The sequence below is a fragment of the Spiroplasma endosymbiont of Sarcophaga variegata genome (genome assembly GCF_965178695.1).
Taxonomy (GTDB): Bacteria; Bacillota_I; Bacilli_A; order Mycoplasmatales; family Mycoplasmataceae; genus Spiroplasma; species Spiroplasma poulsonii.
Window position 1 is genome coordinate 346028 of record NZ_CBCXVU010000002.1, and the last position, 115343, is coordinate 461370.

General features: G+C 27.2%; 122 protein-coding genes, 11 tRNA genes, 1 other RNA gene and 12 pseudogenes (1 of these 146 cut by a window edge). 45 read left to right on the forward strand and 101 right to left on the reverse strand.

Annotated elements, in window-relative coordinates; translation table 4 throughout:
• Window positions 1–97: 97 nt before the first annotated feature.
• Both rnpB and ACOBME_RS03415 read right to left on the reverse strand, forming a co-directional pair.
• An RNA gene (gene rnpB, locus ACOBME_RS03410) (RNase P RNA component class B) lies at window positions 98–467 on the reverse strand.
• A 68-nt stretch (window positions 468–535) separates the two neighbouring features.
• Window positions 536–862 carry a DivIVA domain-containing protein gene (locus ACOBME_RS03415; RefSeq protein WP_040093836.1) on the reverse strand — a complete coding sequence of 109 codons (327 nt, stop codon included), beginning with the start codon at window positions 860–862 and terminating at the stop codon, window positions 536–538.
• A gap of 69 nt (window positions 863–931) precedes the next feature.
• On the opposite strand from ACOBME_RS03415, the gene ACOBME_RS03420 reads away from it, so the two are divergent.
• A complete protein-coding gene (locus tag ACOBME_RS03420; RefSeq protein ID WP_338963976.1) occupies window positions 932–1441 on the forward strand; it encodes a Holliday junction resolvase RecU in 510 nt (169 codons plus the stop codon).
• Here ACOBME_RS03420 and ACOBME_RS03425 read toward each other — a convergent pair.
• Together ACOBME_RS03425 and ACOBME_RS03430 are read right to left on the reverse strand one after the other, a co-directional pair.
• Complete coding sequence (locus ACOBME_RS03425; RefSeq protein WP_338963978.1) at window positions 1416–1976, reverse strand: DnaD family protein; 561 nt, start codon at window positions 1974–1976, stop codon at window positions 1416–1418. The two genes, ACOBME_RS03420 and ACOBME_RS03425, sit on opposite strands and share 26 nt — an antisense overlap.
• Before the next feature lie 27 nt (window positions 1977–2003).
• On the reverse strand, window positions 2004–2276 hold the full coding sequence (locus ACOBME_RS03430) for an HU family DNA-binding protein (protein WP_419334280.1): 273 nt from the start codon (window positions 2274–2276) through the stop codon (window positions 2004–2006).
• Between the two features lie 229 nt (window positions 2277–2505).
• On the opposite strand from ACOBME_RS03430, the gene ACOBME_RS03435 reads away from it, so the two are divergent.
• A complete protein-coding gene (locus tag ACOBME_RS03435; protein WP_419334282.1) occupies window positions 2506–3309 on the forward strand; it encodes a Pr6Pr family membrane protein in 804 nt (267 codons plus the stop codon).
• Window positions 3310–3822: 513 nt separating this feature from the next.
• On the opposite strand, the gene ACOBME_RS03440 is transcribed toward ACOBME_RS03435, so the two are convergent.
• The 10 genes from ACOBME_RS03440 to ACOBME_RS03485 all read right to left on the reverse strand — a co-directional run bounded on the left by ACOBME_RS03440 (window position 3823) and on the right by ACOBME_RS03485 (window position 9926).
• Entirely contained in the window at window positions 3823–4467 is a 645-nt protein-coding gene (locus ACOBME_RS03440; protein WP_419334285.1) for an aldose epimerase family protein, read from the reverse strand.
• A gap of 72 nt (window positions 4468–4539) precedes the next feature.
• The gene (locus ACOBME_RS03445; protein ID WP_338963986.1) at window positions 4540–4662 is read right to left on the reverse strand and encodes a hypothetical protein; all 123 of its coding nucleotides are present in this window, start codon (window positions 4660–4662) and stop codon (window positions 4540–4542) included.
• A 29-nt stretch (window positions 4663–4691) separates the two neighbouring features.
• Window positions 4692–5354, reverse strand: a complete 663-nt coding sequence (gene deoC, locus ACOBME_RS03450; protein ID WP_338963988.1) for a deoxyribose-phosphate aldolase — start codon at window positions 5352–5354, stop codon at window positions 4692–4694.
• Window positions 5341–6336 carry a Gfo/Idh/MocA family protein gene (locus tag ACOBME_RS03455; RefSeq protein WP_338963990.1) on the reverse strand — a complete coding sequence of 332 codons (996 nt, stop codon included), beginning with the start codon at window positions 6334–6336 and terminating at the stop codon, window positions 5341–5343. Before ACOBME_RS03455 ends, deoC begins: the two co-directional genes overlap by 14 nt.
• 53 nt (window positions 6337–6389) lie before the next feature.
• Complete coding sequence (locus ACOBME_RS03460) at window positions 6390–7049, reverse strand: hypothetical protein (protein WP_338963993.1); 660 nt, start codon at window positions 7047–7049, stop codon at window positions 6390–6392.
• Window positions 7050–7093: 44 nt separating this feature from the next.
• A complete protein-coding gene (locus ACOBME_RS03465) occupies window positions 7094–7669 on the reverse strand; it encodes a hypothetical protein (RefSeq protein ID WP_338963995.1) in 576 nt (191 codons plus the stop codon).
• A gap of 12 nt (window positions 7670–7681) precedes the next feature.
• Window positions 7682–8401, reverse strand: coding sequence for an RsmE family RNA methyltransferase (locus tag ACOBME_RS03470; RefSeq protein WP_338963997.1), 720 nt, complete (start codon window positions 8399–8401; stop codon window positions 7682–7684).
• Window positions 8401–8976 (reverse strand): dephospho-CoA kinase, encoded by a 576-nt coding sequence (gene coaE / locus ACOBME_RS03475; protein ID WP_419334291.1) that lies wholly within the window; start codon window positions 8974–8976, stop codon window positions 8401–8403. The genes ACOBME_RS03470 and coaE overlap by 1 nt, the downstream gene beginning before the upstream one ends.
• A 37-nt stretch (window positions 8977–9013) precedes the next feature.
• Window positions 9014–9700, reverse strand: coding sequence for an SGNH/GDSL hydrolase family protein (locus ACOBME_RS03480; protein ID WP_338964000.1), 687 nt, complete (start codon window positions 9698–9700; stop codon window positions 9014–9016).
• Between the two features lie 49 nt (window positions 9701–9749).
• Window positions 9750–9926, reverse strand: coding sequence for a hypothetical protein (locus ACOBME_RS03485; protein WP_338964002.1), 177 nt, complete (start codon window positions 9924–9926; stop codon window positions 9750–9752).
• Between the two features lie 294 nt (window positions 9927–10220).
• Between ACOBME_RS03485 and ACOBME_RS03490 the strand changes: the two genes are divergently transcribed.
• Entirely contained in the window at window positions 10221–11267 is a 1047-nt protein-coding gene (locus ACOBME_RS03490; protein ID WP_338964004.1) for a TSUP family transporter, read from the forward strand.
• Window positions 11268–11299: 32 nt separating this feature from the next.
• On the opposite strand, the gene ACOBME_RS03495 is transcribed toward ACOBME_RS03490, so the two are convergent.
• Both ACOBME_RS03495 and hpt read right to left on the reverse strand, forming a co-directional pair.
• Window positions 11300–11950: an ECF transporter S component gene (locus tag ACOBME_RS03495; RefSeq protein WP_338964006.1), complete on the reverse strand. Its 651-nt coding sequence runs from the start codon at window positions 11948–11950 to the stop codon at window positions 11300–11302.
• A 43-nt stretch (window positions 11951–11993) separates the two neighbouring features.
• Window positions 11994–12584: a hypoxanthine phosphoribosyltransferase gene (gene hpt / locus ACOBME_RS03500; RefSeq protein ID WP_338964008.1), complete on the reverse strand. Its 591-nt coding sequence runs from the start codon at window positions 12582–12584 to the stop codon at window positions 11994–11996.
• A 180-nt stretch (window positions 12585–12764) separates the two neighbouring features.
• Here hpt and ACOBME_RS03505 point away from each other — a divergent pair, with 180 nt between their 5' ends.
• The 4 genes from ACOBME_RS03505 to glpK all read left to right on the forward strand — a co-directional run bounded on the left by ACOBME_RS03505 (window position 12765) and on the right by glpK (window position 16695).
• Window positions 12765–13067 carry a hypothetical protein gene (locus tag ACOBME_RS03505; protein ID WP_338964010.1) on the forward strand — a complete coding sequence of 101 codons (303 nt, stop codon included), beginning with the start codon at window positions 12765–12767 and terminating at the stop codon, window positions 13065–13067.
• A 138-nt stretch (window positions 13068–13205) separates the two neighbouring features.
• The gene (locus tag ACOBME_RS03510; RefSeq protein WP_338964011.1) at window positions 13206–13955 is read left to right on the forward strand and encodes an MIP/aquaporin family protein; all 750 of its coding nucleotides are present in this window, start codon (window positions 13206–13208) and stop codon (window positions 13953–13955) included.
• Window positions 13956–13986: 31 nt separating this feature from the next.
• A complete protein-coding gene (gene glpO, locus ACOBME_RS03515) occupies window positions 13987–15165 on the forward strand; it encodes a type 2 glycerol-3-phosphate oxidase (RefSeq protein WP_338964013.1) in 1179 nt (392 codons plus the stop codon).
• An 18-nt stretch (window positions 15166–15183) separates the two neighbouring features.
• Window positions 15184–16695 (forward strand): glycerol kinase GlpK, encoded by a 1512-nt coding sequence (gene glpK, locus ACOBME_RS03520; RefSeq protein WP_419334298.1) that lies wholly within the window; start codon window positions 15184–15186, stop codon window positions 16693–16695.
• A 42-nt stretch (window positions 16696–16737) separates the two neighbouring features.
• Here glpK and ACOBME_RS03525 read toward each other — a convergent pair whose 3' ends face one another.
• Window positions 16738–17292 carry a protein NO VEIN domain-containing protein gene (locus tag ACOBME_RS03525; protein WP_419334301.1) on the reverse strand — a complete coding sequence of 185 codons (555 nt, stop codon included), beginning with the start codon at window positions 17290–17292 and terminating at the stop codon, window positions 16738–16740.
• A gap of 328 nt (window positions 17293–17620) precedes the next feature.
• Between ACOBME_RS03525 and ACOBME_RS03530 the strand changes: the two genes are divergently transcribed.
• Window positions 17621–18583 carry a transposase gene (locus ACOBME_RS03530; RefSeq protein WP_419334303.1) on the forward strand — a complete coding sequence of 321 codons (963 nt, stop codon included), beginning with the start codon at window positions 17621–17623 and terminating at the stop codon, window positions 18581–18583.
• A gap of 324 nt (window positions 18584–18907) precedes the next feature.
• On the opposite strand, the gene ACOBME_RS03535 is transcribed toward ACOBME_RS03530, so the two are convergent.
• On the reverse strand, window positions 18908–19117 hold the full coding sequence (locus ACOBME_RS03535; RefSeq protein ID WP_419334305.1) for a hypothetical protein: 210 nt from the start codon (window positions 19115–19117) through the stop codon (window positions 18908–18910).
• Between the two features lie 94 nt (window positions 19118–19211).
• Window positions 19212–20588: a phosphopyruvate hydratase gene (gene eno, locus ACOBME_RS03540; RefSeq protein WP_338964022.1), complete on the reverse strand. Its 1377-nt coding sequence runs from the start codon at window positions 20586–20588 to the stop codon at window positions 19212–19214.
• 183 nt (window positions 20589–20771) lie between these two features.
• Between eno and trpS the strand changes: the two genes are divergently transcribed.
• Window positions 20772–21794: a tryptophan--tRNA ligase gene (gene trpS, locus ACOBME_RS03545; RefSeq protein WP_419334308.1), complete on the forward strand. Its 1023-nt coding sequence runs from the start codon at window positions 20772–20774 to the stop codon at window positions 21792–21794.
• 16 nt (window positions 21795–21810) lie between these two features.
• Here the strand turns inward: trpS and ACOBME_RS03550 are convergent, their stop codons facing one another.
• From ACOBME_RS03550 to ACOBME_RS03560, 3 genes are all read right to left on the reverse strand, one after another.
• Window positions 21811–22686 carry a lipoprotein gene (locus tag ACOBME_RS03550; protein ID WP_338964026.1) on the reverse strand — a complete coding sequence of 292 codons (876 nt, stop codon included), beginning with the start codon at window positions 22684–22686 and terminating at the stop codon, window positions 21811–21813.
• A 71-nt stretch (window positions 22687–22757) separates the two neighbouring features.
• Window positions 22758–23579 (reverse strand): aldo/keto reductase, encoded by an 822-nt coding sequence (locus ACOBME_RS03555; RefSeq protein ID WP_338964028.1) that lies wholly within the window; start codon window positions 23577–23579, stop codon window positions 22758–22760.
• A 202-nt stretch (window positions 23580–23781) separates the two neighbouring features.
• Complete coding sequence (locus ACOBME_RS03560; protein WP_419334311.1) at window positions 23782–24690, reverse strand: hypothetical protein; 909 nt, start codon at window positions 24688–24690, stop codon at window positions 23782–23784.
• A 288-nt stretch (window positions 24691–24978) separates the two neighbouring features.
• Between ACOBME_RS03560 and ACOBME_RS03565 the strand changes: the two genes are divergently transcribed.
• Window positions 24979–25941, forward strand: coding sequence for an IS1/IS1595 family N-terminal zinc-binding domain-containing protein (locus tag ACOBME_RS03565; protein ID WP_338963247.1), 963 nt, complete (start codon window positions 24979–24981; stop codon window positions 25939–25941).
• Window positions 25942–25946: 5 nt separating this feature from the next.
• Here ACOBME_RS03565 and ACOBME_RS03570 read toward each other — a convergent pair whose 3' ends face one another.
• From ACOBME_RS03570 to ACOBME_RS03605, 8 genes are all read right to left on the reverse strand, one after another.
• Window positions 25947–26459: a hypothetical protein gene (locus ACOBME_RS03570; RefSeq protein ID WP_419334313.1), complete on the reverse strand. Its 513-nt coding sequence runs from the start codon at window positions 26457–26459 to the stop codon at window positions 25947–25949.
• 164 nt (window positions 26460–26623) lie between these two features.
• On the reverse strand, window positions 26624–26887 hold the full coding sequence (locus ACOBME_RS03575; protein ID WP_338964032.1) for a hypothetical protein: 264 nt from the start codon (window positions 26885–26887) through the stop codon (window positions 26624–26626).
• Between the two features lie 253 nt (window positions 26888–27140).
• Window positions 27141–28190, reverse strand: coding sequence for an alanine racemase (locus ACOBME_RS03580; RefSeq protein ID WP_419334315.1), 1050 nt, complete (start codon window positions 28188–28190; stop codon window positions 27141–27143).
• Window positions 28191–28213: 23 nt separating this feature from the next.
• Window positions 28214–29383: a DNA recombination protein RmuC gene (gene rmuC, locus ACOBME_RS03585; RefSeq protein WP_338964042.1), complete on the reverse strand. Its 1170-nt coding sequence runs from the start codon at window positions 29381–29383 to the stop codon at window positions 28214–28216.
• A gap of 104 nt (window positions 29384–29487) precedes the next feature.
• Entirely contained in the window at window positions 29488–30633 is a 1146-nt protein-coding gene (locus tag ACOBME_RS03590) for a hypothetical protein (protein ID WP_419334318.1), read from the reverse strand.
• A 94-nt stretch (window positions 30634–30727) separates the two neighbouring features.
• The gene (locus ACOBME_RS03595) at window positions 30728–31162 is read right to left on the reverse strand and encodes a hypothetical protein (RefSeq protein WP_419334320.1); all 435 of its coding nucleotides are present in this window, start codon (window positions 31160–31162) and stop codon (window positions 30728–30730) included.
• Window positions 31163–31713: 551 nt separating this feature from the next.
• Window positions 31714–32676: an IS1/IS1595 family N-terminal zinc-binding domain-containing protein gene (locus tag ACOBME_RS03600; RefSeq protein ID WP_338963247.1), complete on the reverse strand. Its 963-nt coding sequence runs from the start codon at window positions 32674–32676 to the stop codon at window positions 31714–31716.
• A 188-nt stretch (window positions 32677–32864) separates the two neighbouring features.
• A complete protein-coding gene (locus tag ACOBME_RS03605) occupies window positions 32865–33827 on the reverse strand; it encodes a transposase (RefSeq protein ID WP_419334322.1) in 963 nt (320 codons plus the stop codon).
• 182 nt (window positions 33828–34009) lie between these two features.
• Between ACOBME_RS03605 and ACOBME_RS03610 the strand changes: the two genes are divergently transcribed.
• Window positions 34010–35143, forward strand: a complete 1134-nt coding sequence (locus ACOBME_RS03610) for a phosphatase PAP2 family protein (RefSeq protein WP_419334324.1) — start codon at window positions 34010–34012, stop codon at window positions 35141–35143.
• Window positions 35144–35196: 53 nt separating this feature from the next.
• Here the strand turns inward: ACOBME_RS03610 and ACOBME_RS03615 are convergent, their stop codons facing one another.
• From ACOBME_RS03615 to ACOBME_RS03645, 7 genes and pseudogenes are all read right to left on the reverse strand, one after another.
• Window positions 35197–36387, reverse strand: a complete 1191-nt coding sequence (locus tag ACOBME_RS03615) for an acetate kinase (RefSeq protein WP_338964052.1) — start codon at window positions 36385–36387, stop codon at window positions 35197–35199.
• A gap of 31 nt (window positions 36388–36418) precedes the next feature.
• On the reverse strand, window positions 36419–37387 hold the full coding sequence (gene pta / locus ACOBME_RS03620) for a phosphate acetyltransferase (protein WP_338964054.1): 969 nt from the start codon (window positions 37385–37387) through the stop codon (window positions 36419–36421).
• Window positions 37388–37516: 129 nt separating this feature from the next.
• Window positions 37517–38170, reverse strand: a pseudogene (locus ACOBME_RS03625) (copper homeostasis protein CutC).
• Window positions 38171–41215 carry a DNA polymerase III subunit alpha gene (locus ACOBME_RS03630; RefSeq protein ID WP_338964056.1) on the reverse strand — a complete coding sequence of 1015 codons (3045 nt, stop codon included), beginning with the start codon at window positions 41213–41215 and terminating at the stop codon, window positions 38171–38173.
• Between the two features lie 67 nt (window positions 41216–41282).
• A complete protein-coding gene (locus ACOBME_RS03635; protein ID WP_338964059.1) occupies window positions 41283–41627 on the reverse strand; it encodes a hypothetical protein in 345 nt (114 codons plus the stop codon).
• Window positions 41614–42810 (reverse strand): tRNA uracil 4-sulfurtransferase ThiI, encoded by a 1197-nt coding sequence (gene thiI / locus ACOBME_RS03640; protein WP_419334328.1) that lies wholly within the window; start codon window positions 42808–42810, stop codon window positions 41614–41616. Before thiI ends, ACOBME_RS03635 begins: the two co-directional genes overlap by 14 nt.
• A gap of 15 nt (window positions 42811–42825) precedes the next feature.
• Complete coding sequence (locus ACOBME_RS03645; protein WP_338964064.1) at window positions 42826–44556, reverse strand: septation ring formation regulator EzrA; 1731 nt, start codon at window positions 44554–44556, stop codon at window positions 42826–42828.
• A 290-nt stretch (window positions 44557–44846) separates the two neighbouring features.
• Between ACOBME_RS03645 and rpsD the strand changes: the two genes are divergently transcribed.
• Window positions 44847–45461, forward strand: a complete 615-nt coding sequence (rpsD, locus tag ACOBME_RS03650; protein WP_338964073.1) for a 30S ribosomal protein S4 — start codon at window positions 44847–44849, stop codon at window positions 45459–45461.
• A gap of 44 nt (window positions 45462–45505) precedes the next feature.
• Here rpsD and ACOBME_RS03655 read toward each other — a convergent pair whose 3' ends face one another.
• The 17 genes and pseudogenes from ACOBME_RS03655 to ACOBME_RS03735 form a co-directional block, all read right to left on the reverse strand.
• A complete protein-coding gene (locus tag ACOBME_RS03655; protein ID WP_419334332.1) occupies window positions 45506–45781 on the reverse strand; it encodes a hypothetical protein in 276 nt (91 codons plus the stop codon).
• Between the two features lie 159 nt (window positions 45782–45940).
• Window positions 45941–46699, reverse strand: a complete 759-nt coding sequence (locus tag ACOBME_RS03660; protein WP_419334334.1) for a hypothetical protein — start codon at window positions 46697–46699, stop codon at window positions 45941–45943.
• A 77-nt stretch (window positions 46700–46776) separates the two neighbouring features.
• A complete protein-coding gene (locus ACOBME_RS03665) occupies window positions 46777–47151 on the reverse strand; it encodes a lipoprotein (RefSeq protein ID WP_338964079.1) in 375 nt (124 codons plus the stop codon).
• A 176-nt stretch (window positions 47152–47327) separates the two neighbouring features.
• A pseudogene (gene nagB / locus ACOBME_RS03670) lies at window positions 47328–48074 on the reverse strand (glucosamine-6-phosphate deaminase).
• 58 nt (window positions 48075–48132) lie between these two features.
• A complete protein-coding gene (gene nagA / locus ACOBME_RS03675) occupies window positions 48133–49293 on the reverse strand; it encodes an N-acetylglucosamine-6-phosphate deacetylase (protein ID WP_419334336.1) in 1161 nt (386 codons plus the stop codon).
• Between the two features lie 25 nt (window positions 49294–49318).
• Window positions 49319–49885 carry a hypothetical protein gene (locus ACOBME_RS03680; RefSeq protein WP_338964087.1) on the reverse strand — a complete coding sequence of 189 codons (567 nt, stop codon included), beginning with the start codon at window positions 49883–49885 and terminating at the stop codon, window positions 49319–49321.
• 222 nt (window positions 49886–50107) lie between these two features.
• Window positions 50108–50183, reverse strand: a tRNA-Phe gene (locus ACOBME_RS03685).
• A gap of 5 nt (window positions 50184–50188) precedes the next feature.
• Window positions 50189–50264 (reverse strand) — tRNA-Asp (locus ACOBME_RS03690).
• A 2-nt stretch (window positions 50265–50266) separates the two neighbouring features.
• A tRNA-Met gene (locus ACOBME_RS03695) sits at window positions 50267–50342 on the reverse strand.
• A gap of 144 nt (window positions 50343–50486) precedes the next feature.
• Window positions 50487–51449 (reverse strand): IS1/IS1595 family N-terminal zinc-binding domain-containing protein, encoded by a 963-nt coding sequence (locus tag ACOBME_RS03700; protein ID WP_338963247.1) that lies wholly within the window; start codon window positions 51447–51449, stop codon window positions 50487–50489.
• A 100-nt stretch (window positions 51450–51549) separates the two neighbouring features.
• Window positions 51550–51642: transfer RNA gene (locus ACOBME_RS03705), tRNA-Ser, on the reverse strand.
• 31 nt (window positions 51643–51673) lie between these two features.
• A tRNA-Ile gene (locus ACOBME_RS03710) sits at window positions 51674–51750 on the reverse strand.
• Window position 51751: 1 nt separating this feature from the next.
• Window positions 51752–51828 (reverse strand) — tRNA-Met (locus tag ACOBME_RS03715).
• A gap of 34 nt (window positions 51829–51862) precedes the next feature.
• Window positions 51863–51938 (reverse strand) — tRNA-Ala (locus tag ACOBME_RS03720).
• A 15-nt stretch (window positions 51939–51953) separates the two neighbouring features.
• Window positions 51954–52030: transfer RNA gene (locus ACOBME_RS03725), tRNA-Pro, on the reverse strand.
• Between the two features lie 23 nt (window positions 52031–52053).
• Window positions 52054–52130: transfer RNA gene (locus tag ACOBME_RS03730), tRNA-Arg, on the reverse strand.
• Window positions 52131–52168: 38 nt separating this feature from the next.
• Window positions 52169–52244, reverse strand: a tRNA-Cys gene (locus tag ACOBME_RS03735).
• 138 nt (window positions 52245–52382) lie between these two features.
• Between ACOBME_RS03735 and ACOBME_RS03740 the strand changes: the two genes are divergently transcribed.
• Window positions 52383–53345 (forward strand): transposase, encoded by a 963-nt coding sequence (locus ACOBME_RS03740; RefSeq protein ID WP_419334339.1) that lies wholly within the window; start codon window positions 52383–52385, stop codon window positions 53343–53345.
• Window positions 53346–53492: 147 nt separating this feature from the next.
• On the opposite strand, the gene ACOBME_RS03745 is transcribed toward ACOBME_RS03740, so the two are convergent.
• The 4 genes from ACOBME_RS03745 to ACOBME_RS03760 all read right to left on the reverse strand — a co-directional run bounded on the left by ACOBME_RS03745 (window position 53493) and on the right by ACOBME_RS03760 (window position 56565).
• Window positions 53493–55112, reverse strand: a complete 1620-nt coding sequence (locus tag ACOBME_RS03745) for a DAK2 domain-containing protein (protein WP_419334341.1) — start codon at window positions 55110–55112, stop codon at window positions 53493–53495.
• A gap of 110 nt (window positions 55113–55222) precedes the next feature.
• The gene (locus ACOBME_RS03750) at window positions 55223–55561 is read right to left on the reverse strand and encodes an Asp23/Gls24 family envelope stress response protein (protein WP_338964092.1); all 339 of its coding nucleotides are present in this window, start codon (window positions 55559–55561) and stop codon (window positions 55223–55225) included.
• 321 nt (window positions 55562–55882) lie between these two features.
• Window positions 55883–56023: a hypothetical protein gene (locus ACOBME_RS03755; protein WP_338964093.1), complete on the reverse strand. Its 141-nt coding sequence runs from the start codon at window positions 56021–56023 to the stop codon at window positions 55883–55885.
• A gap of 185 nt (window positions 56024–56208) precedes the next feature.
• A complete protein-coding gene (locus ACOBME_RS03760; protein ID WP_419334345.1) occupies window positions 56209–56565 on the reverse strand; it encodes a hypothetical protein in 357 nt (118 codons plus the stop codon).
• A gap of 184 nt (window positions 56566–56749) precedes the next feature.
• Here ACOBME_RS03760 and ACOBME_RS03765 point away from each other — a divergent pair, with 184 nt between their 5' ends.
• The 10 genes and pseudogenes from ACOBME_RS03765 to ACOBME_RS03810 all read left to right on the forward strand — a co-directional run bounded on the left by ACOBME_RS03765 (window position 56750) and on the right by ACOBME_RS03810 (window position 63671).
• Window positions 56750–56905: a hypothetical protein gene (locus ACOBME_RS03765; RefSeq protein ID WP_419335395.1), complete on the forward strand. Its 156-nt coding sequence runs from the start codon at window positions 56750–56752 to the stop codon at window positions 56903–56905.
• Window positions 56906–57012: 107 nt separating this feature from the next.
• Complete coding sequence (locus ACOBME_RS03770) at window positions 57013–57162, forward strand: hypothetical protein (protein ID WP_004027793.1); 150 nt, start codon at window positions 57013–57015, stop codon at window positions 57160–57162.
• Window positions 57162–57413, forward strand: a complete 252-nt coding sequence (locus ACOBME_RS03775; protein WP_419334346.1) for a hypothetical protein — start codon at window positions 57162–57164, stop codon at window positions 57411–57413. Before ACOBME_RS03770 ends, ACOBME_RS03775 begins: the two co-directional genes overlap by 1 nt.
• Before the next feature lie 410 nt (window positions 57414–57823).
• Window positions 57824–58786, forward strand: a complete 963-nt coding sequence (locus ACOBME_RS03780) for an IS1/IS1595 family N-terminal zinc-binding domain-containing protein (protein ID WP_338963247.1) — start codon at window positions 57824–57826, stop codon at window positions 58784–58786.
• A 322-nt stretch (window positions 58787–59108) separates the two neighbouring features.
• Window positions 59109–59543, forward strand: a pseudogene (locus tag ACOBME_RS03785) (DUF3627 domain-containing protein).
• 151 nt (window positions 59544–59694) lie between these two features.
• Entirely contained in the window at window positions 59695–59898 is a 204-nt protein-coding gene (locus tag ACOBME_RS03790; protein WP_338963585.1) for a DUF2649 family protein, read from the forward strand.
• Window positions 59898–60911 carry a hypothetical protein gene (locus tag ACOBME_RS03795; RefSeq protein WP_338964101.1) on the forward strand — a complete coding sequence of 338 codons (1014 nt, stop codon included), beginning with the start codon at window positions 59898–59900 and terminating at the stop codon, window positions 60909–60911. The genes ACOBME_RS03790 and ACOBME_RS03795 overlap by 1 nt, the downstream gene beginning before the upstream one ends.
• Window positions 60904–61164: pseudogene (locus tag ACOBME_RS03800) on the forward strand (hypothetical protein); the annotation flags it as partial. The gene ACOBME_RS03795 and the pseudogene ACOBME_RS03800, both read left to right, overlap by 8 nt.
• Before the next feature lie 50 nt (window positions 61165–61214).
• A complete protein-coding gene (locus ACOBME_RS03805; protein WP_338963583.1) occupies window positions 61215–61451 on the forward strand; it encodes a hypothetical protein in 237 nt (78 codons plus the stop codon).
• Window positions 61452–61467: 16 nt separating this feature from the next.
• Window positions 61468–63671 (forward strand): annotated as a pseudogene (locus ACOBME_RS03810) (spiroplasma phage ORF1-like family protein).
• Between the two features lie 20 nt (window positions 63672–63691).
• On the opposite strand, the gene ACOBME_RS03815 reads toward ACOBME_RS03810, so the two are convergent.
• Together ACOBME_RS03815 and ACOBME_RS03820 are read right to left on the reverse strand one after the other, a co-directional pair.
• Window positions 63692–64039, reverse strand: coding sequence for a hypothetical protein (locus tag ACOBME_RS03815; protein WP_338964103.1), 348 nt, complete (start codon window positions 64037–64039; stop codon window positions 63692–63694).
• A complete protein-coding gene (locus tag ACOBME_RS03820) occupies window positions 64017–64127 on the reverse strand; it encodes a lipoprotein (protein WP_338964107.1) in 111 nt (36 codons plus the stop codon). The genes ACOBME_RS03815 and ACOBME_RS03820 overlap by 23 nt, the downstream gene beginning before the upstream one ends.
• A 119-nt stretch (window positions 64128–64246) precedes the next feature.
• Between ACOBME_RS03820 and ACOBME_RS03825 the strand changes: the two genes are divergently transcribed.
• Window positions 64247–65221, forward strand: a complete 975-nt coding sequence (locus ACOBME_RS03825) for an IS30 family transposase (RefSeq protein ID WP_419334349.1) — start codon at window positions 64247–64249, stop codon at window positions 65219–65221.
• A gap of 167 nt (window positions 65222–65388) precedes the next feature.
• On the opposite strand, the gene ACOBME_RS03830 is transcribed toward ACOBME_RS03825, so the two are convergent.
• Window positions 65389–65598: a hypothetical protein gene (locus tag ACOBME_RS03830; RefSeq protein WP_338964112.1), complete on the reverse strand. Its 210-nt coding sequence runs from the start codon at window positions 65596–65598 to the stop codon at window positions 65389–65391.
• Window positions 65599–65797: 199 nt separating this feature from the next.
• On the opposite strand from ACOBME_RS03830, the gene ACOBME_RS03835 reads away from it, so the two are divergent.
• The 3 genes from ACOBME_RS03835 to ACOBME_RS03845 all read left to right on the forward strand — a co-directional run bounded on the left by ACOBME_RS03835 (window position 65798) and on the right by ACOBME_RS03845 (window position 67366).
• The gene (locus ACOBME_RS03835) at window positions 65798–66760 is read left to right on the forward strand and encodes an IS1/IS1595 family N-terminal zinc-binding domain-containing protein (RefSeq protein ID WP_338963247.1); all 963 of its coding nucleotides are present in this window, start codon (window positions 65798–65800) and stop codon (window positions 66758–66760) included.
• A 215-nt stretch (window positions 66761–66975) separates the two neighbouring features.
• Window positions 66976–67173 (forward strand): 50S ribosomal protein L28, encoded by a 198-nt coding sequence (gene rpmB, locus ACOBME_RS03840; protein WP_338964115.1) that lies wholly within the window; start codon window positions 66976–66978, stop codon window positions 67171–67173.
• 108 nt (window positions 67174–67281) lie between these two features.
• Window positions 67282–67366: transfer RNA gene (locus ACOBME_RS03845), tRNA-Leu, on the forward strand.
• A gap of 41 nt (window positions 67367–67407) precedes the next feature.
• On the opposite strand, the gene ACOBME_RS03850 is transcribed toward ACOBME_RS03845, so the two are convergent.
• The 6 genes and pseudogenes from ACOBME_RS03850 to rlmN form a co-directional block, all read right to left on the reverse strand.
• A complete protein-coding gene (locus ACOBME_RS03850; protein ID WP_338964118.1) occupies window positions 67408–68016 on the reverse strand; it encodes a thiamine diphosphokinase in 609 nt (202 codons plus the stop codon).
• The gene (gene rpe / locus ACOBME_RS03855; RefSeq protein ID WP_338964121.1) at window positions 68003–68683 is read right to left on the reverse strand and encodes a ribulose-phosphate 3-epimerase; all 681 of its coding nucleotides are present in this window, start codon (window positions 68681–68683) and stop codon (window positions 68003–68005) included. Before rpe ends, ACOBME_RS03850 begins: the two co-directional genes overlap by 14 nt.
• 12 nt (window positions 68684–68695) lie before the next feature.
• Complete coding sequence (gene rsgA / locus ACOBME_RS03860) at window positions 68696–69565, reverse strand: ribosome small subunit-dependent GTPase A (RefSeq protein ID WP_338964124.1); 870 nt, start codon at window positions 69563–69565, stop codon at window positions 68696–68698.
• A 6-nt stretch (window positions 69566–69571) separates the two neighbouring features.
• Entirely contained in the window at window positions 69572–70585 is a 1014-nt protein-coding gene (locus ACOBME_RS03865) for a serine/threonine protein kinase (protein WP_338964127.1), read from the reverse strand.
• 81 nt (window positions 70586–70666) lie between these two features.
• Window positions 70667–71428 carry a PP2C family protein-serine/threonine phosphatase gene (locus ACOBME_RS03870; protein WP_338964129.1) on the reverse strand — a complete coding sequence of 254 codons (762 nt, stop codon included), beginning with the start codon at window positions 71426–71428 and terminating at the stop codon, window positions 70667–70669.
• A gap of 2 nt (window positions 71429–71430) precedes the next feature.
• Window positions 71431–72467 (reverse strand): annotated as a pseudogene (gene rlmN / locus ACOBME_RS03875) (dual-specificity RNA methyltransferase RlmN).
• A gap of 148 nt (window positions 72468–72615) precedes the next feature.
• Between rlmN and ACOBME_RS03880 the strand changes: the two are divergent.
• Window positions 72616–73578, forward strand: a complete 963-nt coding sequence (locus ACOBME_RS03880) for an IS1/IS1595 family N-terminal zinc-binding domain-containing protein (RefSeq protein WP_338963247.1) — start codon at window positions 72616–72618, stop codon at window positions 73576–73578.
• A 142-nt stretch (window positions 73579–73720) separates the two neighbouring features.
• Here the strand turns inward: ACOBME_RS03880 and ACOBME_RS03885 are convergent.
• Window positions 73721–75593: pseudogene (locus tag ACOBME_RS03885) on the reverse strand (PTS transporter subunit EIIC).
• A gap of 24 nt (window positions 75594–75617) precedes the next feature.
• Window positions 75618–75797, reverse strand: coding sequence for a hypothetical protein (locus tag ACOBME_RS03890; RefSeq protein ID WP_338964140.1), 180 nt, complete (start codon window positions 75795–75797; stop codon window positions 75618–75620).
• Window positions 75798–76356: 559 nt separating this feature from the next.
• On the opposite strand from ACOBME_RS03890, the gene ACOBME_RS03895 reads away from it, so the two are divergent.
• A complete protein-coding gene (locus tag ACOBME_RS03895) occupies window positions 76357–77319 on the forward strand; it encodes an IS1/IS1595 family N-terminal zinc-binding domain-containing protein (RefSeq protein ID WP_338963247.1) in 963 nt (320 codons plus the stop codon).
• Window positions 77320–77529: 210 nt separating this feature from the next.
• Here the strand turns inward: ACOBME_RS03895 and ACOBME_RS03900 are convergent.
• Window positions 77530–78501 (reverse strand): annotated as a pseudogene (locus ACOBME_RS03900) (IS30 family transposase).
• A 119-nt stretch (window positions 78502–78620) separates the two neighbouring features.
• On the opposite strand from ACOBME_RS03900, the gene ACOBME_RS03905 reads away from it, so the two are divergent.
• Window positions 78621–78773, forward strand: coding sequence for a lipoprotein (locus tag ACOBME_RS03905; RefSeq protein WP_338964142.1), 153 nt, complete (start codon window positions 78621–78623; stop codon window positions 78771–78773).
• Between the two features lie 226 nt (window positions 78774–78999).
• Here the strand turns inward: ACOBME_RS03905 and ACOBME_RS03910 are convergent, their stop codons facing one another.
• From ACOBME_RS03910 to ACOBME_RS03945, 8 genes and pseudogenes are all read right to left on the reverse strand, one after another.
• Entirely contained in the window at window positions 79000–79962 is a 963-nt protein-coding gene (locus ACOBME_RS03910; RefSeq protein WP_419334355.1) for a transposase, read from the reverse strand.
• Window positions 79963–80222: 260 nt separating this feature from the next.
• Window positions 80223–82426 (reverse strand): annotated as a pseudogene (locus ACOBME_RS03915) (spiroplasma phage ORF1-like family protein).
• 16 nt (window positions 82427–82442) lie between these two features.
• The gene (locus ACOBME_RS03920; protein ID WP_338963583.1) at window positions 82443–82679 is read right to left on the reverse strand and encodes a hypothetical protein; all 237 of its coding nucleotides are present in this window, start codon (window positions 82677–82679) and stop codon (window positions 82443–82445) included.
• A 50-nt stretch (window positions 82680–82729) separates the two neighbouring features.
• Window positions 82730–82990 (reverse strand): annotated as a pseudogene (locus ACOBME_RS03925) (hypothetical protein); the annotation flags it as partial.
• The gene (locus tag ACOBME_RS03930; protein ID WP_419334357.1) at window positions 82983–83996 is read right to left on the reverse strand and encodes a hypothetical protein; all 1014 of its coding nucleotides are present in this window, start codon (window positions 83994–83996) and stop codon (window positions 82983–82985) included. The gene ACOBME_RS03930 and the pseudogene ACOBME_RS03925, both read right to left, overlap by 8 nt.
• Entirely contained in the window at window positions 83996–84199 is a 204-nt protein-coding gene (locus ACOBME_RS03935; protein WP_338964147.1) for a DUF2649 family protein, read from the reverse strand. Before ACOBME_RS03935 ends, ACOBME_RS03930 begins: the two co-directional genes overlap by 1 nt.
• A 151-nt stretch (window positions 84200–84350) precedes the next feature.
• Window positions 84351–84785, reverse strand: a pseudogene (locus tag ACOBME_RS03940) (DUF3627 domain-containing protein).
• Window positions 84786–84902: 117 nt separating this feature from the next.
• The gene (locus ACOBME_RS03945; protein ID WP_338963247.1) at window positions 84903–85865 is read right to left on the reverse strand and encodes an IS1/IS1595 family N-terminal zinc-binding domain-containing protein; all 963 of its coding nucleotides are present in this window, start codon (window positions 85863–85865) and stop codon (window positions 84903–84905) included.
• 374 nt (window positions 85866–86239) lie between these two features.
• Here ACOBME_RS03945 and ACOBME_RS03950 point away from each other — a divergent pair, with 374 nt between their 5' ends.
• The gene (locus tag ACOBME_RS03950; RefSeq protein ID WP_338963247.1) at window positions 86240–87202 is read left to right on the forward strand and encodes an IS1/IS1595 family N-terminal zinc-binding domain-containing protein; all 963 of its coding nucleotides are present in this window, start codon (window positions 86240–86242) and stop codon (window positions 87200–87202) included.
• A 430-nt stretch (window positions 87203–87632) separates the two neighbouring features.
• On the opposite strand, the gene ACOBME_RS03955 is transcribed toward ACOBME_RS03950, so the two are convergent.
• The gene (locus tag ACOBME_RS03955) at window positions 87633–87884 is read right to left on the reverse strand and encodes a hypothetical protein (RefSeq protein ID WP_040092696.1); all 252 of its coding nucleotides are present in this window, start codon (window positions 87882–87884) and stop codon (window positions 87633–87635) included.
• Window positions 87884–88033 (reverse strand): hypothetical protein, encoded by a 150-nt coding sequence (locus ACOBME_RS03960; RefSeq protein WP_004027793.1) that lies wholly within the window; start codon window positions 88031–88033, stop codon window positions 87884–87886. The genes ACOBME_RS03955 and ACOBME_RS03960 overlap by 1 nt, the downstream gene beginning before the upstream one ends.
• 271 nt (window positions 88034–88304) lie before the next feature.
• Between ACOBME_RS03960 and ACOBME_RS03965 the strand changes: the two genes are divergently transcribed.
• Together ACOBME_RS03965 and ACOBME_RS03970 are read left to right on the forward strand one after the other, a co-directional pair.
• The gene (locus ACOBME_RS03965; protein ID WP_338964149.1) at window positions 88305–89579 is read left to right on the forward strand and encodes a hypothetical protein; all 1275 of its coding nucleotides are present in this window, start codon (window positions 88305–88307) and stop codon (window positions 89577–89579) included.
• Between the two features lie 411 nt (window positions 89580–89990).
• The gene (locus ACOBME_RS03970; RefSeq protein WP_338963247.1) at window positions 89991–90953 is read left to right on the forward strand and encodes an IS1/IS1595 family N-terminal zinc-binding domain-containing protein; all 963 of its coding nucleotides are present in this window, start codon (window positions 89991–89993) and stop codon (window positions 90951–90953) included.
• 732 nt (window positions 90954–91685) lie between these two features.
• On the opposite strand, the gene ACOBME_RS03975 is transcribed toward ACOBME_RS03970, so the two are convergent.
• Window positions 91686–92120, reverse strand: coding sequence for a hypothetical protein (locus tag ACOBME_RS03975; RefSeq protein ID WP_338964154.1), 435 nt, complete (start codon window positions 92118–92120; stop codon window positions 91686–91688).
• A 323-nt stretch (window positions 92121–92443) separates the two neighbouring features.
• On the opposite strand from ACOBME_RS03975, the gene ACOBME_RS03980 reads away from it, so the two are divergent.
• The 8 genes from ACOBME_RS03980 to ACOBME_RS04015 all read left to right on the forward strand — a co-directional run bounded on the left by ACOBME_RS03980 (window position 92444) and on the right by ACOBME_RS04015 (window position 99545).
• A complete protein-coding gene (locus ACOBME_RS03980; protein WP_338963219.1) occupies window positions 92444–92905 on the forward strand; it encodes a hypothetical protein in 462 nt (153 codons plus the stop codon).
• A 15-nt stretch (window positions 92906–92920) separates the two neighbouring features.
• On the forward strand, window positions 92921–94285 hold the full coding sequence (locus ACOBME_RS03985) for a hypothetical protein (protein ID WP_419334361.1): 1365 nt from the start codon (window positions 92921–92923) through the stop codon (window positions 94283–94285).
• Window positions 94286–94291: 6 nt separating this feature from the next.
• Complete coding sequence (locus ACOBME_RS03990; protein WP_338964160.1) at window positions 94292–95230, forward strand: hypothetical protein; 939 nt, start codon at window positions 94292–94294, stop codon at window positions 95228–95230.
• Window positions 95220–96101: a hypothetical protein gene (locus ACOBME_RS03995; RefSeq protein WP_419334363.1), complete on the forward strand. Its 882-nt coding sequence runs from the start codon at window positions 95220–95222 to the stop codon at window positions 96099–96101. The genes ACOBME_RS03990 and ACOBME_RS03995 overlap by 11 nt, the downstream gene beginning before the upstream one ends.
• A gap of 46 nt (window positions 96102–96147) precedes the next feature.
• Window positions 96148–97110 (forward strand): IS1/IS1595 family N-terminal zinc-binding domain-containing protein, encoded by a 963-nt coding sequence (locus ACOBME_RS04000; RefSeq protein ID WP_338963247.1) that lies wholly within the window; start codon window positions 96148–96150, stop codon window positions 97108–97110.
• A gap of 188 nt (window positions 97111–97298) precedes the next feature.
• Window positions 97299–98261: an IS1/IS1595 family N-terminal zinc-binding domain-containing protein gene (locus tag ACOBME_RS04005; RefSeq protein WP_338963247.1), complete on the forward strand. Its 963-nt coding sequence runs from the start codon at window positions 97299–97301 to the stop codon at window positions 98259–98261.
• A 245-nt stretch (window positions 98262–98506) separates the two neighbouring features.
• Window positions 98507–99133: a hypothetical protein gene (locus tag ACOBME_RS04010; RefSeq protein WP_338964164.1), complete on the forward strand. Its 627-nt coding sequence runs from the start codon at window positions 98507–98509 to the stop codon at window positions 99131–99133.
• A gap of 73 nt (window positions 99134–99206) precedes the next feature.
• Window positions 99207–99545: a hypothetical protein gene (locus tag ACOBME_RS04015; RefSeq protein WP_338963556.1), complete on the forward strand. Its 339-nt coding sequence runs from the start codon at window positions 99207–99209 to the stop codon at window positions 99543–99545.
• A gap of 19 nt (window positions 99546–99564) precedes the next feature.
• Here the strand turns inward: ACOBME_RS04015 and ACOBME_RS04020 are convergent, their stop codons facing one another.
• The 13 genes and pseudogenes from ACOBME_RS04020 to ACOBME_RS04080 form a co-directional block, all read right to left on the reverse strand.
• Window positions 99565–99774: a hypothetical protein gene (locus ACOBME_RS04020; RefSeq protein WP_338963231.1), complete on the reverse strand. Its 210-nt coding sequence runs from the start codon at window positions 99772–99774 to the stop codon at window positions 99565–99567.
• Window positions 99767–99970 carry a hypothetical protein gene (locus ACOBME_RS04025; protein ID WP_419333849.1) on the reverse strand — a complete coding sequence of 68 codons (204 nt, stop codon included), beginning with the start codon at window positions 99968–99970 and terminating at the stop codon, window positions 99767–99769. Before ACOBME_RS04025 ends, ACOBME_RS04020 begins: the two co-directional genes overlap by 8 nt.
• A complete protein-coding gene (locus ACOBME_RS04030; RefSeq protein ID WP_338963404.1) occupies window positions 99960–100424 on the reverse strand; it encodes a hypothetical protein in 465 nt (154 codons plus the stop codon). Before ACOBME_RS04030 ends, ACOBME_RS04025 begins: the two co-directional genes overlap by 11 nt.
• Window positions 100425–100490: 66 nt before the next feature.
• The gene (locus tag ACOBME_RS04035; RefSeq protein WP_338964166.1) at window positions 100491–101300 is read right to left on the reverse strand and encodes a recombinase RecT; all 810 of its coding nucleotides are present in this window, start codon (window positions 101298–101300) and stop codon (window positions 100491–100493) included.
• 1 nt (window position 101301) lies between these two features.
• Entirely contained in the window at window positions 101302–102003 is a 702-nt protein-coding gene (locus ACOBME_RS04040; RefSeq protein WP_338963237.1) for a kinetochore Spc7 family protein, read from the reverse strand.
• Between the two features lie 2 nt (window positions 102004–102005).
• A complete protein-coding gene (locus ACOBME_RS04045; RefSeq protein ID WP_338963239.1) occupies window positions 102006–102143 on the reverse strand; it encodes a hypothetical protein in 138 nt (45 codons plus the stop codon).
• Between the two features lies 1 nt (window position 102144).
• Entirely contained in the window at window positions 102145–102366 is a 222-nt protein-coding gene (locus ACOBME_RS04050; protein WP_338963241.1) for a hypothetical protein, read from the reverse strand.
• Between the two features lie 1051 nt (window positions 102367–103417).
• A complete protein-coding gene (gene pfkB / locus ACOBME_RS04055) occupies window positions 103418–104350 on the reverse strand; it encodes a 1-phosphofructokinase (protein WP_338964169.1) in 933 nt (310 codons plus the stop codon).
• Between the two features lie 68 nt (window positions 104351–104418).
• Complete coding sequence (locus tag ACOBME_RS04060) at window positions 104419–105213, reverse strand: fructose-specific PTS transporter subunit EIIC (protein ID WP_419335363.1); 795 nt, start codon at window positions 105211–105213, stop codon at window positions 104419–104421.
• Entirely contained in the window at window positions 105098–105586 is a 489-nt protein-coding gene (locus ACOBME_RS04065) for a PTS transporter subunit EIIC (RefSeq protein WP_419334366.1), read from the reverse strand. The genes ACOBME_RS04060 and ACOBME_RS04065 overlap by 116 nt, the downstream gene beginning before the upstream one ends.
• Window positions 105522–106403: a fructose PTS transporter subunit IIB gene (locus tag ACOBME_RS04070; protein WP_419335365.1), complete on the reverse strand. Its 882-nt coding sequence runs from the start codon at window positions 106401–106403 to the stop codon at window positions 105522–105524. Before ACOBME_RS04070 ends, ACOBME_RS04065 begins: the two co-directional genes overlap by 65 nt.
• Before the next feature lie 3 nt (window positions 106404–106406).
• Window positions 106407–106529, reverse strand: a complete 123-nt coding sequence (locus tag ACOBME_RS04075; RefSeq protein WP_419334368.1) for a hypothetical protein — start codon at window positions 106527–106529, stop codon at window positions 106407–106409.
• Window positions 106510–107211 (reverse strand): annotated as a pseudogene (locus ACOBME_RS04080) (DeoR/GlpR family DNA-binding transcription regulator). The gene ACOBME_RS04075 and the pseudogene ACOBME_RS04080 overlap by 20 nt, the downstream one beginning before the upstream one ends.
• 132 nt (window positions 107212–107343) lie before the next feature.
• On the opposite strand from ACOBME_RS04080, the gene ACOBME_RS04085 reads away from it, so the two are divergent.
• Window positions 107344–108306, forward strand: coding sequence for an IS1/IS1595 family N-terminal zinc-binding domain-containing protein (locus ACOBME_RS04085; RefSeq protein ID WP_338963247.1), 963 nt, complete (start codon window positions 107344–107346; stop codon window positions 108304–108306).
• 130 nt (window positions 108307–108436) lie between these two features.
• On the opposite strand, the gene infB is transcribed toward ACOBME_RS04085, so the two are convergent.
• Genes infB through ACOBME_RS04110 form a run of 5 tightly spaced genes read right to left on the reverse strand, consistent with a single transcriptional unit; the run spans window position 108437 to window position 112839 of the window.
• A complete protein-coding gene (gene infB / locus ACOBME_RS04090) occupies window positions 108437–110293 on the reverse strand; it encodes a translation initiation factor IF-2 (RefSeq protein ID WP_338964171.1) in 1857 nt (618 codons plus the stop codon).
• A 20-nt stretch (window positions 110294–110313) separates the two neighbouring features.
• Window positions 110314–110622, reverse strand: coding sequence for a L7Ae/L30e/S12e/Gadd45 family ribosomal protein (locus ACOBME_RS04095; RefSeq protein ID WP_338964173.1), 309 nt, complete (start codon window positions 110620–110622; stop codon window positions 110314–110316).
• Window positions 110623–110624: 2 nt separating this feature from the next.
• Window positions 110625–110900 carry an RNase P modulator RnpM gene (gene rnpM / locus ACOBME_RS04100; protein WP_338964175.1) on the reverse strand — a complete coding sequence of 92 codons (276 nt, stop codon included), beginning with the start codon at window positions 110898–110900 and terminating at the stop codon, window positions 110625–110627.
• 19 nt (window positions 110901–110919) lie between these two features.
• Entirely contained in the window at window positions 110920–112338 is a 1419-nt protein-coding gene (gene nusA / locus ACOBME_RS04105; RefSeq protein WP_338964177.1) for a transcription termination factor NusA, read from the reverse strand.
• An 18-nt stretch (window positions 112339–112356) separates the two neighbouring features.
• Complete coding sequence (locus tag ACOBME_RS04110; protein ID WP_338964180.1) at window positions 112357–112839, reverse strand: LSm family protein; 483 nt, start codon at window positions 112837–112839, stop codon at window positions 112357–112359.
• 321 nt (window positions 112840–113160) lie between these two features.
• Here ACOBME_RS04110 and ACOBME_RS04115 point away from each other — a divergent pair, with 321 nt between their 5' ends.
• Window positions 113161–113304, forward strand: a complete 144-nt coding sequence (locus ACOBME_RS04115) for a hypothetical protein (RefSeq protein ID WP_338964182.1) — start codon at window positions 113161–113163, stop codon at window positions 113302–113304.
• A gap of 263 nt (window positions 113305–113567) precedes the next feature.
• Here ACOBME_RS04115 and ACOBME_RS04120 read toward each other — a convergent pair whose 3' ends face one another.
• Entirely contained in the window at window positions 113568–114536 is a 969-nt protein-coding gene (locus ACOBME_RS04120) for an IS30 family transposase (RefSeq protein WP_419334373.1), read from the reverse strand.
• Between the two features lie 119 nt (window positions 114537–114655).
• Here ACOBME_RS04120 and ACOBME_RS04125 point away from each other — a divergent pair, with 119 nt between their 5' ends.
• Together ACOBME_RS04125 and ACOBME_RS04130 are read left to right on the forward strand one after the other, a co-directional pair.
• The gene (locus tag ACOBME_RS04125) at window positions 114656–114763 is read left to right on the forward strand and encodes a lipoprotein (RefSeq protein WP_419334375.1); all 108 of its coding nucleotides are present in this window, start codon (window positions 114656–114658) and stop codon (window positions 114761–114763) included.
• Window positions 114744–115046 (forward strand): hypothetical protein, encoded by a 303-nt coding sequence (locus ACOBME_RS04130; protein WP_419334377.1) that lies wholly within the window; start codon window positions 114744–114746, stop codon window positions 115044–115046. The genes ACOBME_RS04125 and ACOBME_RS04130 overlap by 20 nt, the downstream gene beginning before the upstream one ends.
• A gap of 63 nt (window positions 115047–115109) precedes the next feature.
• Here ACOBME_RS04130 and ACOBME_RS04135 read toward each other — a convergent pair whose 3' ends face one another.
• A protein-coding gene (locus ACOBME_RS04135; RefSeq protein ID WP_419334380.1) for a spiroplasma phage ORF1-like family protein crosses the window boundary here: on the reverse strand, window positions 115110–115343 show its 3' end. Its footprint extends 1509 nt past the window's final position; only the last 234 of its 1743 coding nucleotides appear in the window; its start codon lies off the right edge, out of view — the gene reads right to left on this strand; the stop codon is at window positions 115110–115112.

Here is a 115343-nt window from a genome sequence, read left to right on the forward strand (position 1 = left end):
CAAGTCCACAATAAATTTTTAACAAAATAAATTATAATTTATTTTAATAAAGAAAAAATAAAAATAGATGGCTCTATTTTTATTTGCAAAGTCATAACATCATAACCCACGTTCTGTTTTTTATTTTATAAAATAAAATACTAGTTATTTATCTATCAATTTTTTAAAATTAATCTTCTTATTTTCTTCTGTTTTGAAAAAAAGAAGTTCCCTTACCAAAATTTAGGTTTCTCGCTTGTGGGGTTTACCCGTTCCATTTTTTAAATTTCTTTAAAAACTCGTTTCTGTGGCACTTTTATAGAAAAAATTCCATATTAATAATAACTTAGGATTTTTTTCAGCCGTCATAAGGATCCCTTATGCCTAATTCTTATGAATTAAATTAGCACAAACACTACAATCATCGCAGATTGTGCGAGCGTGGAGTTTCCTCTATTAACTGTTGTTAATAGCAACTAGTTCTGTTATAACTCATAATAATTATACTATATATAAAAATAAAGTGTTAATTTTACTAATAACCATTTGTTAAAATTTAGTCATTTTTTATCTTACCTTCTAAATTATGGATTCGTTTTATTAGATCAGCTTTTGAAAAACCTTCTTCTTCTAACCGTGCTTTTTGGGCTTTTGTTTCATCAAGTTGGGCTCTTAAAACATCATTCTTATCTTGCAAATCATTTATTTGCTGACGCAAATATTTAATTTCTTTATTGAAATCATTAGTAATGCCTTCAAAAACACGATAATCAGTGGCAATCATATCCAAAAACATATCAACTTCATTCGGATCATAGCCTTGATAATCAACCTGAAATTCTTTATTAATGATATCAACTGCTCGCAATTTAATTGTTTTCATTTTAACACCTCTTTTGCAAGGAACAAGTGTCCTTTTTTGTTAATTATATTATTGAAGGAGGAAACAAGTATGCACCTACCCAATAATCGTGGAATGTTTTTAGAATCTTTACTTAATTATACTATTCAAAAATATTTTGACCATAATATTGGCCTCTTTTTTAAACGAGCAGTCAATATTATTCCGTTGGAAAAAGATCAACACATAATCATAAAAGGTTATTTTAAAGAAAAAACTGGTTGTGATTATTATGGTCTTTATCAAGGCCATTATATCGAATTTGAAGCAAAAGAAACCAATCAGCAAAAATTCAACTTAAACAATATTAAAGCACATCAGTTAAAACAATTAGCTTTAGTTAAAAAACATCATGGCATTAGTTTTATTATTATTTATTTTCATCATTATGATCGTTATTTTATCCTATCATATCAGAAATTAACAGAATGAATAAAACTAATGCCAACAAAACAAATCCCAGTTTCTTTTTTTGAAGAAAATGGCTATGAACTTTTTCTGACCCTTCCTAATTTTCTTGACTTTAAACCAGTTCTTAATCAATTAATCAATTGTACTTAGTTAATGATTTTGGTTTATTTTTAAGATAATTATCAATAAACTTAATAAGTTCTTTAAACGTCATTTTTGTTTCTTGATGATTAGTGATAATTAGGGTTAATTGAAAATCAGAAATTTTATTCTCTAAGTAAGTATTTAAAGTGGCTTTTTCGTGTTCAGTTAAAGGGTTTTGTAAAATTTGATTGACTTGGTCAAACAAAATCTTTTTTTCAACATTTAACTCTAAATTTTCGATTGCGATAATAATTTTGTTGAAAATTGGTGATAGATCCATTTCTAAAACATCTTTTTTCATCTTAATATCAATAAAACCTTCTTGTTTTAATTGATCTAACATGCTTTTTGCTTTTGTTTCCGTAAAATTGGAGTGATTAGCAATTTCTAACGGAGTGATGAACCTTTTATAAGAAGAAGAAAAGTTCATAATCAACATGATTAACACTAACTGTTCTTCTGACAAATTTATTAATTTGTAATGGCTCAACAAAAATCGCCACTTATTAATACTGCCCTTGTTAAATAAATTATTTAACATTACAATAAATTCTTAACTAACTGTTGATTAGTTTAATGCATCTTTTAATTGTTTAGCTGCTTTGAATTTAGCTGCTTTAGAAGCTGGAATTTTAATTGTTTCACCAGTAGCTGGATTTCTTCCTTCTCTTGCTGCTCTTGCTGATACAGAAAATTTCCCAAATCCGGCAATTGCAACCTCATTTCCCTTGACTAAAGTTTCTTTAATTCTATCAAAAGCAAAGTCGACAATTTCTCCCGCTTGAGATTTTGATAAATTAAATTGTCCCGCAATTAACTCTGCTAGTTCTTTTTTTGACATCATTACACCTCTTCTAATTAAACCTTATAATTTAGGTTTATATTATCTTACCCAATTTTATTTCAAATGTATACCTTTTTCAAAAAAAACATTATTTTTGCCAGACCCATATCATTTTTATTAGTTTATCTATCTTTTAAATTAATTAATGCTAAAATATTATGGTAGTAATTGCAGGATTATTATAATTACTACAAATCAACCAAGAATCAAGGAGAAATAGTTATAAATGACTTTAAAAATAAAATTAATTTGAAAGCAAATTTATAAACTATTTTTTGCAATAGTTGGAATTGCCATCTTAACATGAGCATTTGTCAATGGGATTCTCAATCAAAATGATATTATTAACCGTTACCATGGTGATTACACAGTATATACATTAGATTTTTTTACAACTTTTACTTGTTTATCAAACTTAGGAATCTTATTCTGATTCTTAATTAGTGGAATTCGCCATCATCAAGAAAATAAAAATAAAATTCAATCATATCCAGTTGCCCTAGCTGCAGCTTGTTATATTACCATTACTTTTATTATATATAATTGTTTACTACTACCAACACAGCCCCTACCAGGTGGTGCTTTAGGCTGAATTACAACCGTTATTGATCATATGACCAATCCAATTGCGTTTGTTGTTTATGTTCTATTTTTTATGGAAAATAAGCAAGAAATTAAGTTAAAACAATTTTTTCGCACAAACTTTTGAAAATATGTCCTTGTTTTACTAGGATATTGTGCTTATGCAATGATTAGAGGTGAATTACGTCGTCTTTCTGGTGATCATTTTACTTGACCAGGAAGTACACCCGGTGTAATTGAAAATCGTTGATATCCATATTTCTTTTTAAATGTCCACGGAACCTTTTTTGGTTTGCAAGGATATGTGTGATTTATTATTGCTTTTATCGCAATTTTAGGAATTTTAATTGGTAGTATGTATTTATATAATTACTGTAATAATAAAATCATTAAAACAAAATTTTACCAAACTTTGCAAAAAATAAGTATCACAAAAGAACCATCATAAGATGGTTCTTATTTTTTGCAAAATGAAAATAATTTTCTAAATTTAACCAATATAATTATTTGATAATTCTGAAACCTTCTAAAAAAGAAAATGATTTTTTACCTTTTTGCGAGATAATAGAGGTGGTGATCAGAACATTATTATTTAAAATTAATTATGAATAACTGCTTACAAAACAAAACTGAATGTATTCTTGTTACCTTTTATTACTTTAAAATATTAAACTCTAAATCCTAAAATATTTATTAAATAATAATGTGACACCGATTCATTCTAACGATGCTACAAGAATGAAGAAAAAATGGTTAATACTTTATAATAAATATTATGCTGCTGAATATTATAAAGTATCGTATTAAAAGTAAAAAACTTTTTACAATAAAAAATCTACTGATCATATTTTCCTACCTAATATTTTCTTTAGGCATCAAGCAAGCCCCCCTGCTTGGTTATTGTAACCTTTAAAATAATATTCATTTAATTGATTAAAACCTCTTAAGAAATTAAGAGGTTTTATTTTTTTAATTCAACTTGTAATAAATATTCTTTTGTTGCTTGTGGAGCAAGATGATTAATTCATAGTTTTTGATCAAATGGTGTTGTTGCATAATTAACATCATCTTGATGACCATCTCATGGTTCAACACAAATATATTTTGCATCATTTTGACATTTTCAATCCAAAACATTAGGATAACCCTTTGTTGTTAAGCGGATAACTCGGATTGGATCAACAATTAATGCTTGTTCAGTTGTTTGATTTAATAAAGCGTAACATTGCCCTGTCGCAAAATCATACTCATCTAATCCAATTTCATTTTTAACTTCTGTTGTCATTGTTGTTCCTAAAAAAGCACCGCCAGGAATATGCGTAACTATTTGAGGTTGATCAAAAATAATTTTTCCTAAATGATCATCACAAATAAACGCTGGATGCCACCCAAAATTATAAGGTAATGGTTTTGAATCAAGATTAGTAATTTTAACCTTATTAATTAGCTCAGCTCCTACTAATTGATATGTTACTTCTAGTTTAAAGGTAAACGGATATTGGTCATAAAAAGTTTTTGCTGCAACATACTCAACAACTAACAGCTCCGTTGTCTGTGTAACAACTTTTCAGTCAGTAATAGCAAGGAAAAAAACATTCCCTGTCATATGATATGTTTTATCATCCAGGCGATATTGGTCATTAATTAATTTTCCTGTAATTGGAAAACAAATTGGTCATTATTTTTTTCAAGTGCTATCCTGTTGATAAACATATTCTTTGCCATCTTTTTTTAATGAAACTAATTCAAAAGGATTTTTACTAATCTGTGCTGTTAAGTTTTCATTTTTTAAAATGTACATTCTTCTTCCCACTTTTCTATTTGTTTTAATTAATGGCCCGTTAAGTGTGTTTTATCTTGCATAATAGCAACACCACCACTAGTTCCAATTCTAGTTGCTCCCGCCGCAATCATTGCTAAAACATCAGCTTTACTACGAACGCCCCCGGCTGCTTTAAATTGCAAACGATCACCAACTGTTTCTTTCATTAACTTGACATTCGCTGTTGTTGCTCCTGATTTACTAAAACCAGTTGACGTTTTAACAAAATCAACCCCTGATTGTTCAGCTAATTGACATGCTTTAATAATTTCTGCGTCTGATAATAAACATGTTTCTAAAATAACTTTAACAACAGCTGTTCCGGCCGCTTTTTTACATGCCATCATATCAGCTGCTACTAGATCATAATTATTTGATTTAAACTGACTAATATTCATTACCATGTCAATTTCATTGGCACCATCTTGTAAAGCATTAGTAATTTCTGTTACTTTTGTTGCTGTGGTATTTGCTCCTAATGGAAAGACAACAACAACACAAACATTAACATTGCTATCTTGCAATAATTCATTAGCTAATAATACATATCTTGGATTAATACAAACTGCAGCAAAATCATATTGTTTTGCTTCAAGACATAACTGCTTAATATCCGTCGTTGTAGCATCTGGTTTTAATAAAGTATGATCAATATATTTATTTAATTTCATTTAATAGTTCTCCCTGTTGTTCTTCGTTAACTTGTACTGCCTCTAAAATGCGAATTGCAGCAATAGAATAATCTAATAAGCGTTGCATTTCAGAATAGTTCCCTGTATTTATTATATTCACAAAATGTTGTAATTCATAATACATTTTATTCTGATGTTCAGCTGGTAAGGGAAACATCGTTGTTTTATTTGTTAAACGGTTATATACGCTAATTGTTTCTAATTTTGTTAAATTAGTAAAATTAATTGTTGCATCATAACTTAAAATTTCACTAGCACTAATCCCAACCGCTGCTTTTGAACAAACAATATTTGTTAAAATATTACTATGATGACGTAAGAGAACAACGTTGTTAATATCAACACCGTTTTTTAACTTATGACTCATTGCCTTAACATCTTTCACTGGGCCAAACAATGCCACCGCTAGTTCAACTGGATAAATTAACATATCATATAACGAACCCTTCCCTAAGGTTTCATCAAAAACAGAATTATAATCATCTAATAAAACTTCTTTCATCCGACTTGAATATTGGTTACAATGAAATGTTGATAAAAAAGGATGCATTCGATTAACGTTTTCTTGTAAAACCTGATATGCTGGCAAATGGATTGGTTTAAAAGCTTCCATTAAAAAAACATTATTAATAATCGCTACCTCTCTTAATTCAATTAACTCTTGCGCTAAAAAAGTTGCTGGTTTTTCAATTAAAACATATTTTTGCTGCTGTAAAAAATATTTTGCTTGTTGATAATGTAACCCATTTGGGGAAGCAATATAAATAATATCAATATGATTAAGCATATCTTCAAAATTATCAACTATTCGCACTGATAAATTATTTTTTAACGCAAAAATTTTCGCTTTTTCTAAACTACGCGAGTAAAGACAACTAACTTCAACTCCCGTTACTTCCCGACAAGCTTCAATAAATTCACTAACAATATTCCCAGTTCCAATTGTTCCAATCTTTAACATAAAAGAACCTCACTATTCACCTTTCATTTTTGTTAAGTGGTTGGTAGTATTATTTACTTAATAACTGCATTAAAAATAAGATCACTTGTTGCAAAGAAATCACTTGTTGTACCATCAGCTGAAACAGTATAAGAATTACTTGCTTGATCATATCTCCCTCTTAAACCAAGTTCTGTTAAAGTGGTTTTGCATAGAGCGGCTCCCCCTAACGCTGTAAAAGCTGCTGCTTCTAATTCACCTTCTGCGCTAACAGTTAATGTTCGTTGTCCTTCTGGTTGTCAATCTTTTAAACTAGGACGAAGATCAACATATGTTGGTGGTTTTGCTTCGGCATTTCCTCACATTACTGAACCTTTAATTGATTTTGCCCCATCTTTTGCTTGCATTTTAACATATACTTGTTTAAAAGTTGGTTTTGGTGTAATAGCTGAAACTGTCACGTCAACTTTATTTCAAGGTAAATAAATTGACGCAAGGTCTTGAATTCCTTTTGTTATTCCTGTTTTTAAATCAACTTGATTATTTTCGATGACATTATCTTTTTTCAAATTAAATTTATTACCTATTTTATCAAAAGCAAATAAACTTAAATCTAATTTATCACCAATAGCATTATTCCCGTCATCTTTTGGTTGAGGTAAACATGCAATAACATTTGCACTAACGACTGTTGTTAATGAAATACTGGTTAGTAAAACTAAAAATTTCTTCATTTCTTCATACTCCTTTATTAATTATCCTTTGCACTAATTATAAACTAATTACTATTTTTATCATCATCAAAAAAAGGATTTTGTGTTTTTTTTGTGGAATCTTTTTTTTCTAATGTTAGCTTATCATCACCTTCTTGTTGTTCTTTTTCTCATAACTCAGAGTCCTGCCAATTTTTCTTTACAATAAAAATTCGTTCTTCAACACGAACAATTGACTCTAAAACAGAAAAAGCAATTGTTCCAACAAAAACAGTTGGAAACCAAACATATCAAAAAATACAAATTTGCGTTGGATTTAAAACTTTGGAATTAGCTAAAATTAAAAAAAATAAACTAATAACAAAAATTAAATATTGACCAATATAAAAAACTTGCATAAAAATAATATGCTTACGTAATAATTGGAATGGGGTTTTTTTCAATTCATTAATTCGAACTAAATGATAAATAATAAAAATAATAGTCGCAAAGCCAATTAAGACATAACCAATTTTATATCCTGTTACTGCCGCAATATTTCATTTTTGTAATCCTAGAATTAAAAAAATTAATACTAAAGCAGTATATAATATTACATTTGCAACACTAACTAGTGCTTTAATCGATACTACTTTTGTCATTCTTATTTTCTCCTATAACTCTTTTTCATACATAATCATTGCTAAAATAGCTAACGGTGCTGTTTCTGCTCGCAAAATACGTTGTCCTAGTGAAACTAGATTATAACCATTCGCTGTTAAAACCGTAATTTCTTCTGCCGTAAAGCCACCTTCTGGTCCAATTACAATAGTAACTGTTGTAAAGTCTTGGTGTAAAAAATCCTTTAGTTGTGAATTTTGCCCCACTTTTTCATAACAAACAAGGTTCACATCACTCTGATATTTTTGTAAAACTTTTAAATCACTCTCAACATCACTTATTAAAGGGATTTGATTTCGATATGATTGTTCACTAGCTTCTTTACAAATTTTTGTTCAACGCTCAATTTTTTTAATGTTATTTTCACCTTTTAATTGTACCACACAACGTTTAAACTGAAAGGGAATGATTTCATTAACTCCTAATTCAGTAGCTTTTTGCAATAAATAATCTCATTTTGTATTGCGAATTAAACCAGCAATTAAACGAATCTTAATTGGACTTTCGTGATTTTGTTTTAATTTTTTTGTTAAGTTAAATAAATAATTTTGTGGTGGAACAACTTCAATTGTTGTTAAATAATGTTCAGCATTATAAATACAAATGATTTGTTCATTATCTTTTAAGCGTAAAACTTGTTTAATTTGTTTAACATCATCAGCTGTTAAAACAAAATAATCATGTTCTAATGTTATTGCAAAAAAACGATGCATTACTGTTTATCTCCTAATATTTCTCTCATTATTTCATCTAATTGATTATATAAAAATTGTAATGATGCAGTGGTTTTAACTTGATAGTCTGGTTTAATATCTTTAAATAAAGCCTTCTGAATTTTTAATAATTGTTTTGTTTGCGGTGCTGATTGTTGATCACGAGCGGCAATTCGTGCTAAAACTGTTTTTTCCCTAGCTGTAATCAAAATCTTAGCTCTAAAAGTTAAAGGTAAGATATTAAGTCCCACCGCTTCAATTAAAAAATCTTGCGCCGGATTATTATTAATTATTGTTAATATCTTGTCTCTTACTTTTGGTCACAAATAACTATTTAACTTTGTATTAGCTGTTTGATTAGTAAAAATAATTGTTCGTAAAGAAGGGCGATCTAAAAAGCTATCTTTAACAACCCCGGGAAAAGTTTTGTTTAAAAATATTAAAGTAGTTTTTTCCTGCATAATTTCTTTGGCAATTTGATCAGCTTTTAAATAAGTTAAATGATATTTATTTTGCAGATATTCACAAGCACTAGTTTTACCCGTACCAATATAACCATAAACACCAAGAATCATTCTTATTTATTCCTTTCACAATGTTTTACAAAATACATTAATTTACTGCTAATAAATTGTCATTAATAATAACATCAAAAATGGCTTGTGCTACCGCTGAAGTTTCAGATGGCGTATAGTGAATTCCATCATATGTTGTTTGATCTTCTATATGTGGATTAGCAGTTAGTTGTAAATTAACAACAAGAATTGTTAAATTAGCAAAATATTTTTGATAAGCACTTGGTAATGAAGTTAATAATTCACCATTATGCATTGTTAATGCTTTTGGTGGACAAACAACTAATATTTTATAATTAATTTCTTCATGATTATCACGATGAAAATTTTTCATTTGATTAATTAATTGTCCTAATGAAGTAACGATTTTTTCTTCAATTGGATAGTCTGCGATTTCTTTTAACTTTGCATACGCATCATAACCAAAATAATCGTTTGTTCCTAAAAAAACGATAAACAAATCAAACGGACTCGCTTTTTGGTACAATGCTAATAAACTATACATCCCATTATCTTGTGGAAACCCAAAATCAATTAATGGTTTAATAATTGTTCGTCCTGGTTGTGCATTAGTTTGAATTTCAATTTCTGTTGTTTGATAATGTTGAGTTAATAAATTTGCTAATTTTGCCGGTCAATTATCCGCTTCTGGCATCTTACCAATTCCCATTGGTAAATAACCAAATGTTAATGAATCTCCTAAAATTGCAATTTTTTTCTTCATTGAAACCACTCTCTCCTCTATACGATTATTTTATCTTACTTATAACTAATTATGCTTTAATTTTTAAAACTTTTTGAAAAAAGGAAATAATTCATACTAAACCAAATAAACTACGTAAAGCATTATTTAAATCTTGATAAACTCGCAAATATTGTACTAATGTATAAATTAAAAATAACAATGCAATAATAATAGAACAAAAAATTCATAATAACATTACAACCATAATATTTACTCACTCAGTAGTATTCTTTTCTAGTTGTTCAGAAAATTCGTCTGTGGTGTGGAACCGAGCTAAAAAATAACCCAATGGTCATAATAAAAGATATCAAAAATATAACAGTGGTGACAACAAAAGAAATAAAATTACCTTTATAAAAATAAGTCCTGCCGGTTGTTTCACTATTTCTCGCTTCTTTCTTACTATTATTAATTTTATAATGTTCTAAACAAGAATACAATACAAATTGTTTTTTTAAGTTAGAATTTGCAATTTTAGTAAAGGAGCATTTATTGGGTTGTGAAAAAAATCTTTTTTTGAAGTTTTATTAGTATTCCAATTGTAATGGTAATTCTGTTATTATCGTTATATTTTACAAATATTTGAAAGCCAACAGTCATTGCAATTGTTATTAATAATATTTTATTAATTATTGTTGGAATTTTTGCCGTGGTTTATTTACAAAATAGTTATCGGAACTTTGCAAAAGATGATACCGGTGAATTTCAGTATAATACTAAACAAAAATTTTGAAAATTAGGATTAATTGGTTTTATTGCAGATTTTTGTGACACAATTGGGATTGGTTCTTTTGCCATTAGCATTGTTTTATTAAAATTAACAAAGCAAGTTAAAAACGATAAACAATTACTAGGAACATTAAATGTTGGTCATGCTATTCCTACTTGTTTACAAGCAATTATTTTTATTTCTTTAGTAAAAGTCGAATGAATAACACTAGTATTATTAATTCCATCAGCTGCTATTGGTGCTTATATTGGCGCTTTTTTAGCTAATAAGATTAAATTAGGATGAACTCAAATTTTACTAGGAGTTGCTCTAATTATTATTTCAATCATTATTTTATTAGGTCAAAAAGAAGTTCATGTTATGCCATCCGCTAGAACAAGTGATTCGTTAGAAGTGTGGTGAAAATATCTCTTAGGATCTATGATCTTTTTTATATTAGGAATTCTACAATCATTAGGGGTCGGAATTTATGCGCCAGCAATGGCGGTAACATATTTAATGGGCTTAAGTTTATTATGTGCCTTCCCAATTATGATGGGATCAGCAGCCTTTTTAATGCCCATCGGGGCCTTTCGTTTTATTAAATATCAAAATTACGATATTAAGATTGCCACTAGTTTTATCTTGGGTGGTAGTTTTGTGGTTATTGCCTCTTATTTAATTGTCTTTATCGGAATTCAAAATGGATTAGGACTAGATAAAACTAATTTTATTAATGTGTTAAACTGAATTATTATTGTAGTAATTTGATATACAGCAGCAATGATGTTTTATAATTATTATCAACAACATCGAAAAGTTTTAGCTAAACCATAAATAAGATAAATGTTCTTTTATACAAATTCAAATTATAAATAAAGTTTTCGTAAAGCATAAGCAACAGGTGGGAAAATCGCAACTGCTAAAGCCATCTCAGGTAAGTAATTTGTTGCTAAAATAAGTCAAGTAAAAGTTCGAAAAATAGCTTGTTGATCAGGATTAGTATAAATTAATGGTCCAATAAAATACATAAAAACTAAAACAAAAATAGTATTTAAAGTTGCTGTTGTAAAGGCAATAATAACATTATAAATTTTTAAATAATGTCGTTGATATCATGTTAATTCAGTAATTTGATTTGCATAAATTTTTGTTTCAATGTTATCAGAAATCTTTGTTAAAAAATAAGCCAAAACCCCGACACAAAGTCCCATTAAAACACGGGGAACAACGGAAAATAAGGGGTTAATAAAAATAAAACTTGTAATCCCTGGGGAAATAAGTGTTTGAACTAACGAAGACAGGCCAAAAACAAGACCATAAATTAAACCTGCTCAAATTAAATTTAGATTCATTGTGACATATAACGCATACATTCCAATTAAAAATAAAATATGCATTAAAGTTAGATTAACTGGACCAACCGCAATATATCCTAATGAAGGAACTAATGCAAACAGTAAAAAAATAGCAATAATAATACTATTAATTGTAATCATTCTTGTTGTAATTTTTTTCATTTGTGCCTCCAATAATAATTTCACACTTACTATTATTGTTTCATTATTTTTTTGTTCCTCATTGTCATGTTTTTAACTTTGCTGTATCAGCAATCGCAATAATATATGGTAAGTTTCGTAAACGTTCTTCATAGTCTAACCCAAAAACAATTAAGAAAGCGTCCGGAACGTCAAAACCATATCAATCAGCAACTAAATCTACTTCGCGTCCCGCTTTTTTATCCAATAAAGTAACAACTTTAACGCTACGAGCACCTTTTAAATATAAATATTCTTTAATCATTTTAACTGTTTTACCACTATCTATAATATCTTCGACTAATAAAACATCACGATTTGTGACCGGAATTGGTAAATCTAATAAAATTTGTGGAACACCATTACTTTTTACCCCACCAAAATATGATGAAACAACCGTATATTCCGTCTCACATTCGACCCCAACTAAATGGGGAATAAATTTTGCCATAAAAGGAATACAACCTTTTAGTAATCCCAAACACAAAATGGTATTATCTTGAACCGGATATTCATTAAGATAATAACTACTAATTTCTTGCCCTAATTCTAAGCATTTTTGTTCAATTTCTTCTGCGGTAATTAAAACTTCTTTGACGAGTGGATGTAATTTCATTTTTTTGCCTCACTTAATATTAATAAGTTAATTATATTATAATCAAGCCCCAATTAAAAGGTTCTTAGTTTTAAAAAATCATTATTTATAATACAAGTGATTTTTTTTTGTTTTTAAAAAGTTTTATAAAAAACTTGGTTAAAATAAAGGTAGTAGCAAACTTAACAGGAGAATTCTAAAATGAAAATTGAAATTTATCACAGGATTATTAATTGCTTAGAAAACATTCGTATGCATTTAAGATTAAGCCAATTAAAATTTGCCGCATATTTTTCCTTTACACGGGAAGGATATCGCCTTGCTATTGCAAAAGATACTAACAAAAATAAAACTTATGTTAAAATTGATTTAATCCATATTTTAACAACAATCTTATATAACTTAGAAAATTATGATTTATGAAAGAAAAAAGCTTCTTTAATCGTTACCGAAATTGAATCGTGTTTTACCAAATATTACCAAAAATTAATTACTTTTCAGTAATTTGCTAAAAATTATTAGCACTTTATTCATAATTATTTTATTTAAATTATTCTAGAAAGGGGGAATTTATTATTAGCTTAAAACATAATAAAATCTGAATGAAACATCATACTTTACAAATAAGAAAGGAAAATAAACATGGCAAATACCCAATTATTTTTTCAACATTTTGGTTTAGAAATGTTCGGCACAATGCTTTTAATTATTTTAGGAAATGGTGTCGTTGCTAACATTTTATTAAAAAATACAAAAGGAAATGGACAAGGTTTTTTTGCAATTACTGCCGGCTGAGGTTTTGCGGTGCTAGTTGGAGCAATGGCTAGTAGCGCTCTAAAGGGAGTTGCTCATTTAAATCCAGCAGTAACATTTGCAATGGTTGTTCAACAAACTTGATTTATTAATAACGGGTGATTCTTACTACCAGCCTTATTATTAGGGCAAGTTGCTGGGGCTTTAATTGGCCAAATTATTGTAGATATCTTTTATTGAAAACATATTAAAGATACTGTTAGTGATAATCCCGATTTTATTCTTGCGATGCATGCAACAGGACCAACTTATCGTCCTGCCTTCTTTAACTTTTTTGCTGAATTTATTGGAACATTTGTATTAGTTGCCGCAATTTTAACAATTGGTAAATATGAAACATTTAGTTTAGGGACATTGGGGCCACTATTTGTTGGTTTAACAGTTTTTGGAATTGGAATCTCATTAGGAGGAACAACTGGTTATGCCATTAACCCTGTTCGAGACTTAATTCCAAGAATTGTTCATTTTGTTTTACCATTAAAAAATAAAGGCAACTCAGATTGAAGTTATAGTTGAATTCCAGTTGTAGCACCAACATGTGCTGGTCTTGCTACTGGCGGAATCTTCTTACTATTTTAAGCAATTTAATAGAAAGGATATTATAAATATCATGAAAAAATCCACTTATGATGTTTGTATTATTGGTGGTGGCGTTATTGGTGCGGCAATTAGCCGTGAATTAAGCCGCTATCAATTAACAACCATTACAATTGAAAAAAATAAAAAAGTAGCAATGGAAACTTCCGCTGGAAATTCTGGTGTTATTCATGGTGGTTTTGACCCAACACCAGGAAAATTAACCGCAAAATTAAATATAGAGGGACATCACCTTTATCAAACGATTTTTAAAGAACTAACAATTCCCTATCAACAAGTTAATTCACTTGTGATTGCTTTTAATGATGGAGAACAAAAACACTTAGAAATGCTATATGAACGGGGAATTACAAACAATGTTGATCCAAAACATTTACGTCTTATTAACCAAGCAGAAGTCCATGCTTTAGAACCAAACCTAAGTCCTGATGTTCAAGGAGCATTGTTATGTACTTCTTCGTATGTTGTTGACCCCGTGGTCTTAACCCAAAGTCTTTTTTCAAATAGTATTAAAAATAAGCAACATTTAAAGTTAGATCACATGGTAACAAATATTAAGTATCATGCTGATCAGAACCACTTTGAAATTACAACCTTACATCAAGAACAAAAAGTTACTTATTTTGCAAAATACTTAATTAATGCTGCTGGCCACTATTGTGATATCCTTGCCGCAAAAGCTGGTTATCCCGATTACGAATTAGTTACAAAACGTGGTGAATATCGTGTTTTAGAAAAAAGTGAGGGTAATTTAGTAAAAAATATTATTTTTATGGTGCCAACAATTCATGGTAAAGGTGTTATTGTTGCGCCAACGTTAGATGGTCATCTCTTAGTTGGCCCAACCGCGGAAGACAATATTCCAAAAGCAGAAACCCGTCTTGTTACACCAGCAATGTATGAAAAAATTGGTCAAATTGGAACTAAAATTATTCCAAACCTTAAAATGGAAAAAACATGTCAAACTTTTGCGGGATCACGCCCAATTGAACCCCTTTCCAAAGATTTTTATTTAAAACCAGCCCATGATAATCCAAGATTTATCAATGTTGCTGGAACAAAATCTCCCGGGTTAAGTAGTGCCCCTGCAATTACCAAATATATTTGCCATTTACTAACGGCCGCTGGCTGTGAATTAATCACAAACCCGCATTTTGATCCTATCCAAACTGAAATTATTCCAACAATTTAACGAAAGGAAACGTTTATAATGCCAAAATATATTATAAGTTTAGATGAAGGAACAACAAGTTGTCGCACTCTTGTAATTAATCACAAAGGTGAAATTGTCGCAAGTGATGCGCTAGAATTTAGTCAGATTTTCCCAAAAGCTGGTTGAGTTGAACATGACGCAGTTGAGATTTGAAACTCACAACGAACAACATTAGTGCAATCAGTTAATAAAGCAAAAATTAAACCAGAAGATATTGTCGGAATCGGAATTACTAACCAACGTGAAACAGTAGTAATGTGAAATAAACGCTCTGGTTTACCGATTTATAATGCTATTGTCTGACAAGACCGTCGTACTACCAAATATTGTGATGAATTAATTACCCAAGGAAAAAGTGAATTAGTCCAAACAAAAACTGGTTTAATTATTAACCCTTATTTTTCTGCGACAAAAATAAAATGGATTTTAGATAATGTTGAAGGAGCCCGCCAATTAGCAAAGGATAATAACTTACTTTTTGGAACAATTGATACTTGATTAATTTATCGTTTAACGGATGGTAAAACACACATTACTGATTCAACTAATGCCAGTCGAACAATGTTATTTAATATTCATACGAAAGAGTGAGATGATGAATTATTGACCTTAATGGATATTCCAAAGAGCATTTTACCAACAGTAAAATCCTCTTCAGAAGTTTATGGTCATACTTTTCCGGGATTATTAAGCAAAGAAACCGACGTTCAAATTCCAATTGCTAGTGCCATTGGTGATCAACAAGCAGCCTTGTTTGGACAGCTTTGTTTAGAACCGGGTGAAGTTAAAAATACTTATGGAACTGGATGTTTTATTTTAATGAACACCGGTCAAACTCCAATTAAATCAAATAATGGTTTATTAACAACAATTGCTCTTGATTATAAAGGAACAATAACTTATGCCTTAGAAGGTTCGGTTTTTGTGGCGGGAGCAGCTGTCCAATGATTGCGCGATCAAATTAAGATCATTTATCATGCTAGTGAAACGGATTGATACACAAATCTTGTTAAAGATGACCAACGAGTGTATGTTGTTCCTTCCTTTACAGGGTTAGGGTCACCATACTGGGATTCTTATTCACGCGGAGCAATCTTTGGATTAGAACGCAGAACAAAACGTGAAAACTTAGTAAAAGCAACCTTAGAATCATTAGCTTATCAGTCTTATGATGTTATTATGGCAATGGCTGAGGACTTAAAAAAACCAATTAAAAGAATTAAAGTTGACGGTGGTGCTAGCCGTAATGAATATTTAATGCAATTCCAAGCGGATATTACCCAAGTGGAAGTAATTCGCCCAAAAAGTATTGAAACAACGGCAATGGGAGCAGCCTTTTTAGCTGGTTTAGCTGTTGATTTCTGAACATCCCGTGATGAAATTAAACAAATTTTAAATGTTGATAAAACATATTATGCTAAATTAGATCAAGCAATTGTCCAAAAACTGTTAAAAGGTTGAAAGGTTGCTGTCAATCGAACATTAAATTGACTAAAAGATATTGAATAAAAAAGTGTTGTCAAATAAAAAAATGCTATTTATAGCATTTTTTTATTTATATTCCAATCTTATTTCATAAGCAATTGGATTGTATTCAGTATCTGTGTTTAATTCAACATGAAATATTTCTGGCTCCTCAGTGTTAACTTTTTTAACAAAGTATAATAAAACATCATCATTAATAACAGCATTTAACTCATTACTAGATATATAAATTTTGTTTTGTGTTCCAGAAGTTCCTTTAACTTCAATTTTCTTTGAATCTCCATTTAAATAAAAACTATCAACATCATATCCAGCATCATCAATATCTAAAATTTTTACTTTTGCAGCTAAATTATTTTTATTATTTTCTATTAAATAATGTTTTTCATAATCTCTAACAACTTCCTCTGCTTTGTTTCCTATTTTTGTTTTTTTAGTTAATGCTTCTTGCATTTGAACTCTAGAAATTATGTTTTTTTTATTATTTTTTTCTGTTTTCCCTTTAATTGGAATTAATTTTCTTTCATTAAAATTATAACTCTTAACCTTATCAACTTTTTTAATGATTCCATCTAATAAGTTATCAGAAATATTATCTATTAAATCAATTTTTTCTAACATATTATAATAAGAGGACATATTAATGTTTTCAGTAATTTTATCGTAAATTTCAAATAATAAATTTAGCTCGTTAAAAAGTATATCTTCATTTATTTCATCAAATGACAGTCATTTATATACAAATGAAGAATATAAATATAAATTACCCCTAGAAGATTTATTTGGATTTGAAGGAATTAATAATTTTTCTGGATTTGGGGGTAACACATTATTATATTTAAAATTAAATTCTTTTTCTAACTTTTCTTCTTTAATTTTGTCGAAAACTCTTGATATTTATAAAATATACCTAAAATTAGGTATATTTTTAATATATGGAGGTAAATAAATGATGAAAAAAATAATTACAGAATTAATAAATAGCTTAACAGATGATCAATTTTTAGAATTTTATGAAAAAATAAAACAACAAGCAGACTTAATTAAAAAACAAAAACGTTTAAATGAAATTGATCAAAAATTTAGAGATAAAGGCATTATATGTCCTAATTGCAAATCTTTTCATTGTGTTAAAAATGGTCATAATTCCGAAGGAAAACAAAAATATTTATGTAAAAAATGTCGTGCTAGTTTTGATGCATTTCGTCATCATTTTACTTATTGAAGTCATTTAAATTATGAACAGTGAAATTTATTAATTCAAATTTCATTGTTAGGACAATCTAGTAAAATAATTTCTCGTTTTATTAAAACAACCCCAAAAACCGCTTGATATAATCGACAAAAATTAATGCAATCAAAACAATTAGAAAATACACAGTTAAAATTTAAAAAATTAAATGGTCAAATCCAAATGGATGAAACATTTATTAAAGAAATTCATAAAGGCAATTTTAAAGATAAATTTGATAAACGAAAAACTCATCTCGATCCATTTTCAACTGATACCAAATGCTTTATTCAAATGGCAGTTGATAGCAATAATAATATTTTTGTTCAATCCACCAATACCAAAAGATTACAAAAACAATGGATTATTGAAAATATGAATAAGCAACTAATTAAAGAAAAATCAATAATTATTTCTGATATGCAACCACTATATTTATTAGTAGCAAAACAAACAAATTCTACTCTATATTCCACCAAAACTAGTACAAACCCTGATACTAGTTATCAAAAGTTAAATAAGATTAGTAAATTACAATCCAGTCTTAAAGAAGCCTTAATTCATTATCATGGTTTGGGTTTCACTAATATTCAAAATTATTTAAAGCTCTGAAAATGAAAATACCAACACAAAGGTTTAACACCAAACCAACAATCAACGGTATTATATTTTAACGTTTAAAAAATTTAAAGCAAAATCATAATCTTACACAAAATTAGTTTTCAAATTGTCATATTGATGATTTTTTTTATTTCATCAAGAGTTTTCGACAAAATTAAAGCTTTTCTTTGAATTTTTGATTATATTCAATTAATGTTTTAAAAATAATACTTTTTTTCTTCACTATTTTTTTACTATTAATCATATTTGCGGCACTACAACAAATACAAATAAAAATACCATTAAGTTCTGGAGTAAAAATTAATGCAGTTGCAAAACAATTAGAATCTGAAAATCATTTTGCTGAAGCTTTATCTTTTTTAATGCCTATTCAAGGAGTTTTAGCTAAACGACCACTTTCTTGAGAATACTTAGCCTATATTCACTTAAATCTAGATCAAAATCAATTAAAATATTATACTTTATTTCTTTCATTAATGAAAAAGCTTTCTTCAATTTTTTTTGATTATCTGATGAATAATCTTCTATTTTCGTATAATACTCTACCCCTCATGTAGTTTTAAGTAAACAACCTATTTCAATAAATTTATCCACAGTGTATACTCCTTTACTTGTAAATATATTAACATTTTCAAACAAAAAGGCACATAATGGTGCCTTATACAATTTAATTTGCTAATTAAAATAACTATTTTTTTAAATGTAAAACATGTTTTTTTAAATTATAGAATGTTTTAATTCCATCATATTCAGCAACAGGTCCTAATTCATCTTCAATTGCTAATAAACGATTATATTTTGCAATACGGTCACTTCGTGACATACTTCCCGTTTTAATTTGTCCAGCATTTAAAGCTACTGCTAAATCAGCAATTGTTGAATCTTCTGTTTCTCCCGAACGGTGTGAAACAACTGCTGTTCATCCAGCTTTTTGGGCCAATTGAATTGTATCAATTGTTTCAGTAACTGTTCCAATTTGGTTTAATTTAATTAAAACTGAGTTAGCAGCTTCATTAGCAATTCCTTCCGCTGTAATTTTTGGATTTGTAACAAATAAATCATCTCCTACAATTTGGATTTTGTGTCCCATTGTTTTAACTTGTAATTCAAATCCAGCTCAGTCCGCTTCTGCTAAACCATCTTCAACGGAAATAATTGGATATGTGTCAACTAATTTATCAATATATTTAATTAATTCTTCTGTTGTCATTGCATATTCTTTACCAGTTACTTTTTCAATTTTCTTAAAGTGGTATTTTTTATCTTCAAAATACAATTCTGATGAAGCACAATCCATTGCAATCATAACTCCATCTTCGCCTGGTTTATATCCGGCTGCTTTAATTGCATCAACAATTAAGTCTAAGGCAACTTCAGCTGGTGTTCTTGCTTGGAATGATGCTAATGATTGATCTTTATAAGCTCAATTAAAGTGTGGTGCAAAGCCCCCTTCATCGCCAACCGCAGTAATATCTCCTTTATCATGTAAGATTTTTTTTAACGTATGGAAAATTTCTGATGATCATCGTAGCGCTTCTTTAAAACTTGGTGCTCCAACAGGCATAATCATAAATTCTTGGAAATCAATTGCACTATCAGCATGTTCTCCACCATTAATAATGTTTAACATTGGTACTGGTAGTTTTTTAGCATTAACTCCACCTAGATATTTATATAATGGTATTTCTAATTCACAAGCAGCTGCTTTAGCAACCGCCATTGAAACTCCTAACATAGCGTTAGCCCCTAAATTCTTTTTAAAATCTGTTCCATCTAAAGCAATCATGGCTTTATCAATTGCAACTTGATCAGTTGCTTCCATACCAACAAGTTCTTCAGCAATTTTTGTATTCACATTATTAACAGCTTTTAAGACACCTTTCCCCTGGTAACGTCCTTTATCACCATCTCTTAATTCTAGTGCTTCACGGCTTCCCGTTGAAGCTCCTGATGGCACCATCGCTGAACCATATCCACCAAATTCTGTTCAAACTTCAACTTGAACCGTTGGATTACCTCGTGAATCAATTACTTCACGAGCATAAATTTTCTCAATTTTTGACATAATTTTGTACTCTCCTTCTAAGTCTATGAGATTATTATATTATTTGTTCTAGCAATAGTAAATAAATTACAATGAAAATTCAAGAAAAAACATCATTTTTCCTTGTTTTTTGATTGCAAAGATAAAATTATTTGCTATGATAATACTAATATATCATTAATTTTGGAACAGGACGGAAAAAAGATGGAAGGAAAAACACCAACAATTGTCTCAGGAATTACTGCCACTGGACAATTAACATTAGGAAATTATATTGGCGCAATTAAAAATTTTATTGAATTACAAAAAGATAATAATTTAATTATTTTTGTTGCAAATTTACATGCAATTACAATTCCCATTGGAAAAGAAGAATTACGAAGCAATATTAAAAATATGATTGCGTTATATTATGCTTGTGGTTTAGATCCTAACAAAGCAATTATTTATGTTCAATCAGATGTCTTAGAATTAACCCAATTAAGCCATATTTTATTATGTAACACCACTGTTGGAGAATTATCACGAATGACACAATTTAAAGATAAATCAATTAAAATGAAAGCGGAAAATGGAACTGAATTTATTCCAACCGGACTATTAACTTATCCAACCTTAATGGCTGCTGATATTTTATTATATGATGCTGACCTAGTTCCAGTTGGGAAAGATCAAAAACAACATATTGAATTAACACGAAACATTGCAGAACGAATGAATAATCGTTACCAACAAGAACTTTTTAAACTTCCTAATGATTTTATTCCCCCTGTTGGTGGTAAAATTATGGATTTACAAAATCCAACTAAAAAAATGAGTAAATCCTCAAATGATCCAAAATCTTTTATTGAATTATTAGATGCCCCGGACATTATTCGTAAAAAAATTCGTTCCGCAATAACTGATTCTGACGGGAAAATTGCTTATAATCCTGAACAAAAACCAGGGGTAAGTAATCTTTTAACAATTTATACTGTTTTAAAAAACATCACAATTGAAACTGCTGTTAAAACATTAAATAATTATGATTATGGTCAGTTAAAAGAAGAAGTAGCATCAACAATTATTGCAACCTTAAAACCAATTCAAATAAAATATCATCAACTAATTAAAGATGATACCATTGACCAATTAATTGATGCTGGCGCAGAAAAAGCTCGCTATCTTGCCAATAAAAAATTAACAAAAATTAAAAATACCGTTGGTTTAAATTATAAAAGAAAATAACACATAACAATTATTCTTAACGAATTTCATATTTTAACTGGTTCAATTGTCAACGATAATTGTTTTTTTGATCACTAACATTAAAGTTAAATTCACCTTGCTTACCAATTTGCTTAGTATCTAAATTATTAAACTGAAAATTAAGTTTATCGGTTAAATAAGCAGTTAAAGCAGAAATATTTTTAATTGTTTTAATATTACTAATTTTGAAATTATTAGAGTCATTGTAAACAGCTGTTAACCATCTTGTAATAATTGCTTCGTCAGTCATATTTTGTGAAAAAATAAAACTTGGATTCGTTTGGATATAATTAATTAAATAACTTAATAAATCTTTATTAATTTCATAATTTCAAAAAACATTACTATTTAAATTAATTGTTAAATAATAAATTTTTGTTGTTAAATGTTCGCCATCAATCGTAATTTCTTGCATTGTTGTTTCACCCTTTGTATAACTATATGCAGTAGTATTTCTAATCAAGGAAAATAATTGAAAATCACGATACAATTGTTCTGGTGGTGGTAACTTTGATGGCATTGCAACAAGATATGTTTTAAATAAAATGTTTTGTTTTGGTAATTCAAAAGCTGAAACTGCTTCTGAATTATTAAAATCATAATTAATGATTGGTGCCAAAGTGTGGGCTTCTTTTTCCTTATTAAAGGTTGTAAAAATTAAATCATCATTATCATGTTTTACTCAGTAATCACCTTCATCGTTAAATGCTTGCAAAGTAAACTGCGACAAAAACTGACTAATATCAGCTTCCATATCAGTATTTCGCGTTGGAACATAATGTCTTTCTTGTTGATTACAACTAATTACTGTTGTGACAGGTGTTACAATCATTGTTATTGTTCCTAGGATACCTATTATTTTTTTCATCATATCATTCCTTTTGTTAAGCTATATTGTAAATTATAACAAAAAAAGATTTTTAAAATTATTAACTAATAATTTTAAAAATCAACATGATTTGGATCTGGTCCTAATCTTTCTTGTGGTAATGCAAACAATGTTGCCATATCTGCTTCATCTAACATAAAATCATCTAATTGAGTGTTAGCAATCAAACGTTCTTTATGCGTTGATTTTGGAATAACAACAATGTTTTGTTGTACTGCTCATTTTAAGCAAACTTGAGCTGGACTTTTTTGATGTTTTTCCGCAATTTTTAAAATGGTTGGATTTGTTACACATTTTCCTTGCATTAGTGTTGCTCATGATTCAACAATAATGCCATTTTGTTGGCAAAATTCAACAACAGCAGTGTTATTTAAGCCAGGATGTAATTCAATTTGGTTAACCATTGGTTTAACTTCACTAATTGTCATCAATTCTTGTAAATGACTAACTTCAAAATTGCTAACGCCAATTGCTCGAATTTTTTTTGCTTTATAAGCAGTTTCTAATGCTCGAAAACATTCATTCCGATCAACAGTTGGTCAATGGATTAAACACAAATCTAAATAATCAATATCCAATCTTTGCAAAATATTATCAACTTCTTGTAAAGCAGCATCATATTTATGATTAGCATTTCAAATTTTACTTGTAATAAAAATTTCATTACGGGGAACCCCACTATCTTTTATTGCTTTTCCAATAATTGTTTCATTCCCATAATATTGTGCTGTATCAATATGACGATAACCATTTTGCAATGCTGTTAAAACAGTTTGATAAGTTTCGGTTTCATCAGTTAATTTATAAGTTCCTAGGCCAATTAATGGGATTTCAACTCCATTTAAAAGTTTTAATTTTGTCTCAATTAATTTCATTTTTATTTTTCCTCTTTTCCTAGACCTTTAGTTATATTGTAAATGTTATTTAAAAAAATAACAATCTAAATTATTCAAACATTTCAAGAAGACTATTAAACATCACAATAATTATTAAAATATAAATTATGATTTTAAACACTACATTAAAAATTTAAACAAAAAAACAGGATTACTAATAAAATAATTCTGTTTTTGAAATTTAATTATATAGTCTAATATTATTCCCAAGTTGTATTTTGCTTTCTAAACTAGCATAAGAAGCTCTTCAATCTAACAAATGAAATAAAATTAATTGAAAGTAATAATTACCCTTATATCAATAAAAGTTTATTCCAAATTTTTGTTTTGACCCCATTCAGGCAGAATAGTAGTGGGTATCAATTTCTTGAATTGTATTAGACGTTGTTTTATCAATTTCTTGAATTGGCGTTCCACCACTAATATTACTATTGTTTGTAATAATATTTTCTAATAAATTATCTTTTGTCTTTAGTAAACTATTAAAAGTATAATTTATTTTTGGAATGGTATATTTATATCTTACTTTATCTTCGTTTTCATAAGGATAACCATACTTTGTTTTTCCTCAATATGTTCCTGCCTGGGAATCAACATCATTAAATTCAATATATTTATAATTTAATGGGTTTATTTTCCCAAGGTTAAAGGTAAAGATATCAAATGAATTAATATTGTTACTAGCCGTAAAAGATATTGTAACATTTTCTTTTCTATTATTGAAATAAAGCAATAGTTCTTTTTTTAAATTGCTACTTTTTAGATTTGGCATTAAAGTTGAACTTAATTTTTGTGAATCTAAATGATAAATCTCACCAATATTATTAAGAGCAAAAACTCCACCTTTACCGTCTGCTGTAAGATTAACGATTGGAAAATTTAAATTTGTAAAGTTATGACTTTTTTCCCCTTTTTGAGCATAGTTTAAAATAACACCATTATTTGTTCCAATATAACTATCACCAGTATGTAAGAGTCAACCTTGCGTGTTTTTATCTAACACAATAACAACATTCTTAGCTTTTTTACCGCCATTAAAATTATCATTGTTGTACGATGAGCTTGCTGCTGAAGCTGGAATTTGTTGCAACGCGGTTGGTGCTGGTTGTGGTGTATTATTAAAATTTTGTTGTTCTCCCGAATTATTTGGCGAATCAAATTTTTTATTTTGTGATTGGTCTGGAATATTGTTAGTTACAACATCAAGATTATATGTAACGTTTACTGAACCAAAGTATAATCCATTATCATTTGTTCAAACAATTGCCTCATTATATGAAATAAAAGCAAAAGAAAGTCTTTAATTTTGTCGAAAACTCTTGATATTTATAAAATATACCTAAAATTAGGTATATTTTTAATATATAGAGGTAAATAAATGATGAAAAAAATAATTACAGAATTAATAAATAGCTTAACAGATGATCAATTTTTAGAATTTTATGAAAAAATAAAACAACAAGCAGACTTAATTAAAAAACAAAAACGTTTAAATGAAATTGATCAAAAATTTAGAGATAAAGGCATTATATGTCCTAATTGCAAATCTTTTCATTGTGTTAAAAATGGTCATAATTCCGAAGGAAAACAAAAATATTTATGTAAAAAATGTCGTGCTAGTTTTGATGCATTTCGTCATCATTTTACTTATTGAAGTCATTTAAATTATGAACAGTGAAATTTATTAATTCAAATTTCATTGTTAGGACAATCTAGTAAAATAATTTCTCGTTTTATTAAAACAACCCCAAAAACCGCTTGATATAATCGACAAAAATTAATGCAATCAAAACAATTAGAAAATACACAGTTAAAATTTAAAAAATTAAATGGTCAAATCCAAATGGATGAAACATTTATTAAAGAAATTCATAAAGGCAATTTTAAAGATAAATTTGATAAACGAAAAACTCATCTCGATCCATTTTCAACTGATACCAAATGCTGTATTCAAATGGCAGTTGATAGCAATAATAATATTTTTGTTCAATCCACCAATACCAAAAGATTACAAAAACAATGGATTATTGAAAATATGAATAAGCAACTAATTAAAGAAAAATCAATAATTATTTCTGATATGCAACCACTATATTTATTAGTAGCAAAACAAACAAATTCTACTCTATATTCCACCAAAACTAGTACAAACCCTGATACTAGTTATCAAAAGTTAAATAAGATTAGTAAATTACAATCCAGTCTTAAAGAAGCCTTAATTCATTATCATGGTTTGGGTTTCACTAATATTCAAAATTATTTAAAGCTCTGAAAATGAAAATACCAACACAAAGGTTTAACACCAAACCAACAATCAACGGTATTATATTTTAACGTTTAAAAAATTTAAAGCAAAATCATAATCTTACACAAAATTAGTTTTCAAATTGTCATATTGATGATTTTTTTTATTTCATCAAGAGTTTTCGACAAAATTAAAGAAGAAAGTGGTAAATTATTTAATAAAGGATTTAACTGATATATTCTTGGAAGAAACTCTTGCAGACTAATTGTTCCTAAATCAGTGTTAGTAATTATTGAATTTAAGCCAATTGTGTTTAGAGTAAAAGTTACTACAATTTCACCTTCATATTGTGAAAATTTTGGTGCAATAATAGCATCAGAATGACTATAATGTACTAGATAATAATTATCCAAAAAATTAGCACCATTATGATTTAATAAATAATTATTAATACCATTGATAATCGTATCTAATTGATTGTTAGGAATTATTCCTAAATTAATACTTGTATGATCGTTAAATAAAGACGAAGTTGGATTTGAAAAATTATTAAAAAGTGATGAATTGTTATTGTTTCGTCTTAAATGAACTTGATCATAACTGCAATAAAACACTGAATTACCGACTCTAATTTCAATATCACCTTGAGTCTCAAAAGTTACTCAGATAAAATTATTTTGATAAAAAGTATTGTTCTCCAAGTTTTCTCGCAACACGATTTGTGCTTGATTATCTAATAATCTTGCAACAGCAATTTCATTCCTCCTAACATTTCTATTTAAGGCAATAATTTGCTGTAAATGTCTTCTTCGCTGTTTGTAGGAATTTTCCCTAAATTGGTATTTTTTATTAATTTTGGTAAAAATATCGGATGATTCTCTCTTTTTGTTTTATGACTTGTTTTAAAACTATTTGCTTTTAAAAAATAATTTGGTTTGTTTTCTATTTTGGTTTCTTTTTTTCATAAACTAGCAGCAATTGTTATTGGTAAAACGCTACTTGCAATTGTGGTAATTAATAATAATTGTAAAAGTTTTTTCATTTTATTTGTTGTCCCTTTCTGATATTTTTTATTAAATTACAAAAATATTATATTTTTACAAATAAAAAATATAAAAATATAAAATCTATTTTTATAAATATTTGTTGATACAGGTTATTGATATTTAATATAATTAATATTTTTTAAAAATTTATTTATACCATAAAAATAACCTAAACCTTTTTTGATTTAGTAATATTATTTTACCGTGGCCAAGTAAGGGTAGTTAACCAAACTATTGTTATTCTAAAAATTATTTTTGAACATAACAACTAGTTCCTAACATTAATTTTGCTAAATATGTTGTTTTAAATTTAATAATGCTACCAACTGCTAATTGTTCCTGATAATCAGCAACATCTAAGATTGTATGGTCACTTGATTGTCCTAAAATAGTAATTCCTTTTTCAAAAGGTGTTAATTCCTCGAAAGGACAATATTGTCGTCCTAAGGCAATTATTGCTTTTACCCGATTGCCAACATCATCAAATTCTTTTACCCGGCCAAAAGCATCTAATCCTCGTTCTCCAATTGATGCACTTGGCTTTGTTTGCAATTCAATAATCTCAGCTTCTAATCATAAATTATCTTGTTGTAAAAAAGTAATTGGTTCATCATTTAAACCTAAACACATTAATAAAGCTGTCCCACTCCGAATTTGATTAATTGCTCGGTCTAATTGTGGGTTATCTCAAATTGTAATATGACTTGAATTACCACAACTAATAATTGGCAACATAATACTAAAATGTTGTTCTAATTGTTGTTTTAAGTTTGCTAATTGATTTAATTTTTTAACAGTGGGAACTGTTGCACCAAAACAAGCAAAATTAGTTCCTAAACCAGTTAACTTAATATGCGATAGCGATAATACCGCTTTAACTGTTTGAAAAATTAATGCCTCATCTCATAGTCCCTCGCGAATATCACCAGTTTCAATCATTAAAATTATTTCAAATTTTTTATTAATAATTTGTGCCGCTTGATTTAAAGCCTTAATTGTTGCAAGTTCAGATACCAAAACACAATCAGCATTATTAACAACCATTGTAACTTCACTTAACATTGGTAATCGTAATAACATTTTTCTAACTGGAAAATGGGCAAATTGTTGCAAGTTTAAAATGCGAGAATCAGCAATTGTTTTAATTCCGCTTTCTATTAATGTTGAGACAATTTTTTCTTGGCCGACCCCCAATTTAACAACCCCGACAAGGTCTAAGTTTCTAGTTGTACATTCTTGCACCATTATTTGGCAATTTGTTTTAATACGGGGTAAATTTCATATTAGTTTTGGATACATGGTTTTTCCTTTTCCTCTTTGTTTTAGACTTCATCAAGAGGTTGTTCTAATTGTTGATCATTTAAAATTTTATTATATTGACTATGAATTTTATGGTGTGTGGTATTTAATTGGTCAATATTGCCATTTAATTTTGTAAAGTTTTTCGTAAATTCTTCTCATCGTTCAACTCAACGGTCGAATTCACTTTTTATTCGCAATAAATTATTTTTAATAACTTCTAAGTTTTTATTAAAAGCAACTTCACGCATATGTTTTTCTAACACAAATAAAATGGCAGACAAAGTTGTTGGTGAAGTAACTCACACTTTCTTTCGAAAAGCAAAAGTAATAACATCCTCAGGGAATTGACCATAAATAAAAGCAAATAAATCTTCTGAGGGAACAAACATAATTGCACTTGAAATTTCATTTTCTAAGTTAATATATTTTGCAACTTCATTGATGCGATCTTTTAAATCTTGTTTAAATAAGTTTAAAAATTTATCTTTAATTGCTTTTTCACTAGTTTCTAAATATTTATTATAATTTGTTAACGGAAACTTAGCATCAATCGCAATGTTTTCCTTCGCTCCGCCAGTTTTAACTAACGCATCAACTAGGGTTCCGGTTGGTAAGCGATACTGGCGTTCTCATCCTTGATGTCCTTCCCCATACATATCACTCAATACTTTTTCTAACAAATATTCTCCTAAATTACCTCGTTTTTTATTATTTAAAAAAATATCATTTAATGCTTTAACTTTTTCTTCGACTTCTTTTAAAGTTACTGATGATTCTTTTAAAACATTTAAATTTGATAAAACATCACTAAATGATTTTGAAATAGACTGCCCCTGTTGATTTAAGTTATTTTTTAAATCGCTGTCTTGCTTTGATAAATTGTTTTTAAAACTATTTAAACCCTCATATAAGCTTGTAAGATTTCGATTAAACTCATTATCATTAGTTATCGAAGAACGCTGAAACTCACTAATTAATTTTAATAATTCTTGTTTTTGTTCTGTAAGTTGCCCTTGTAACATTGTTACTTGTTTTTCTAAAATTTCTTTTGATGCTTGAATATCTTTTTGTAATAATGCTGAATCATTATTGGCCATTGTTTTTTTACTTGATTTAAATAAATAAATTCCTAAAAAAATAACTAAAATACCTAAAATAATACCTAATAAAACATATGAAATTGTTGTCATACTGCTCCCCCTTAATTTTATAAACGATCATTAATATGTCTTTTTAATTATAAACTGTCATAACAAAAAAAGAAACTCATAAGTTAATGAGTTTCTTTTTTCTTTTAAGCAAAAGTTACATTTAAAGTATACGATGGAATATTTGTCATTAATGATGCTAAAGCATCAGATGCTGCCAAAATTTTTGACCCGGGTTTAGCATTAACCGTTGCTCCTGAATTGTCTGCTTTAAAGACTACTCAAATTTCATCATACCAAATATCTTTATATTGATCAGCAAATTCTTGTCCTAATAACTTTGTCACAAGATCATAACGTAACATATCAACTGTTGCTTCAGTATAAGTTTTATCTAATGATACATTAATTGTGCTACCCGATGTTGGCTTTGCATTCTTATCATTTAAAAATTTTCGTGGCGTTGAATGAATGGTAAAGTTAGCTGTTAAAACTGATTTATTAATAACTCAAACCGCACTTGCTTCAATCTTTAGATTTCCCACACCAGTATTTGTATCAATTGTTAAGGTAACACCATCGTTCATCATGGCATTCATCATTACCTCCAACATTGTCTTTTTATATAAAGCTGCAAAACGATTGCGATCGCCAACAAACTCCATAATAGCAGCCGTTAACGCTGTTTTGTTATTCTCCTGCTTATCTTTATAATTATTTCATAATGTTTCATCAATATAGATATCACCAATATTTGTTAGCGGAAAGGCTTCAGTAAAGGTGATTGGTTCATTAACAATTGTGATTGGTGCCCCAGTAAAATTTCCCCCCGCTTTTGGAGTAATTGTTGAATTATGAGTTGTTTGATCAACATCAACGTCAACATCAGCAAGAGTAAATTTCGTCCCATTTAAACCATTAACAGCATCTAATACAGTTTGTGCTGCTAAGGGGCTCCCCATTCCTTTATCATATGGCATTGATGATGTAACGGTAATAATTTTATTAATGTCAGTTGTTGGTCATATTAAAGCCATTTCTTTTGTTAAAAATGGTCGGTTTGGTGCATCTGGCATAAAACGGATTATTGCTGATTTCATTCCTGATGCCAAATCAACATCTAAATTATCAATATTGTACCCTTCTTTTTTTAATTGTCTTTTAATATTAGTAACTGTTAGAAACCCATCTTCAGTTTGGCCCCCTTTGTTAACATCTTTACAAGCAATTACAGCCCCTGCAATTGGTGTTGTTAATGCTAATGAAGTTAAAATCATCATCATTTTTTTCATTTTTTCTTTCTCCTTTGTTTTAATTTTAGTAAATTTAATTATATCTCTTAAGTATTATTAAATAATAAATCAAATTTTAATAAAAATATTTCCTTTATAAAATCATTTTAAAATCTAACATTTGTGGTGGGGTTGTTTCCTTTTTAAAAAGCAGTAAACGATAACTTTTAATTATATTTGCAATTAGAAAAGATATTAAAATTAATTTTTTTAATAAAAAAATAATTAAATCATTAATTCGATACTTAACAAAAGTATATGATCTTAAAATAATAAAGAATAATGTTAAATTAATCAATGGATTAAAATAAATTAAATCATTAATCTTATATCAATAAATTAAGTAAATTTGAAAGGTAATTAAAGTAACAAAAAAAGTAATAACAAATAAAGCATAAAAGAAATAAAATGAAATTAAAATTGATTGGTAAAACTGATAGTAAAATTGCGTAAACCGATTAACCAAAACTGTGGCAGAAGTATTAACATAAACCTTATATGATAATAATAAAATATTAGCTATTCACAATAATATTACAATAATATTGATTTTTAAAATGTTATCTCATTGCAAAATAATCCGTTTATAATGCTTAAAATTTTGTAAAACTTGAATTAAAATTGCTAAGAAAAATAAAAAAGAACCCGTTATTAAAATAATATAGATTAAATTTAAAGTCACAGTAATAAAAGCTCAATTAGTATAATGGCGAATAAAACGCGTTAAAAAAAATGAAATTCCAAAATATAGAATAAATAATATGGAATATATATTAAAAAATGTTTGAAAATACTTTTTGAAATTTGTCTTCATTTTAATCACCTATATGACATTGCCCACTTAATATTATATCTAACTTTAAATTCAATTAAAAACCCTTTGTGAACTAACAGTTAAAACCAATTAACAATTATTTTATCTATTAATAATGTTCAGAGTAATTATACCGTGAAAAATTTTAAAATAAAAGAAAAAAATACTTTAATTTTGTCGAAAACTCTTGATGAAATAAAAAAAATCATCAATATGACAATTTGAAAACTAATTTTGTGTAAGATTATGATTTTGCTTTAAATTTTTTAAACGTTAAAATATAATACCGTTGATTGTTGGTTTGGTGTTAAACCTTTGTGTTGGTATTTTCATTTTCAGAGCTTTAAATAATTTTGAATATTAGTGAAACCCAAACCATGATAATGAATTAAGGCTTCTTTAAGACTGGATTGTAATTTACTAATCTTATTTAACTTTTGATAACTAGTATCAGGGTTTGTACTAGTTTTGGTGGAATATAGAGTAGAATTTGTTTGTTTTGCTACTAATAAATATAGTGGTTGCATATCAGAAATAATTATTGATTTTTCTTTAATTAGTTGCTTATTCATATTTTCAATAATCCATTGTTTTTGTAATCTTTTGGTATTGGTGGATTGAACAAAAATATTATTATTGCTATCAACTGCCATTTGAATACAGCATTTGGTATCAGTTGAAAATGGATCGAGATGAGTTTTTCGTTTATCAAATTTATCTTTAAAATTGCCTTTATGAATTTCTTTAATAAATGTTTCATCCATTTGGATTTGACCATTTAATTTTTTAAATTTTAACTGTGTATTTTCTAATTGTTTTGATTGCATTAATTTTTGTCGATTATATCAAGCGGTTTTTGGGGTTGTTTTAATAAAACGAGAAATTATTTTACTAGATTGTCCTAACAATGAAATTTGAATTAATAAATTTCACTGTTCATAATTTAAATGACTTCAATAAGTAAAATGATGACGAAATGCATCAAAACTAGCACGACATTTTTTACATAAATATTTTTGTTTTCCTTCGGAATTATGACCATTTTTAACACAATGAAAAGATTTGCAATTAGGACATATAATGCCTTTATCTCTAAATTTTTGATCAATTTCATTTAAACGTTTTTGTTTTTTAATTAAGTCTGCTTGTTGTTTTATTTTTTCATAAAATTCTAAAAATTGATCATCTGTTAAGCTATTTATTAATTCTGTAATTATTTTTTTCATCATTTATTTACCTCTATATATTAAAAATATACCTAATTTTAGGTATATTTTATAAATATCAAGAGTTTTCGACAAAATTAAAGAAAAAATACTTTAATTTTGTCGAAAACTCTTGATGAAATAAAAAAAATCATCAATATGACAATTTGAAAACTAATTTTGTGTAAGATTATGATTTTGCTTTAAATTTTTTAAACGTTAAAATATAATACCGTTGATTGTTGGTTTGGTGTTAAACCTTTGTGTTTGTATTTTCATTTTCAGAGCTTTAAATAATTTTGAATATTAGTGAAACCCAAACCATGATAATGAATTAAGGCTTCTTTAAGACTGGATTGTAATTTACTAATCTTATTTAACTTTTGATAACTAGTATCAGGGTTTGTACTAGTTTTGGTGGAATATAGAGTAGAATTTGTTTGTTTTGCTACTAATAAATATAGTGGTTGCATATCAGAAATAATTATTGATTTTTCTTTAATTAGTTGCTTATTCATATTTTCAATAATCCATTGTTTTTGTAATCTTTTGGTATTGGTGGATTGAACAAAAATATTATTATTGCTATCAACTGCCATTTGAATACAGCATTTGGTATCAGTTGAAAATGGATCGAGATGAGTTTTTCGTTTATCAAATTTATCTTTAAAATTGCCTTTATGAATTTCTTTAATAAATGTTTCATCCATTTGGATTTGACCATTTAATTTTTTAAATTTTAACTGTGTATTTTCTAATTGTTTTGATTGCATTAATTTTTGTCGATTATATCAAGCGGTTTTTGGGGTTGTTTTAATAAAACGAGAAATTATTTTACTAGATTGTCCTAACAATGAAATTTGAATTAATAAATTTCACTGTTCATAATTTAAATGACTTCAATAAGTAAAATGATGACGAAATGCATCAAAACTAGCACGACATTTTTTACATAAATATTTTTGTTTTCCTTCGGAATTATGACCATTTTTAACACAATGAAAAGATTTGCAATTAGGACATATAATGCCTTTATCTCTAAATTTTTGATCAATTTCATTTAAACGTTTTTGTTTTTTAATTAAGTCTGCTTGTTGTTTTATTTTTTCATAAAATTCTAAAAATTGATCATCTGTTAAGCTATTTATTAATTCTGTAATTATTTTTTTCATCATTTATTTACCTCTATATATTAAAAATATACCTAATTTTAGGTATATTTTATAAATATCAAGAGTTTTCGACAAAATTAAAGAAAAAATATTTTTTATGATGGTTTTTTAACATATAATGGAAAAGATAACAATTATCATTTTTTATTAATCCTTTTATAATTATGAAAGAATGGAGCCAAGATATGCACCAAAAACAAATAAATTTTTTTATGAAGAAAAGCGGTGTTTTTTGATTTTTTGCCATTCCATTATTAATTATTGTTATTGTTAGTATTGGTCTTTTAATTGCAACAGGATGGTATCCAATTGATTATCAAATTGCTGTCGAATTTGCAAAAGGCTTAACAAATGAATTTGTAAAATACTGAGTTCATTTTTATGATCAATTAGGAAATACAGAATTAATTGTAGTTGTAATAATTTATCTTGCAATTTTAATTGAAAAATGGTTTTTAATAAAAATTAATCAAAAAAACAAAAAATTTAAAAAATACTATTGAATTACAGCTGCTTATTATTTTTTAGGTTTAAGTGCCTGAGTAATTGGAAATACCGTTAATTTAGCATTAATTCCTAGGAAAGATGACGGATTTGGACCTGGAATTGACTTTATTTTATTTGATGATTACCATTATAAATTAACAAGTGCAATTTTAGTTTTCTTTTATCAAACAATTCTCTTGAGTCTTGGTTTATACTATATTAGTTATTGTTTAGTTAAAAAACAACGCCTATTAACGGAACAACATTGATTAAAAGCCGTAAAAACCGCAAGTTTTTTAATTGTGTCTTATTTTATTATTGTTATTATGAAAGGAGCAACTCATCGAATTTACTATTATAATGCTATTTTGGATGATTTAATACAAGAACATACCACCTTTTTAGATCACTATTTACAATCATCTTTTCGTTACGGTTATAATATTGGGAATGGCTATGTTAATAATATTCCCACAGAATGAAAATACCCATTATGAAAACCAGCATTTGCCTTATTTAACAATCCCAATATGCCAACATTTAAAACACCATGAGAATATGCTTTTCCTAGTGGTCATATTAACGCAACATTTTGTAGTGGTGCATTAATTCTTTTATTTTTAAAAAATAAAAACAATAATAAAATTAATTGAAAAATAAAACTATGCTTCATATTATGATTATGTCATATATTATCGATGAATTTTGCCCTTATTGTTGAAAGATTTCATTGAATTTCAGATACTGCTTTCACTTTTATTTTTTCAACATTAATGATTATCATTATTCATTTTAGTGTTAATAAAATCTTTGCTAAACATCTTGCTTTATAATAAAAAGGGTTTAAAATTCTGAATAGAATTTTAAACCATTTTAATTTAATTTTTTATTTATTAATTAAATGATACGTGTCTTCACAAATCATTGCTTCTTCATTTGTGCGCATTGCATACACTGGGTAACAACTTGCGTGTGGAGTTGAAATTAAAATTTCATTTTCATATGAACTTTGATTTGCTTGCGTTGATAATTCTAAGTTCAAAAGTTTAACTTCATTAATTACTAATTGACGCATTTCACTTGAGTTTTCACCAATTCCAGCCGTAAAAACAACAGCATCAAGTTTAGTTCCTAAATCATTGGCATAAGCAACAATATACTTTGCGATTCGTTTTGCACTCATTGTTAAAGATAGTTGACTACGGCTATTATCTTTACTGCTTTTAAATACATCACGTAAATCTGAAGATACCCCCGAAATTCCTAATAAACCAGATTTTTTATTTAATGTATTAGTAATATCATCTAATGATGCACCAGTTTGGCTAGCAATAAACTGATGAATTGAAGGGTCAATATCACCACTACGAGTCCCCATAATTAATCCTTCTAAGGGAGTTAACCCCATTGACGTGTTAAAACTTTTTCCATTTTTAACCGCACAAACAGACGCCCCATTTCCTAAATGACAAATAATGGCATTAAGATTTGCCGCAGGTTTTTGTAAAACTTCTCCTAAGCGTTTTGTAATGTAACGGTATGAAATGCCATGAAAACCATACCGACGAACTTGATGCTCAGTATATCATTCGTATGGTACTGAATATAAATAATTTTCTTCTGGAATTGTGGTATGAAATGATGTATCAAAAACAGCTATATTTGGAACTGAAACAATCCTACGGAACGCTTCAATTGCCGCAATTGCAGGTGGATTATGTAATGGTGCTAATGTTACCATTCGTTTAATTTCGGCAAAAACTTCATCGGTAATAACCGTTGATTGCGTAAACTTTTCACCACCATGAACAATACGGTGCCCAATTCCTTGAATATCAGAAAAATCTTGAATAATCTTGTGCTCTTTTAACTTAGCAATTAAAACCTTTGCTGTTGCACTGTGGTCTGATAAATCTTCATTTGTTTGAAACTCTTGCCCATTAAATTTAATGGTAAAAATTCCATCAATATTGATTCGCTCCGCTAAACCTTTACAAATCACTTCGTAATTATTATTAGTTACTTTATACAGTTGAAATTTCATTGAACTACTTCCCGCATTTATTACTAAAATCATATTATTTTCTCCTTCACTTAATTATTTTTTATTATTTATAGACACATAAGTATGCCGTAACAAGAACGGTGTTATAAATATCATTAATTGTTGCTCCCCGCGATAAGTCATTAACAGGACGATCTAAGCCAATTACAATTGGACCAACCGCTTCAAATCCCCCTAAACGTTGAGCAATTTTATATCCAATATTTCCAGCATCTAAATTTGGAAAAACAAAAATATCGGCTGGGGCTGTTAAAGATGATGTTGGTGCTTTTTTGTTCCGAATTGTATCATCTCATGCCGCATCAAATTGAAATTCCCCATCAATTCGACAATCTTTCAATTCTTTTGCTTTTAAAATTTCATATGCTTCACGAACTTTATCAACAGAAGTTCCTTGTCCTGATCCTTTTGTTGAAAATGATAATAAGGCCATTTGTGGTTTTTTAAATTCAAAGACTTGACTTGCTTCATATCCTAAATAAGCAATATCCGCTAGTTCTTCCGCTGTTGGGTCAATGTTTAATGCACAGTCAGTAAAAATATAACGTTCATCATTACGAACCATTAAAAAGAATGATGAAACTAATTTAACCCCTGGTTTAGCTTTAATAATTCGTAACGCTGGACCAATAATATCTTTTGTATCATAAGTAATTCCCCCAGCCATTCCATCAGCTAAACCTTTTTTAACTCATAAGACAGCCAAATAATTACATTCACCAACTAATCGTGTTGCTTCTGCAATTGAAACTTTTCCTTTTCGTAGGTACACTAAATATTCAGCTAATTCTGCCATATTTTGTTCTTCAGCAATTAAAACTTCTGCTTGACAATCAGCAATTGTCGTTGGAACTTCAGCATGAGTTTTAAAAACAAGAACTGGAGTAATATTTGTTCCAATTAATCGTTTTGCAACTTCTTGAATTCGTTCTGAATTTCCTTCCGGAAAAATAATTTTAATTTTCTTTGAAAATTCATTAATTTTTTTAAGTGTATTTTCTAATACATTCATCTTTAACCCTCTTTCTCATTAAATCTTTACCAAATAATTATATTACTTTTTTTAATAATTTTAGAAAAAGTGTGCGATTAATTGGTAATTATAAAATAATTTTTGGTACTTTAATTAAATTTTTAACCCTTATTGTAATTGTTGTAATTTTGATAAACTAATCTTTGTTTCCCATATTCAATCTTCGTGCACCGCACTGCCCAAATGAACAGCATCACAATATTGACTAATTGTTTCATAATTAGTTAAATTAATCCCACTGCCACCTTGAATTTGCACACCATAATTACGTAATGCTTGTAACATTGCCAAATTTTCCATAATTGGTGCCGTTCCTCCTTGAGTTAAAATTGTCTTAACCCCTAACTGTGCTAGTTGTTGAACTGCTGCTATTTTATCAGGAATTAAATCAAATGCGCGATGAAAAGTAACTGCTAATGGATATGCTAAGGTAACTAATTCTTGCATTCGAACAAGATCAATTTGATAATCGGGTGTTAAAATACCAACAACAATCCCTTCCGCTTTAGTTGTCTTAATATAGGCAATATGCTTTTTAATTTGTTAATATTCATCATCAGGACAATAAAAATCTGTATCACGATGACGGACAATAACACGAATTGGTATTTTAATTCCGGCAGCGCTTTCTTTAATAACATCATATGGTGGGGTTAAACCACCACGGTTTAAATCAGCACACAATTCAATCCGGCTAATATTTCCTGCTTGCGCAATAATTTGACAATCATGATAATTTGTTGCAATAATTTCAATAAACATTTATTCTTTCTCCCCACTAATAAATTTAATGCGATTAATAATTCCATTAATCTTATTATTATATGTTCCTAATTTAATATTTAATAACAAAACATTATTTACCTTTAACAAATTAGCATAATATTTATAAATCCCAGCAAAAGTAGTAATACTAATTTCTCCACTTTCATCGTAGCAATCTAAAAAAGCCATCTTATTATTATTTTTATCAGTAATTACTTTACTTCGTTTTACTAATACTAAAACATTTGTTGACCCCAAACTTAATCGTAAATTACTAATTAGGGTTGTTTTAGCTTGATAACCTTCTTTTTCACGAATATACTTTAGCGGATGGTTTGATAAGTAAAACCCTAAAAACTCATATTCTTTTTCCAAACAAATAACCTCATCATCTGGTTCCATTACTAACTCTGGTTTTTCAGCTAGAGAAAAATCAACAACTAAGTTTTCATTTTCTTCTTGGGTTTTAATTAATTCAATATAGGTAATAATTCGTTGATAATTATTAAATAAAGTAACACGATTCATTTTAAATAAATCTAATGCTCCTGAAAAACATAATGCTTCATAAGTTTTTCGATTTAGCCCTTTTTTATATAAACGAATAAATAAGTCATATAAATCACCAAAAGGACCATTACTTTGATATTCACTAGCAATTTTTTTAAAGAAAGCAAAACCAATTTGTTTAATGATTAATAAAGGAACACAAATTTGATTATCAACCGTATGATATTGGCGATACGGAGCATTAATATTGGGTGGAACAATTGTTAAATGATTCTTTTTTGCTAAGGAAATATAATCATTTGTTTTATGTTCATCACCAATCACATTCGTTAATAAACTAGCTAAAAACTGTGAAGGGTAATTTGCTTTTAAATATGCCATTTGATAACCTAATAGCGAATAAGCAACAGCATGGCTCCGGTTAAAACCATAGGCGGCAAATTTATAAATTAATTCTCAAATTTCTTGAGCAGTTTTTTCAACATAATGATTTTTAATTGCTTCTTTAATAAATTCAGTTTTCATTTGGGCCATAATACTAGCATCCTTTTTCCCCATTGCCCGGCGCAAAACATCAGCTTTGGCTAATGAGAAATTAGCAACTTTTTGGGCAATTAACATAACTTGTTCTTGATAAACAATAATACCATATGTTGGTGCTAAAATTTCAGTTAAGCGATCATCAATATAGGTAACTTTTGTTAAATTTTTTTTTCGTTGAATAAACAATGGAATATTATCTTGTGGTCCTGGTCGATATAATGACGAAGTTGCTACAATGTCTTCTAACTGATCAGGAACCATATCAACTAACACTTTCGTCATTCCAGGTGATTCTAACTGAAAAATCCCTTTTGTATCACCTTGAGCTAACAAATGATAAGTTTTTTGATCATTTAATGGCAATTTATTAACATCTAATTTTACTTTTGCTTCTTGATAAATATTATCAACAACATTATGTAAAATTGTTAAATTTCGTAATCCTAATAAATCCATTTTCAAAATTCCAAGTTCTTCTAAATAATTCATTGAATATTGCGTTTGATAAATGCCATTATAACCTTCTTTAACTGGAATAATTTCTTGTAACCGTTGTTGTGTTAACACAACTCCCGCGGCGTGGGTTCCTGTTTGACGTGGCAAACCAATAATTTTTTGTAAATGTAAAAATACTCGGGGATATTTTTTTTGATAAATTTCAAAAACAGGATTAGAACCAATTGCTTGCTCATAATGATAATTATATTCCAAGGGAACTGCCCTACTCATTTTATCAGCCTCTTCAATTGCAATGTCAAAAATTCGACAAATATCACGAATTGCTATTTTCATCCCAATCGTTTGAAAAGTAACAATATGTGCGACATGATCTCTCCCATACTTTTCAAACAAATATTCAACAATCATTTCCCGTTTATCATCTTGAAAGTCAATATCAATATCAGGCAAACTTTTTCGTTCCGGATTTAAAAAACGTTCAAAAAGAAGATTATAAGCAATCGGATCAATTGTTGTAATGTCTAACAAATAACTGACTAAACTTCCAGCAGCACTTCCACGCCCCGGACCAACAAAAACATTTTGTTGTTTAGCATAACGAACATAATCTCAAACAATTAAAAAATAATCATTAAAACCCATTTTATCAATAACATCTAATTCATAACTTAACCGTGCTTCATATTTGCCATGAAAACCATTTAACTTTTTTGCTTTTAACGTTGTTTGACAAATTTCTGCTAAAAATTGTTGCGCTGTTTCACCATTTGGAAGTGGATATTGTAACAAATTATCAAAAATAGTCCCTTTGTTTAATGGAAAAATTTCAATATCAGTAATAAACTGCTTAATGTTTTCAAAGTATTCTTCATAACGACTCGGTGGTGCAACTCAACCATATAAATCATTTAATTTACTTTCCTTAAATAAAGTTTGTGTTTTAATCGTATCAACAACTTTATAAGCGGTAAAATCATCACTGGTAAAATATTGCACTTTGTTATTCCAAATAATCTGTTTTGCTGCTCCTAAACTAAGAAAGCGATCTAATAGCACAGCATTCCCATTATTCACGCCTAAAAATAAATCATTTATCTTAACTAAATTATTTTTTAACGTTTGAAATACTTTTGGTTGATAATTATCAACAGTATAATTAATAATAATTTTTAAATCAGTTGTTAAAAACTTACTAAGGTCGTCAAAAGTTAATGTTGTTTTATGTTCAGCATTAATCATTATTAATGATGAAATTTCAACTAAATTAAAATATCCTTTTTGGTTACGGGCAAATAAATTTATATTATATGATTCATCATCAAACAACATCGTAACATTTAACCCAATAATTGGTTTAATATTGTTTTTTTTAGCAAGCCGATGAAACTCATAAACACCAAACATATTACTATCACAAATTGCTAAGGTTGAAAATCCATTCATTGTTGCATAATTAAAATATTTATCAAATGTAATTAAAGATGATAATAAACTGTAACTTGTTCGAACATTTAAGTGGGGAATCATCATACTTGTTACCTCTTTCTACTTTCATTTTAAAGAAAAAGAAAATAAAAACCACAATTGTGGCCTAATTTTATAGTTTAATGACAATAATAATCATTACAACAATTAAAATTGCTAAAATTCCAAAAACTAAAAAACGCCATAAACGGGGTTTTTTCTTTGGTGTCATTTCTTGTAATAATACTTTTTCTAAATCAATAGCATTTTCATTATAAAAATTATTTTTCTCTTTGTTCATATTTACAACTTTAATATCATCATCTTTAAAATCACGAATGATTGAAAATTCTTCATAAATTAAAATTGTTTCTTCTAACAAATTAGTTCGTGAACGTTCTGTTGATCGTAGTGCTCGTTCATTAACTAGTGTTTTTGATGTTTCTTTCTTTTTTTGAAAAAGATTAGCTTTCTTCATAGATCTCATCCCTGTCAATTACATATGTCTTTATATTCTTATTAATTATAACATCAATTATTTCTTGTCACATTAAATTTTGTTCTTGGAATTCCGTTTGTTTTATGCGTGGTTTTGTCACTGGATTTTTTGGAACAAAAAGACTGCAACAATCTTCAAACGGTAAAATTGATGTTTGATAAGTATCAATTTCTTTTGCAATTGCAATGATTTCATTTTTATCAAAACATAATACTGGACGTAACACTGGTAATGTTGAAACGTTATTAATAACATTGATACTTTCAATTGTTTGTGATGCAACTTGCCCCAATGATTCACCAGTAATAATTGCCTGACAATTTCATTTTGTAGCTAAAATGTTTGCAATTCGATAAAACATCCGGCGCATAATCGTAATTCAATAACTTGCATCAGGGATATGCATTAGTTCATGTTGCAACATTGAAAAATTAACAACATGCAATTTTTGTTGATTTTGACCAGTATAATAATGTAATTTTTGCACTAAAGTTTTAACTTTTTCTAAGGCTTCTTCACTTGTGTGGGGTGGTGTTGCAAAATGTAAATATTCAACATTCATTCCCCGTTTCATTGTTAAAAAAGCAGCAACCGGGGAATCAATTCCCCCCGATAACATTACTAATCCTCGCCCAGAGATTCCAACTGGTAAACCACCAATGGTTTTTATTTTGTTAATGAAAACATAGGTAAATTCACGACGAATTTCAACATCAATTTGCAAAGTTGGATGATGAACATCAACTTTAACATCTGTTTGTTGCAAAATTTTTTGTGCTAATTGTTGCTTAATTTCCGTTGAATTTAATGGAAATGTTTTATCGCTCCGACGAACTTCTAACTTAAAAGTATCTGGTTGATAATATTGAACTAATGTAATTGCACAATTAGCAATTGTTGTTAAATCCCGATCAACACGTTTTGTCAATGAAAGTGATGATGAACCAAAAACATTTTTAACAATATTAATAACTGCTTCACTAACAGTTGGATCTAATAATTCAATAAATAACCGATCAAATTCTTTCTTTAAGCGATATTGTTTTTCATATCCTTGTAACTTATTTTTAATATTATTGACTAACACCCTAGTAAAATCATTCCAATTTTTCCCTTTTGTTGTCAACTCTCCATAACGAACTAATATTACATCAAAATTCATTTTATACTCCATTTCTTATTTCTTTTTTCCTCGTTCTTCATTAATAATTTTTAATGTTAAAAACAATGATCCATCATAATCCCCATCACAATATGCAATTTGGGCATTTCGCAACTGATCATCAACATCATCATTTGTTAAAATATATTTTTGGGCATAAACTAATGTTTCTTGCGCTAATAAATCTAATAAAATATTATTTTTAATTTTTTCAAATAATTTTAACACTTCTATTTTTAGGCGATTTAGTTTTCCTGTTACCTCATCAACTTCATAACGATTATTAACATCAAACGAGAGTTGTTTAACCTTTTCAAGGGCTGTTCGATAATCATTAATTGATTTTTCATATTTTGTTAATAATTTTCGATATTGTAATTGATTTAATCGGACTTCAGCTTGTAATAAAACAACTTCCAATAAATGAATTGTTTTTCGAATTTCAGTTTCCGCAAAATTACGCTTTTCAATAATCTTCACAACATTTTCTAAGGCTTCTTGAGTAACAACCGCATTTTCTAATAAACGAACTAGTTCTTTATTAAAAACAATATAATCACGGCCATTACGATTTATTTCTAATACTAAACGATTTGTATCATGCGTTAATTCTTTTGTTTTACCCATTGCTTCACGATAAACACCTTCTTCATATTCGGTTAAGGTTGATGAACTACGTAAGGCTTCAATTTGCCGTGAAATGACATTAAAACTACGTTCAATTTTATTAATATATTCCATCACAACTTTATAATATTTTTTAAAACATGCAATGATTGCTTTTTGATGCTCAATTGTTTGATCAAAATCACTAATATGATTAATAATTTCAATTGTTTTTTTCGTTGCTTTTTTATATTGTAAATTATCCATATACTTTGAAATTAAAATTTTTGTTTCATCAATACTTTTTGTTAATTCATCAAAACTATATTTTAAGACATCACGACTATTTTCATCCTTATTAAATAAAACATATTTATCTTTTAACAAAGATAATTTGTTTGGAACTACTTTTGTTAATAATGTTTTAATTTGTGGAATATTATCTAAAATTTCAACAAAAATTGTTAATGAAGTAGTAATGTTTGATAAAATTTGTTCTGTCTTTGCAAAATTACCAGCTGTTAAATAATCTTCAAACTCATCAAACATTCCTTCAATATTTCGTTCAAAATCATTAATTTTTTTCGTATCTAACGAAACATTCATTTGCAGTTTAACGGCATCTTCTAATAATGAATTAAACATTTTTTTATGCGCTAAAATATAATCGCGTTGTAATAATTCAATCTGTAATTGACTATTAATTTCATCTAATAAACGACGAGCTTCTTCTTCCAGTAATGTTAATTCTTTTAATAATGGAATAATTTTTTGAGCAGATAACTTGGGCATCTTTTTTGGCGTTGTCTTATTAATTTGATATAGTTTGCGAAATACTTCTAAACAACTTATTAACTTTTTTTCATAAATAATTTCATATTTTGTTCGTCAAACCACGAGATCTTTAACATAACGATTATTATGACGAGCAATTTCTGAAATTCGAAAAACTTTATGTTTTAATGGTAATCGTTTTAAAATATCAAACTTTTGTAAAATTTTAATTTCAACTGTTTTTAAATGCCGTTTTCTGCCCCAAAATAAAAGTGTAATACTTAATAATAACAAGCAAACAAAAAATAAAATAAATAATGTTAATTTAAGTGGATTACTAATAATATTATTAATAACATTACCCATTTTATCTTGCCCCCCATCAAACTACATATCAATTGAATTATAGCACTTGCCAAAAATATTACATTAAAAATTAAAAAAATATTGAATTATCCTGTATTTTATTATACAATAACTCCTAGACAACACAGAGAAGCAGCAGAATTGCATAGTAATGTTCTTAGTTTTTAAACACTTATGATTTAACCATTAAAAGTAACCCTAGCTGTTAGGGCGAAGCAAAAAACTTCCATTATTAGAGTAATTCAATGAATCTTTTTGTATGTCACAATGATATATAGGAGGTTTTTTTAATGGCACGTTATCGTGGAAGTACATTTAAAAAAGCAAGACGATACGGATTTAGTATCTTAGAAAATGACAAAGAATTTTCAAAAGGGAAAAAAAGAACAACAGCCCCAGGTCAACATGGGCAACGCCGAACAAAATTGTCAAACTACGGATTACAATTACATGAAAAACAAAAAGTTCGTTACATGTATGGTTTAACAGAACGTCAATTCCGTAATACTTACAGTAAATCAAAAAAAATGAAAGGAATTACCGGAACTAACTTCTTAATTATGTTAGAATCACGTTTAGATAACATTGTTCACCGGATGGGATTAGCACAAACAAGATCTGGAGCTCGTCAATTAGTAAACCATACACATATTTTAGTAAATGGAAAAAAAGTTGATATTCCATCATATAGTTGTAAACCGGGTGATGTTATTAGCGTTAAAGAAAGTTCACAAAAAAATGTTAAAATCTTAGAAAGTTTACAAAGTCAAGTTAGCACGTTAGAATTTGTAAAATTTGATAAAGCTAAGATGACTGGAACATATGTTCGTTTCCCTGTTCGTGAAGAACTAAATAGTAATATTAATGATGCTTTAATCGTTGAGTGGTACAACCGTTTAGTATAAAAAACATCTCAGAAGAGATGTTTTTTTATTGTTAAATAATTAAATTAAGCAATATCGATATTAAATATTAATGCTTCCTGTTTCTTAATTGTATCAACAATCGCTGGGTTAAATTTTGATTTTATTTCAAATTCTATATCTGTTACTTTACAACGTATATTTATTGCTTGTTCCAAATCATTAAAATTATTAATTTTTTTTCATTGTTTAGTTGTTTTATCCAAATATTCAAATATCATTTTTTCAGTAAAGGTTGCTGTGATTGAAATACTTTCATTAGTGATTAAATCAAGTTTTTTAAAAACAGCCTCAGTTAACAAATTCTTAATTGTATCACTAGATAATATTATAAAATTATAATGATAATCCTCGTTACCAAGAATTGCCTTCGGAATTGTGATAGTTATGCCCCAGTTTTCATTTAAACTCTTTGTAAATAAATTACTAAACGAATCTTTAACTCTTTTAATTTCAAGTAATTATGTCATTGCATAACTAATTTTAGATTCATTCTCACTTTGTTCTCATGGTTTATTATATTTAACTTTACCACCAGCAACATCTTTTGATGAACCTAAGGTTTCTAATAATAATGGTTCATCAGCAGATGACCATTCACCATTCTTATTTTGTCAACCTTCTAAAATATTATGAAAAAGTGATTCAAGATTAGTATTAAACTTTAAAAATTCGTCATCTTTTTTAATTGCTTTATTTTTGATTTTACTATTAACGCTTAAAAAACCATCATTATTAATATTTTTTGGTTTAGCAAATAAATATTTCCCTAATAAAAGTAATTTATTATCCGAATTATTAATATCTTTTTCTTGCTGCAGAAAATTATTAAAGTTAATAACATTTGGTAATAACGCATTTAAAATATCAAGATATTTACCTTGATATGTTATTGTCAGACCCGTTATTATTTTTGTTTCACCCGAAAAAGTACTTTCTTTATAGTTTTCTCTTAATAATTTACTAAATTCAGAACTTAATTGTAAACTATTAACAAATTCATTTCATTGTTTTCAATGAGGGTCACTCTCATTAAAACTGGTCGGAATTACTGTTGGCAAAGGGCCTAAACTATTAACTGATGTTAATAGTTTTAATATGTTACTAAAAACAGATGCTTCTACAAGTAATGAAACATTTAACCTTTCATTATCACCATCTAAATTAGTTATATTTTTCTTTATTGTTTCAACTTCTTTAAGATTTAAAACATTAGTCATAAAGTAAACTGAAAAAATTGTATTTTTTTGTTCAACTATTTTATTGTTTTTTAAATTATGCCCTTTAAATTTTGCGGTTAATTGTAAATGACCATATGCTTTTCATCGCCCCGCTTCATCAGCCGTAATTTCTTTAAAGTTAGCGCGGACGTTATTGCTAATTCATCTTTAATATCTGCAAAGTGATCATCGTATAATTTTTTAATTACATCATCTGCCTTAATATCATTATAATTTTCATTATCTAAAATCATTGGATTTGTCTCAGAATAAGAATTAATTTTTTCATTAAAATTATTTTCTTGCTTTTCAAGTTCTTTCTTTTCTTTTTCATTGTCAACTTCTATTGTTGGATTTATTGATGTAATTTTATTTTGTTTACAAGCAATCGCCCCTAGACTCGTTGTACTAATAAATGTTAAACCACTTAAAAGCGTTAAAAGCTTTTTCATCTTTCCACTCCCTTCTTTTAAGCAAAAAATACAATTTTTATTGAAAATTTTAATATTATTATTAAATTAATAAATTATTATTACTTTTTTTGTTAGTAAATAGCAAAATTATTATATCACAAAAAAAGTTTTAACAACTTTAATTTCAATAGTCGTGAAAACTTTTTTCTAATCCATTAATTAATGTTAATTCCGTGAGATTGTAATAAACCAGCCGCCGTTTTATCAACGACAACAGTAACATCCTGATGCATTTGTAAAGCGGTGCATGGTCATAAATTATTGATTTCTCCTTCAACTAATTGTTTAATTGCTTGCGCTTTGTTTGAACCATTGGCAATTAAAATAATTTTTTTAGCATTTAAAATTGATTTAATTCCCATTGATACTGCTTGTTTTGGTACTTCATTTGCTGAAACGAAAAAACGGGCATTTGCTTGAATTGTTGTTTCTACCAAATCAACAACACCTGTTAAGGAATTAAAATCAGCTGGTGGCTCATTAAATCCAACATGACCATTTGTTCCAACCCCTAATAGTTGTAAATCAATTCCCCCCGCTTTAGCAATTAAAGCATCATATTCCTTTGCCCCAGAAACATAATCACCTGTTCCCAATGGAACATACGTATGGTTTTTATCAATATTAAGATGATCAAATAACTTTTCATTCATAAAATAACGATAACTTTGCAGATGAGTTGGTTATAAACCAACATATTCATCTAAGTTAAAAGTTGTCACTTTACTTCAATCTGTCTTATTTTTTTGATAATCTTCAATAAGATACTGGTAAATTGGTTCTGGTGAAGAACCAGTTGCTAATCCAAAGACAATCTTTGGATTTTGTTGCACTGTATTGACAAAAATTTGCCCAACAACCTTTCCAATTGCATTTTTATCTTCAACAACAATTAATTTCATTTTTTTAACCTCATTTCTTACTATTGTCTTATTATATCCTATAACCTAAAAACTTCTTTTATTGCTTGAATTTCAATTGTGAATAAGCAACTTCACCTTCACATAATGTCATTAAAACCTTTAATTCTGAATCCAACACCACTAAATCCGCTAATTTGCCAACAGCAATTGAACCGGTCTTTTCAAAAATTCCTAATTGCTTGGCAATATTAGTACTAGCAACCAATGCTAATTCTTGTAATGAGCAATTAGTAAAATGATGAAAATTACGAACACAATAATCATATGTTGCCACTGACCCAGCAATTGTCTCCGTTCCTTTAATAACAACTTTTTGCCCCGTTTTAACAACTGGCAAAGGTACAAATTGATATTCCCCATCAGGAAGCCCTTTCGCAAGCATCGCATCAGTCACTAACGCAATGCCCGTTGCTCCTTTAATCTTGTAATTTAAATTAATAATATTTTCATTAACATGAATTTCATAACTAATTAACTCTCCAACAACTTCATTGAAATTTAAAACCGCTGGAACAACTCCTGGTTGGCGATGATCATACTTACTCATTGCATTATATAAATGTGTAACATGTTTAACCCCCATTTTTACCCGCTCCGCCACTAAATCAAACGTAGCATTTGAATGACCAATTGATGGTAAAATATTATGTTCTAATAAAAACTTGGTGAAACTACCATCTTCTTCTTCGGGTGCATATGTTACAATCCGAATATTATCATTTGAAACTGCAATTCATTTTTTTAAAAGTTCAATGTTTGGTGCTTGTAAAAGCGTTTCATCATGGGCTCCTTTAAAAGTTTTTGAAATAAATGGTCCTTCTAAATGAGCACCAATCTGGCGAGCTTGTGGACCTTTATTATAATTTGCCATATAATCTTGATAAACAGTTAAAATTGATGTTATTGTTTCATCACTACCAGTAATAATTGTTTGACAATACTTTGTGATTCCTTCTTGGGCTACTTCTTGGGCAAATTTTTGAAAACTACCAATTGTTCCTTTTTCGGTATCTTCCCCATAACCGCCATGAACATAACCATCAATAAATCCTGGAATAATAATTGCTTGTTGTAAATCATAACCTGGTTCAGTCGTCTGCCCAGCATTAACAATAATAATCTTATTATCTTTAATTTCTAATCAACCATTTGTAATTACTTGGTCTTCACAAACTATTTTTGCATTTTTTAAAATCATCTTCTTTGTCTCATCTTTCTATTCTTTAAAAAGTAAAATTTAATGGTAATTTTTTCAAATCAAATGTTACTTTTTTTCGTCCTAAGCACCGATACAAGAGCGCTAAAATTAACATATGATTATTTTCTCGCAGTAAATAAGTTTGTTTACCAACAGTAATTTTAACACCAATATCAATATATTCAACATTATTAATATTGTTTAAATTAAACTGCACAACCCTTTCATTATTATCTTTATCAAAACCATCAATAATGAATCGCTTGTTCGTAATTAACAATACTCCTTTGCAAAAAAAATCAATCTCATTTTGAGCAGTAAAAAAATTAATATTAACGGCATTGTTTTTAAAATGACATTTTTCCTTTGGTTCTAAATCAAACGCCACTGGCAAGACTTTTAACGGTCGTCACAAGGTAAAATTAAACTCTTCAACATTATAAATAAATTCTTGTTCACGACCATTTAAAACTAAATCTAATTTCCGCTGATACTTATAAAAACGATGAATAAAATCTTGCGTATAAGCAAAGTTTTTTAAAATCCCAGCGTTTAAAAATCCAATACTTAAAACTGCGGAAGTTTTGCTCACCCATTTTTTTCTGATAACGGTCTAACACAAACCGTGGTTTATACTTAAAATTATCTTCATTTAAAGCAAATTTTCATTCTTCACGTTTTAAATAAAAAGTTACATCTTTTGTCATTCTTGAAAACATTTCCATCACCTTTGTTAATTATATAACAAAATAAAAAAACTCTAAACTAATCAATTATTAATTTAGAGTCTAGGGTTATTTTTAACTAAATTCAATGGTGGTTCAGGACGGAATTGAACCGCCGACACTTTGAGCTTCAATCAAATGCTCTACCGACTGAGCTACTGAACCACGATTGGCGGTCTTGACGGGATTTGAACCCGCGATCTCCTCTGTGACAGAGAGGCATGATAACCACTTCACTACAAGACCATTGGTTGCGGGGGCGGGACTTGAACCCGCGACCTTTGGGTTATGAGCCCAACAAGCTAACCACTGCTCCACCCCACAATTTTAATACTATCATATTTTAAGTTTTAATTGCAATTTTTTTCCTTTAATTTTGTCGAAAACTCTTGATGAAATAAAAAAAATCATCAATATGACAATTTGAAAACTAATTTTGTGTAAGATTATGATTTTGCTTTAAATTTTTTAAACGTTAAAATATAATACCGTTGATTGTTGGTTTGGTGTTAAACCTTTGTGTTGGTATTTTCATTTTCAGAGCTTTAAATAATTTTGAATATTAGTGAAACCCAAACCATGATAATGAATTAAGGCTTCTTTAAGACTGGATTGTAATTTACTAATCTTATTTAACTTTTGATAACTAGTATCAGGGTTTGTACTAGTTTTGGTGGAATATAGAGTAGAATTTGTTTGTTTTGCTACTAATAAATATAGTGGTTGCATATCAGAAATAATTATTGATTTTTCTTTAATTAGTTGCTTATTCATATTTTCAATAATCCATTGTTTTTGTAATCTTTTGGTATTGGTGGATTGAACAAAAATATTATTATTGCTATCAACTGCCATTTGAATACAGCATTTGGTATCAGTTGAAAATGGATCGAGATGAGTTTTTCGTTTATCAAATTTATCTTTAAAATTGCCTTTATGAATTTCTTTAATAAATGTTTCATCCATTTGGATTTGACCATTTAATTTTTTAAATTTTAACTGTGTATTTTCTAATTGTTTTGATTGCATTAATTTTTGTCGATTATATCAAGCGGTTTTTGGGGTTGTTTTAATAAAACGAGAAATTATTTTACTAGATTGTCCTAACAATGAAATTTGAATTAATAAATTTCACTGTTCATAATTTAAATGACTTCAATAAGTAAAATGATGACGAAATGCATCAAAACTAGCACGACATTTTTTACATAAATATTTTTGTTTTCCTTCGGAATTATGACCATTTTTAACACAATGAAAAGATTTGCAATTAGGACATATAATGCCTTTATCTCTAAATTTTTGATCAATTTCATTTAAACGTTTTTGTTTTTTAATTAAGTCTGCTTGTTGTTTTATTTTTTCATAAAATTCTAAAAATTGATCATCTGTTAAGCTATTTATTAATTCTGTAATTATTTTTTTCATCATTTATTTACCTCTATATATTAAAAATATACCTAATTTTAGGTATATTTTATAAATATCAAGAGTTTTCGACAAAATTAAAGTTTTTTTCTTGCAAAAAAAATGGCGGAAGATGGGGGATTCGAACCCCCGCGCGGCTTTCACCGCCTGTCGGTTTTCAAGACCGATCCCTTCAACCAGGCTTGGGTAATCTTCCACGATGCTCTAAAAGCAATTAAATATAACAATGGTGGACCCTACTGGACTTGAACCAGTGACCATCCGGTTATGAGCCGGATGCTCTAACCAACTGAGCTAAGGGTCCATGGTAGCGAGAAAGAGACTTGAACTCTTGACCTCCCGGGTATGAGCCGAGCGCTCTAACCAGCTGAGCTATCCCGCCATATAAAAATTTTAATTGCTTTTTGGTAAATTAATGGTGGACCCGAACGGGATCGAACCGTCGACCCCCTGCGTGCAAGGCAGGTGCTCTCCCAGCTGAGCTACGGGCCCAATTAAATAAAAAAATGGTCGGAAAGACAGGATTTGAACCTGCGACCCCTCGGTCCCAAACCGAGTGCTCTACCAAGCTAAGCTACTTTCCGAAAAAAAATAACATTTAAATAGATGGCGCGCCCAGAAGGATTCGAACCCTCAACCTTTTGATCCGTAGTCAAACGATCTATCCAATTGATCTATGGGCGCATAGAAGTAAAAGTATTTAAATGTTAATCCGATTTAAATGGAGGCACTAGTCGGACTCGAACCGACGATCGGGGAGTTGCAGTCCCATGCCTTAGCCACCTTGGCTATAGTGCCATAAAATCTAAACCCCTACTATATTATCATATTCACAATGCATTTCAACTAAAATCTTCTTTAATTTTGTCGAAAACTCTTGATATTTATAAAATATACCTAAAATTAGGTATATTTTTAATATATAGAGGTAAATAAATGATGAAAAAAATAATTACAGAATTAATAAATAGCTTAACAGATGATCAATTTTTAGAATTTTATGAAAAAATAAAACAACAAGCAGACTTAATTAAAAAACAAAAACGTTTAAATGAAATTGATCAAAAATTTAGAGATAAAGGCATTATATGTCCTAATTGCAAATCTTTTCATTGTGTTAAAAATGGTCATAATTCCGAAGGAAAACAAAAATATTTATGTAAAAAATGTCGTGCTAGTTTTGATGCATTTCGTCATCATTTTACTTATTGAAGTCATTTAAATTATGAACAGTGAAATTTATTAATTCAAATTTCATTGTTAGGACAATCTAGTAAAATAATTTCTCGTTTTATTAAAACAACCCCAAAAACCGCTTGATATAATCGACAAAAATTAATGCAATCAAAACAATTAGAAAATACACAGTTAAAATTTAAAAAATTAAATGGTCAAATCCAAATGGATGAAACATTTATTAAAGAAATTCATAAATGCAATTTTAAAGATAAATTTGATAAACGAAAAACTCATCTCGATCCATTTTCAACTGATACCAAATGCTGTATTCAAATGGCAGTTGATAGCAATAATAATATTTTTGTTCAATCCACCAATACCAAAAGATTACAAAAACAATGGATTATTGAAAATATGAATAAGCAACTAATTAAAGAAAAATCAATAATTATTTCTGATATGCAACCACTATATTTATTAGTAGCAAAACAAACAAATTCTACTCTATATTCCACCAAAACTAGTACAAACCCTGATACTAGTTATCAAAAGTTAAATAAGATTAGTAAATTACAATCCAGTCTTAAAGAAGCCTTAATTCATTATCATGGTTTGGGTTTCACTAATATTCAAAATTATTTAAAGCTCTGAAAATGAAAATACCAACACAAAGGTTTAACACCAAACCAACAATCAACGGTATTATATTTTAACGTTTAAAAAATTTAAAGCAAAATCATAATCTTACACAAAATTAGTTTTCAAATTGTCATATTGATGATTTTTTTTATTTCATCAAGAGTTTTCGACAAAATTAAAGACTAAAATAGACAAAAAACTTAAAATCATTTTCTTAATAAAAATTTTTTATTCAACAGCAATTAAAAATGAATATAATAGTTGATCACCATCAATAAATTCATATTCAACATCAAAACTTTCGTCAAGATATTTCCGGATGGCATTAATATCTCGCCTTTCAGCATCTTCACCCGTGAAAATTGTAACAATTTCTGTTGATTTACTAATCGCGCGGTCAAATAAATATTTCATTGTTTTTGATAAGGTTGGATATGAACAAATAATTTTTTTATTCATAATACCCATATATTCCCCTTTATTAATTTTAACCCCATCAATTGATGTTGTCTTTGCCGAAGCAGTAATTCCTAAACTTGTTACGGTTTTTAAACTTGATTTTAAAGTTGAAAAATTCTTTTTCGCAATTTCACCTGGTTCAAATGATAATGCGGCAACCATTCCTTCTTGAATCGAAGTTGTCGGTACAACATAAACATTTGATTTTCGTTCAACTTTTGCTGCTTGTTGTGCTGCTAAAATTGCATTACTGTTGTTAGGTAAAATAAAAACATCAACTGCATCAACCGCTTCAATAGCACTTAAATAATCATCTGTTGAAGGATTCATTGAAGAACCACCATTAACAGTATATTGAATATTTAAATCACTTTTAAAAAATTGAGCAATACCATTTGCTGGTGTTACTGCAATAATTGCCGCTGGATTTTTTAATTCCCGTTCAACCCTAATTGTTTTAACATGTTTTGCTGCTTGTAAATTCATATTTTCAATTTTAATATTTTTAAATTCACCATGTTGTTGTAAAAATATTAAAGTATTTCCAGGCATCAAGGTATGAACATGCACTTTTAAAATGTCATTATCAACAACAGCCACAATTGAACGGCCACCTTGATCTTCTAAGGTTTGGCGAACTTGGGTAACATTAATTTTATTAATATGTTTGCTATCTAAGATAACAATTGCTTCAGTACAATAACCAAATTCTTCGTTTTGTAAATCCATTACAACATTATCACCAGTATTTTCAATTTGTTTTTTCCTTTGTGGCACAATTTTCCCAGTTTTTCAATATATTGTAATTCCTTCAAAAATTTTTACTAAGCCAAAACCACCCGAATCAACAACACCAACTTCTTTTAAAACTGGTAATAACTCTGGGGTATTATTTAGAGATTCTGTTGAAAAATCAACAATTTTCTGAAATAAATCAGGAAGCGGAATTTCTTGATCCAATGTTAAAACATGTTCAGCTGTTTCACGAATAACAGTTAAAATTGTCCCTTCAACAGGTTTCATCACAGCTTTATAAGCTACTTCTTTTGCTTCTGAGATTCCTGCTTTAACTGAAACAAAATTTAATTCATCAAACTCTTTTAGACCGTTAGCAAAACCACGGAAAATCTGTGACAAAATAACACCAGAATTCCCCCGTGCTCCCATAATTAATCCTCGGGCAAAAACATCAGCAATTTTACTAATTGACTCTGAATCAAGGTCATTAATCTCCTTAACGGCATTTGTCATTGTTAAATTCATATTTGTTCCTGTATCACCATCGGGAACTGGAAAAACATTTAATTTATCAATTTCTGGATAAAAGTTATATAAATTGTTATACCCGCTGATTAGTGAATCTTTAAAAGATTTTGCATTAAATTCCATTTCTATCACCTTTACATTTTTCATTTAATTACTTTTTCCTTTTTTAATTCTCTTAAGTGATATAATTGTAAATCTTGCATTGTGCTAATATCTCGTTGTTAATAAATTTGTTAAATTAATAAATCTTGAATATTTACATTAACGTAAATCAGAATATCTTTTGAGTAAACATCCAATCTTTCTAATTCATACTTAATTCTAATTTGTATTTCTCGAGCAATATCTTTAATATTTACTCCTTCAAGTAAGATTAGAAAAATATCAATATAAAAATTACGACCATCTTGTCTCAATTTAATTGATTGTGAGTAATCTTTAAGTAGCATTGTAACATTTTCTTCGCTATTTTCTGCTTCATCAGCCTTAGCAAAACCAGCAACACCAGGAACGGTCGTCACTGCGGCATAAACTAAAGCCGCTATTTCAGTTACATTAACTTTTTCAATCATAAAAATCACCACTAAACTAAATTAACATTAATAATTATAGCGAGAAAATACAATAAAGCAATAAATTTATTATATTTTCTTAATTAAAATTATTAATTTTCGTTTTCTTTCTCTACTATTATTTAAAAAAATCATCTAAATTAGTCAACATATGACTAGCACTAACAAGGCCGTCTAATGTTTTTTCCTCTGCTAATATTAATTCTTTGTTTTTTAACACAAAGTCTTTTGTATCAATGTTTTGTTTTGCTGAAAGATATTTAATTTTGATACATTCATTAACATCCTCTCAAGAAAAACCATTTTGTACTCTTAAAGAAGCTATTGAATGAGCAATACTATATGGTTTAACGCTTTTTGATCGCGTTTGCCACCAATTGTATTTTCAAATGATAAAGTTTGTGTAAACGAATAATGATTGCTACCTTGGTCACTTGATTTTTTTACTGTCATCTCAATCATAAGATTTCCTCCCACATAATATAATTTTACTACAAAATAGGGCTAATTACCACCTTATCAGCCACAATAATCCAAAAATAAAAGATTCATAAATCGATGATATTTAGACTAAAAATCATCTTAAAAAGAGATAATTGTCGTAAAATAACAAATTTAACTACTTCTTTTACTTCTGATAAATCTTATTAAAATCAAAAATTATAGCAAAAAAAAACATTTTTAACTAAGATACCATATATTCGTTGTTTTCCCCCCACCCTAAAATAATCATATTTTTTAATATTTTGTGAAATTGTTTTATTAAAATGAATTTTAACATACCCTATTAATTCCAATGGTAGGGTTTTCGTCAACCGACAATTATTAGTTTGAATAGTTGAATAATAACAAGTTTGTCTTGAACCTTGTTTTAAACTTCGTATAGAATAATTACAAATTTTTTTAATTTCATTTAGAAAATCATCATTTACTTTTTTTGATTTATTAATATATGCAAAATTGAAAAAAACCTTTTTATCTAATTCATCTATTTTATTGACCATAACATCCTGGCTTCGTTATTTATTAAATTAACTGTTCAATTTGTTTTAGTTTTTCGTGAAAATAACTTAATATTGCATCATCACTAATTTCTTCACCATAATTAGTTTCTTTTCACGGACCTTCAACATGCGAGATTGTTACTAATTCAAGCGCACTATATTTATTAAAATAGGCATCGTGTAAGTGAAGTGCAAAAAATCAACTCAGAAAGGAGTTGATTTTTTAATGGAAAGAAAACACTATTTTATTTTACGGTCCTTAGTAACTAAGTATGGAAAAGATAATGTTATTAATACGGTAAATAATATTGTAATTAATAATGAAAAAGAAGATGAATAAATTATCCGCGTAATTTATTAGCGGTAATTTATTCAATATAGTTTATTTTGAGCGTAGCGAACACGCGAAGCGTGCCGCGAAAATTAAATTTTTAGGGGGAATAAGTTATGCCAGTTTGATTAACGACAATTTTTAGTGTTGTTATTATATTAGGTATTTTTGCTTGAATTGGTTTATCAATTTATCAAAAAATTCGCCAAATTCGAGGAAAGAAAAAAGATAAAAAAGAAATTGAAAATAAGGAGGATAAGAAATAATGTTAGGTATGTATTTAACAACAGCAATTAATTTTTTAGCGGTTGGTGATAAACCTACTATTTCAGATGGAATGGGTTCTATTTGAAGTGGTTTAGGGCAAGCAATGATGAAAGTTAAAGAAGCAATTTATGCTATATTACCACAATTAATGACCTTTTTAAGTGATGCGTGAATTATTTTAATTCCATTTGGTATTTTTGTTATCATTAAGATTTTAAACTTTTTCCGTGTTATGGTTAAAGTATTTTAATATTTATTATTACTGATCATATATCTTAGCTATGGCACACTAGCTTTTATGTGAGTTGATTAAATAATTTTGTTGTTTATTTTTGTATTACACACTGTCTATAAGTTATTATTGAAATTATTAGTAATGAAATAATTGTTTTAAAGTAGGATTTAATAAAAATAAGAATATTTTTATTAAGGGTCATATTAATAGTAGTTTTGGAATATAAATTTTTATAATATTCTTTATAAATATATCTACTTTCTTTTTAAAATTTGTAGGCAGTGTGTAGTGCAAAAATATCAATTTAATTATAAATGATTAATTTTATATTTTAATAACTATTATCTTTAATTTTGTCGAAAACTCTTGATATTTATAAAATATACCTAAAATTAGGTATATTTTTAATATATAGAGGTAAATAAATGATGAAAAAAATAATTACAGAATTAATAAATAGCTTAACAGATGATCAATTTTTAGAATTTTATGAAAAAATAAAACAACAAGCAGACTTAATTAAAAAACAAAAACGTTTAAATGAAATTGATCAAAAATTTAGAGATAAAGGCATTATATGTCCTAATTGCAAATCTTTTCATTGTGTTAAAAATGGTCATAATTCCGAAGGAAAACAAAAATATTTATGTAAAAAATGTCGTGCTAGTTTTGATGCATTTCGTCATCATTTTACTTATTGAAGTCATTTAAATTATGAACAGTGAAATTTATTAATTCAAATTTCATTGTTAGGACAATCTAGTAAAATAATTTCTCGTTTTATTAAAACAACCCCAAAAACCGCTTGATATAATCGACAAAAATTAATGCAATCAAAACAATTAGAAAATACACAGTTAAAATTTAAAAAATTAAATGGTCAAATCCAAATGGATGAAACATTTATTAAAGAAATTCATAAAGGCAATTTTAAAGATAAATTTGATAAACGAAAAACTCATCTCGATCCATTTTCAACTGATACCAAATGCTGTATTCAAATGGCAGTTGATAGCAATAATAATATTTTTGTTCAATCCACCAATACCAAAAGATTACAAAAACAATGGATTATTGAAAATATGAATAAGCAACTAATTAAAGAAAAATCAATAATTATTTCTGATATGCAACCACTATATTTATTAGTAGCAAAACAAACAAATTCTACTCTATATTCCACCAAAACTAGTACAAACCCTGATACTAGTTATCAAAAGTTAAATAAGATTAGTAAATTACAATCCAGTCTTAAAGAAGCCTTAATTCATTATCATGGTTTGGGTTTCACTAATATTCAAAATTATTTAAAGCTCTGAAAATGAAAATACCAACACAAAGGTTTAACACCAAACCAACAATCAACGGTATTATATTTTAACGTTTAAAAAATTTAAAGCAAAATCATAATCTTACACAAAATTAGTTTTCAAATTGTCATATTGATGATTTTTTTTATTTCATCAAGAGTTTTCGACAAAATTAAAGACTATTATTAAAAATTAAATAGTATTTTTCAGTGTGTCAATTTTTATTATTTTATATATTTAACATTGTTAATAACATTGTTTATTAAACATTAAATAAACAATATATAGCATTATGTATAACATTGTTAATAATCAGTGTTTTTATCAATAAGTAAACAATATATAAACATTAAATATAACATTGTTTATTAAATAAATATTTAGTTAGGAGTTGATAAAATTGAGTAATTTTGTTAAGAAAAATCAAAATATAGAAAATTATTTTATTCGTAAAGAGTTGATAGTTTTTGAAACAGAAAAAGCAATTTTTATAAATTTACCTAATCATAATCGTCATATTGGTTTTTGGTTGAGTAATAAATTTATTTATCCGAGTGAAAAACACTCAGAACAAGTAGCAATCGGTTTGATTTATGATAATTCTTATCCTATTGTAAAATATGATGAAAATTTAAAACGTCATGTGTGAAAATATTTAACTGGGGCAGAACTAATCAATTTGTATAATCAATACAAATAAAATTATTTTACACAAATGAAAAAAGCAATATTTCCTGGTGAACCTCAAAAAGTAAAAACAACTAACAATAATTTAACAAATTGAAGTGATGAAAAAGTAGATAAATTAATTAATGACTTGAAGGACTTAAATTAATGGGTTTATATGATTATTGAGTTCAATTTGTTAGTTATATTATTGGTTCAAATGCTCCTGAATTTTTATATGTCATATCATTTGTATTATTTATCGTTTTATTTTTGGGGATGTTTTTTAAACTTATTCAGAAAATGTGGAGTTTTTAAATATGCAAAATGATTGAGAAAAATTAAAAGAGTTTTTTATTTATGTATTTTTGTTTATAGATAAAACGAATGTTGAAATTATTACAACTTGAAATTTAACTCAAAATGAATATTTAACTCTTATGATTGGTATTTGAATTGTGATTTTATTTTTAACGTGGTTTTTATTGTGAATGGTTTTTAAAATAGTTGGGTATTTTAAGTAATGAAAAAATTTATATTTTTCTTAAAAAATTATTGTTATATTAGTGGTTCAATGATTTTGTTTAGTTTAATTGATTTATTACTTTGAATAATTTCATTAAATTATACTGGTTTAGTATTTTGATTATTGTTTGCTTTGCAATGTGTTTATTTTGTCTGATGAGTTTGAAAAAACATATTTTATCAGTTGAGTGCTTTTCGTTTAGTTAATTTTGTTTGAGATAATCCGTTATCAGTAATTATTGGTAAGTTGGGGACGGGAAAAACTTTACTTTTAACTTATTTATCACAAACTATGAAACTATTAACAGATAAGATTTATAGTAATTATCCGTTAGAAGATGATAAAGTTAAAGTTTTAACATTTAAAAATTTAGATTTTACAGATAGAACAAAACCAGTTCCCCCAGATGATAGTGTTATTTTATTTGATGAAAGTTATTTATATATTGATGGAACTAGTCCCCACGATGAGAAAAAAGTTCATAGTGGTAAAATTCCGTGAATTGTATTAGCAAGACATTTTGGTAATCGTGCTTTATTTACAGCTCAGCGTGAGGGTATGATTTGAAATAATATTCGACAATTAGCAAGTGGTATTATTATTCCAATTTCATTGAAAAAACCTATTGCTAAAAAAGGATTTAATTTTTTTAATCGTTTCTTTATTATGCGAATTGGTATTTTTCAAGATATTACAGATTATGAAATTTGAAAAACAAAATCAGTAGAACGAACAGCCGAAGGTAAACGAGCAAAACATAAGTCGGATGTTGGGTTAGGAATTCGGTTTTTTAAAATAATTATTCCATTAGAATTTGCACAGAAATATGATAGTAAATGATTAAAGTTTGTTCGTGATTTAAAAAATGATGAAATAGTTAATTATAAAGAATATTATTGGTCAGAAATTACTAAATTAAGTGTTAAAGAGCGTTTAGCATTGTTTGATATTGATATTTTGAAAAAAAATTTAAAACCTAAAAAAGAAAAAGGAAGTGATAAAGATGATTAATTTATTATCAGAAAGTAATAATTGAGATAAGATTTTTAGTTTTATTTTTGATGTATTTTTGTTTATTTTTGATGTAATTTGAAATACTAAATTACCAATGACAAATACAACTATTGCTTATTTTATTATCTTTTTTATGGTTGTTAAGTTATCAATTTATGCTATCCACGGAACAAGAACACAATATAATGAATTAGGTTCAACTGTTAAAAACAATACATCAAAATTGTATGCTTCAACAGTACGTGGTGTTAAAAAAGCACATAAGGCTAATAAAAATGGTCGGTGAAAGGAAACAGATTAATGATTAGATTAGTTTTATTAGTTGCTGCAATTGCTATTTTTGGTACTAGTTTTATTACGGTGATTATAAATCAATTAACATCAGCAAAAAATATCATTATGGATTTATATAACTCAGATACTTTTTTACTTTCTTTGTTTGGTAAAATGGCAATTTTGTTTAGTCATCCATTAATGTTAACAATATCAAGTTTATATATTGTTGGGTTTATTGTTTCAAAAACATTGTATAGTTAGGGGTTGAATTATAAATATGAAAAAATCATTATCTTTATTTGCCATATCTATTTTAGGTATTTTAGGTTTAATTATTCCATTTATTACTTTAACAGCATTTAAACCCTTAAATCAGCAGAATTATACTGTTAATTAACAAACAATGGGAATGAATGAAACTGATTTTATTAATACAATGTTTTTACGCAGTAGTTTTTTTGAAAACTGGTCTGAAACAAATTACTTTATTAATCCAACTCTAAAAACATCACAAACATTAACTTATAATGATCAGTGATATTTAGACTTTTTAAAGGATAGTTATTCAACGGGAATTTCATTTGATAAGCCTAGTGATGAGTTTATGGATTTATATAAAAATTGAGATACTTATGCTAAACAATATAATATTGATAAATTCTATGATGTTGATAAAAAACAATTTTTAAAAGAATTAACTAATTTTTCTTATTCTTTTGCTAAGTATTTTAATACTGTGGAAGTTATTAATAAATTAGAAAGAGGTATTGATAATTTACAATTAGTTAAAATGATTAATGAGTTTTGAATACAAATTCCTAGAACACAGGCACCTAATAAATAATTTTTAACTGCTACTAATAAATGATATTTTTATGGAGAAAAAAGAAATGGTCAATATTTGCTTACAAAATTTTATTTTGATAATAATTTTATTAAAAATCAAAACACTTGATGACAACACTTAAAAAATGATTCAGATTTTATTTGAAACTATAATTTAGTATATCGTTGAGATGGAAACGGTGAACCAGAATCACCCGTTGTTGATAATGATGGCAAATTAAAATGATATACTGAATATTATCAAAATGTTCGTTCTTTTTTGCTTAAATATATTGATGTTATTGTACAAGAAAATATCCGAATTCAGCAAGGTGGTAATCCAAACTATGATGACCCAAATTTGGGTAGTGAAAGAATAATTTTTGATTTTGAAATTATTAATAATATGGAAAAATTAGATTGAAAACCTGATGTTATTTTAACTAGAAAATCAATTTATCGGATGATTTTAACAATTGATGAAAATAAAAATATTATTGCTGGTAGTTTAGAATTAACACATTTTAAACAATATTGGGATGGTAATAATGCAAATAGTTATTGGTATACTGATGATTTAGGTTTTTTATTTTCTTTCATAAAAGAAAAAGAAGATACTTTTAATTTTAGTGCTGAAACTTATAATTATTATCAAGGTAATTCTCCTAATATTGGTAAAATGGTTTTTGAACAGATGAAAGGTCAAATTGATATTAATAAATTTTTAAAAGCTTTTTTGCGTATGCTTTAGTCCCGGTGTTTTAAAATCGCAGTAATTTTATTGAAAGTGGTTATATTGATAATTTACAGTATGATACTGTTTTAATTAACTTTTTTGGTTTAAAATTAGTTAATTTTAGAGATGTTTTAATTAATGAAAATAATATGATTAAAAGTCAATTTGAAAAATTATTAAATAGCATGTTCACGGTTTCTCAAAATTTTTATAAAGATTATTTACGTACCATTTTTGATTTAGAAAATAATACTTATGTGCAAGGATATAATAAAAAATATGGTTTATTAGCTAACAATGGTTTTAAAATTTATCCTCGTTATTTTTATTTTTCTGATAAATATAATCAGTTAGATATTAAGTTATACTCAGCATTTAAAAATCGTTTTTATAATACTAATTATGGTAATGTGTTTAATTATGATTTTTCAGTTGCAAATAATTATAATATTAATCAAAATGAAGGTTATATTTTTGAAGGTGCTTTAAAAGATAAATACGGTTTAAAATACAAAAAAATTGAAGAACAAAAAATCGGTTATAATGTTTTTGAATTACAAGCTCAAAAAGAAAATGATATGTATCGTTATTATGATTTTAATTTTGGAATTTATAACTGACAAGAAATAAATAATGGCGGATTGTTTCCTGATGGACAATGATGACAAGCTCAATATGAAAGTTGTAGTTGATATAATTTAGCGTGTCATATAAAAAATGCCGCAATTTGAATTGTAAATAATATTCCCGGTGTTAAACAAGTAAACGAATTAGCAAGCGGTGTTGGTAAAATATTTCAAACAATATATAGTTTTTTTAGTCAAACATTTGAGGTATGAAAATTTAGTCCAGCATTATATAATACAATAACAAATATATTCCTATTAATTATCTTTATGAAGTTTGTTCGATTAATTTAAAAAAGGACTTGTTAGTCCTTTTATTCTTTTCAATCAATTATTAGTCCTGTGTCTTTATTAATTTCTGGTATTTGTGGTTCATTGTTTTTATTTCAAAGATATACTAAATTATAGTTTCAAATAAAATCTGAATCATTTTTTAAGTGTTGTCATCAAGTGTTTTGATTATTAATAAAATTATTATCAAAATAAAATTTTGTCGTTATATAATTATTTTCATATTTATTTATATAAAAATATCATTTATTAGTAGCAGTTAAAAATTCTTTATTAGGCGCCTGTGTTCTAGGAATATTAGTTCATTTGCTATTTTCTGGTAGTTGTTGTGGTTCTGGTGTAGGTTTATTACCCCCCCCCCGCGTTTTCATTATTATTTGGTTTTTCACAACTAATTAATGTTGTTGTACTTGTTGCTGTTAATCCGATTACTCCTAAAATACTTAGTAACTTTTTCATATTTTACTTCTCCTTTATTAAAATTACTTGAATGCTATAATTGATTTTATCATATATCAATAATGTATTAAATAATTTTAATATTAAATTTATAAATTAATGAAAGGTATATAAATGTTATGTATAGTCATTTAAGTTTTATTGATAAGGTTAAATTGGAAAAATTATTATTATCAAAATTATTTTTAAAAAAGAATGGTGAAATAAATATTTCACAAATTGCTAAATGTTTGAACAGAAATCGTAGTACTATTTTGCGAGAAATTAAGCGTTTTAAAACTATTGATGAATATAGTGCTTATAAGTCAGATAAAATGTATTATGAGAAAAGAAAAAAGAATAATAAAAGATATAAGTTTACAGAAGAACAATTAAATTTTATTAATATAAGATTTAATGTTTATCGTGATTCTCCATCACAACTTATTCATCGTTATTTTTTAAAGTTTGGTATTAAATTTCCTGTTTGTGTTAAAACATTGTATAAATGAATTCGTTTGGGTTTTTATGGTTTTTTAAAACAGAATTTACGTCATCGTGGTAAAAAATATAAAACAAAAGGAAAATTTGATAATCGTGGTAAATTAATTAATTTTAAATCAATATGAGATATTGAGAAAAAAGAGACTGATGTTGGTTGATTTGAAATGGATACCGTAGTTTTAAAAGAGCATCAATCTAGTAATTTGGTTTTAGTTGAACAAAATAGTAAAAGTTATTTTGTTATGAAATTAAAAAATCATACTGCTAATGAAGTTGTGGAAAAGTTTAAAGATATTGTTATAAGTAATAATTTATTTGGGAAAATTAAAGGAATAATAACTGATAGAGGAAAAGAATTTAGTAAATGAAGAGAATTAGAAATATTTGCTGAAACACAAGTTTATTTTTGTGACCCTGGTAAACCACAACAAAAACCATTAATTGAATATATGAATTCTGAACTTAGACAATGATTTCCTAAGGGAACTGATTTTAATAATGTCGCTCAACAAGAAATAGATTGAGTAGTCAATGATGTTATAAATGAAAAATTAAGGCCTGTTCTAAATTGAAAAACTTCCAAAGAAGTATTTTCAGAGAATTTTAAATAAGTTTATTTGAAAAATTTAATAAATTATTTTTCAGTGTGTTTAATTTTCCTTAAAATAAAATAAAAACTATAAATATTTTGATTTTTAAAAATTTATAATTGATTTTTTATGATTTTTATTGTATTATTTGACTAATAAGATTTGTTGCACTTCATTTTACATAATTCCTAGATTTGCTTTGAATCACGCGAACTATTATTTTTAGGTTCACTTCAACCAAAATAAAAGATAAACCAAAAAACAACAATACCAGCAACACCACCAAGGAGAAAAAAGACTGATGTTGCAAACAATCCTTCTTCTTTAACAAACATACTAATCTCAATAATAATTAATAAGATACTACCCAGTGCTAAAAAAACACTAGTTTTTTTCATCTATATCACCTCAGATTTTAATTTTGATTTTGATTTGTTATTATAGTTTCAATTCATAGTTACGTTTGATATCTACTAGTATTATAACAAGAAAAATACCAAATATTTTTGGGTTTAATCTTTAATTTTGTCGAAAACTCTTGATATTTATAAAATATACCTAAAATTAGGTATATTTTTAATATATAGAGGTAAATAAATGATGAAAAAAATAATTACAGAATTAATAAATAGCTTAACAGATGATCAATTTTTAGAATTTTATGAAAAAATAAAACAACAAGCAGACTTAATTAAAAAACAAAAACGTTTAAATGAAATTGATCAAAAATTTAGAGATAAAGGCATTATATGTCCTAATTGCAAATCTTTTCATTGTGTTAAAAATGGTCATAATTCCGAAGGAAAACAAAAATATTTATGTAAAAAATGTCGTGCTAGTTTTGATGCATTTCGTCATCATTTTACTTATTGAAGTCATTTAAATTATGAACAGTGAAATTTATTAATTCAAATTTCATTGTTAGGACAATCTAGTAAAATAATTTCTCGTTTTATTAAAACAACCCCAAAAACCGCTTGATATAATCGACAAAAATTAATGCAATCAAAACAATTAGAAAATACACAGTTAAAATTTAAAAAATTAAATGGTCAAATCCAAATGGATGAAACATTTATTAAAGAAATTCATAAAGGCAATTTTAAAGATAAATTTGATAAACGAAAAACTCATCTCGATCCATTTTCAACTGATACCAAATGCTGTATTCAAATGGCAGTTGATAGCAATAATAATATTTTTGTTCAATCCACCAATACCAAAAGATTACAAAAACAATGGATTATTGAAAATATGAATAAGCAACTAATTAAAGAAAAATCAATAATTATTTCTGATATGCAACCACTATATTTATTAGTAGCAAAACAAACAAATTCTACTCTATATTCCACCAAAACTAGTACAAACCCTGATACTAGTTATCAAAAGTTAAATAAGATTAGTAAATTACAATCCAGTCTTAAAGAAGCCTTAATTCATTATCATGGTTTGGGTTTCACTAATATTCAAAATTATTTAAAGCTCTGAAAATGAAAATACCAACACAAAGGTTTAACACCAAACCAACAATCAACGGTATTATATTTTAACGTTTAAAAAATTTAAAGCAAAATCATAATCTTACACAAAATTAGTTTTCAAATTGTCATATTGATGATTTTTTTTATTTCATCAAGAGTTTTCGACAAAATTAAAGGGTTTAATTTAAAAAATCTAAAATATAAAAAATTAATAAAAAATCATTTTTTTCTTGCTTTTAAAGTTAAAATTCGCTATTATTTTATAGTATGTAGATATAAAGGAGTGAAATCATGGCAAGAAAATGTGAAATTACTGGCAAAGGTGCTTTATCAGGTAATAAGCGTTCGCATGCGTTAAATGCAACCCGTCGTAAATGAAATGTTAATTTACAAAAAGTTCGCATTGTTGTTGATGGTGAAGTTAAAACATTACGAGTAGCAACAAGAACTTTAAAAACATTAAAACGCAAAGGGCAAATTGCACAATAACAAAAACCAGGAAATATTTGAAAAATAATGAAAAAAAGTAAGGATAAATTTTAAAATTTATCCTTACTTTTTTTATAAAATACGATAAAATTAAACTGGTATCTAAATGCCCATGTGGCGGAATTGGCAGACGCAGTAGACTCAAAATCTACCGAAGAAATTCGTATCGGTTCGAGCCCGATCATGGGTACCAATTTTAAAACAAAAAAATAATCGGTAATATTTACCGATTTTTTATTTACTATAAATTGCAACAACTTGTCCGTATAAAACATTAACATTACCAGTGGCACTAACAAATTCATTGCTAATTGCATTAGCAGATAAGCCAACTAATGGTAAATCCTCAACATTATATTTTAAATTAGTAATTGTTACCGCCGCTGTTTGTAACGCAAATAATGAAAAATAACGATATTCTGGTTTTCTAATAACCTCATTCATTCCCGGTTGCAATAAATAAGCATAAGTATGATCATTAATAAAAATAACATTATAACGATAAATAAAGTTAAGACAACTTAATTGCATATCAAAACGATGACCTTGGGCAATTAAAATAATTTCAATTGGTTGGAGCTTTAATGCTTCTTGAATCGCAATTTCACCATCAATATAATCTTTAACTTGCGAAATTTCTAACACTACTTTGGCCTTGCTAGTAATAAGTGCTAATTCATCATTTTGTAAACTGTCTTGATCACAACACACTAAATCAATCTGATTAAAAGTTCTAATTAAATCTAAGCATCCCCGTTCAACGCCAATTTTGTAATAATCGTGGTATTGGTTTAAATCTAAGTTCGTTTCTGAACAAACAATTAACACTTTAGTTGGTTTCATTAGCTAATAATCCTTGTAAACGTTCCGCTAAATCAGGGTGGCCAAATAAATAACTTCCCGCTACTAAGACATCAACCCCATAGTTCTTACAAATTAATCCTGTTTGTTCATTAATCCCCCCATCAACTTCAATTAAAGTTGGATACTGATGCTGATCAAGATATCCTCGTAACTCTTTAATTTTCTTTGCTGCCGCAGGAAGAAACTTTTGCCCCCCAAAACCAGGTTCAACAGTCATAATTAATACTAAATCTAATTGCGCAAGATATGGTAAAACTACTATTAATGGTGTTGCTGGCTTAAGCGCTAATCCTATTTTTATTTTCAATTTTATTCGTAATGCTAAAAATTCTGTTAGTTGTTCTGGGGTCAAAGCTTCATAATGTAAGGTGATTGATGAAGCCCCAGCTTTAACAAAGGGAGCTAAATAACTTTCAACACTCCTATTTTTAATCTTAACCATTAAATGACAGTCAAGATGTAAATTACTTTCACTTCTAATATCTGCTAAAATTTTTGGTCCAAACGTTATGTTTGGAACAAAATCCCCATCCATTACATCAAAATGAATTCATTCCGCTCCCGCTCTTGTAATGGCTGTTAAATCATCTTTTAAAGCTAAATAATTAGCACTTAAAACACTCGGAGCAACAAAATATTTTTTCATTATAACCTCTTTCTATTGTTCTTGCATAATTCGCACATAATCATTGTAAAAAAAGAGTGGAATTACTTTATCTTGGACTAATGCTTTTATTTTACAATGTGGTTCATGTAAGTGCAAACAAGTTCGAAACTTGCATTCATTGGCATACTGGGCAAAAAGATGATATGCTCTTGCTAATGATGCTTTTTGATAATCTCTTAAATCAAAAGTTGAAAAACCAGGCGTATCAGCAATCATTCCATCTAACAATTCATATAAAGCACTCGTTGTTGTTGTATGTTTTCCTCGCCCTAATGCTTTTGAAATTTCTTGGGTTTTAATAACCTCATCTTGTAATAATGTATTTAATGTTGATGATTTACCACTCCCTGTTTGACCAGTAAAAACCGAAATTTTATTTTGAAAAATTTGTTCAAATTGTTGTCAAGTTGCTTTATCATCAATTTTATTACTAATAAAATAAACTTCATAGCCTAACTGGGGATACCAATTAAAATATTTTTGATAAAGCTCATCAGTTGTTATTAAGTCTTTTTTTGTAAAAACAATCACTGGTTTTATCTCTTTATATTCAATAAACGCTAAATATTTATTTAATAAATATGAATTAAAGGTTGGTTCAGCCATTGCTGTAATAATAATAACTTGATCAACATTGGCAATTCGTGGGCGGTATAACTCATTTTTACGCGGCGCAATTTGATAAATAATTCCTTGCTTGTCATCTTGTTTTTCAAACTGAACATAGTCACCAACAACCGGTTTAATTTCTTGGTGCCGAAAAATTCCTTTTGCTTTACAAACATAAATTTGGTTATCCTTATTATTTTTAACATAACAGAACTCACTAATAATTTGAACAATCATTCCTGTTTGATGCATATAATTTTACCTCGGTAATAACAAGCAAAGGCATATCATTGCTGTTAAAAAAGCAACAATTAGAAAAATTAATCAAAAAACAACTTTAATTTGTAAAAACCGCGGATAAGAATAATAACGATCATGAACTTTCCCACGTTTACCTTTAACTTCAAGGTAATTACGTAATTTTAATGGTTTATCATATTGATGCTCAGAATTTTCAACAGCTTGCAAACTGGCGTTAAATTCAGCAACCGTTTGAAACCGTTCGGTCGGGTCTTTAGCAATTGCCTTTAAAATTACATTTTCTAAACTTTGTGGTAACGCGGGATTAATCAAACGAGGACGTAATGGTAATTCTTTGACATGTTTAACTGCCACAAAAGTTGGGTTTTTACCAACAAAGGGGGCCATTCCAACTGCTAATTCATACAACATAATTCCTAACGCATAAATATCGCTTCGCCGGCTCGCTGGTCTAGACTGGACAATTTCGGGAGCCATATATTTTGATGTTCCAATAATTTTACCTGATTCTAAATCTTCACTGTTTTCTAAAATTGCCACCCCAAAATCAGCAACTTTAATTTTGCCATCATATGAAATTAAGATGTTTTCTGGTTTAATATCACGGTGAATAATATCATTTTGGTGCGCTTCAGTAATTGCTAAATTAATTTCATCAAAAAAATATAACAGTTCTTTCACAGTACAAGGTCCTAGCGTTAACAACCGATCTTTTAAAGTATAACCTTTTACTAGTTCTAACACTAAACAATGACGATCATAAGCTTCAAAAGACCCATAAACCTTAACAACATTTTTATGTGAAAATTGAGCAATAGAATTATATTCCTTATTAAAACGATCAACAGCTTCCTTATTTTTTGATAACGATAAAGCCATAATTTTAATTGCAACATATCGTTTTAATAACGTATCATATCCTTCAAAAACTTCAGCCATTCCCCCGTCGGCAATTTTAGCTAAAATCTGATAACGATTATATAACATAGTTCCAACTGTAATTTGTTCCATCTTCCGCACCCTTATTTTGAATTATCTTCAACTTGTAAACATAATAACATAAAAACGAACAGAAGAAAAAAATAACAGAGTTTAATCTGTTATTTCAAAAATAATCCCAGTTAAATTATCCGTTGATAAATTTTCTAAGGCGCGGTCAATTAAAATTTTAACTTTATCATTTAATTTATTTGCTGATTTTAAACTATCAATAATATCACTTTCATCAACATAATCATGAATCCCATCTGTTGTTAATAAATACTGTCCTTTAATATATTCAATAACATATGTATCAATCTTTAAGGTTTTTGTTGGTCCTAAAGCACTTGTTAAAACTTTTCAAAAAGTATGCATGTTATACTGTTTTTTATATTGTCCTTGAAACTCTAGTTCTTGCTTTTCACGATATTCCGTTGAATTTTCCATATTTTGATCTGTTGTAATTTGATAAATTTTATCATAATGTAATTTATACAACCGGGAATCACCAATGTTAATAACATATACTTTTTCATTTGCAATAAGAGCTGCTACAACAGTTGTCCCCATATCACTTGTATCAGGATAAATTTGAGCATAAGTAACCATTTCTTCTTGAATTGATAAGATTGTTTGGCGAAATCATTTATTAATTTCTTCATCTGTTAAATTATTAAAATTTGTTCGTTTAAAATGAGCAACTAAACTATCAACAGCCATTTTACTAGCCACTTCTCCGTGTTGATGACCTCCCATTCCATCGCAAACAATCGCAATATAATTATTAAAGCTGTTGTTTGCAAAATCAAAGTAGTCTTGATTACTACTCCGGTAAGCCCCAATATCTGTCTTGTATCCAAAGCGTATTTGCATAATTATTTTCTAATAATCCCTTCATTTTTGGCACGTAACTGCCCACAAGCAGCATCAATATCGTGCCCAAATTCACGACGAACAATACAATTAATTTTTTGCTGTTGTAATGTTTCAAAAAACTGGTTAATTTTAGTACTCCGTTGATAACCATTTTCAGCAACAGTATTGTAGGGGATTAAATTAACATAAGCATTCATTCCCCGAATTAATTTTGCTAATTCTAAGGCTGTTTCACGACTATCATTAACATCTTCAATTAAAATATATTCAAATGTAACCCGACGATTAGTTTGTTCAATATAGTATCGAACAACATCCATTAATTTTTCAACCGGATATGCTTTATTAATTGGCATCAATTGATTTCGAATTGTATTATTTGGCGCATGTAATGAAATTGCTAAGTTTACTTGTGTTTTTAAATCAGCAAATTGTCTAATTTTCGGAATTAAACCACAATTTGAAATTGTAATATGACGCGCCCTAATTTGATAACCTTTTGAATCATTAATAATGTTAACGAAATTAATAACATTTTCAAAGTTATCTAATGGCTCACCAATCCCCATTACAACAATGTGACTAACACGTTCTCCTGTTGCTGCTAAATAACGATTAACCATCATTACTTGTTGAACAATTTCCGCTGTTGATAAATTTCGGGTTTTTTTAATAAGCCTGAAGCACAAAAGGTACAGGCCATATTACAGCCAACTTGGGTGGTAACACAAACCGAATTACCATAACTTTGTGGCATTAATACCGTTTCAATTTTATAACCATCCGCTAATTCAAATAAAAATTTAACGGTGCCATCTTTTGATTGCTGCTGCACCGCAATTTTTAACGGTTCAATTGTATAATGTTCTTGTAATTTGATGCGATCTGGCTTTGAAATATTTGTCATTTCATCAAAAGAATATATGTTTTTAACATATATTCAATCAAAGATTTGCTCCGCTAAATATTTTTTAAAACCATAAGCCACTAAATCTGATTGTAGTTCCTGTTTTGGATATTCAAAAATTGATGTCATTATGTTCCACTCCACTTTTATACAATATAATTTTATCATAAAATTGGATTTGATAAGATAGACAAAAACTTTAATTTTGTCGAAAACTCTTGATATTTATAAAATATACCTAAAATTAGGTATATTTTTAATATATAGAGGTAAATAAATGATGAAAAAAATAATTACAGAATTAATAAATAGCTTAACAGATGATCAATTTTTAGAATTTTATGAAAAAATAAAACAACAAGCAGACTTAATTAAAAAACAAAAACGTTTAAATGAAATTGATCAAAAATTTAGAGATAAAGGCATTATATGTCCTAATTGCAAATCTTTTCATTGTGTTAAAAATGGTCATAATTCCGAAGGAAAACAAAAATATTTATGTAAAAAATGTCGTGCTAGTTTTGATGCATTTCGTCATCATTTTACTTATTGAAGTCATTTAAATTATGAACAGTGAAATTTATTAATTCAAATTTCATTGTTAGGACAATCTAGTAAAATAATTTCTCGTTTTATTAAAACAACCCCAAAAACCGCTTGATATAATCGACAAAAATTAATGCAATCAAAACAATTAGAAAATACACAGTTAAAATTTAAAAAATTAAATGGTCAAATCCAAATGGATGAAACATTTATTAAAGAAATTCATAAAGGCAATTTTAAAGATAAATTTGATAAACGAAAAACTCATCTCGATCCATTTTCAACTGATACCAAATGCTGTATTCAAATGGCAGTTGATAGCAATAATAATATTTTTGTTCAATCCACCAATACCAAAAGATTACAAAAACAATGGATTATTGAAAATATGAATAAGCAACTAATTAAAGAAAAATCAATAATTATTTCTGATATGCAACCACTATATTTATTAGTAGCAAAACAAACAAATTCTACTCTATATTCCACCAAAACTAGTACAAACCCTGATACTAGTTATCAAAAGTTAAATAAGATTAGTAAATTACAATCCAGTCTTAAAGAAGCCTTAATTCATTATCATGGTTTGGGTTTCACTAATATTCAAAATTATTTAAAGCTCTGAAAATGAAAATACCAACACAAAGGTTTAACACCAAACCAACAATCAACGGTATTATATTTTAACGTTTAAAAAATTTAAAGCAAAATCATAATCTTACACAAAATTAGTTTTCAAATTGTCATATTGATGATTTTTTTTATTTCATCAAGAGTTTTCGACAAAATTAAAGGACAAAAAAACATTAATTAAAATTATTAATGTTTTTTAAAATTTATTTAGTTTTTGGACTTTGTCCATTTGGAATTGCTGCTGCTTGTTCCTTTCGCATTGCCGCTAATAATTCGCGCATATATGGTTTAATAACTTCTTGTTCACCACCATAGACAATTTGCACTGACTTACCACGAACAATCATCCCGGTACTTCCCCCTAAGGATTTAATCACGTTCTGATCAACAACGCTACTATCAACAACTGTCACTCGTAAGCGTGACGCATATGAATCAACAGCAGTAATATTATTTGGTCCACCTAAAAATTCAATAATTTTGCGGGCTTTTTCACGTTTGGCCGCATCGCCTTTCGCTGGCACAGCACTAGCTTCACTGCCACCTTGTTTTGCCTTAAAATCAGCTTTTGTGTATAGTTTTGCACTACCATCACGACCAGTAATGCCAACTTTTCCGTATTTAATACAGAAGTAAAAGGCCGCAAAGTAAATTGCAATATATGGGATTCCAACAACTAAAATTCAGTAGAAGTTTGTTCCTTTACCACCAACAAATGGAATGATTCCAAAGACAATAAAGTCAATAAATCCTCCTGACACCATCATCGAAGTATGAACATGTAATAATCACATTAACATAAATGAAATTGCACATAATGGCATATGAACCCCATAGAATAATCACGGTGCAACAAATAAGAAGGTAAATTCAATTGGTTCTGTAATTCCTGTTAAGAAACAAGTAAAGGCTGCTGAAAAGTAAATCCCCATCACTTGTTTACGATTTTGTTTTGGAACACTAAACCACATTGCCGCCGCGGCAGCTGGTAATCCAAACATCATAAATGGGAATTTTCCAGATTGGAATCTGCCAAGATTTAAGCCCATATGTTCTACCATTGTAAAGGTAATCTTTGGATCAGCAATAATTTTATACATAATCGTTTGATCTCCAACTGCTGAAATTGTTGAAGCATTTAATGATGATACTCAACTGTTAACAGCAACGATTGCATCAGCAGCACTAATTTTTGCCACATCAACACTAGCATCAATATAACCAGCAGCTTGTAGATCTTTTAAGAAAGCCATATAACTTAACGGGTCTTTCAAAACATTAGCAATTAAATCAGCCATACTCCCCCCCGCTTGTGTTCACCATAATGGTGAATAAAAAACGTGGTGTAGACCAAATGGTACTAATGAACGTTCAAAAATTTCAAAAATTAACGAATCTAACCCAACAGGTAATTTTCCGGAGTTATTTCCAAATCAAGCTAACCCTGTTCCAATTAAAGGTCAAATAATCATAAAAATAAATGCTAACGGAATTACCGCTAAAAACATAATAATTGGCACTAATTTAGTTCCACTAAAAAAACTAAGTGCTGAAGGGTAATTGTGTTTTATGAAAACGATTAAAGGCAAATGCTGCAATCGCCCCCACAAAAACCCCACCAAAAACACCGGTGTTTAATGAATTAACCCCTAAATTAGCAGTTAATAATTTACTTTGTACCGCTCAAGTTTGACCAGTATAAAATAACAAATTAAACTGATCACTTACTCGTGCTGAGCTAACAATCACAATTTTTGCATTTGGATTATCAACTAATCGTTGATAAATCTCACTATTACGCATATAATTTAATAACTCATCAGCCGTCAATAAGGTTGGACTGGCTGATTTTAAACCATCAACCGTTAATCCTTTAATTGGATTAGCAACCCCCTCAATATCAACAACATATTGAATGTGGGCAAATGCTTCGTTTAATAATGACAACTGAATGGCATTAAAAACTAAAAACCCAACAACCGATGTTAAAGCTGCAACCCCGGCATCTTCTGTATAAGCCATTGCCACTGAAATACAGAATAAAACTGGTAAATTACCAAAAGCAATATTCCCCATTTTATTTAAAAAATTACCAAAATATTATGCTGCTGAAGCGGGGTCAACTTTTGATGAAATTGTTGCTCCAACTCCTAAGAAAATTCCGGCAATCGGTAACAAGAACGCTTTACTTAATTTGCTCAACGTTGCCATTGTCCTCTGATTTGACCGTTTTCATCATGCTCTTGAGACAAATGGCTTAAGTTTTGCTTTTTCACTCATTTTTAACTTTCTCCTTTTAAAATAATTTCTAAAATAATATTACTTTCTATAAAACTAATAAGAAAAAGCCCGATATTCCAATAACATAGCAAAAAAATGCTCCGTATAAAGCAATATTCCGCTTAATATAAGTCCACAAATCTAATTTTGTATTATTTTTAGCATAATAATCGCCACTATTTGCTAATCGCCTTTTTTGGATAATTCAAACAATTAATAATATTGTTCCAATAATCATACCAAAAAGTACAATTGCTAAATATGTAATATTCTGTGGTGATAAACTTAAAATCATTTTGGATATGTTACTCTTTTCTACTAAAATAATTTTATTATAACCAGACTTGTCCATAGAATTTTTATTATTTTATATTTTTATTATAGAACATTTTTCTTTAAAAATTTATAATTTGGAATTATGTAAAATGAAGTGCAACAAATCTTATTAGTCAAATAATACAATAAAAATCATAAAAAATCTTTAATTTTGTCGAAAACTCTTGATATTTATAAAATATACCTAAAATTAGGTATATTTTTAATATATGGAGGTAAATAAATGATGAAAAAAATAATTACAGAATTAATAAATAGCTTAACAGATGATCAATTTTTAGAATTTTATGAAAAAATAAAACAACAAGCAGACTTAATTAAAAAACAAAAACGTTTAAATGAAATTGATCAAAAATTTAGAGATAAAGGCATTATATGTCCTAATTGCAAATCTTTTCATTGTGTTAAAAATGGTCATAATTCCGAAGGAAAACAAAAATATTTATGTAAAAAATGTCGTGCTAGTTTTGATGCATTTCGTCATCATTTTACTTATTGAAGTCATTTAAATTATGAACAGTGAAATTTATTAATTCAAATTTCATTGTTAGGACAATCTAGTAAAATAATTTCTCGTTTTATTAAAACAACCCCAAAAACCGCTTGATATAATCGACAAAAATTAATGCAATCAAAACAATTAGAAAATACACAGTTAAAATTTAAAAAATTAAATGGTCAAATCCAAATGGATGAAACATTTATTAAAGAAATTCATAAAGGCAATTTTAAAGATAAATTTGATAAACGAAAAACTCATCTCGATCCATTTTCAACTGATACCAAATGCTGTATTCAAATGGCAGTTGATAGCAATAATAATATTTTTGTTCAATCCACCAATACCAAAAGATTACAAAAACAATGGATTATTGAAAATATGAATAAGCAACTAATTAAAGAAAAATCAATAATTATTTCTGATATGCAACCACTATATTTATTAGTAGCAAAACAAACAAATTCTACTCTATATTCCACCAAAACTAGTACAAACCCTGATACTAGTTATCAAAAGTTAAATAAGATTAGTAAATTACAATCCAGTCTTAAAGAAGCCTTAATTCATTATCATGGTTTGGGTTTCACTAATATTCAAAATTATTTAAAGCTCTGAAAATGAAAATACCAACACAAAGGTTTAACACCAAACCAACAATCAACGGTATTATATTTTAACGTTTAAAAAATTTAAAGCAAAATCATAATCTTACACAAAATTAGTTTTCAAATTGTCATATTGATGATTTTTTTTATTTCATCAAGAGTTTTCGACAAAATTAAAGTAAAAAATCAATTATAAATTTTTAAAAATCAAAATATTTATAGTTTTTATTTTATTTTAAGGAAAATTAAGCACACTAAAAAATAATTTATTAAATTACTTCAAATAAACCTATTTAAAATTATCTGAAAATACATCTTTTGCTGTTTTTCAATTAAGAACAGGCCTTAATTTATCATTTATAACATTAACTACTCAATTTATTTTTTGTTGACTAACATTATTAAAATCAGTTCCCTTAGGAAATCATTGTCTAAGTTCAGAATTCATATATTCAATTAATGGTTTTTGTTGTGGTTTACCGGGGTCACAAAAATAAACTTGTGTTTCAGCAAATATTTCTAATTCTCTTCATTTACTAAATTCTTTTCCTCTATCAGTTATTATTCCTTTAATTTTCCCAAATAAATTATTACTTATAACAATATCTTTAAACTTTTCCACAACTTCATTAGCAGTATGATTTTTTAATTTCATAACAAAATAACTTTTACTATTTTGTTCAACTAAAACCAAATTACTAGATTGATGCTCTTTTCCAACTATGGTATCCATTTCAAATCAACCAACATCAGTCTCTTTATTCTCAATATCTCATATTGATTTAAAATTAATTAATTTACCACGATTATCAAATTTTCCTTTTGTTTTATATTTTTTACCACGATGACGTAAATTCTGTTTTAAAAAACCATAAAAACCCAAACGAATTCATTTATACAATGTTTTAACACAAACAGGAAATTTAATACCAAACTTTAGAAAATAACGATGAATAAGTTGTGATGGAGAATCACGATAAACATTAAATCTTATATTAATAAAATTTAATTGTTCTTCTGTAAACTTATATCTTTTATTATTCTTTTTTCTTTTCTCATAATACATTTTATCTGACTTATAAGCACTATATTAATCAATAGTTTTAAAACGCTTAATTTCTCGCAAAATAGTACTACGATTTCTGTTCAAACATTTAGCAATTTGTGAAATATTTATTTCACCATTCTTTTTTAAAAATAATTTTGATAATAATAATTTTTCCAATTTAACCTTATCAATAAAACTTAAATGACTATACATAACATTTATATACCTTTCATTAATTTATAAATTTAATATTAAAATTATTTAATACATTATTGATATATGATAAAATCAATTATAGCATTCAAGTAATTTTAATAAAGGAGAAGTAAAATATGAAAAAGTTACTAAGTATTTTAGGAGTAATCGGATTAACAGCAACAAGTACAACAACATTAATTAGTTGTGAAAAACCAAATAATAATGAAAACGGGGGGGTAATAAACCTACACCATAACCACAACAACTACCAGAAAATAGCAAATTAACTAATATTCCTAGAACACAGGCGCCTAATAAAGAATTTTTAACTGCTACTAATAAATGATATTTTTATATAAATAAATATGAAAATAATTATATAACGACAAAATTTTATTTTGATAATAATTTTACTTTAATTTTGTCGAAAACTCTTGATGAAATAAAAAAAATCATCAATATGACAATTTGAAAACTAATTTTGTGTAAGATTATGATTTTGCTTTAAATTTTTTAAACGTTAAAATATAATACCGTTGATTGTTGGTTTGGTGTTAAACCTTTGTGTTGGTATTTTCATTTTCAGAGCTTTAAATAATTTTGAATATTAGTGAAACCCAAACCATGATAATGAATTAAGGCTTCTTTAAGACTGGATTGTGATTTACTAATCTTATTTAACTTTTGATAACTAGTATCAGGGTTTGTACTAGTTTTGGTGGAATATAGAGTAGAATTTGTTTGTTTTGCTACTAATAAATATAGTGGTTGCATATCAGAAATAATTATTGATTTTTCTTTAATTAGTTGCTTATTCATATTTTCAATAATCCATTGTTTTTGTAATCTTTTGGTATTGGTGGATTGAACAAAAATATTATTATTGCTATCAACTGCCATTTGAATACAGCATTTGGTATCAGTTGAAAATGGATCGAGATGAGTTTTTCGTTTATCAAATTTATCTTTAAAATTGCCTTTATGAATTTCTTTAATAAATGTTTCATCCATTTGGATTTGACCATTTAATTTTTTAAATTTTAACTGTGTATTTTCTAATTGTTTTGATTGCATTAATTTTTGTCGATTATATCAAGCGGTTTTTGGGGTTGTTTTAATAAAACGAGAAATTATTTTACTAGATTGTCCTAACAATGAAATTTGAATTAATAAATTTCACTGTTCATAATTTAAATGACTTCAATAAGTAAAATGATGACGAAATGCATCAAAACTAGCACGACATTTTTTACATAAATATTTTTGTTTTCCTTCGGAATTATGACCATTTTTAACACAATGAAAAGATTTGCAATTAGGACATATAATGCCTTTATCTCTAAATTTTTGATCAATTTCATTTAAACGTTTTTGTTTTTTAATTAAGTCTGCTTGTTGTTTTATTTTTTCATAAAATTCTAAAAATTGATCATCTGTTAAGCTATTTATTAATTCTGTAATTATTTTTTTCATCATTTATTTACCTCTATATATTAAAAATATACCTAATTTTAGGTATATTTTATAAATATCAAGAGTTTTCGACAAAATTAAAGTAATTTTATTAATAATCAAAACACTTGATGACAACACTTAAAAAATGATTCAGATTTTATTTGAAACTATAATTTAGTATATCGTTGAAATAAAAACAATGAACCACAAATACCAGAAATTAATAAAGACACAGGACTAATAATTGATTGAAAAGAATAAAAGGAATAACAAGTCCTTTTTTAAATTAATCGAACAAACTTCATAAAGATAATTAATAGAAATATATTTGTTATTGTATTATATAATGCTGGACTAAATTTTCATACCTCAAATGTTTGACTAAAAAAACTATATATTGTTTGAAATATTTTACCAACACCGCTTGCTAATTCGTTTACTTGTTTAACACCGGGAATATTATTTACAATTCAAATTGCAGCATTTTTTATATGACACGCTAAATTATATCAACTACAACTTTCATATTGAGCTTGTCATCATTGTCCATCAGGAAACAACCCGCCATTATTTATTTCTTGTCAGTTATAAATTCCAAAATTAAAATCATAATAACGGTACATATCATTTTCTTTTTGGGCTTGTAATTCAAAAACATTATAACCGATTTTTTGTTCTTCAATTTTTTTGTATTTTAAACCGTATTTATCTTTTAAAGCACCTTCAAAAATATAACCTTCATTTTGATTAATATTATAATTATTTGCAACTGAAAAATCATAATTAAACACATTACCATAATTAGTATTATAAAAACGATTTTTAAATGCTGAGTATAACTTAATATCTAACTGATTATATTTATCAGAAAAATAAAAATAACGAGGATAAATTTTAAAACCATTGTTAGCTAATAAACCATATTTTTTATTATATCCTTGCACATAAGTATTATTTTCTAAATCAAAAATGGTACGTAAATAATCTTTATAAAAATTTTGAGAAACCGTGAACATGCTATTTAATAATTTTTCAAATTGACTTTTAATCATATTATTTTCATTAATTAAAACATCTCTAAAATTAACTAATTTTAAACCAAAAAAGTTAATTAAAACAGTATCATACTGTAAATTATCAATATAACCACTTTCAATAAAATTACTGCGATTTTAAAACACCGGGACTAAAGCATACGCAAAAAAGCTTTTAAAAATTTATTAATATCAATTTGACCTTTCATCTGTTCAAAAACCATTTTACCAATATTAGGAGAATTACCTTGATAATAATTATAAGTTTCAGCACTAAAATTAAAAGTATCTTCTTTTTCTTTTATGAAAGAAAATAAAAAACCTAAATCATCAGTATACCAATAACTATTTGCATTATTACCATCCCAATATTGTTTAAAATGTGTTAATTCTAAACTACCAGCAATAATATTTTTATTTTCATCAATTGTTAAAATCATCCGATAAATTGATTTTCTAGTTAAAATAACATCAGGTTTTCAATCTAATTTTTCCATATTATTAATAATTTCAAAATCAAAAATTATTCTTTCACTACCCAAATTTGGGTCATCATAGTTTGGATTACCACCTTGCTGAATTCGGATATTTTCTTGTACAATAACATCAATATATTTAAGCAAAAAAGAACGAACATTTTGATAATATTCAGTATATCATTTTAATTTGCCATCATTATCAACAACGGGTGATTCTGGTTCACCGTTTCCATCTCAACGATATACTAAATTATAGTTTCAAATAAAATCTGAATCATTTTTTAAGTGTTGTCATCAAGTGTTTTGATTTTTAATAAAATTATTATCAAAATAAAATTTTGTAAGCAAATATTGACCATTTCTTTTTTCTCCATAAAAATATCATTTATTAGTAGCAGTTAAAAATTATTTATTAGGTTCCTGTGTTCTAGGAATTTGTATTCAAAACTCATTAATCATTTTAACTAATTGTAAATTATCAATACCTCTTTCTAATTTATTAATAACTTCCACAGTATTAAAATACTTAGCAAAAGAATAAGAAAAATTAGTTAATTCTTTTAAAAATTGTTTTTTATCAACATCATAGAATTTATCAATATTATATTGTTTAGCATAAGTATCTCAATTTTTATATAAATCCATAAACTCATCACTAGGCTTATCAAATGAAATTCCCGTTGAATAACTATCCTTTAAAAAGTCTAAATATCACTGATCATTATAAGTTAATGTTTGTGATGTTTTTAGAGTTGGATTAATAAAGTAATTTGTTTCAGACCAGTTTTCAAAAAAACTACTGCGTAAAAACATTGTATTAATAAAATCAGTTTCATTCATTCCCATTGTTTGTTAATTAACAGTATAATTCTGCTGATTTAAGGGTTTAAATGCTGTTAAAGTAATAAATGGAATAATTAAACCTAAAATACCTAAAATAGATATGGCAAATAAAGATAATGATTTTTTCATATTTATAATTCAACCCCTAACTATACAATGTTTTTGAAACAATAAACCCAACAATATATAAACTTGATATTGTTAACATTAATGGATGACTAAACAAAATTGCCATTTTACCAAACAAAGAAAGTAAAAAAGTATCTGAGTTATATAAATCCATAATGATATTTTTTGCTGATGTTAATTGATTTATAATCACCGTAATAAAACTAGTACCAAAAATAGCAATTGCAGCAACTAATAAAACTAATCTAATCATTAATCTGTTTCCTTTCACCGACCATTTTTATTAGCCTTATGTGCTTTTTTAACACCACGTACTGTTGAAGCATACAATTTTGATGTATTGTTTTTAACAGTTGAACCTAATTCATTATATTGTGTTCTTGTTCCGTGGATAGCATAAATTGATAACTTAACAACCATAAAAAAGATAATAAAATAAGCAATAGTTGTATTTGTCATTGGTAATTTAGTATTTCAAATTACATCAAAAATAAACAAAAATACATCAAAAATAAAACTAAAAATCTTATCTCAATTATTACTTTCTGATAATAAATTAATCATCTTTATCACTTCCTTTTTCTTTTTTAGGTTTTAAATTTTTTTTCAAAATATCAATATCAAACAATGCTAAACGCTCTTTAACACTTAATTTAGTAATTTCTGACCAATAATATTCTTTATAATTAACTATTTCATCATTTTTTAAATCACGAACAAACTTTAATCATTTACTATCATATTTCTGTGCAAATTCTAATGGAATAATTATTTTAAAAAACCGAATTCCTAACCCAACATCCGACTTATGTTTTGCTCGTTTACCTTCGGCTGTTCGTTCTACTGATTTTGTTTTTCAAATTTCATAATCTGTAATATCTTGAAAAATACCAATTCGCATAATAAAGAAACGATTAAAAAAATTAAATCCTTTTTTAGCAATAGGTTTTTTCAATGAAATTGGAATAATAATACCACTTGCTAATTGTCGAATATTATTTCAAATCATACCCTCACGCTGAGCTGTAAATAAAGCACGATTACCAAAATGTCTTGCTAATACAATTCACGGAATTTTACCACTATGAACTTTTTTCTCATCGTGGGGACTAGTTCCATCAATATATAAATAACTTTCATCAAATAAAATAACACTATCATCTGGGGGAACTGGTTTTGTTCTATCTGTAAAATCTAAATTTTTAAATGTTAAAACTTTAACTTTATCATCTTCTAACGGATAATTACTATAAATCTTATCTGTTAATAGTTTCATAGTTTGTGATAAATAAGTTAAAAGTAAAGTTTTTCCCGTCCCTAACTTACCAATAATTACTGATAACGGATTATCTCAAACAAAATTTACTAACCGAAAAGCACTCAACTGATAAAATATGTTTTTTCAAACTCATCAGACAAAATAAACACATTGCAAAGCAAACAATAATCAAAATACTAAACCGGTATAATTTAATGAAATTATTCAAAGTAATAAATCAATTAAACTAAACAAAATCATTGAACCACCAATATAACAATAATTTTTTAAGAAAAATATAAATTTTTTCATTACTTAAAATACCCAACTATTTTAAAAACCATTCACAATAAAAACCACGTTAAAAATAAAATCACAATTCAAATACCAATCATAAGAGTTAAATATTCATTTTGAGTTAAATTTCAAGTTGTAATAATTTCAACATTCGTTTTATTTATAAACAAAAATACATAAATAAAAAACTCTTTTAATTTTTCTCAATCATTTTGCATATTTAAAAACTCCACATTTTCTGAATAAGTTTAAAAAACATCCCCAAAAATAAAACGATAAATAATACAAATGATATGACATATAAAAATTCAGGAGCATTTGAACCAATAATATAACTAACAAATTGAACTCAATAATCATATAAACCCATTAATTTAAGTCCTTCAAGTCATTAATTAATTTATCTACTTTTTCATCACTTCAATTTGTTAAATTATTGTTAGTTGTTTTTACTTTTTGAGGTTCACCAGGAAATATTGCTTTTTTCATTTGTGTAAAATAATTTTATTTTTATTGATTATACAAATTGATTAGTTCTGCTCCAGTTAAATATTTTCACACATGACGTTTTAAATTTTCATCATATTTTACAATAGGATAAGAATTATCATAAATCAAACCGATTGCTACTTGTTCTGAGTGTTTTTCACTCGGATAAATAAATTTATTACTCAACCAAAAACCAATATGACGATTATGATTAGGTAAATTTATAAAAATTGCTTTTTCTGTTTCAAAAACTATCAACTCTTTACGAATAAAATAATTTTCTATATTTTGATTTTTCTTAACAAAATTACTCAATTTTATCAACTCCTAACCTTTAATTTTGTCGAAAACTCTTGATGAAATAAAAAAAATCATCAATATGACAATTTGAAAACTAATTTTGTGTAAGATTATGATTTTGCTTTAAATTTTTTAAACGTTAAAATATAATACCGTTGATTGTTGGTTTGGTGTTAAACCTTTGTGTTGGTATTTTCATTTTCAGAGCTTTAAATAATTTTGAATATTAGTGAAACCCAAACCATGATAATGAATTAAGGCTTCTTTAAGACTGGATTGTAATTTACTAATCTTATTTAACTTTTGATAACTAGTATCAGGGTTTGTACTAGTTTTGGTGGAATATAGAGTAGAATTTGTTTGTTTTGCTACTAATAAATATAGTGGTTGCATATCAGAAATAATTATTGATTTTTCTTTAATTAGTTGCTTATTCATATTTTCAATAATCCATTGTTTTTGTAATCTTTTGGTATTGGTGGATTGAACAAAAATATTATTATTGCTATCAACTGCCATTTGAATACAGCATTTGGTATCAGTTGAAAATGGATCGAGATGAGTTTTTCGTTTATCAAATTTATCTTTAAAATTGCCTTTATGAATTTCTTTAATAAATGTTTCATCCATTTGGATTTGACCATTTAATTTTTTAAATTTTAACTGTGTATTTTCTAATTGTTTTGATTGCATTAATTTTTGTCGATTATATCAAGCGGTTTTTGGGGTTGTTTTAATAAAACGAGAAATTATTTTACTAGATTGTCCTAACAATGAAATTTGAATTAATAAATTTCACTGTTCATAATTTAAATGACTTCAATAAGTAAAATGATGACGAAATGCATCAAAACTAGCACGACATTTTTTACATAAATATTTTTGTTTTCCTTCGGAATTATGACCATTTTTAACACAATGAAAAGATTTGCAATTAGGACATATAATGCCTTTATCTCTAAATTTTTGATCAATTTCATTTAAACGTTTTTGTTTTTTAATTAAGTCTGCTTGTTGTTTTATTTTTTCATAAAATTCTAAAAATTGATCATCTGTTAAGCTATTTATTAATTCTGTAATTATTTTTTTCATCATTTATTTACCTCTATATATTAAAAATATACCTAATTTTAGGTATATTTTATAAATATCAAGAGTTTTCGACAAAATTAAAGACTCCTAACTAAATATTTATTTAATAAACAATGTTATATTTAATGTTTATATATTGTTTACTTATTGATAAAAACACTGATTATTAACAATGTTATACATAATGCTATATATTGTTTATTTAATGTTTAATAAACAATGTTATTAACAATGTTAAATATATAAAATAATAAAAATTGACACACTGAAAAATACTATTTAATTTTTAATAATAGTCTTTAATTTTGTCGAAAACTCTTGATATTTATAAAATATACCTAAAATTAGGTATATTTTTAATATATAGAGGTAAATAAATGATGAAAAAAATAATTACAGAATTAATAAATAGCTTAACAGATGATCAATTTTTAGAATTTTATGAAAAAATAAAACAACAAGCAGACTTAATTAAAAAACAAAAACGTTTAAATGAAATTGATCAAAAATTTAGAGATAAAGGCATTATATGTCCTAATTGCAAATCTTTTCATTGTGTTAAAAATGGTCATAATTCCGAAGGAAAACAAAAATATTTATGTAAAAAATGTCGTGCTAGTTTTGATGCATTTCGTCATCATTTTACTTATTGAAGTCATTTAAATTATGAACAGTGAAATTTATTAATTCAAATTTCATTGTTAGGACAATCTAGTAAAATAATTTCTCGTTTTATTAAAACAACCCCAAAAACCGCTTGATATAATCGACAAAAATTAATGCAATCAAAACAATTAGAAAATACACAGTTAAAATTTAAAAAATTAAATGGTCAAATCCAAATGGATGAAACATTTATTAAAGAAATTCATAAAGGCAATTTTAAAGATAAATTTGATAAACGAAAAACTCATCTCGATCCATTTTCAACTGATACCAAATGCTGTATTCAAATGGCGGTTGATAGCAATAATAATATTTTTGTTCAATCCACCAATACCAAAAGATTACAAAAACAATGGATTATTGAAAATATGAATAAGCAACTAATTAAAGAAAAATCAATAATTATTTCTGATATGCAACCACTATATTTATTAGTAGCAAAACAAACAAATTCTACTCTATATTCCACCAAAACTAGTACAAACCCTGATACTAGTTATCAAAAGTTAAATAAGATTAGTAAATTACAATCCAGTCTTAAAGAAGCCTTAATTCATTATCATGGTTTGGGTTTCACTAATATTCAAAATTATTTAAAGCTCTGAAAATGAAAATACCAACACAAAGGTTTAACACCAAACCAACAATCAACGGTATTATATTTTAACGTTTAAAAAATTTAAAGCAAAATCATAATCTTACACAAAATTAGTTTTCAAATTGTCATATTGATGATTTTTTTTATTTCATCAAGAGTTTTCGACAAAATTAAAGATAATAGTTATTAAAATATAAAATTAATCATTTATAATTAAATTGATATTTTTGCACTACACACTGCCTACAAATTTTAAAAAGAAAGTAGATATATTTATAAAGAATATTATAAAAATTTATATTCCAAAACTACTATTAATATGACCCTTAATAAAAATATTCTTATTTTTATTAAATCCTACTTTAAAACAATTATTTCATTACTAATAATTTCAATAATAACTTATAGACAGTGTGTAATACAAAAATAAACAACAAAATTATTTAATCAACTCACATAAAAGCTAGTGTGCCATAGCTAAGATATATGATCAGTAATAATAAATATTAAAATCCTTTAACCATAACACGGAAAAAGTTTAAAATCTTAATGATAACAAAAATACCAAATGGAATTAAAATAATTCACGCATCACCTAAAAAGGTCATTAATTGTGGTAATACAGCATAAATTGCTTCTTTAACTTTCATCATTGCTTGCCCTAAACCACTTCAAATAGAACCCATTCCATCTGAAATAGTAGGTTTATCACCAACTGCTAAAAAATTAATTGCTGTTGTTAAATACATACCTAACATTATTTTTTATCCTCCTTATTTTCAATTTCTTTTTTATCTTTTTTCTTTCCTCGAATTTGGCGAATTTTTTGATAAATTGATAAACCAATTCACGCAAAAATACCTAATATAATAACAACACTAAAAATTGTCGTTAATCAAACTGGCATAACTTATTCCTCCTAAAAATCTAATTTTCGCGGCACGCTTCGCGTGTTCGCTACGCTCAAAATAAACTATATTGAATAAATTACCGCTAATAAATTACGCGGATAATTTATTCATCTTCTTTTTCATTATTAATTACAATATTATTTACCGTATTAATAACATTATCTTTTCCATACTTAGTTACTAAGGACCGTAAAATAAAATAATGTTTTCTTTCCATTAAAAAAATCAACTCCTTTCAAAGTTGATTTGTTGCACTTCACTTACACGATGCCTAATAAGGATGGTAAACCAACAGAAGAATTAGTTTATTCAACATATAATTTAAAACAATTAAATGAAAAAACAAATAGAGTTTATTTAATTAATGAACAAACCAAAGCAATTGATGCTCAAACACCAGTTAGTGATAGTGAAAAAGATAATAATTGCGAATTCTTACAAACACCCGATGGAACAAATTGTAGTTATATTATTGATATGTTTTCAATTCAAGCATTATATAAAGGTAATTTTGAAATTATCTTTTATGCTGACAACCCATATACAAATAATGAAGAATATTATTTACGCTTATCAGTATGAAGTTTTAGAGGTAAAACAAAAAGTACATTAAATAATTATTTACGCTATATGACAACTAATTATAAAACTAGTTTCTTATTACCACATGATTATGAAATACCAACCTTTAATTATCCACAATATGTATTACCACCAGTACCATATAATTACCCAGAATATACCAAAGATATCTGAGATGGTAAAACAGGACAAGCATTAATAACTAAAATTACAGCCCTAGCACAATGTAAAAAAGCAATAAATTCTCAAAGTTATGTTAATTTATTTGATGATGGTACTGAATATAATGGTTATTATGAAACTGAAATTAATTTAAGACAAATTGACCCAACAATTCAAAGTATAGATAAATTTATTAGTTCTTATAAAACAATTGAAATAAGCAATCTGGATAATTTACAAGTTAACACAGAAACAAATAGAATTGAAAGTTATATTAAAGATAGAAATATTGGTTTAAATAGTGGTGGGTCTACTTGTGATTATGACTTTGGTTCATTATCTAATATTACTTTACAGAAAACAGGTTTAAAACAAACTGATAAAGTTAATTTTGATAATACCATAACTTTATATACAAATAATATACGAGTAAATGATATTCAAACATTCGCTACTGCTTCTACTAGTGGTTTACCTAGTGAGGATTATCCAAATAAATACATAACACAAAAAGGTCATGGTAATATTAAATTTTTACTTCAAATAACAAAATTATCCGATAATGTTAATGATAAAATTAAAGAAACATATTTACAAGCATATTATACAAATGATATGAAATTAAAAATTAGATTTTCAAAAGTATTATTACCTCAATTATTTTTAGGTATTAATAATTCTTCTTTTCATCATTTTGGTAATGATAAAGATATAACAATAGACCTTAATGCTTTGGGTGTTTTAAATATGGTAAATAATAATGATAGCCCAGTTAAAATTACATTTAAACCAAGATAAAAATAAAAAGTGCTCAATGCACTTTGTTTTTTTATTATGTTTAATATTTATTATCTAATTCTAAATATTCTTTTACAATATTATAAATTTCCTTCTTTTTAGTTGGCGAATTATTTTGATATGCTTTTGAAATACTAGGAAAAGTTTTTCTATTATCCATAATACAACCGCGTAAACTACTTTTTAAATTATAATAATTATCATTATTTTTTCAAACATAATTAGTATAACTTAATTTTTCTAAATTAGTTTTAATTTCTTGGTCAATAATTTCATAAATTTTTTTATTTTGTGTTTTATAAATAAGAATAATAATGGTTATGACAATTGTCTTTAATTTTGTCGAAAACTCTTGATATTTATAAAATATACCTAAAATTAGGTATATTTTTAATATATAGAGGTAAATAAATGATGAAAAAAATAATTACAGAATTAATAAATAGCTTAACAGATGATCAATTTTTAGAATTTTATGAAAAAATAAAACAACAAGCAGACTTAATTAAAAAACAAAAACGTTTAAATGAAATTGATCAAAAATTTAGAGATAAAGGCATTATATGTCCTAATTGCAAATCTTTTCATTGTGTTAAAAATGGTCATAATTCCGAAGGAAAACAAAAATATTTATGTAAAAAATGTCGTGCTAGTTTTGATGCATTTCGTCATCATTTTACTTATTGAAGTCATTTAAATTATGAACAGTGAAATTTATTAATTCAAATTTCATTGTTAGGACAATCTAGTAAAATAATTTCTCGTTTTATTAAAACAACCCCAAAAACCGCTTGATATAATCGACAAAAATTAATGCAATCAAAACAATTAGAAAATACACAGTTAAAATTTAAAAAATTAAATGGTCAAATCCAAATGGATGAAACATTTATTAAAGAAATTCATAAAGGCAATTTTAAAGATAAATTTGATAAACGAAAAACTCATCTCGATCCATTTTCAACTGATACCAAATGCTGTATTCAAATGGCAGTTGATAGCAATAATAATATTTTTGTTCAATCCACCAATACCAAAAGATTACAAAAACAATGGATTATTGAAAATATGAATAAGCAACTAATTAAAGAAAAATCAATAATTATTTCTGATATGCAACCACTATATTTATTAGTAGCAAAACAAACAAATTCTACTCTATATTCCACCAAAACTAGTACAAACCCTGATACTAGTTATCAAAAGTTAAATAAGATTAGTAAATTACAATCCAGTCTTAAAGAAGCCTTAATTCATTATCATGGTTTGGGTTTCACTAATATTCAAAATTATTTAAAGCTCTGAAAATGAAAATACCAACACAAAGGTTTAACACCAAACCAACAATCAACGGTATTATATTTTAACGTTTAAAAAATTTAAAGCAAAATCATAATCTTACACAAAATTAGTTTTCAAATTGTCATATTGATGATTTTTTTTATTTCATCAAGAGTTTTCGACAAAATTAAAGACAATTGTTGAAAAAATAATAATTGGTATAATTATAATTCAAGGAATATCCATAACTTTATTATTCTCCTTTAACTTTTATATTACCATCATTATCAATAACTAAATCAGGTTCATTAGTATCTAAATTTCAACGATATACTGATTTAAAGTGAGTTCCATCATCTTTTTTTAATCAAAAATAACTTACAGACCCTTTTAAAATAAATAAATTAAATAAATTTTTTTCATCATTTGAAGATATAAGTTTATACTTGTCATACTTATCATTAACTTTTTGACCATTAGAGTGTTTAAATTTAACAATTCTTCAATTATTATTTTTATCACCGCGTCATACTACATAATAATATTTATCTGCGTTAAATGGAGATTCTTGTGGTGCTATTCATTCTAAAATACCATCTTTTGTTTTTATATTGTTTTGTTCTTTTAATTTTGTTAATTCATCAGGTGTATATTTTTTTTCTGGTGTATTACAAGCAATTAAACTTGTTGTGCTTGTCCCGATTAAAGTGATTATTCCTAAAAGACTTAATATTTTTTTTATATTTTCAATTCCTTTCTATTTTTTGATAATTTAATAAAAAATGGAAATAAAAATTTATTTCCATAAATTTTTTTATAATTGATTTAATTAACATTTGCACGTATACATTTCTCAGCAGCACCACTAACAAATCCACCAGCAGCACCAACTCCTGCTCCAATAGCAGAACCGACAAGACCACCACCAGCAGCACCTGTAACTGCTCCACCAGCAGCACCAACTCCCGCTCTAATTCCGCCTTCTTTAAGCATATTACCCATATTATTTAAACAATTTTGTGTAATATTTTTTGCTGGATCAAATACATTATCAGTTCAAACTTTGTTTACTGGATCAACAACTTTATTTTTAAATGGATCTCAAATGTTAGTGGTTCATAAATCTCTTTTAACTCTTTTTAAGGTTTTTAAATTATCTTTTTGTGATTCTTCTTTTTGATAAGGACTAGCAGCAATTGTTGTTGGGACAGCAGTTCCGCTAATAGTTAATACACTTAATAAACTAAGTAATTTTTTCATTACTGTATTTCTCCTTTTCTTATCTTGAAACTATTTATTGAAATTCTTTATCAAGATTTACCTTCAGTATATATATATATATATATATATGCAAGCAAAATTAGAAATTATTTTAAAATTTTATCTTGAAAAATAGTTATTATTAATTGTTTTAAGGGTTAAATTAACAACATAATAAATTATGTTTAGTATTTGTTTATAAAAAGTATTGTATTTATAAACTATAAGTATATAATTAATATAAGTTTTAATCTTTTTGTATCAAAAAAGAGTTTATGCTGACTTGTTAATCGAACAAGAATAAAAAAAGAGGAGTTTATAAAATGGCACTTACAAAAGAACAATTAATAGAACAAGGTTTAAGTGAAGAGATTGCTGAAAATATCTTAAATCAGTTTAATAATGAAGCAAAACAAATTAGAGAAAGTGTGCAAAAACGCGAAGATGTTATATCAAAAGAAGACTTTATTAAATTATCTAATGAATTAGATGAATTAAAAGCATTTAAAGATGTTCCATCTACTAAAATTGAAGATATTAAAATTAATTTAGAAAAAGTTAGTGGTAGTTCTTTATCTGAAAAAATGCAAACTTTAAAAGAATTAAAACCTGATTTGTTTGTTGAAGAACAACCATCAGTTTCACCAACTAATTTTATTAAAGATATGATTGAAAAATCGGTTGAAAATAAAAATGATGAAATTGAAACTATTAAAGAAAAAGGAGCATATACTCCAGAAGAAATTAAAAAATTAACTGATTATACACTTAAAAACCTTAGATAATAAGGGAGTGAAATTATGGCAACAATTAATTTGCCACAAGTACCTTTTACATTACAAGGTAACACAACAGGTCAAAAATCCTATGTTGATATGGTTAATGCTTTATTGCGTGGACCTTTATATAATGAATATGCAAGTATTATGCAGTATGCTACTGCAACCGCAGAACAAGTTGCTTGATTACCTAATGCAGGACAAGCACTATATAATTTAACTCATCGTGTAGTATGACAAGATGATTATTCATTACCAAATGGTGGGACAACGCAAACAATGGGATTAACAAGAATTCCAGTTCCTATTGATAAAAGATTTAATTTAAAATTAATGAATGAGGCTTTTGACTTGGCATTAATAGAACAAAATATTAAAAATAGTGTTATTGCCGACGCTATTTCTAGTGTTGTACAGAATAAATTTGTTAATTTAGAATGTGAATTAATTCAGGCTATTTATGATTATTGTTTAGCAGATGGTCAATATGAAGTAATTCCATTTCGTAGTTATACAGCTGAAAATGCTGATGATGCAAATAAGGCATTTTTTACATTAAATGAAACTTTGATTGAATTAACTAATCAAATTAGTAATTTATATTTTGGATTACCAACAGATAAAATGTTTATGGTTTTAGGACGACGTGCCTATTTAGGATTAACACCTGCGTATTTAAAAGTAATTGGTTCACAAGCCCAATTAAAAGCAATGGTTAATGGTGAATTATATGAAAATACTGCAATGGGTATTCCTGTATCTAAAAGTTTTCATTTAGAAAAAACATATACAAAAGGACAAGTTAACCGTGATAAAGGTTATAATTTTACTAATGTAAATGGTTTAATTATTAATAAACAAGTATGAGCTTATCCAATTAATATGGATACTATTCAACAAGTTTTAGATAATGATACTGCTAACCCTAAATGAATTGGTAAAGTACAATATGCAACACCAACAATTTTATATCCAAAAACATGTAAAATTATTTTAGAAAAACAACCAACAGAAGATGAAATTAATACTGCTAAAAGTAATCTAAATAAAACTTTTAGAGTGCCCGTTGATTATGTAATTCCATCATCAAATAAAATTGATATTAGTGGGATTAATAAATTAGATAAACCAACTATTCATGTTACAGATCCAACACAAGCAACACCAGAACAATTAAAACCACAATTTAAAGCTGTCGTTTTAAAAGCAGTTAAAGCCATAGATAGTTCTTTAACTGAGAATGATTATGATTACTTTATTGAAGCTAGGGGTGAAGATTGACCAATTAATATTACAAATGATAAAACTGTTGAAGTTCAAATTGAGGGTAAAAACAATGCTACTGGTCAAACAAATCCAATTGATGTAGTAATTAAAAATTCTTAATAAACAATGAATTTACTAATATTACGCGTTTTAACTTTATTAGTATCTAATTTAGAAAATAAACCTTTAATAAGTAAATTTGTAAATTTAATTAATAGAGTTAATCAAGTTCAAAATAAAGTATTAAAACCAATTAATTATATTACTGATAAATATAATAAAATTACAAGTAAAGTTGAAGATATTTATCAGTGATTAAATCCATTTACTTATTTAGATTTAATTAAAAAAGGTCATAAAAAAGAAATACAACAAATATTAAGTCAATTAGAAAAAGATAATAATATTAAAAATAGAGAACAATTTAAAAATGAAAATTATCTAAATACTAATTGACAACCTTTAAATAGTAGTTGACTTGATAGTGGTATGTTTAATATTACAAATAAGTTAACTTTAACAGGTAATTTAACTATTTTAATATATACAAAAACAGCAAAACATCCTAAGTTTTATGGACCTTATGTTTATCCTAGTGTTCCAGTTGAAATATGAAAATTATTAAGTAATGCTGTTTCTAATGCTGGAACTTTATTTTGGCGTTATTGATTAAGAAAATGGTTACCTAGTCATTTAAGAAATTATATTAAAAAACGATTACCACAAGCATTAAAAGAAAAATATCCCAAAGGAACTACTAAATTAACATTACCAACAGTTCAAAAATTACAACAAATTAAAAAGTTTATTAATAATTTAAAGATTGGACATTTTAATTTTAATTTTGCTGGTGAAATTAATAATAAAAAATGATATCGAGAACGAAAAAGTGATGTTAAAAATATTAAGAATTTATATAAAACACCAGTTAAAAATAAATTTTATCAGGTTAATAAATCTATTAAAGCAATTAATAAAACCAAAAGAAAGGTTAATAGTTATAAACCAAATAATTTAAAAAATAAATATCGTAATCAATTAAGGGGTGTTTTATATGGAAAATAATTTAAGTAATTTGTTATTTATAACAGTTGAAGATGTTAAAGAAAGTAAACTTTGACAACCTATTAATGATCGTAAACAATCTGCTTATAATGATAATTTAATTTATAATGCTATTTTAAAAACTAGTTTATGAATGGATAGATTATCAGGTGGAACAATTTCAGATAAAATTAATAAAAAAGATTTGTTTCCTTGAGTAAAAAAAGATAATACTGGTTTAATTGAATATGATAAATGATTAAGTTATATTAAATCTGCTTGTTTATTAGCAGTTATAAATTGATATTTACCAAAAGGAGTTAATGATTTAACTGGTAGTGCTTCATTTTCACAAGGTGGTGTAGCATATTCACAAACTAATGACCCAGAAGCAAATGAAAATATTACTCGTGATGTTAAAAATGCTTTAAAATTAGCAGGTGAAATTATTGATATTATATCTAGTAAAACAGTATCTAGACCTTATAATTATAGTTTAGATAATTATGCTCATCCATGAGAAGAAGAATATAAGCATATTAGTAAAAAAACTTTTTATCCAACATTATTATTTTGATTAAAAGAACGATTACAAACTGATAATTCAATAAATATTATTTATTCTACTATTAATGACTTTTCTAAAATTGATTATAACGAATATATTAAACTTATTGTTCCGTTTGATAATGACACGATTTATTATGAAAATAATGTATGAAAAGCAAAACAAAGTGGCGGTAGTGATATTAAAATTGATAATAAATATATTATTAAAAATGATAAAAATGAGATTACTGTTTCTGATTTAAAACAAGATCAATTAATATCGGGTGAAAATATTAAAACTATTAATGGCTTTAATTTTGTCGAAAACTCTTGATATTTATAAAATATACCTAAAATTAGGTATATTTTTAATATATAGAGGTAAATAAATGATGAAAAAAATAATTACAGAATTAATAAATAGCTTAACAGATGATCAATTTTTAGAATTTTATGAAAAAATAAAACAACAAGCAGACTTAATTAAAAAACAAAAACGTTTAAATGAAATTGATCAAAAATTTAGAGATAAAGGCATTATATGTCCTAATTGCAAATCTTTTCATTGTGTTAAAAATGGTCATAATTCCGAAGGAAAACAAAAATATTTATGTAAAAAATGTCGTGCTAGTTTTGATGCATTTCGTCATCATTTTACTTATTGAAGTCATTTAAATTATGAACAGTGAAATTTATTAATTCAAATTTCATTGTTAGGACAATCTAGTAAAATAATTTCTCGTTTTATTAAAACAACCCCAAAAACCGCTTGATATAATCGACAAAAATTAATGCAATCAAAACAATTAGAAAATACACAGTTAAAATTTAAAAAATTAAATGGTCAAATCCAAATGGATGAAACATTTATTAAAGAAATTCATAAAGGCAATTTTAAAGATAAATTTGATAAACGAAAAACTCATCTCGATCCATTTTCAACTGATACCAAATGCTGTATTCAAATGGCGGTTGATAGCAATAATAATATTTTTGTTCAATCCACCAATACCAAAAGATTACAAAAACAATGGATTATTGAAAATATGAATAAGCAACTAATTAAAGAAAAATCAATAATTATTTCTGATATGCAACCACTATATTTATTAGTAGCAAAACAAACAAATTCTACTCTATATTCCACCAAAACTAGTACAAACCCTGATACTAGTTATCAAAAGTTAAATAAGATTAGTAAATTACAATCCAGTCTTAAAGAAGCCTTAATTCATTATCATGGTTTGGGTTTCACTAATATTCAAAATTATTTAAAGCTCTGAAAATGAAAATACCAACACAAAGGTTTAACACCAAACCAACAATCAACGGTATTATATTTTAACGTTTAAAAAATTTAAAGCAAAATCATAATCTTACACAAAATTAGTTTTCAAATTGTCATATTGATGATTTTTTTTATTTCATCAAGAGTTTTCGACAAAATTAAAGAAGATTTTCTTTAATTTTGTCGAAAACTCTTGATATTTATAAAATATACCTAAAATTAGGTATATTTTTAATATATAGAGGTAAATAAATGATGAAAAAAATAATTACAGAATTAATAAATAGCTTAACAGATGATCAATTTTTAGAATTTTATGAAAAAATAAAACAACAAGCAGACTTAATTAAAAAACAAAAACGTTTAAATGAAATTGATCAAAAATTTAGAGATAAAGGCATTATATGTCCTAATTGCAAATCTTTTCATTGTGTTAAAAATGGTCATAATTCCGAAGGAAAACAAAAATATTTATGTAAAAAATGTCGTGCTAGTTTTGATGCATTTCGTCATCATTTTACTTATTGAAGTCATTTAAATTATGAACAGTGAAATTTATTAATTCAAATTTCATTGTTAGGACAATCTAGTAAAATAATTTCTCGTTTTATTAAAACAACCCCAAAAACCGCTTGATATAATCGACAAAAATTAATGCAATCAAAACAATTAGAAAATACACAGTTAAAATTTAAAAAATTAAATGGTCAAATCCAAATGGATGAAACATTTATTAAAGAAATTCATAAAGGCAATTTTAAAGATAAATTTGATAAACGAAAAACTCATCTCGATCCATTTTCAACTGATACCAAATGCTGTATTCAAATGGCAGTTGATAGCAATAATAATATTTTTGTTCAATCCACCAATACCAAAAGATTACAAAAACAATGGATTATTGAAAATATGAATAAGCAACTAATTAAAGAAAAATCAATAATTATTTCTGATATGCAACCACTATATTTATTAGTAGCAAAACAAACAAATTCTACTCTATATTCCACCAAAACTAGTACAAACCCTGATACTAGTTATCAAAAGTTAAATAAGATTAGTAAATTACAATCCAGTCTTAAAGAAGCCTTAATTCATTATCATGGTTTGGGTTTCACTAATATTCAAAATTATTTAAAGCTCTGAAAATGAAAATACCAACACAAAGGTTTAACACCAAACCAACAATCAACGGTATTATATTTTAACGTTTAAAAAATTTAAAGCAAAATCATAATCTTACACAAAATTAGTTTTCAAATTGTCATATTGATGATTTTTTTTATTTCATCAAGAGTTTTCGACAAAATTAAAGAAGATTTTGATATTGGTTGTGGAATTGTTGTATCATCTAGTAAAGGTGTTTCAGGTTGGTATATTGACACAAATGGTCTTATTAGTTCTTTTGAAAATATAAAAATAGGTAATTTAAAAATTAAAAGAAAATTGGTGAGTTAATAATGAAACAAGATAAAACAACTTGATTAAAAGGTGCCTTACCTTGAAATTGATTTAAAAAAGACCCTATTCCGACTTATAATTGAACTCATAAAGATATTAGAGAATGAGAAAGAAAATATAAAATTCGTAGTTGAGTAGTTAGTTTTTATACATTGATATTTTTAGCATTAAATTGTTGATTAGAATATGGCATGATCAATGCAATAAAAGATAATATTAATTGATATAATTATGGTCAATATTGAGGTAATGGAATTGCTATTTTATTAACACCTTTATTTACACACGGAATTCAGGGTATATTTGTTGCTAGTAGTAAACCCAAAGTAGATATGAAAATTGATATTCCACGATTAAAAATATCTAAAATGGGATTAGTATTTACAATTTTACCTTTAATTACTTTAATAATTTCTTTAATTATTATTTGAATTGATAAATCAAAATGAAAAAAAGACCATTTAAGACATTGCTTAGATTGTCGAATTAATTCTCGTGTTATTCAACCAAGAATAGCAAAACAATGAAATAATTTGGATGGTATAACAGAAGAAATATTTAAAAATATGCAAGATGAATATACTAAAAAACAAGAAGAAAATAACAAAGAATTAAATTTAAAATAAACTATATATAGGGGCGGTTGATATTTTTGGGTGGTTATATAGTTTAATTTATAAATTATTTTGTTCTGAAAGAATGGATGGCCACTGTTTGAGTAAGGATAAGAAAGGAAATAAAGAAATGGAAATTAGTAATGAAATAGTAATTGCTTTACTTGTGTTAGCGGGTGCTGGTGGAATGGGTAGTCTTGGTATTCTTGGATTATCTGCTAAAAAAATTAAAAAATATAAAGCAGAAATTAGAGAATTAAGAACTGCTGTTATTGCTCACGAAAAACATTTACGAGGACCTGATTATGCAACAGAATTAGCATTAAAAACAGGTCAAATTAAAAATGTTAAAAAACAAGTTAAAGTAAATGACAAAAAACAAGCACAAAAAGATGCTATTAAAAAACTAACAAATAGTATTTAAAAAAAATAACCTTAATTGGTTATTTTTTATTTTCTAATATTAAGTCTAAATTTTTAACTTTACAAATAACTAAATTATTTTTTCCATAATTATTTTTATAATATTCTCAGTATTCAGTTGAATTAATATCTACATCTTGTTTATCAATCCCAATTATATATTCACCACGAGGGTTTTTACAAGGGCGATTACCTTGTTCAGATCGATAACATAAAATATAATTATTCATATTCTTTATTTCCTTTATAATGTGTTATATAAAAGTTAATAAGATATTCAATTCGTTGCGAATAAGTAAAGTTATTAAATTCATTTCAAACTTTTTCTTCATTTTTATTTAAGTAAATATTAACATTACGAATTTGACAAGAATAATACTTTCCTGTTTTTTGATTATATGAATGTTTCATAATATTAACTTTCATAATTAGCAATAATAATTGCATCTCGTAAATGATTACTTATTTTTTCATTATTATAAAATCAACCTTTACCATATTGATAAGTTAAATTAGTATCTTTATCAAATTTTCATATACAACTATCATTATATTTACTTAAATTTTCCATATTTTTAACAACTGATTTAGTATTTTTTGGTGATACTCAATTAATAAAATATTTATAAACAGATAATGCTCCTAATAATCTTAATAAATCATCTCTATCTTTACTTGCATTAGCAGATGTATATAAACAATCTTCAATATTAATTTTTTCTTCATAATCAAACAATTTATCATTAATAAATTCATATTGTTCTTTTCAATTTTTATTTGTAAATTCTAATTTTTCAATTAATTTATTATCTTCATAAATAACAATAGCAGTAGTACCTGTTCCTGATGGGTCAATACCTATTTTTATCAAGTGGCTCATTCCTCATCGTTGTTATTATTAATTGTTGGCACTACATTTGATATATCTTCTTCTTTAACTAAATTATTATCTGTCAACTTCTTCACTTGATATATTTTCATTACTAATTTGACCCTTATTTATGCTTATATTGCTATCATTATCAATATAAATCTTTTCATCATTAGTTGTAATAACTGCCTGATCTGATTTATAAGCTTGTTGTAATTCAACAGACATAATACCTCATTTTCTTAATAAAGATGTTAATACTGTTTTTAATGCCATTTCATCAAAAGTAGCAATATAAAATGATTTATTTTTAGCATAAGTTTTAGAATATTTCATAAAATGATTTTCCATTTGTTCTTTGGTCATATATAAAGTTTTTCCAAAACCATTAACCATTTTAAAGTATGCTACATAACCAATAATTGGTAATTTTTCTCTTTCATCTTCATTTTGAATTCAATTAAAACTAGTTCCTTTTAAACGATCATAATTTACTAATTCATTTTCTCTAACATCTGATACTGACATATCTAAATATTGACCACTTCTTTGTGCTAATTGAATATAACCTTTATAACCTATTTGAAATTGAGCTTGATTAATTCATTCTTGGATTTCGCGACCGTTAATAATTCTTGTTATTTTAGTATTATATGGAACTACATAAGCATAACCAAATTGTTTTTCCATTGGTAAATTTAATAAAACTCCTTGATAACAAGCAGTCATAATTGTTTTTGGATCTGCTTTTTGTAATAATTCATTACTATTTGATATTGCAACTATATTACTTTTAAATCTTGCAATTTCATTTTCATTAGAAAATTTACTTTTTATTCATTCTGTTGCTTTATCTGTTCTTAAAAATTCAACAATATTTGCCATATTATTTTTCTCCTTTATTTATTTTAAAATTAATACCTTTAACCCCAATTAAATTAATATCTTTATTACTATCTCACTGATCTTTAATTTCATTTTTAACAATTTGTTCATCAACAACTAAATAATTTTTAATAAGATTAATAAGTTCTAATTTATCAGCATTTTGTAAAAAATCATCATTAATACCAATAACCTCAATATCTTTAATTAATAATTTTTCTTTCCGAAAATTACTAGTAATAATTTTTAATTCTTGCTCTTGTTTTGCTACACTTTTAATTTCTAAAAATTGTTCTTTTTTATGAGTTTCAATAATTTCATTTTGTTTTTGAAATTGAATATTAATAACATTATTTTTTAAAGAATCATGATTATTCTTAATATTATTTTCTAAATTCAAAATATCTTTTCTAATAAAATTTAATTCATCTTTAAAAGATTTTATTAATTCTAATGGTTCTCTAAAAATATAATCAATTTTTGAAACTACTAATTTTAAATCTTTTAGTGATTGTGATTTATATTCTCCATTTATTAATCAAGCTTGTTGTCGATATATAAATTCTGCTAATTCTTGTCCATTTTCATCAATTCATTTTTTAATTGTTAATGCTTTTAAACTTAATTCTTTAAAATTATTTCCTTTTAAATAAAATGGATACGTAATATTTTTAACTTCATTATTTAATTTTAAATCTGCCATAATTAAATTTCCTCTAATTCCATTTCATTAATTAAATTATCAATATATTCATAAGCACTTTCTTCTGAATGACATTCTTCTAATGCCATATTAAATAAATCTTCTTCAGTATAAACATAACCATTTTCATCTTTTCACATACTAATTTACCTCGTTCTTTGCTATTAATATTTCTATTAATTTTCTTCCTTTTTGTTCTTTAATATCAAAATAAGTTATTTCTTGATTTAATAAATGTGCTTCTTCATTTTTAATTAAATTAATATCATCATTAATATTTTCTTTTTGCCCTGTTTTATTATCAAATATATTAATACAAAAATCATTGTACATATATATTGATATTAGATTTTTGATTGTCATATTTACCTCCTATTTTTAACTCGCTGGCACTCACTCCCAAGTGAAAGTGCCAAAGCAAGAGTTAGTTATATAATTAAGTATTTATCTATTTATTTACTACGCCATCCGCTTCACTGCGGGTGAGCGGTGGCGGTATGTTTTATTGTTTAATGTTTAATAATCGACAGTTGTTTTTATAAGATAATTCCAGAGAATTCTCTCTCTTCATCCGCACCATTTCAGGTCAAAGCGTTCAGTTTTTAAAATAAATTCACTTGCACCTTGAAGAGCCTAATGCTGGCTTTGTGGTTTTTAAAACCTCTGTCATCCTCTAATGGGATAATATCTATCGCAAATTTATTTATAAAGTGGCCATCTCAATATTTATTGTCGTTTGATGTTGACCTCGCACTTATCACGACTATCGCTTGTTAAAGCGTCTATTATTTACGGACTGATTACCGCTGGGCTATACCGCCTCATGTGGAATAAAAACACTTAGTTATTTAAAATAACCGTCCCACACTGCATTAAGTTGTAATTTTAATAAATTAATTAACTGAAACAGAGAAAGGACAACACCTTAAATTAGGAGAAAAACAGATACACTTTGTAAAGATTTCTAAGATATTTATAAATGTGTAAACAACTTAAAGAGGGTATCAGAAAGTTGTGTAAAAAGTTTCTATTTTAATAATTTAAGATGCTGTCCTTTCTCTGAATCAATTAATAATTTTGGTTTTACAAATAAAAAAACCATTTTAGTAAATGGTTTAATTTATTATTCTTATTCAATTTCCGAGTTTTTTTCCAAAACCCCAATATTTTTTATACGACCAAAAAAATAGCAATTTACCAAACTTTACCACTTTTATAAAAAAATAATTAAATAATTGCCTATCACAAAAAAAAGACAATATAATTAAGATGGGAAAAATAGTTTTTCCCAAACTGTCTGCCAATTTTTTGGTACACTGATTGATAGAATTGTAAGTACAATAAGTAAAGTAACATAGTCATAGCGATATATACATAAAATAAAAAAATGATATTTTAAAAAATATCATTTTTTTTATTTAAAAATTGTAATTGTAATTTGTGGTTTTAAACTTTCAACCAATTCACGAGAAGCAATCCTCGGACTAAAAGCAGTTGCTGAACCCGCACAAATTCCCATTAACAATGCCGCTTGATAATCCTTTGTTGCTAAATAAGTACCAACAAAACCAGCAACCATTGAATCACCAGCTCCAACTGAATTAACTAACTGTCCTGTTGCTGTATTTGCTAAGTAAACATCGTGTTTTGTTATTAAAATACTCCCATCTTTGCCACTACTAATTAAAACATTTTGCGCACCTTGCGCACGAAGCTTTTGGCCTAGTGCAACAATTACTGTTACTTGCTTAAAGTCGTAATTTGTTCCAAACAATTCATTTAATTCCGCTAAATTTGGTTTAATTAAAAATGGTTTTGTTGCTAAAGTTGATAATAATGCATCTTTTGTTGCATCAACAACAAATGAGATTTGATGGTCATAACAATAAGTACTAATGATTTGATAAATATTATGATCACAATGCTGTGGTAATGAACCAGAAATAATTAAACAATCATTTTTTGTTACTTTTGCTTTAATTAAGGTTAAAATTGTGGTAACATCGGCATCTGTTATTGCAAAAGCAACCCCATTTAATTCTGTTTCTTGCTTAGTTTCTAAACTTTTAATTTTCATATTCGTACGGGTTTTACCACTAACTTCATGAAAATAAGCCGGCACTTGTTGCTCTGTTAAATAATGTTCAAACATTTCCTTGTTATCACGACCCAAAAATCCTAACGCCGTTGTTGGATAACCTAAGTGTTGTAACATAACAGCAACATTAATTCCTTTACCACCAATGACATCATATTCCCCAACCGCTTTATTTGTTTCGCCTAACTGAAAATTAGGAACTTCAATAATTTGATCAATTGCTGGGTTTAACGTTAATGTATAAATCATCTTCTTACTCCTTTATTTCTTATTTTAACATTATAAAAACCCAAATTATTGGGTTTCTACTAATAAATTTAACTTGCTAACGTAATTTTTTTCGCTTTTAAGGCATACATTCTTCAAAAACCAAGAAGTAAAGCACTAATAAAGCTACCAATAATTAAGGCAACAACAGAAATTAAAACTGCCACCCCAATTGAAGCACCATGGTTACTAATTGTAAACCAGTTTTTACCATTGTCTTGAATTTGTAATAACGGAAAGACAAAGAGTCCGCCGTGTGGTGCTAAAGTTACTCCAAACCCACTCACAATTGCCCCAGAAACAGCACTTCCAACCATAATTGATTGAATTGTTCGTTTTGGATCTGATGCAGCAAATGGAATAGCGCCTTCTGTAATAAAGCAAGCTTCTAAGAATCAGTTGGTATTTCCTTGTTCGACATCTTTTTTAGTTCAATATTTTTTAAACATTCTCGTACATAATGCTAATGCTAATGGTGGTACCATTCCTGTTAACATTGCGGCGGCTATGAAGACGGTTCCCCCATTGGTTGAACGAATTCCGGCATAAACATTTTGAGTTGCATCAATTGTTAATGTCCCAAAGACATAAGAGGCTTTATTAATTGGTCCTCCCATATCGGCGGCCATCATTAACCCAATAATGATTCCAATTAAAGCACTTAAATTATAATCCGCAATTGCTTTTAAGCCTTCTCCTAGGCCATAGTTTAAGTAACCTAAGGGAATATTAAGGCCAAACATTAAAACACAAGCTGCTAATGCGGTTAATACGGGAATTAAAACAACGTCACGAACCCCCCCGTACTGATGGATGAAAACGAGCAAATCCTTTTTGGCACCCATAAACAACAAAGGCAACAAGATATCCTCCAATTAAGGCCCCAAAAAATCCCGAATTAAAGTTAGAGATTGAATCAGGGAATAAACGCCCCCATGTGTTAGCTCATCCTGTTTTAGTTGAACTATCATATAACATTCCTGGCGCATTTGCAATTAACCCCGCGGTCATCCCTGGTAATAATCCTTGGGGACCAACAATCGAGTAACAAACATAAGCCCCCAAAATTGGGACCATCATCCCAAAAATAACTTTTCCTAAACCTGAAAATCAAGCGGCAATATCTCGGGTTATTCCAAAATTACCCCCAGTATTACCCGAATCTAATAGAAATCCAATTCCTAAAATAATTCCCCCGGCAACAACAAAGGGTAACATTCGCGATACCCCCCCCCAGCAGGTTTTTAGTAACGTCTTTAAAGTTTTTTAAACTTAATTCTCCAACTTCATCAGCGCCACTTTTACTAACTTTTCCAACAGTTAAGCGTTTTCCAACAAGAGCATCACTGATAACCTCTTGACCATGATAAATAACATCTTTTGTACTTGTTTCCAAATATGAAACACCATTCATTCGGTCCATCCCAGTAATTTTTTTATCAATGCCAAGGATAACTGCTTTTGCGTTTGCAATATCCGTGGCGGTTAAAACATTTTCATTACCACCACGGCCTTGAGTCTCCACTTTAATTGTTAACCCCATTGCTTTTGCTGCTTCTTCCATTTTTTCTTTTGCCATAAAAGTATGCGCAATTCCGGTTGGACAAGCTGTAATACCAACAACATCATAATAACCATTAGAATTTGGTTCTGTTTTATTTTCTGCTGCTGGTTCAACAAAAGCGGCAATAATATCAGCAAAACTTTTTGCAGCCCGAATTTTAACAACAACTTCACTTTTTCCTAAAAAACTAGCAAGCTGCGCTAGTGCTTGTAAATGTTGTTCGCCCCCTTTTTCTGGGGTTGTAATCATAAAAATAACATCGACTGGTTTTTGATCTAAGCTTTGTCAATTAACCGCCTTTTTAAGGGTCATAATTGTAATTGCTGGTTTTGTAACACTGCTACTTGAACAATGGGGAATTTCTAAACCATCACCAACTCCGGTTGGACCTTCTGTTTCACGTTTTTCTAACGCATTAATTAATTGTCCTTTATCATTGACAATTTTACTATTTTCTAACGCTCCTGCTAAGGTTTAAAAAACCGCCGTTTGATCCTTAACTGCCGTTTTTAAGAAGGTTGTTGTTTTGGTAAAATAATCAATTATCTTCATAATTATTGCTACTGCTTCCTTTCTCTTAATTTGTAATAATTTCAACTTCTGAATGTGAAGCAAATTTTACTAATGATTTGACGTTAAATTTTGACTTGTCAGCTAGAACATAACTTTTGCTTGCACATTTAATAACCTCCGCTTTAATCATTGCTTCTTCAGGATCAGTTGTATATAAATTCGCACCGCTAATCCCATTAACCCCTAAGAAAGCACAATCAAGGTGATACTTTTGCAAGGTGCTAACTGCTTCTCATCCAATTAAAGCCCCTGTTTGGTGCTTATACTTACCACCCAAAACATAAACATTATTAAACCCTGCTAAGGCTAGTAATTAGATATGAAAAATGGAATTTGTAATAATAACTAAGTCATCATCTGGTCGCATTAACTTAATTAACGCTAATGTTGATGAACCAGCATCTAAATAAAGCCACATTTTTGGTTTGATTTTTTTAACTGCTTGTTGCGCAATTAAATATTTTGCTTCAGCATGGTGCTGAATCTTTTCGTTTAATTGTTCTTCTAACCGAAATTCACGGACTTTTTGCAGTTTAACCCCACCATAAACACGCTTTAATAACCCTTGTTGTTCCATTTCTGTTAAATCCCGACGTAAGGTTGTCGGTGATAACTGTAATTTTGTAATTAAATCATTAACAAGTACTAAGTGTTGTTCATCTAAACAAGCTAAAATTTTTTCTCATCGTTGTTCTTTTAACATCATCTCACCATCCTTATTATAACTCCTTTTTAACCAAAAACAACCCAAAAAAACACTTTAATTTTGTCGAAAACTCTTGATATTTATAAAATATACCTAAAATTAGGTATATTTTTAATATATGGAGGTAAATAAATGATGAAAAAAATAATTACAGAATTAATAAATAGCTTAACAGATGATCAATTTTTAGAATTTTATGAAAAAATAAAACAACAAGCAGACTTAATTAAAAAACAAAAACGTTTAAATGAAATTGATCAAAAATTTAGAGATAAAGGCATTATATGTCCTAATTGCAAATCTTTTCATTGTGTTAAAAATGGTCATAATTCCGAAGGAAAACAAAAATATTTATGTAAAAAATGTCGTGCTAGTTTTGATGCATTTCGTCATCATTTTACTTATTGAAGTCATTTAAATTATGAACAGTGAAATTTATTAATTCAAATTTCATTGTTAGGACAATCTAGTAAAATAATTTCTCGTTTTATTAAAACAACCCCAAAAACCGCTTGATATAATCGACAAAAATTAATGCAATCAAAACAATTAGAAAATACACAGTTAAAATTTAAAAAATTAAATGGTCAAATCCAAATGGATGAAACATTTATTAAAGAAATTCATAAAGGCAATTTTAAAGATAAATTTGATAAACGAAAAACTCATCTCGATCCATTTTCAACTGATACCAAATGCTGTATTCAAATGGCAGTTGATAGCAATAATAATATTTTTGTTCAATCCACCAATACCAAAAGATTACAAAAACAATGGATTATTGAAAATATGAATAAGCAACTAATTAAAGAAAAATCAATAATTATTTCTGATATGCAACCACTATATTTATTAGTAGCAAAACAAACAAATTCTACTCTATATTCCACCAAAACTAGTACAAACCCTGATACTAGTTATCAAAAGTTAAATAAGATTAGTAAATTACAATCCAGTCTTAAAGAAGCCTTAATTCATTATCATGGTTTGGGTTTCACTAATATTCAAAATTATTTAAAGCTCTGAAAATGAAAATACCAACACAAAGGTTTAACACCAAACCAACAATCAACGGTATTATATTTTAACGTTTAAAAAATTTAAAGCAAAATCATAATCTTACACAAAATTAGTTTTCAAATTGTCATATTGATGATTTTTTTTATTTCATCAAGAGTTTTCGACAAAATTAAAGAAAAAAACATAAAACAACCCAAAAAAACTGCTACTTAGTAACAGCTTTCTCAATATATGCTTCAATCACATCTTGTTCTTTTAAATCATTATAATTCTTAATTGTTAACCCACATTCAGCACCAACTTTTGCTTCTTTAATATCATCTTTAACATGTTTTAATGAGGATAATTCACCATCATAAACAATAACCACATCACGTAAAATACGTACTCGTGATTTACGCGGAATTACTCCATCTGTGACATGACAACCAGCAATTGTCCCAATATCAGAATGATGGAAGATTTGACGAACTTCTGCTTGCCCTAAGACTTCTTCAACCATTTCAGGATCTAACATTCCTTCAGCTGCGGCAATAATTTCTTCGGTTAACTTATAAATGATGGTGTGCAAACGAATTTCCACTCCTTCATCTTCGGCTTTTTTCCGCACATGTGCAGTTGGACGAACATTAAAACCAACAATAAAGGCTTGACTTGCTAATCCTAAAGTAACATCACTTTCGGAAATCGCACCAACAGTTGCTCGTAAAACATTAATTTTAACTCCCACAATATTAATTTTTTGTAAACTTGATTTAACTGCTTCAACTGTTCCTTGGGTGTCTGCTTTTAAAATAATATTAATTTGTTTTAATTGTCCATCTTTAATTTGTTCAGATAAACTTTCCAACGAAAAAACTTGATTTTTATAACGCTTATTAATAGTATCCGTTGCTTTTCGTTTTAAGGCAATTTCACGGGCTAATTTTTCATCACGAAAGACCATAAAACGATCTCCCGCATTGGGAACCTCATTTAAGCCATGAATAATAACGGGTGTTGAAGGTCCCACTGTCTTAATTTTTTTGCCACTTTCATCAGATAAATCACGAACATACCCAAAAGCACATCCCGCTACTAAAGCATCTTTAATATTTAAGGTTCCTGATTGGACTAATAAAGTTGCAACTGGTCCTAACCCACGATCTAAATGCGATTCAATAACAGTTCCTAAGGCAAAACGATTTGGATTAGCTTTTAATTCCATTAAATCAGCCATTAGTAAAATTGTATCTAATAACTCATCAATCCCTTGGTTTTGTTTTGCACTTCCTTTAACGTAAGAAACTGTTCCCCCCCATTCTTCAGGAGTTAAATCTTCTTGTGATAATTGCATCATAACATTATCTAAGTTTGCTCCAACTTTGTCAATTTTATTAATAAAAACAATAATCGGCACTCCCGCCGCTTTGGCATGATCAATGGCTTCTTTCGTTTGTAACATTACACCATCATCAGCAGCAACAACTAAAACAACAATATCTGTTACCGCACTTCCACGAGCTCGCATTTGGGTAAAAGCTTTATGGCCCGGGGTATCAACAAAAGTAATTTTTTCATTATTTTTAGTCTTAATTTGATAAGCGCCAATGTGTTGGGTGATTCCCCCATGTTCAGTACTAACAACGTTCGTATTACGAATTGTATCTAATAACGTTGTTTTCCCATGATCAACATGCCCCATAATTGTTACAATTGGGGGTCGTTTTTCTAATGATGTATCATCATCATTAACTTCAAAACTCTCAATTAAGTTTTCGTGTGTTACTGATTTTTCACGTTTAAAATCTAACCCAAACTCTAAACATAATTCCCCTAATTGGTCTTCATTTAAATAAGTATTTTGATTTAACATAATCCCTTTTGCAAAAAAGTACTTAATAATTTCACTAACGGGTTTACTAATTTTTTCCGCAAATTCAGCAATTGTTAATGCTTCGGCATAAACAAAAACCCCCTCATTAATATGCGCTTCAACTGTTTTTAATTGTGATTGAATTCGATGACGCTGATTTTTTGCTAATGATTTTTTATTTGACTTGTTATTTTTTTGATTACTCATCTGTCCCTCCTCCTTTTTTATTATTCCTGATTTGTTAATAAAGTAAGTAAACTTTGTGCAAGATGACGATCACTAATACCCAGGGTTTTAACATTCTCGGTTCCTAATGCTTGCTGAGTTAATGTTGGTTCAAGACATTTAAAATAAGGGATATGATAATAAAAACATTTTTGTTCATATTTTTTTGCTTGGGTTGCTCCCCCTTCAATACTATTTAACACCAAAAAAATTTTTTGTTGTTTAATTGCTGTTAATAAAAGTGCTCCTGTTACTAGTTTTCCGGCCTTTTTTGCTAAACCTAGATAACTATAACCTTTCTGCTGTAACATTTTTAATCTCACCCTTCGTTAATTTCATGATATAACATATCATAAAACTCGTCAGTTAACTTTACTTTTAAATCACGCTCTAATGCGTGATTTTTTTTTGCTTTTTCATAAATCTCTAACGTTGGTCGCAAATAGGCCCCCCGTCCATTTGCTTTTCCCGTTGGATCAATGATGATTTCCCCGGTTGGCGTTTTCACAATCCGTACCAATTCTTTTTTTGGTAACATTTGTTGTGAAACAACACATTTTCGCAATGGCGTTTGTTTCTGGTTTACCATTTGTATCCCTCCTAATTAATTATTTATCTTGATTATAATAATCATCGTAATCATCATAATTAATTTCTTCATCCTCATCTTGACTTTCTAATTGTTCATTTTCAAAATAAGAAATGTTTTTTTCAATTTCTTGAATTTCTTCGGCTAACACTTCTGGCGCAGCTTCCGATAAATCATCAACTTGATATTCTTCTTCATTAAGAATCATTGTTTCTTCGGCCATTTGTTCTTCAATAATTTCAAATTCTTCAACTGGTAAATCTACTGTCACTTCAACCGCTGGGACTGGGGTGTTTGTTAAGTCTTTTCCTTTAATTTTATCTTTTAACTTAACTTGTAAAGCAGTCAATTCTTCACTTGTTAAATTTCCATTTCATAAAATTTCAATTTGGTTTGTTAACGCTTCGCTATAACTCATAATGTTTAGTTTTCATTTTGTTAACTTCGCTACTAATTTAGCCGCACTCCCACCTTTTCCAATTGCTAATGACAATTGTTCATCGGGAACGACAACATCAGCTTCTTTGCCCTCATCATTAGTTGTAATTGAAATTACTTTAACTGGTGATAAGGAATTAATGATAAATTGTTGACTATTGTCATCATAAATACAAATATCAATTTTTTCATCTTGTAATTCAGCAGTGACTTTATTAATTCGACTACCCCTACTTCCGACACAAGCGCCAATGGGATCAATGTTTTCATTCGTACTATAAACAGCAATTTTACTACGGCGACCCGGGTCACGAGCAATTGCTTTGACTTCAATTACCTGTTCAAAAATTTCAGGAATTTCACGTTCTAGTAAACGATATAAGAAATCATTACTTGTTCGTAAACCAGTAATTTGCCCGGCATTTTTTGATTTAACAATATCTTCCGCTAAAAAAGTAATTTGTTGTCCAACTTCATAATTGTCAGAAAAAATTAAATTGCGACGAGGAATGTAGGCAAATGTTCGTTCAACTTCAACTAATAAATATTTTTCTTCTGCCGCAATAACAATTCCTGTCATCAAATGTCCTTTTTGCGCAATATATTCATCAAAAATTGAATCTTTTTCGGCTTCTTTAATTTGTTGTTTAATAATTTGACCAACTTGAAAAATTGCTAACCGTGAGAATTCTTCTGAATTAACTGGTTCATAAACTTTATCATCAACGGTAATTTGCTCACCATATTTTGTTTTTGCTTCCTTTAAACCAATTTCTAACAAATCATCTTCAACTTTTTTAACAACTGTTAATTCTTTTTCAACTTTGATTTGACCTGTCTTTTGATCAATATCAACAATAATTGTTGCTTCTGGATCAAAATGTTTTTCATAAGCCTTTTTAATTCCTTCTTTAATTGATTCCAAAATTAAATTGCGACTAATTTGTTTTTCATTAACAATTTCATCAATTGTTACTAATAGTTTTGCACCATCAATCATGCTATAATATATCCTTTCTTAAAATTTAACTGAACAACGCGCCAATTTAATGTTTTGATAAGTTGTTTGTAAGGTTTTGCGAGCCCCTTTTACAAAATAAGTAACCGTTATTGTTTTTTTTTCATCAACTGCTGTTAATTCACCACTAACCGCTGTTAAATTATTAACTTTCTCAATAAATTCAAAATAAACATAACGCTTAACTTGTTGTTGCACTTCACCCCAATTTCGTAATGGTCGCTCAGCACCTGGTGTTGAGACTTCTAACAAGTATTCTTCTACAAACAAATCAAGTTCATCAACTAAATGATTAATTTCTTCACTAATAATTGTTAACCGATCTAAATCAAGCACTGTTGTTTGATCTTCAATTAATATTTGCACAAAATTAGTTCCAAAATCTTGTAAGTAATTAATTGCAAATAATGTTAAATTTTGTTTTAATAAATAATTTTCCAAAGCTGTTTTTAACTGTGCTTGCTGTTTAGTAAATTCTGCCATGCAACACCATCCTTTCTTAAACTATCATAATTAAAATTGTTGGCATTAAAGAAAGAGCACAATTGTGCTCTTTCTTCCCCTTTTTTAATTACACAGTCATTGTAATACTTTATTAATAAAAATGCAAATATTTATAAGAAAAAGATAGAATAAAATATTTAATTAAATGCAAAAAAACATTAAATTTAATAATTGTAATAAAAATAGAAGAATATGAATAAGAATTTTAAATCTCAGTATTTAATTTGCTAAAATATTTACTTAATATAATAATTTTACAACACATAGAAAATATTTATTTTCTAGAAAGGAGAACCAAAAATGGGAAATCCTAATTGTAATTTCCAATGTACTGCTTATAAGTGTAATTGTGAAGATAGTGGTAGTGGTACACAACATGAATTAACAAAAAGTGTTAATTGCCCAACATGTAAACCTACTGATAAGAATAAAAGAAAATCATAATTACAACAACAAATTATTAAAAAATGATATATAAGTTATAATGCCTATATAAATAATTAATGATATATATCAACCAATAAAAATATTTTACATAGTAATTATGTAAAATGAAGTGCAACAAATCTTATTAGTCAAATAATACAATAAAAATCATAAAAAATCAATTATAAATTTTTAAAAATCAAAATATTTATAGTTTTTATTTTATTTTAAGGAAAATTAAGCACACTAAAAAATAATTTATTAAATTACTTCAAATAAACCTATTTAAAATTATCTGAAAATACCTCTTTTGCTGTTTTTCAATTAAGAACAGGCCTTAATTTATCATTTATAACATTAACTACTCAATTTATTTTTTGTTGACTAACATTATTAAAATCAGTTCCCTTAGGAAATCATTGTCTAAGTTCAGAATTCATATATTCAATTAATGGTTTTTGTTGTGGTTTACCGGGGTCACAAAAATAAACTTGTGTTTCAGCAAATATTTCTAATTCTCTTCATTTACTAAATTCTTTTCCTCTATCAGTTATTATTCCTTTAATTTTCCCAAATAAATTATTACTTATAACAATATCTTTAAACTTTTCCACAACTTCATTAGCAGTATGATTTTTTAATTTCATAACAAAATAACTTTTACTATTTTGTTCAACTAAAACCAAATTACTAGATTGATGCTCTTTTCCAACTACGGTATCCATTTCAAATCAACCAACATCAGTCTCTTTTTTCTCAATATCTCATATTGATTTAAAATTAATTAATTTACCACGATTATCAAATTTTCCTTTTGTTTTATATTTTTTACCACGATGACGTAAATTCTGTTTTAAAAAACCATAAAAACCCAAACGAATTCATTTATACAATGTTTTAACACAAACAGGAAATTTAATACCAAACTTTAAAAAATAACGATGAATAAGTTGTGATGGAGAATCACGATAAACATTAAATCTTATATTAATAAAATTTAATTGTTCTTCTGTAAACTTATATCTTTTATTATTCTTTTTTCTTTTCTCATAATACATTTTATCTGACTTATAAGCACTATATTCATCAATAGTTTTAAAACGCTTAATTTCTCGCAAAATAGTACTACGATTTCTGTTCAAACATTTAGCAATTTGTGAAATATTTATTTCACCATTCTTTTTTAAAAATAATTTTAATAATAATTTTTCCAATTTAACCTTATCAATAAAACTTAAATTACTATACATAACATTTATATACCTTTCATTAATTTATAAATTTAATATTAAAATTATTTAATACATTATTGATATATGATAAAATCAATTATAGCATTCAAGTAATTTTAATAAAGGAGAAGTAAAATATGAAAAAGTTACTAAGTATTTTAGGAGTAATCGGATTAACAGCAACAAGTACAACAACATTAATTAGTTGTGAAAAACCAAATAATAATGAAAACGCGGGGGGGTAATAAACCTACACCAGAACCACAACAACTACCAGAAAATAGCAAATGAACTAATATTCCTAGAACACAGGCGCCTAATAAAGAATTTTTAACTGCTACTAATAAATGATATTTTTATATAAATAAATATGAAAATAATTATATAACGACAAAATTTTATTTTGATAATAATTTTATTAATAATCAAAACACTTGATGACAACACTTAAAAAATGATTCAGATTTTATTTGAAACTATAATTTAGTATATCGTTGAAATAAAAACAATGAACCACAAATACCATAAATTAATAAAGACACAGGACTAATAATTGATTGAAAAGAATAAAAGGACTAACAAGTCCTTTTATTAAATTAATCGAACAAACTTCATAAAGATAATTAATAGGAATATATTTGTTATTGTGTTATATAATGCTGGACTAAATTTTCATACCTCAAATGTTTGACTAAAAAAACTATATATTGTTTGAAATATTTTACCAACACCGCTTGCTAATTCGTTTACTTGTTTAACACCAGGAATATTATTAACAACTCAAATTGCGGCATTTTTTATATGACACGCTAAATTATATCAACT